At 63.8% G+C, this 113,398-nt stretch carries 108 protein-coding genes, 2 tRNA genes and 1 pseudogene (2 of these 111 only partly in view); 58 read left to right on the top strand and 53 right to left on the bottom strand.

Annotated elements, in window-relative coordinates; translation table 11 throughout:
- Window positions 1-436, bottom strand: the 5' end (the start) of a protein-coding gene (locus tag OB905_03710; GenBank protein MCU4925094.1) for a thiolase family protein. Its footprint begins 719 nt before the window's first position; only the first 436 of its 1,155 coding nucleotides appear in the window; the start codon lies at window positions 434-436; its stop codon lies beyond the left edge, outside the window.
- Window positions 437-520: 84 nt separating this feature from the next.
- Window positions 521-1,813, bottom strand: a complete 1,293-nt coding sequence (gene hflX / locus OB905_03715) for a GTPase HflX (protein ID MCU4925095.1) — start codon at window positions 1,811-1,813, stop codon at window positions 521-523.
- Window positions 1,814-2,120: 307 nt separating this feature from the next.
- Between hflX and OB905_03720 the strand changes: the two genes are divergently transcribed.
- A complete protein-coding gene (locus OB905_03720; GenBank protein MCU4925096.1) occupies window positions 2,121-2,435 on the top strand; it encodes an FUN14 domain-containing protein in 315 nt (104 codons plus the stop codon).
- Between the two features lie 46 nt (window positions 2,436-2,481).
- Here OB905_03720 and OB905_03725 read toward each other — a convergent pair whose 3' ends face one another.
- The 7 genes from OB905_03725 to OB905_03755 form a co-directional block, all read right to left on the bottom strand.
- Window positions 2,482-3,207 carry a ribosome assembly factor SBDS gene (locus tag OB905_03725; GenBank protein ID MCU4925097.1) on the bottom strand — a complete coding sequence of 242 codons (726 nt, stop codon included), beginning with the start codon at window positions 3,205-3,207 and terminating at the stop codon, window positions 2,482-2,484.
- A gap of 51 nt (window positions 3,208-3,258) precedes the next feature.
- Entirely contained in the window at window positions 3,259-4,014 is a 756-nt protein-coding gene (gene psmA / locus OB905_03730; GenBank protein ID MCU4925098.1) for an archaeal proteasome endopeptidase complex subunit alpha, read from the bottom strand.
- Between the two features lie 4 nt (window positions 4,015-4,018).
- The gene (locus tag OB905_03735; protein ID MCU4925099.1) at window positions 4,019-4,498 is read right to left on the bottom strand and encodes a ribonuclease P; all 480 of its coding nucleotides are present in this window, start codon (window positions 4,496-4,498) and stop codon (window positions 4,019-4,021) included.
- A complete protein-coding gene (locus OB905_03740) occupies window positions 4,495-5,223 on the bottom strand; it encodes a class I SAM-dependent methyltransferase (GenBank protein MCU4925100.1) in 729 nt (242 codons plus the stop codon). The genes OB905_03735 and OB905_03740 overlap by 4 nt, the downstream gene beginning before the upstream one ends.
- Complete coding sequence (locus tag OB905_03745) at window positions 5,207-5,911, bottom strand: ribonuclease P (GenBank protein MCU4925101.1); 705 nt, start codon at window positions 5,909-5,911, stop codon at window positions 5,207-5,209. Before OB905_03745 ends, OB905_03740 begins: the two co-directional genes overlap by 17 nt.
- Before the next feature lie 230 nt (window positions 5,912-6,141).
- On the bottom strand, window positions 6,142-6,960 hold the full coding sequence (locus OB905_03750) for a DUF5821 family protein (GenBank protein ID MCU4925102.1): 819 nt from the start codon (window positions 6,958-6,960) through the stop codon (window positions 6,142-6,144).
- 333 nt (window positions 6,961-7,293) lie between these two features.
- Entirely contained in the window at window positions 7,294-9,351 is a 2,058-nt protein-coding gene (locus OB905_03755) for a hypothetical protein (GenBank protein MCU4925103.1), read from the bottom strand.
- A gap of 172 nt (window positions 9,352-9,523) precedes the next feature.
- Here OB905_03755 and OB905_03760 point away from each other — a divergent pair, with 172 nt between their 5' ends.
- Window positions 9,524-10,777 carry a serine hydroxymethyltransferase gene (locus OB905_03760; GenBank protein ID MCU4925104.1) on the top strand — a complete coding sequence of 418 codons (1,254 nt, stop codon included), beginning with the start codon at window positions 9,524-9,526 and terminating at the stop codon, window positions 10,775-10,777.
- A 64-nt stretch (window positions 10,778-10,841) separates the two neighbouring features.
- Here OB905_03760 and OB905_03765 read toward each other — a convergent pair whose 3' ends face one another.
- Window positions 10,842-11,588, bottom strand: a complete 747-nt coding sequence (locus tag OB905_03765) for a CatB-related O-acetyltransferase (GenBank protein MCU4925105.1) — start codon at window positions 11,586-11,588, stop codon at window positions 10,842-10,844.
- 262 nt (window positions 11,589-11,850) lie between these two features.
- Between OB905_03765 and OB905_03770 the strand changes: the two genes are divergently transcribed.
- Both OB905_03770 and OB905_03775 read left to right on the top strand, forming a co-directional pair.
- Entirely contained in the window at window positions 11,851-13,176 is a 1,326-nt protein-coding gene (locus OB905_03770; protein ID MCU4925106.1) for a beta-lactamase family protein, read from the top strand.
- Between the two features lie 115 nt (window positions 13,177-13,291).
- A complete protein-coding gene (locus OB905_03775) occupies window positions 13,292-14,185 on the top strand; it encodes a bifunctional methylenetetrahydrofolate dehydrogenase/methenyltetrahydrofolate cyclohydrolase (protein ID MCU4925107.1) in 894 nt (297 codons plus the stop codon).
- Between the two features lie 22 nt (window positions 14,186-14,207).
- On the opposite strand, the gene OB905_03780 is transcribed toward OB905_03775, so the two are convergent.
- A complete protein-coding gene (locus OB905_03780; protein MCU4925108.1) occupies window positions 14,208-14,918 on the bottom strand; it encodes a TFIIB-type zinc ribbon-containing protein in 711 nt (236 codons plus the stop codon).
- Window positions 14,919-14,960: 42 nt separating this feature from the next.
- On the bottom strand, window positions 14,961-15,968 hold the full coding sequence (locus tag OB905_03785) for a flippase-like domain-containing protein (protein MCU4925109.1): 1,008 nt from the start codon (window positions 15,966-15,968) through the stop codon (window positions 14,961-14,963).
- Between the two features lie 132 nt (window positions 15,969-16,100).
- On the opposite strand from OB905_03785, the gene OB905_03790 reads away from it, so the two are divergent.
- The 4 genes from OB905_03790 (at window position 16,101) to OB905_03805 (ending at window position 19,418) form a co-directional block, all read left to right on the top strand.
- Entirely contained in the window at window positions 16,101-16,772 is a 672-nt protein-coding gene (locus OB905_03790) for a hypothetical protein (GenBank protein MCU4925110.1), read from the top strand.
- Between the two features lie 522 nt (window positions 16,773-17,294).
- Window positions 17,295-17,573, top strand: coding sequence for a PadR family transcriptional regulator (locus OB905_03795; GenBank protein ID MCU4925111.1), 279 nt, complete (start codon window positions 17,295-17,297; stop codon window positions 17,571-17,573).
- Window positions 17,574-17,710: 137 nt separating this feature from the next.
- Window positions 17,711-19,006, top strand: a complete 1,296-nt coding sequence (locus tag OB905_03800; GenBank protein ID MCU4925112.1) for an MgtC/SapB family protein — start codon at window positions 17,711-17,713, stop codon at window positions 19,004-19,006.
- A gap of 100 nt (window positions 19,007-19,106) precedes the next feature.
- A complete protein-coding gene (locus tag OB905_03805; GenBank protein ID MCU4925113.1) occupies window positions 19,107-19,418 on the top strand; it encodes a hypothetical protein in 312 nt (103 codons plus the stop codon).
- Here the strand turns inward: OB905_03805 and purD are convergent.
- Window positions 19,391-20,683 (bottom strand): phosphoribosylamine--glycine ligase, encoded by a 1,293-nt coding sequence (gene purD, locus OB905_03810; GenBank protein MCU4925114.1) that lies wholly within the window; start codon window positions 20,681-20,683, stop codon window positions 19,391-19,393. The genes OB905_03805 and purD overlap by 28 nt on opposite strands.
- 109 nt (window positions 20,684-20,792) lie before the next feature.
- Window positions 20,793-21,506, bottom strand: coding sequence for a hypothetical protein (locus OB905_03815; GenBank protein ID MCU4925115.1), 714 nt, complete (start codon window positions 21,504-21,506; stop codon window positions 20,793-20,795).
- A gap of 138 nt (window positions 21,507-21,644) precedes the next feature.
- On the opposite strand from OB905_03815, the gene OB905_03820 reads away from it, so the two are divergent.
- On the top strand, window positions 21,645-22,082 hold the full coding sequence (locus OB905_03820) for a helix-turn-helix domain-containing protein (protein ID MCU4925116.1): 438 nt from the start codon (window positions 21,645-21,647) through the stop codon (window positions 22,080-22,082).
- Between the two features lie 69 nt (window positions 22,083-22,151).
- On the opposite strand, the gene OB905_03825 is transcribed toward OB905_03820, so the two are convergent.
- Complete coding sequence (locus tag OB905_03825; GenBank protein MCU4925117.1) at window positions 22,152-22,967, bottom strand: hypothetical protein; 816 nt, start codon at window positions 22,965-22,967, stop codon at window positions 22,152-22,154.
- Window positions 22,968-23,115: 148 nt separating this feature from the next.
- Here OB905_03825 and thyA point away from each other — a divergent pair, with 148 nt between their 5' ends.
- From thyA to OB905_03860, 7 genes are all read left to right on the top strand, one after another.
- The gene (thyA, locus tag OB905_03830; protein ID MCU4925118.1) at window positions 23,116-24,132 is read left to right on the top strand and encodes a thymidylate synthase; all 1,017 of its coding nucleotides are present in this window, start codon (window positions 23,116-23,118) and stop codon (window positions 24,130-24,132) included.
- A complete protein-coding gene (locus OB905_03835) occupies window positions 24,129-24,680 on the top strand; it encodes a dihydrofolate reductase (GenBank protein MCU4925119.1) in 552 nt (183 codons plus the stop codon). Before thyA ends, OB905_03835 begins: the two co-directional genes overlap by 4 nt.
- Window positions 24,681-24,812: 132 nt before the next feature.
- On the top strand, window positions 24,813-27,545 hold the full coding sequence (gene acnA, locus OB905_03840) for an aconitate hydratase AcnA (GenBank protein MCU4925120.1): 2,733 nt from the start codon (window positions 24,813-24,815) through the stop codon (window positions 27,543-27,545).
- Between the two features lie 202 nt (window positions 27,546-27,747).
- Window positions 27,748-28,341: a DUF308 domain-containing protein gene (locus OB905_03845; protein ID MCU4925121.1), complete on the top strand. Its 594-nt coding sequence runs from the start codon at window positions 27,748-27,750 to the stop codon at window positions 28,339-28,341.
- Window positions 28,342-28,427: 86 nt separating this feature from the next.
- Complete coding sequence (locus tag OB905_03850; GenBank protein ID MCU4925122.1) at window positions 28,428-30,593, top strand: thioredoxin domain-containing protein; 2,166 nt, start codon at window positions 28,428-28,430, stop codon at window positions 30,591-30,593.
- A gap of 119 nt (window positions 30,594-30,712) precedes the next feature.
- Window positions 30,713-32,161, top strand: a complete 1,449-nt coding sequence (locus OB905_03855; GenBank protein ID MCU4925123.1) for an AAA family ATPase — start codon at window positions 30,713-30,715, stop codon at window positions 32,159-32,161.
- A gap of 2 nt (window positions 32,162-32,163) precedes the next feature.
- Window positions 32,164-33,237 (top strand): HAMP domain-containing histidine kinase, encoded by a 1,074-nt coding sequence (locus OB905_03860; GenBank protein ID MCU4925124.1) that lies wholly within the window; start codon window positions 32,164-32,166, stop codon window positions 33,235-33,237.
- A 66-nt stretch (window positions 33,238-33,303) separates the two neighbouring features.
- Here the strand turns inward: OB905_03860 and OB905_03865 are convergent, their stop codons facing one another.
- Together OB905_03865 and OB905_03870 are read right to left on the bottom strand one after the other, a co-directional pair.
- Entirely contained in the window at window positions 33,304-33,693 is a 390-nt protein-coding gene (locus OB905_03865) for a thioredoxin family protein (protein ID MCU4925125.1), read from the bottom strand.
- A gap of 60 nt (window positions 33,694-33,753) precedes the next feature.
- The gene (locus OB905_03870) at window positions 33,754-33,903 is read right to left on the bottom strand and encodes a hypothetical protein (GenBank protein MCU4925126.1); all 150 of its coding nucleotides are present in this window, start codon (window positions 33,901-33,903) and stop codon (window positions 33,754-33,756) included.
- 370 nt (window positions 33,904-34,273) lie between these two features.
- Between OB905_03870 and OB905_03875 the strand changes: the two genes are divergently transcribed.
- On the top strand, window positions 34,274-35,290 hold the full coding sequence (locus OB905_03875) for a PLP-dependent cysteine synthase family protein (protein ID MCU4925127.1): 1,017 nt from the start codon (window positions 34,274-34,276) through the stop codon (window positions 35,288-35,290).
- Window positions 35,291-35,298: 8 nt separating this feature from the next.
- Here OB905_03875 and OB905_03880 read toward each other — a convergent pair whose 3' ends face one another.
- On the bottom strand, window positions 35,299-35,937 hold the full coding sequence (locus OB905_03880) for a DUF5804 family protein (protein ID MCU4925128.1): 639 nt from the start codon (window positions 35,935-35,937) through the stop codon (window positions 35,299-35,301).
- Between the two features lie 72 nt (window positions 35,938-36,009).
- Entirely contained in the window at window positions 36,010-37,203 is a 1,194-nt protein-coding gene (locus OB905_03885) for a tRNA sulfurtransferase (GenBank protein ID MCU4925129.1), read from the bottom strand.
- 154 nt (window positions 37,204-37,357) lie between these two features.
- Between OB905_03885 and OB905_03890 the strand changes: the two genes are divergently transcribed.
- Window positions 37,358-38,533 (top strand): GNAT family N-acetyltransferase, encoded by a 1,176-nt coding sequence (locus OB905_03890; protein MCU4925130.1) that lies wholly within the window; start codon window positions 37,358-37,360, stop codon window positions 38,531-38,533.
- Between the two features lie 68 nt (window positions 38,534-38,601).
- Here the strand turns inward: OB905_03890 and OB905_03895 are convergent, their stop codons facing one another.
- Window positions 38,602-39,771, bottom strand: a complete 1,170-nt coding sequence (locus tag OB905_03895) for an FAD-dependent oxidoreductase (GenBank protein MCU4925131.1) — start codon at window positions 39,769-39,771, stop codon at window positions 38,602-38,604.
- Between the two features lie 163 nt (window positions 39,772-39,934).
- On the opposite strand from OB905_03895, the gene OB905_03900 reads away from it, so the two are divergent.
- From OB905_03900 to OB905_03910, 3 genes are all read left to right on the top strand, one after another.
- On the top strand, window positions 39,935-40,615 hold the full coding sequence (locus OB905_03900) for a metal-dependent transcriptional regulator (GenBank protein MCU4925132.1): 681 nt from the start codon (window positions 39,935-39,937) through the stop codon (window positions 40,613-40,615).
- Window positions 40,616-40,742: 127 nt separating this feature from the next.
- On the top strand, window positions 40,743-41,714 hold the full coding sequence (locus OB905_03905; protein MCU4925133.1) for a metal cation transporter: 972 nt from the start codon (window positions 40,743-40,745) through the stop codon (window positions 41,712-41,714).
- A 143-nt stretch (window positions 41,715-41,857) separates the two neighbouring features.
- Window positions 41,858-42,391 carry an Rrf2 family transcriptional regulator gene (locus OB905_03910; GenBank protein ID MCU4925134.1) on the top strand — a complete coding sequence of 178 codons (534 nt, stop codon included), beginning with the start codon at window positions 41,858-41,860 and terminating at the stop codon, window positions 42,389-42,391.
- A gap of 30 nt (window positions 42,392-42,421) precedes the next feature.
- Here the strand turns inward: OB905_03910 and gyrA are convergent, their stop codons facing one another.
- A complete protein-coding gene (gyrA, locus tag OB905_03915; GenBank protein MCU4925135.1) occupies window positions 42,422-44,896 on the bottom strand; it encodes a DNA gyrase subunit A in 2,475 nt (824 codons plus the stop codon).
- A 166-nt stretch (window positions 44,897-45,062) separates the two neighbouring features.
- Window positions 45,063-46,994, bottom strand: coding sequence for a DNA topoisomerase (ATP-hydrolyzing) subunit B (gene gyrB / locus OB905_03920; GenBank protein ID MCU4925136.1), 1,932 nt, complete (start codon window positions 46,992-46,994; stop codon window positions 45,063-45,065).
- Window positions 46,995-47,181: 187 nt separating this feature from the next.
- Here gyrB and OB905_03925 point away from each other — a divergent pair, with 187 nt between their 5' ends.
- The 3 genes from OB905_03925 to OB905_03935 all read left to right on the top strand — a co-directional run bounded on the left by OB905_03925 (window position 47,182) and on the right by OB905_03935 (window position 51,885).
- Window positions 47,182-48,180, top strand: a complete 999-nt coding sequence (locus OB905_03925; GenBank protein MCU4925137.1) for a potassium channel family protein — start codon at window positions 47,182-47,184, stop codon at window positions 48,178-48,180.
- Between the two features lie 71 nt (window positions 48,181-48,251).
- Window positions 48,252-50,741, top strand: a complete 2,490-nt coding sequence (locus OB905_03930) for a DNA topoisomerase VI subunit B (protein MCU4925138.1) — start codon at window positions 48,252-48,254, stop codon at window positions 50,739-50,741.
- A 52-nt stretch (window positions 50,742-50,793) separates the two neighbouring features.
- Complete coding sequence (locus tag OB905_03935; protein MCU4925139.1) at window positions 50,794-51,885, top strand: DNA topoisomerase IV subunit A; 1,092 nt, start codon at window positions 50,794-50,796, stop codon at window positions 51,883-51,885.
- Between the two features lie 33 nt (window positions 51,886-51,918).
- Here OB905_03935 and OB905_03940 read toward each other — a convergent pair whose 3' ends face one another.
- Window positions 51,919-52,593 carry an MBL fold metallo-hydrolase gene (locus OB905_03940; protein MCU4925140.1) on the bottom strand — a complete coding sequence of 225 codons (675 nt, stop codon included), beginning with the start codon at window positions 52,591-52,593 and terminating at the stop codon, window positions 51,919-51,921.
- Between the two features lie 73 nt (window positions 52,594-52,666).
- Window positions 52,667-53,404, bottom strand: coding sequence for a fumarylacetoacetate hydrolase family protein (locus tag OB905_03945; GenBank protein MCU4925141.1), 738 nt, complete (start codon window positions 53,402-53,404; stop codon window positions 52,667-52,669).
- Window positions 53,405-53,555: 151 nt separating this feature from the next.
- On the opposite strand from OB905_03945, the gene OB905_03950 reads away from it, so the two are divergent.
- Window positions 53,556-53,630, top strand: a tRNA-Glu gene (locus OB905_03950).
- A 144-nt stretch (window positions 53,631-53,774) separates the two neighbouring features.
- Window positions 53,775-54,154 (top strand): annotated as a pseudogene (locus OB905_03955) (ZIP family metal transporter).
- A gap of 41 nt (window positions 54,155-54,195) precedes the next feature.
- Here the strand turns inward: OB905_03955 and OB905_03960 are convergent.
- Window positions 54,196-54,480, bottom strand: a complete 285-nt coding sequence (locus OB905_03960; protein ID MCU4925142.1) for a DNA-directed RNA polymerase subunit L — start codon at window positions 54,478-54,480, stop codon at window positions 54,196-54,198.
- A gap of 154 nt (window positions 54,481-54,634) precedes the next feature.
- Between OB905_03960 and OB905_03965 the strand changes: the two genes are divergently transcribed.
- From OB905_03965 to OB905_03980, 4 genes are all read left to right on the top strand, one after another.
- On the top strand, window positions 54,635-56,422 hold the full coding sequence (locus OB905_03965; protein ID MCU4925143.1) for a rhomboid family intramembrane serine protease: 1,788 nt from the start codon (window positions 54,635-54,637) through the stop codon (window positions 56,420-56,422).
- Window positions 56,423-56,671: 249 nt separating this feature from the next.
- Window positions 56,672-57,379: an ABC transporter ATP-binding protein gene (locus tag OB905_03970; protein ID MCU4925144.1), complete on the top strand. Its 708-nt coding sequence runs from the start codon at window positions 56,672-56,674 to the stop codon at window positions 57,377-57,379.
- Window positions 57,369-58,634 carry an ABC transporter permease gene (locus tag OB905_03975; GenBank protein ID MCU4925145.1) on the top strand — a complete coding sequence of 422 codons (1,266 nt, stop codon included), beginning with the start codon at window positions 57,369-57,371 and terminating at the stop codon, window positions 58,632-58,634. Before OB905_03970 ends, OB905_03975 begins: the two co-directional genes overlap by 11 nt.
- On the top strand, window positions 58,631-59,872 hold the full coding sequence (locus OB905_03980) for an ABC transporter permease (GenBank protein MCU4925146.1): 1,242 nt from the start codon (window positions 58,631-58,633) through the stop codon (window positions 59,870-59,872). The genes OB905_03975 and OB905_03980 overlap by 4 nt, the downstream gene beginning before the upstream one ends.
- A 35-nt stretch (window positions 59,873-59,907) precedes the next feature.
- On the opposite strand, the gene OB905_03985 is transcribed toward OB905_03980, so the two are convergent.
- On the bottom strand, window positions 59,908-60,555 hold the full coding sequence (locus OB905_03985) for an METTL5 family protein (protein MCU4925147.1): 648 nt from the start codon (window positions 60,553-60,555) through the stop codon (window positions 59,908-59,910).
- A gap of 109 nt (window positions 60,556-60,664) precedes the next feature.
- On the opposite strand from OB905_03985, the gene OB905_03990 reads away from it, so the two are divergent.
- On the top strand, window positions 60,665-60,850 hold the full coding sequence (locus OB905_03990; protein MCU4925148.1) for a zf-TFIIB domain-containing protein: 186 nt from the start codon (window positions 60,665-60,667) through the stop codon (window positions 60,848-60,850).
- Between the two features lie 9 nt (window positions 60,851-60,859).
- Here OB905_03990 and OB905_03995 read toward each other — a convergent pair whose 3' ends face one another.
- Window positions 60,860-61,885, bottom strand: a complete 1,026-nt coding sequence (locus OB905_03995; protein ID MCU4925149.1) for a hypothetical protein — start codon at window positions 61,883-61,885, stop codon at window positions 60,860-60,862.
- A gap of 93 nt (window positions 61,886-61,978) precedes the next feature.
- The gene (locus OB905_04000) at window positions 61,979-62,881 is read right to left on the bottom strand and encodes a permease (protein MCU4925150.1); all 903 of its coding nucleotides are present in this window, start codon (window positions 62,879-62,881) and stop codon (window positions 61,979-61,981) included.
- Between the two features lie 205 nt (window positions 62,882-63,086).
- Here OB905_04000 and dph2 point away from each other — a divergent pair, with 205 nt between their 5' ends.
- The 4 genes from dph2 to OB905_04020 all read left to right on the top strand — a co-directional run bounded on the left by dph2 (window position 63,087) and on the right by OB905_04020 (window position 67,367).
- Window positions 63,087-64,136 carry a diphthamide biosynthesis enzyme Dph2 gene (gene dph2, locus OB905_04005; GenBank protein ID MCU4925151.1) on the top strand — a complete coding sequence of 350 codons (1,050 nt, stop codon included), beginning with the start codon at window positions 63,087-63,089 and terminating at the stop codon, window positions 64,134-64,136.
- A 206-nt stretch (window positions 64,137-64,342) separates the two neighbouring features.
- On the top strand, window positions 64,343-64,855 hold the full coding sequence (locus tag OB905_04010; GenBank protein MCU4925152.1) for a hypothetical protein: 513 nt from the start codon (window positions 64,343-64,345) through the stop codon (window positions 64,853-64,855).
- Window positions 64,852-65,685, top strand: coding sequence for an MBL fold metallo-hydrolase (locus OB905_04015; protein MCU4925153.1), 834 nt, complete (start codon window positions 64,852-64,854; stop codon window positions 65,683-65,685). Before OB905_04010 ends, OB905_04015 begins: the two co-directional genes overlap by 4 nt.
- 143 nt (window positions 65,686-65,828) lie before the next feature.
- Window positions 65,829-67,367, top strand: coding sequence for an AAA family ATPase (locus OB905_04020; protein MCU4925154.1), 1,539 nt, complete (start codon window positions 65,829-65,831; stop codon window positions 67,365-67,367).
- A 17-nt stretch (window positions 67,368-67,384) separates the two neighbouring features.
- Here the strand turns inward: OB905_04020 and OB905_04025 are convergent, their stop codons facing one another.
- Window positions 67,385-67,738: a hypothetical protein gene (locus OB905_04025; protein ID MCU4925155.1), complete on the bottom strand. Its 354-nt coding sequence runs from the start codon at window positions 67,736-67,738 to the stop codon at window positions 67,385-67,387.
- A 158-nt stretch (window positions 67,739-67,896) separates the two neighbouring features.
- On the opposite strand from OB905_04025, the gene OB905_04030 reads away from it, so the two are divergent.
- A complete protein-coding gene (locus tag OB905_04030; GenBank protein ID MCU4925156.1) occupies window positions 67,897-68,814 on the top strand; it encodes a hypothetical protein in 918 nt (305 codons plus the stop codon).
- A 63-nt stretch (window positions 68,815-68,877) separates the two neighbouring features.
- Window positions 68,878-69,258, top strand: coding sequence for a Rid family detoxifying hydrolase (locus OB905_04035; protein MCU4925157.1), 381 nt, complete (start codon window positions 68,878-68,880; stop codon window positions 69,256-69,258).
- Between the two features lie 30 nt (window positions 69,259-69,288).
- Here OB905_04035 and OB905_04040 read toward each other — a convergent pair whose 3' ends face one another.
- The 3 genes from OB905_04040 to OB905_04050 all read right to left on the bottom strand — a co-directional run bounded on the left by OB905_04040 (window position 69,289) and on the right by OB905_04050 (window position 72,242).
- Entirely contained in the window at window positions 69,289-70,611 is a 1,323-nt protein-coding gene (locus tag OB905_04040; GenBank protein MCU4925158.1) for a 5'-deoxyadenosine deaminase, read from the bottom strand.
- Between the two features lie 195 nt (window positions 70,612-70,806).
- Entirely contained in the window at window positions 70,807-71,844 is a 1,038-nt protein-coding gene (locus OB905_04045) for a tyrosine-type recombinase/integrase (GenBank protein ID MCU4925159.1), read from the bottom strand.
- Entirely contained in the window at window positions 71,841-72,242 is a 402-nt protein-coding gene (locus tag OB905_04050; GenBank protein ID MCU4925160.1) for a DUF5805 domain-containing protein, read from the bottom strand. Before OB905_04050 ends, OB905_04045 begins: the two co-directional genes overlap by 4 nt.
- Window positions 72,243-73,683: 1,441 nt before the next feature.
- On the opposite strand from OB905_04050, the gene OB905_04055 reads away from it, so the two are divergent.
- Entirely contained in the window at window positions 73,684-75,414 is a 1,731-nt protein-coding gene (locus tag OB905_04055; protein ID MCU4925161.1) for an ATP-binding protein, read from the top strand.
- Window positions 75,415-75,426: 12 nt separating this feature from the next.
- On the opposite strand, the gene OB905_04060 is transcribed toward OB905_04055, so the two are convergent.
- The 5 genes from OB905_04060 to OB905_04080 form a co-directional block, all read right to left on the bottom strand.
- Window positions 75,427-75,660: a transcriptional regulator gene (locus OB905_04060; GenBank protein ID MCU4925162.1), complete on the bottom strand. Its 234-nt coding sequence runs from the start codon at window positions 75,658-75,660 to the stop codon at window positions 75,427-75,429.
- 86 nt (window positions 75,661-75,746) lie between these two features.
- Window positions 75,747-77,156, bottom strand: a complete 1,410-nt coding sequence (locus OB905_04065; protein MCU4925163.1) for a class II fumarate hydratase — start codon at window positions 77,154-77,156, stop codon at window positions 75,747-75,749.
- Between the two features lie 61 nt (window positions 77,157-77,217).
- Window positions 77,218-79,011 carry a PH domain-containing protein gene (locus tag OB905_04070; protein ID MCU4925164.1) on the bottom strand — a complete coding sequence of 598 codons (1,794 nt, stop codon included), beginning with the start codon at window positions 79,009-79,011 and terminating at the stop codon, window positions 77,218-77,220.
- The gene (locus tag OB905_04075; protein MCU4925165.1) at window positions 79,008-79,469 is read right to left on the bottom strand and encodes a PH domain-containing protein; all 462 of its coding nucleotides are present in this window, start codon (window positions 79,467-79,469) and stop codon (window positions 79,008-79,010) included. The genes OB905_04070 and OB905_04075 overlap by 4 nt, the downstream gene beginning before the upstream one ends.
- A 75-nt stretch (window positions 79,470-79,544) precedes the next feature.
- Window positions 79,545-79,793: a BolA/IbaG family iron-sulfur metabolism protein gene (locus tag OB905_04080; GenBank protein ID MCU4925166.1), complete on the bottom strand. Its 249-nt coding sequence runs from the start codon at window positions 79,791-79,793 to the stop codon at window positions 79,545-79,547.
- Window positions 79,794-79,893: 100 nt separating this feature from the next.
- Between OB905_04080 and OB905_04085 the strand changes: the two genes are divergently transcribed.
- Complete coding sequence (locus OB905_04085; GenBank protein MCU4925167.1) at window positions 79,894-80,382, top strand: hypothetical protein; 489 nt, start codon at window positions 79,894-79,896, stop codon at window positions 80,380-80,382.
- Between the two features lie 67 nt (window positions 80,383-80,449).
- On the opposite strand, the gene OB905_04090 is transcribed toward OB905_04085, so the two are convergent.
- Window positions 80,450-82,399 (bottom strand): MEDS domain-containing protein, encoded by a 1,950-nt coding sequence (locus OB905_04090; GenBank protein MCU4925168.1) that lies wholly within the window; start codon window positions 82,397-82,399, stop codon window positions 80,450-80,452.
- A 180-nt stretch (window positions 82,400-82,579) separates the two neighbouring features.
- On the opposite strand from OB905_04090, the gene cysS reads away from it, so the two are divergent.
- The gene (gene cysS, locus OB905_04095) at window positions 82,580-84,070 is read left to right on the top strand and encodes a cysteine--tRNA ligase (GenBank protein ID MCU4925169.1); all 1,491 of its coding nucleotides are present in this window, start codon (window positions 82,580-82,582) and stop codon (window positions 84,068-84,070) included.
- A 33-nt stretch (window positions 84,071-84,103) separates the two neighbouring features.
- Here the strand turns inward: cysS and OB905_04100 are convergent, their stop codons facing one another.
- Complete coding sequence (locus OB905_04100; protein ID MCU4925170.1) at window positions 84,104-85,192, bottom strand: presenilin family intramembrane aspartyl protease; 1,089 nt, start codon at window positions 85,190-85,192, stop codon at window positions 84,104-84,106.
- A 117-nt stretch (window positions 85,193-85,309) separates the two neighbouring features.
- Here OB905_04100 and OB905_04105 point away from each other — a divergent pair, with 117 nt between their 5' ends.
- Window positions 85,310-85,930 carry a hypothetical protein gene (locus OB905_04105; protein MCU4925171.1) on the top strand — a complete coding sequence of 207 codons (621 nt, stop codon included), beginning with the start codon at window positions 85,310-85,312 and terminating at the stop codon, window positions 85,928-85,930.
- A gap of 197 nt (window positions 85,931-86,127) precedes the next feature.
- On the top strand, window positions 86,128-86,301 hold the full coding sequence (locus OB905_04110; protein MCU4925172.1) for a DUF1059 domain-containing protein: 174 nt from the start codon (window positions 86,128-86,130) through the stop codon (window positions 86,299-86,301).
- Between the two features lie 68 nt (window positions 86,302-86,369).
- Here OB905_04110 and OB905_04115 read toward each other — a convergent pair whose 3' ends face one another.
- The 3 genes from OB905_04115 to OB905_04125 all read right to left on the bottom strand — a co-directional run bounded on the left by OB905_04115 (window position 86,370) and on the right by OB905_04125 (window position 88,119).
- A complete protein-coding gene (locus OB905_04115; GenBank protein ID MCU4925173.1) occupies window positions 86,370-86,606 on the bottom strand; it encodes a Gar1/Naf1 family protein in 237 nt (78 codons plus the stop codon).
- Window positions 86,606-86,887, bottom strand: coding sequence for a signal recognition particle subunit SRP19/SEC65 family protein (locus OB905_04120; protein ID MCU4925174.1), 282 nt, complete (start codon window positions 86,885-86,887; stop codon window positions 86,606-86,608). Before OB905_04120 ends, OB905_04115 begins: the two co-directional genes overlap by 1 nt.
- A gap of 68 nt (window positions 86,888-86,955) precedes the next feature.
- A complete protein-coding gene (locus OB905_04125) occupies window positions 86,956-88,119 on the bottom strand; it encodes a PGF-CTERM-anchored ABC transporter substrate-binding protein (GenBank protein MCU4925175.1) in 1,164 nt (387 codons plus the stop codon).
- Window positions 88,120-88,180: 61 nt separating this feature from the next.
- Between OB905_04125 and btuC the strand changes: the two genes are divergently transcribed.
- From btuC to gatE, 3 genes are read left to right on the top strand one after another with little or no spacing between them, the layout of a single operon-like run.
- Window positions 88,181-89,284, top strand: a complete 1,104-nt coding sequence (gene btuC / locus OB905_04130) for a vitamin B12 ABC transporter permease BtuC (protein MCU4925176.1) — start codon at window positions 88,181-88,183, stop codon at window positions 89,282-89,284.
- Window positions 89,281-90,738 (top strand): ATP-binding cassette domain-containing protein, encoded by a 1,458-nt coding sequence (locus OB905_04135; GenBank protein ID MCU4925177.1) that lies wholly within the window; start codon window positions 89,281-89,283, stop codon window positions 90,736-90,738. The genes btuC and OB905_04135 overlap by 4 nt, the downstream gene beginning before the upstream one ends.
- 50 nt (window positions 90,739-90,788) lie before the next feature.
- Window positions 90,789-92,672: a Glu-tRNA(Gln) amidotransferase subunit GatE gene (gene gatE, locus OB905_04140; protein ID MCU4925178.1), complete on the top strand. Its 1,884-nt coding sequence runs from the start codon at window positions 90,789-90,791 to the stop codon at window positions 92,670-92,672.
- A 30-nt stretch (window positions 92,673-92,702) separates the two neighbouring features.
- On the opposite strand, the gene OB905_04145 is transcribed toward gatE, so the two are convergent.
- The gene (locus OB905_04145; protein MCU4925179.1) at window positions 92,703-93,530 is read right to left on the bottom strand and encodes an RNA methyltransferase; all 828 of its coding nucleotides are present in this window, start codon (window positions 93,528-93,530) and stop codon (window positions 92,703-92,705) included.
- A 941-nt stretch (window positions 93,531-94,471) separates the two neighbouring features.
- On the opposite strand from OB905_04145, the gene OB905_04150 reads away from it, so the two are divergent.
- The 8 genes from OB905_04150 to OB905_04185 all read left to right on the top strand — a co-directional run bounded on the left by OB905_04150 (window position 94,472) and on the right by OB905_04185 (window position 100,619).
- On the top strand, window positions 94,472-95,701 hold the full coding sequence (locus OB905_04150) for an orc1/cdc6 family replication initiation protein (protein ID MCU4925180.1): 1,230 nt from the start codon (window positions 94,472-94,474) through the stop codon (window positions 95,699-95,701).
- Between the two features lie 135 nt (window positions 95,702-95,836).
- Window positions 95,837-97,033, top strand: coding sequence for a dihydropteroate synthase (gene folP / locus OB905_04155; protein ID MCU4925181.1), 1,197 nt, complete (start codon window positions 95,837-95,839; stop codon window positions 97,031-97,033).
- 214 nt (window positions 97,034-97,247) lie between these two features.
- A complete protein-coding gene (locus tag OB905_04160; GenBank protein ID MCU4925182.1) occupies window positions 97,248-97,946 on the top strand; it encodes a DUF115 domain-containing protein in 699 nt (232 codons plus the stop codon).
- An 88-nt stretch (window positions 97,947-98,034) separates the two neighbouring features.
- Window positions 98,035-98,355 carry a DUF5785 family protein gene (locus OB905_04165; protein ID MCU4925183.1) on the top strand — a complete coding sequence of 107 codons (321 nt, stop codon included), beginning with the start codon at window positions 98,035-98,037 and terminating at the stop codon, window positions 98,353-98,355.
- Window positions 98,356-98,438: 83 nt separating this feature from the next.
- Entirely contained in the window at window positions 98,439-99,212 is a 774-nt protein-coding gene (locus OB905_04170; protein ID MCU4925184.1) for a GTP cyclohydrolase IIa, read from the top strand.
- Between the two features lie 105 nt (window positions 99,213-99,317).
- Window positions 99,318-99,911, top strand: coding sequence for a CBS domain-containing protein (locus OB905_04175; protein MCU4925185.1), 594 nt, complete (start codon window positions 99,318-99,320; stop codon window positions 99,909-99,911).
- Between the two features lie 109 nt (window positions 99,912-100,020).
- Window positions 100,021-100,533, top strand: coding sequence for a GNAT family N-acetyltransferase (locus tag OB905_04180; GenBank protein MCU4925186.1), 513 nt, complete (start codon window positions 100,021-100,023; stop codon window positions 100,531-100,533).
- Window positions 100,534-100,545: 12 nt separating this feature from the next.
- A tRNA-Thr gene (locus OB905_04185) sits at window positions 100,546-100,619 on the top strand.
- 548 nt (window positions 100,620-101,167) lie between these two features.
- Here the strand turns inward: OB905_04185 and OB905_04190 are convergent.
- Window positions 101,168-102,544: an NAD(P)/FAD-dependent oxidoreductase gene (locus OB905_04190; GenBank protein ID MCU4925187.1), complete on the bottom strand. Its 1,377-nt coding sequence runs from the start codon at window positions 102,542-102,544 to the stop codon at window positions 101,168-101,170.
- A 116-nt stretch (window positions 102,545-102,660) separates the two neighbouring features.
- Between OB905_04190 and OB905_04195 the strand changes: the two genes are divergently transcribed.
- Window positions 102,661-103,287 carry a transcriptional regulator gene (locus OB905_04195; protein ID MCU4925188.1) on the top strand — a complete coding sequence of 209 codons (627 nt, stop codon included), beginning with the start codon at window positions 102,661-102,663 and terminating at the stop codon, window positions 103,285-103,287.
- 139 nt (window positions 103,288-103,426) lie between these two features.
- On the opposite strand, the gene OB905_04200 is transcribed toward OB905_04195, so the two are convergent.
- On the bottom strand, window positions 103,427-104,392 hold the full coding sequence (locus tag OB905_04200) for a peptidylprolyl isomerase (protein MCU4925189.1): 966 nt from the start codon (window positions 104,390-104,392) through the stop codon (window positions 103,427-103,429).
- 180 nt (window positions 104,393-104,572) lie between these two features.
- Here OB905_04200 and cyaB point away from each other — a divergent pair, with 180 nt between their 5' ends.
- Together cyaB and OB905_04210 are read left to right on the top strand one after the other, a co-directional pair.
- Window positions 104,573-105,118, top strand: coding sequence for a class IV adenylate cyclase (gene cyaB / locus OB905_04205; protein ID MCU4925190.1), 546 nt, complete (start codon window positions 104,573-104,575; stop codon window positions 105,116-105,118).
- 85 nt (window positions 105,119-105,203) lie between these two features.
- A complete protein-coding gene (locus tag OB905_04210) occupies window positions 105,204-106,409 on the top strand; it encodes a methionine adenosyltransferase (protein ID MCU4925191.1) in 1,206 nt (401 codons plus the stop codon).
- On the opposite strand, the gene OB905_04215 is transcribed toward OB905_04210, so the two are convergent.
- From OB905_04215 to OB905_04240, 6 genes are all read right to left on the bottom strand, one after another.
- Window positions 106,406-106,939, bottom strand: coding sequence for an acyltransferase (locus OB905_04215; GenBank protein MCU4925192.1), 534 nt, complete (start codon window positions 106,937-106,939; stop codon window positions 106,406-106,408). The genes OB905_04210 and OB905_04215 overlap by 4 nt on opposite strands.
- 153 nt (window positions 106,940-107,092) lie before the next feature.
- Window positions 107,093-107,947 (bottom strand): ATP-binding protein, encoded by an 855-nt coding sequence (locus OB905_04220; GenBank protein MCU4925193.1) that lies wholly within the window; start codon window positions 107,945-107,947, stop codon window positions 107,093-107,095.
- A 78-nt stretch (window positions 107,948-108,025) separates the two neighbouring features.
- Entirely contained in the window at window positions 108,026-108,829 is an 804-nt protein-coding gene (locus OB905_04225; GenBank protein ID MCU4925194.1) for a hypothetical protein, read from the bottom strand.
- A gap of 51 nt (window positions 108,830-108,880) precedes the next feature.
- Complete coding sequence (locus tag OB905_04230; protein MCU4925195.1) at window positions 108,881-109,483, bottom strand: nitrous oxide reductase accessory protein NosL; 603 nt, start codon at window positions 109,481-109,483, stop codon at window positions 108,881-108,883.
- A gap of 7 nt (window positions 109,484-109,490) precedes the next feature.
- Window positions 109,491-110,006 (bottom strand): SRPBCC family protein, encoded by a 516-nt coding sequence (locus tag OB905_04235; protein ID MCU4925196.1) that lies wholly within the window; start codon window positions 110,004-110,006, stop codon window positions 109,491-109,493.
- A gap of 66 nt (window positions 110,007-110,072) precedes the next feature.
- Window positions 110,073-110,501 carry an Lrp/AsnC family transcriptional regulator gene (locus tag OB905_04240; protein ID MCU4925197.1) on the bottom strand — a complete coding sequence of 143 codons (429 nt, stop codon included), beginning with the start codon at window positions 110,499-110,501 and terminating at the stop codon, window positions 110,073-110,075.
- Between the two features lie 162 nt (window positions 110,502-110,663).
- Between OB905_04240 and OB905_04245 the strand changes: the two genes are divergently transcribed.
- Together OB905_04245 and OB905_04250 are read left to right on the top strand one after the other, a co-directional pair.
- Window positions 110,664-110,987 (top strand): hypothetical protein, encoded by a 324-nt coding sequence (locus tag OB905_04245; GenBank protein ID MCU4925198.1) that lies wholly within the window; start codon window positions 110,664-110,666, stop codon window positions 110,985-110,987.
- Between the two features lie 48 nt (window positions 110,988-111,035).
- On the top strand, window positions 111,036-112,178 hold the full coding sequence (locus OB905_04250) for a DUF4367 domain-containing protein (GenBank protein ID MCU4925199.1): 1,143 nt from the start codon (window positions 111,036-111,038) through the stop codon (window positions 112,176-112,178).
- A 61-nt stretch (window positions 112,179-112,239) separates the two neighbouring features.
- On the opposite strand, the gene OB905_04255 is transcribed toward OB905_04250, so the two are convergent.
- Both OB905_04255 and OB905_04260 read right to left on the bottom strand, forming a co-directional pair.
- Complete coding sequence (locus OB905_04255) at window positions 112,240-113,172, bottom strand: thiamine pyrophosphate-dependent enzyme (GenBank protein ID MCU4925200.1); 933 nt, start codon at window positions 113,170-113,172, stop codon at window positions 112,240-112,242.
- Between the two features lie 2 nt (window positions 113,173-113,174).
- Window positions 113,175-113,398, bottom strand: the 3' portion of a protein-coding gene (locus OB905_04260; GenBank protein ID MCU4925201.1) for a 2-oxoacid:acceptor oxidoreductase subunit alpha. It continues 1,675 nt past the right edge of the window; 224 of the gene's 1,899 nt are visible here — the last part of the coding sequence; the start codon falls outside the window, past its right edge; its stop codon occupies window positions 113,175-113,177.

Genomic DNA, 113,398 nt, shown 5'->3' on the forward strand with positions numbered 1-113,398 from the left:
CCGCAAACGAGGGTAGCGTCACGCCGTGTTTGTACTCCGCCGGGTGGGTGATCGAGGCGATAACGTCCGTCGACTCCGCCGTCGTCCGGTGGGTCATCTTCTCGCCGCCGATCAGCAGCGTCATCTCGCTCGTCCCACTCGCAATCGAGCGGTAGGCGGCGAAGATCCCCGCCCCACCGCTCGAACTCGTCTGGTCGATGCGCTCGGTGTACGCCGGCAGCGCCCCCAGATCGTGGGCGACAGCGTTCATGATCCCGCCCTGTCCCTCGAACTCGCCGCTGGCCATGTTCGAGACGTAGAGGTGGTCGAGCGCGTTCGGTTCGACTCCGGCGTCGTCGAGGCAGGCCGCCCCCGCCTCCGACAGTAACTCTCGAATCCAGGCGTCTCGCTGCCCGAACTGGGTCATCGAGGCGCCGATGATCGCGACACGTTCCATACGCCGATACTCTCGACGGAGTGATTTATACGTATTGCCAGCGCGGGGACAGCCCGCCTCCGTAACCGCCGATGCCTGCGCTGTTCAGGCTGACGGCGCCTGCAGATCGCTCGCACGCGATCGGGCCTGCGAGATGACTGCGGGCCGCGCCTCGAAGGAGATGACCACGTCGTCGTCACCGTAGGCGACGTCGTCGACGTGGGCGTTGTCGTGGATCCAAGAGACGAGACTCATCGTCTCGTCGGTCATCGGTAAGACGAGTCGCTCTTCCTCCCAGTCGGGGAGTTCGTGGTCGATACGGTCGACCAACGCGTCGACGTTGGTTCCCTCGCGAGCGCTCACAGTCACCGGGTTCGGCGCCAGCGCCGAGAGCGCCTCACGCTTCTCTGCGAGTTCGTCTTCGTCGACGCGGTCGATCTTGTTCAACACCGTCACGATCGGCGCCTCGTTTCGCTCGTAGAGTGTGTCGTGACAGGTGACGAGCTTCTCGTGGATCTCCTCGATCGGCTCGCTGACGTCGACGACGAGCAAGACGAGATCGGCCCGGTAGACCGAGTCGAGCGTCGACTTGAACGATTCGACGAGCCAGTGGGGGAGATCGCTGACGAACCCGACGGTGTCGGTGACGAGCACGTTGCGTGGCTCAATGTCGGCTCGGCGAGTCGTCGTCCCGAGTGTGGTGAACAGGTCGTCTTCGGACTCGGCGGTCGCGTCGAGATCCGGATGCAGATCCTCGTTTTCGTCGATCGCCAGATCGTCGGCGAGGCGACGAAGCAGCGTCGACTTGCCGGCGTTCGTGTAGCCCGCCAGCGCGACCAGATCGAACCCCGAGGCGCGCCGGCGCTCCCGGCGTTGCTGTTCGGTCTGCTCGATCTGGGCGAGCTCGTCTTTGATCCGGCTGATCTGGGCTTTGATGTCCCGCTCGCGGCTCTCGTCGTACTCGCCAAGCCCCATGAATCCGGGGTGTTCCTCGCGCTTTGCGAGGCTCGTCTTGGCTTCTGCGCGGGGCAGCTCGTAGCGGAGTTCGGCGAGCTCGACCTGGAGCTGGGCCTTGCGGGTGTGGGCGCGCTGGCCGAAGATCTCGAGGATCAGCGTAAATCGGTCGACGACCTCGACGCCGTCTGGCAGGAGCTGCCCCAGATTGTACGTCTGGTAGGGTCCCAACCGGTTGTCGAAGATGACCGTGGTCGCGCCGGTTCGGGCGACGAGTTCGGCGAGCTCCTCGGCTTTCCCTTCCCCGAGCTGGAGGGCGGCGTCGGCCGTCCGGCTCTGGGTGACCTCACCGACGACCTCGTAGCCTGCAGCGCGAGCGAGGTCGCGAATCTCCGTGGTGTCGGGAACGCCGTCGTCGACGCGCTTGGCAATGATAGCCGTCATGCGTCTGGCTGGTGGGTGTCCGCGTTGGCTCGATCCACGCCGCGCCTCGAACCAGGACGGTGGTGTAATGAGGGGCGATCGAGACCGATCGACTGCGATTCGGGTGCGGACACGTCAGGGATGCCGGCTGGCCACCTCCGTTCGTGGTTGCGTGAACATACGCACACCTAGACCCCCAACCGTCTTGAATCCCGTGGCGAGATTCGGTCGGGCGAGACTGCCGATGGGAGATGGCAGAGCGACGTTCCAAATTGTGTGATAGTCACTGAATCGTAACCATCTTCGACCCAGGGGACAACGACGGACTATGAGTTCCATCGAGCCGACCATGCTCGGCTTCGAGTTCGCCGCGAGCATGGTTCTGGGGGCGATTATTGGCTACGGGACGAAACGCATCGCGAAAGTGTTGGCCGTCGTCATCGGCGTCCAGCTGGTCGTCTTTCGGTACCTCGAGTCCCAGGGCATCGTCGTCGTCCACTGGGACCGACTGACCGCCGGACTGGCTGGCGCCCAGGAAGACGTCGAGCAAGCGGGTACAGACTGGCTCGACACCGCCGTGACGACACTCTCGGTCGGCGTCGGCTTCACTGCCGGCTTTCTGATCGGTTATCACAGAGGGTAGACCCCGTCCCACCACCCTTACCGCCGTATCCGCGACCCTCCGACAGCTATCGCGTCTTGAGGTCGTCTTTGTCCTTGACCATCTGCGTTTCGGCCTCGCCGCTCGTGTGCTCGTTGACGACGTCGTAGAACTCGTTTTGCATCCCCGCGGGGAACGTGATCGCGCCGACCCACGAGCCGTCGGGCTGCCACTCTTCGCGCTCTAACTCGCCGAACTGACGGATCTTTGCCTGGGCACTGCCGGCGTACTCCGGGGGAATCTGGACGGCGATGGTGACCTCCTCGAATCGGATCGGGATCACCGGTCGCAGATCATCGAGAGCATCGTCGACCTGGTTTTCGACCGGCTCCATCGGGTCGACCGTGAAGCCGGCCTCTTCTAGAGCGTTCTCGATGCGTTCGGGCGGATGGGGCGCGTCGTCCATTTGCGGATTGATCGCGTTTCGCGCGATGGTGTTGATCAGCTGCTTTCGCTTTTGCTCTTGCATCTCGCGGCGCTGGTCGGCCGTGATCTGTATCTCCCCGCGCTGGATGACCTCCGGAATGATCGCTAAGGGATCCGTGGTCTCGAAAACTGTCTCGAGGTCGCTCTCGGCCGGTCGATCGCCGCGGGAGGCGTCCTCGAAGACGTCCTCCGCGGCGATGACGTCTTCGAGATCGTCGTCGAACTCACCGCGCTTGATCGCGAGCGCTGCGTCCGGGTCTACGAGCACTTCGAAGCGCTCCCCGTGTGACTCGAGTCGCGCCGTCACCGCCTCGTCGAGCGATATCATACCCGAGGATACCCCCGGGCCCCTAAAAGAGCTTTTGCCGCGGTGGGAGGATTACTCTTCGTCGGCGTCCTCGCCGTCGTCGAGCAGGTCGTTCTCCGTCAGGTACTCCTCGATGCGGTCGTCCGTGAACTGGTCGAAGGACTCGGTCTCGGCGTCGATCGTCGCGAGACCGACCTCGGTGGGCAACAGCGAGCCCTCGTTGACGGAGGCGAGTGCGTCGAGTGCGAGGGCGATGCCAGCGTCGAGATCGGCCGATTCATCGTAGTTCTCCTCCAGATAGCTCTGGAGGTCGCCACGGTCGGCGCCGACGGCGAGTGCCTTCCACTCGTAGGGCGTACCGGAGGGATCGGTCTCGAACAGGCGCGGCTCGCCGTTCTCGATACCGCCGACGATCAGGGCGACGCCGAACGGGCGGGCGCCGCCGACCTGGGTGTACTGCTGGATGTGGTCGGTGACGTTCTTCGTGAGCGTCTCGACGCCGATGGGCTCGCCGTAGCGCAGGTGGTTGACCTGGGCCTGGCGGCGCGCGAAGTCGATCAGCTGGCGGGCGTCGGCGACGTGGCCCGCGCTGGCGACGCCGACGTGGTCGTCTGCCTTGTGGATCTTCTCGACGCTCGAGTCCTCGAGCAGCGGGGAGGGGATCCGCTTGTCGACGGCTAGCACGACGCCGCCGTCGGTTCGGATACCGATGCTCGCGGTGCCACGTTTGACCGCCTCGCGGGCGTACTCGACCTGGTAGAGTCGCCCGTCTGGTGAGAAGATCGTGATGCCACGGTCGTACGCCTGCTGTTGGGCTTGTCCCTGCATAGTATCACACTAAATCGAGGTCTGTCGCGCCGACGAACGCGTCGCCACGTTGGAGATCGACGGAGCCGTTCCGCTCGAGTCCAACCCGCTCTTCGTTCTCGAACACGACGTTTCTCTCTGCCGGAACTTGCTCACGTCTACCTAAAAACTTTTCTTCAGCGGCACGGATCGTGCCACTGATACCGCGGATAGCGATTCCGACCGGCGAACCATCCACCTCGTCGACGCAAGCCAGCGCCGCCCGCGCCGCGTCTTCTTCCCCGCGTCGAACCTTCACGAGTGCCTCACCATCGCCGTCTTGGAACGCGAATCGAACGACAGAGAGGTCAGCGTGGGCGCTCCCGGGGTCGCCCAGCAGATTCTGCCCGGCGTACCAGACCTCGCGCTGAAACGCCCGGCGGCCGACGTCGGCGTCTGGCCAGGACTCGATGCCGACGGCGAGGTAGCGCCACCGCGGCCGGAGGTGCTTGGGGAGGTGCTTCATCCGTCGCGGTCGCCGTCGCCGACCTCGTCGACGGCCCCCTCCGGTGCGTCGGCTACCGCCGCTCCCTCAAGCGGTGCTCGTTCGGCCACCAGCACGCCGACCTGGTCGTCGACGCGTTCGACTGCGGTCAGCGAGAAGCCGGCGTCGGTGAGCGCGTCCGCCAGCACGCCGACGGTCGCAGGGTCGTCGACCGCAGGATCGTAAAACGAGGCCGAGGGATCGGGCTCGTCGAAGAACATGATGTCACCGAGGACGAACCGTCGGGGCCCGAGGTCGGCGGCAACCGCAATTGCCTCTCGCTTGGCGTCGTCGTCTACGTGATGCATCGCGAAGTTCGATGTGATGATATCGACGCCAGCAGAGCGAGCGTGGGCTCGGGGCGTCTCCGAGGACTCGGCGTCGACGGCTCCCGCGACGTTGGGCTCACGGAAGGTCCCGTGGTCGAACGTCACGTTCTCGAGTCCGCGCTCGTCGGCCTTCTCTCTGGCACGGGCCATCATCTCCTCGCTGATGTCCCGACCGACGACGCGCTCGGCATCGTCGGCGAGCGCGAGTGCGATTGCGCCGGTCCCCGTTCCCATGTCTAAGACGACGTCGTCGGCCGACGGCGCCGCATGCTCAACGACGAGACTCGCACAGGCTCGGTGTTCGGTCGCCGTCGACTCGTCGTACGCCGATGCGTGGTCGTCGAACCGACTGGCGTGCTCCTCAAGCGTCTTCTTCATACGGACCCCGTTCGACCCCCGGCTCAATGAACGACTCGGACTGGATCCGTCGGTTGCGTTCGGCGAGCCGTCCCCACTCGCGTAGCCCGTCTTCGGTCCATTCGGGGGGAAAGCCCACCGCCTCTCCGACCGCGACGAGCTCTCTCGGTGCGCGAAGCTCGAGGTGCGAGCGCGCCCTCGCGCTGACGACGTACGGGGCGTCGTAATAGTCGACGATCTCTCGCAGCTTCCGGAGTGACTGGATCGCACGGACGCGCCTGCCACCGCTGCGCCGGAGTACTGGGCCGAGATCGAACTCGAAACAGACGCCGTTCTCGACTGCCGCCTTCGCGAGTACGTGGTTGACGTCACCACTGTCAGCCATTGGGGCGGCGAGAACGTCGACCATCTCGTTTTCGACCGCAAACCGGTTTAGCGACGGTGTGCCGCCGTTGACAGTCACAATCGTGTGTGAGTGACGGGCGTTTCCGACCGCTCCACTCGCCTGCTGGCGATCGTCGGCTCGCACCTCGATCCCATCGACGACGTCGATCCCGTACGCTGCGGCGATCTGCTCGGGGTCGTAGTCGGGCTGAGCGCCGGAGCGAGTGCGGACGACCACGCCCTCGAAGCCGTACTCGGCCGCGGTCTTCGCGAGCCGCGCGACCGTGCTCTTCCCGTCCGGGTAGGCGTGGACCGCCTCGTACATATCCGGACTGTCACGCGGCGATGACTTGGGGGTTGCGTCTCTCGGTGGGGACCTGGTGGGCGCGGAGACCCCGAGTTTGACCGCGAGCGACCCCGGAGGGTGAGCGAGCGGGCCGACGACCGACCCAACGGGGAGGGAGGAGTGCTTTTGATCGACCTTTTACCGAAGGACAGCGCGCCGTGCGGCAGCGACGCTGCCGTCGGCGCGCAAGACTGCAGAGTAAAAGGTCGTTAGTGAAGAATCGACTGTGCCACCGAGGCGAGTTGGCCGTTGTCGGCCTCCTGGAGGCGCTCGTCGCCGATTTTCAGTCGGAGGCGGGGGCGTCCGACGTCGATCGGCACCTTCTCCGTGTCGATCAGCCCCATATCCTCGAGTTTCGTCTTGGTCCGGCTAAAGGTCGCCTTGCTGGCGATACCGACGTCCTCGCCCCACTTGCTGATGTCGTACAGCAGCGCCTCGTTTTTCGCAGCGACCAGCAACGAGATGGTGACCTCGTCTAGCCCGTCGCCGTCGCCGCGGGCAGTTTCGAGGGAGTTTAAGATCGTGGTAAAGTCGGCCTCGGCGTCGGGGCCGATTTCGTCAGCGAGCGTCTCTTTGACGTCCGTTATCGGCGGCGTGCGGAGATTGTACACCTCAGCGTCTTCCCACTGGCGCTCGTAGGTGTCGGAAACGTCATCGACGAAACTCTCGTCGTCCGTCGTCAGCCCGCCGACGCGGTCGCCAGCGGGAACGATTGCGACGACCTGCTCGTCGGTGACCAGTAGCGAGTTCTCCGGTGGCTCGCTCAAAATGCGCAGCGATAACGTTCCGTCGCTGACGAGGTCTGCGGCGTTCGAAGCGACGATGAAGTCGCCAAGGACGTCTTTTAGCATCCGCTCGTCGGCGAGGAGGCGAACTGAGATCTGCTCGTCGTCGATGTCAGCTGCGACCGGGATCAGCGCCTCGATCGCGTTGCGCGACGGATTGATTAGAGAGACGGTCCCACTCGCGTCTTCGAGCACCTGCTGGAGAATATCGTCAATCTGGTGGTTGAGTAAATTCGAGCACATCCCTATAACGAACTAAATAACACGATGGTACTTAATTTTGTTGGCCATTGTCGCAGCACAAGGCAGATCGGCTACCAGCCAGACTGCCCAAGAGCGGTTGGGCCGATACGCAGAGCATCTCGAAACGCACGACGTAGACGCGTCCTCTCGACCAGCACGAAATAGGTCAATTAAATATAAATACTCCGTGGCGAATGGAAAATTGTGATGGGTAATATCATATGGTGTGTGAGACGGATTGGTGTGGCGTTCGATCGTACCATCTCCTGTACTGAACTCGTGTTCCTCTGTCGATCGAAGCGAATCAGCACCTATCGCGGACCCTAGCCGGACTTAGCCCGTAAACAGTCCCGAGAGTTCGCGCGACCAGTGGACATCTCCGTCGTAGATTACGGCGACTGCAGACTCCGCGAGGAACTCCCGTAACTCCGACTCCTCGAGGAGAATACTGGCGGCCGTGCCACAGAGGTAGGCGTACTCATCCTGTTGATCGTGCGGAACGTAGTACGACCCCGCCGTCCGCGGGGAATAACAGTCAAACGTTAGCAGATATCGGCCGTCGTCGGTGGGCTCGACGCTCACCGAGACGGGAAACGTCGACTGGCGCTGAGTCAGTGAATGAGTCCCGTCACCGACGACGGCGTAATCCTTTCCCATCATGATCCGGCGTCGGGCCAGACGCAACGCGCGCTCGAAGCTAAAGCCGTGAACGAGCAGCTTCGCGAACGTCGAGCCGACTTTGAGGGCGTGTTCGTTCAACACCTCGTTTACCGTAACGGCGCCGGCGACGCTCCCACGTTCGATCAGCTCCATTCCCTCGTAGTAGGAGCCACAGGCATTCAAGAAGAACGTCTGCGTCGAACAGCGATCGAGCGACGTCGCCGAGAGCGTTCCGTCGGCACACTGGAGGCCGCCAGTCTCGCAGTGACCGATGTAGTGGACGAAGTCGTGTCCGGATTCGAAGACGCGAGCGAGCTGTGCCGTGGTGAGCGACTCAGTGACCGAGAGGTCGATCCTAATCGACTTCGCCCGCTGGCGGTAAATGTCTGTGACGGAGACACGCTCCCCGGTCATCGCCGGATCGTTGAGAACGACGCAGATCGACGTCGACTCGTCTGCGCGCTCGAGGTAGGTAAACCGATTCCGGTAGGCAGCCGGATGGGACGTAAAGACGTCGATGGGGACGCCGTCTGCGAGCCAGCCGTGGACGCGTCCCGTTCGAAGTTCGGGTTTGACCACGTCGACCGACGGGGCGTTTCGCGATCGTCCGGTTCGAGCCGGCGCCCGGTAGAAGGCGTCGAGCGATCGGTCGATCAGCTCCCGCCCCTCGAGCGTCGAGGTGCGTGGCATGTAGATGAGACTCATTCTGTCGAGCAAGAACGGGAGCGTTGCGAGGCGACTCGGCTCCGGTTTGACGTACGTCGCTAGGTGCCAGTCGGGCAGCCGGTGTTCGATCGCCGCATCCGGAACTTCGAGGTAGCTCGCGAGGCGAGTCTGTGGCTCCGCCCGGTAGAGAGTCTCACTATCGAGATCCAGCGCCCGCAGGATGCTCAGTTCCGAGAGTGGCGCATCGTGTGGTCCCTCGTTACGGACGAGACAGTCGAGGAAAAACACCTTCCTGAGGAGCCTCGCAGCCGACTCCTCGAGTCGGCGATCAAACCGGGCGGTGATTCCCTCGTCTCGAAGCCGAATTCTGGGTGGCCCGGTGGCGCCGAGACGTACTGATGCCTGGAGGAAGTACGCGAGAGGTGCCGTACAGTACAACGCTTCGTAGGTCGGGGGAACGACGAGTTCGATGCCAGTAGTCGCCGTTTCATCACGAACCGACTCGGGAATCTCGAACTCGTCGCCGAGTTCGAGTAGTGGCGGATGACCGCGTTTTGTCGGATACGTTCGGTTCGGCGTCTCCGTCTCGACGGCCGCGTGAAGATGACCGATCGCTGCGGCGACATCGGCCGGTGATTCGGTGACGGTGATCGTCTCGGTCGGTAGCTCGTAGTGACTCCGCAGACCGATCGCGACGTCTCGACGGTTCGGAAAGGAGATGCGAACAGAACGACCGTCCTCGGTGTGGGAAATCGTCGCTGCCCCGGAAAACTGGAGGTAGATTTTGACGGCAGCATCAACGTCGACGACGTACTGCGCTGGCGGTAGCGACAGCGACCCATCGACCGGGTCGAGTTCGTACCGCCTGCCGTCCGCGGCGAACGCGTAGACGACGGCGCGAGGAACTCGAAGCGTTCTAGTAACGGCGTTGATCGTCTCGTCGACTGGGCGATCGATCGCTGCGCCCGATCCGCCGGCGACGAGATCGGGCCCCTCGATGGTGATCTCGGTGCTGTCTGCATCGACGACGGTGATGACGCCGTCGCCGCCCTCCCACCGCAGCATTCGAGGCAAACATGTAACTCTACCTAATTAACTGTATCGGATGGTGATTAGTATTAGTTTCAAAGGAAGGCCGCGGCAAAAACCGCCACCGACGGGCCGGAGAGTGCCACGAGACCGTCCTCGCTCGGCGAAGAGAGGTACACTTATGAACGATCCAGCCACCAGCCCACACATGGAACACGACCACGTCCGGGCCGTCGACCCTGCGGTAGCCGACGCCCTCGAGGCCGAAGTCGACCGGCAGCGATCGTCACTCCAGATGATCGCCAGCGAGAACCACGTCAGCCGCGCCGTTCTAGACGCCCAGGGCAGTGCTCTAACGAACAAGTACGCCGAGGGGTACCCCGGCTCGCGCTACTACGGCGGCTGTCAGTACGCCGACGAGGTCGAACAGCTCGCGATCGACCGCGCGACGGAGCTGTTCGGCGCCGAGCACGTCAACGTCCAGCCCCACTCGGGCACGCAGGCCAACCAGGCCGTCTACTTCGCGATGCTCGAGCCCGGCGACAAGATCCTCTCGCTCGATCTAACCCACGGCGGCCACCTCTCTCACGGCCATCCCGCGAACTTCGTCGGTCAGCTCTACGACGTCGAGCAGTACGAGGTCGACCCCGACACCGGCTACGTCGACTACGATGGCCTCGCCGAGCAAGCCGCCGAGTTCGAGCCCGATATCATCGTCTCGGGCTACTCCGCGTACCCGCGAGACATCGACTGGGAACGCATCCAGGAGACCGCAGACGACGTCGACGCGCTCCACCTCGCCGACATCGCCCACATCACCGGGCTCGTCGCCGCTGGCGTCCACCCCTCGCCGGTCGGCATCGCCGACTTCGTCACGGGAAGCACACACAAGACCATTCGCGCCGGCCGTGGCGGCATCGTCATGTGCGACGAGGAGTACGCTGACGACGTCGACGCTGCCGTCTTCCCCGGTGGCCAGGGCGGCCCTCTCATGCACAACATCGCCGGCAAAGCCGTCGGCTTCGAGGAGGCGCTCCAGCCCGCGTTCGAGGAGTACGCAGAGCAGACCGTCGCCAACGCGAAGGCGCTGGGCGAACAGCTCACAGAGCACGGCTTCTCGCTCGTCTCCGGCGGCACCGACAACCACCTCGTGCTCGTCGATTTGCGCGAGAGTCACCCCGACACCTCCGGTGGCGACGCCGAGGAAGCGCTAGAGGACGCCGGCATCGTCCTGAACGGAAACACGGTCCCCGGCGAGACGCGCTCGGCCTTTGACCCCTCGGGCATCCGCGCTGGCACGCCCGCGCTGACGACCCGCGGCTTCGACGAGGACGACTGTCGCACGGTCGCCGACCTGATCGCCCGCGTCGTCGACGCCCCCGAGGACGAGGCCGTCATCGCGGACGTGCGCGAGGGAGTCGAGGCGCTGTGTGCCGCGAACCCGCTTTACGAAGACGCGTAGACAGCGCTGGAACTGGGAGTGGGGACTACCGCTCTCGGTGCCGGCAGCCAACCAGTTGAAACCACTAGTCGGTATTGGATCGAGCCGTGGACTGTATTCTCCCACGTTCGCCCTCGATCGATCGAAGCGCATCGACGACGTCATCCATGTCGTAGAGATCGGCTTCGAAGAACGCCGCGTTCTCTTGGATCGTCTGCTCGTCCCACTCCCACCACTCGAGTTCGAGGAGTGCCTCTCTGACTGCGCGTGGAAATCGCCACCCGATCCGTTCCGCGGGAACACCGGCAACGACCGCGTATGGTTCGACGTCGTCGGTGACAACGGCGCCGGCACCGACGATGGCCCCGTCACCGATCGTCACACCCGAGAGAACGATCGATTGCGTTCCGATCCAGACGTCGTTTCCGACGGTTATCGGCCCGTCCGCAGTCGGTGGAAGGTTGCTATCGAGAACGTCGTCGTACAGCCGAATCTGCATTGACGGCTTCCGGGTGTAGTGATTCGTTTGCTGAAACGTACTCTGCCGGGCGATCGCACAGTACTTGCCGATGTCGATCTCCCCGATGAGATCACAGTTTGGCTCCAGGTTTGTCCGTCTCCCCACGGAGATGTCACCACCGAGGACGCACCCTCGACTCAGCCTCACGTTCGGCCCCAGATCAATCTCACCACGGAGTAAACACCCAATGGAGATCGTCGCAGACGACGCGTTCACGGTGACCGGAAGCCGAGATCTATTGAGTAGGCCGTGTGTCCACGTCGGATAGGCGAGGACGGACAGGGATCGTTCCACGAGCGTCCGCAGGGCCATACGCGACACGGGACAACACGTTGTCACATATTCGTAACTGAGGTGGACCGAACACTCATACAATAGGACAGGTCTACGATGGTCAGTCAGCGTGCCGTCGATCGCGTGGTTCGAAGCGCTATGCCCCACTCGGAGTCAGACAGCGGTTACCCAAGCCCCCTCGGGTATTCAGGCCCAGGGCGCGTCTCACGCGGTTCGCGCACGCAAACGCACCGGAATACGCGTGCACTACCTTTCCTGTTACCAACTCCGTTCGTCGTCCATGGATACGAACGAACCGCGAATCAGCCGACGAACCGCACTGACAGCACTCGGGGTGGGAGGCGCCGCACTTGTCGGGCGGCCGGTGACCGGTGAGCGGAGTCGACGACCCGCCGCACGAGACGACGGAGAGACCATCGCAAGCGGGCACGACCGGATCGAGCGCCTCTTCGAATACCAGCTTGAACAGAGGTTACACCACGGCGCCCAGCTTGCGGTCTACGATGGGGATGAGCTCGTCGTCGACCTCGCCGGGGGAACCACCGGAACCGAAGACGGCGAGGGGCTGCCGACGGACGACGCCGAACCCGAGGGAATCGAGACCGAACCCGACTCGCGGTTCGTCCTCTTTTCGAACACGAAACCGCTCGCGGCGGCGTGTGTCCACGTGCTCGTCGACGAGGGAGATCTCGAGTTCGACGATCCGATCGTCGACCACTGGCCCGAGTTTGCCGACGACGGCAGCGAGAAAGCCGAGGTGACGGTTCGCCACGTCCTCACCCACCAGTCAGACATTCCCGAAACCCCCGTCGACCAGGAGTACGACGACTGGACCGACCCCGACGCGCTGTCCGCGGGCGTCGAGGAGGCCGAGCTGCAGTTTTCGCCCGGCGAAGACACCGCCTACCAGTTCTACAGCTTCGGCTGGATCATCGGAGAGCTGGTACGCCAGGTGACGGGCGACCGGATCGACGACTTTGCCCGCGAGAACGTCTTCGAGCCGCTGGACATGGACCGAACCCACATCGGGCGTCCGGATGAGGGTGGGGGAAGCGACAGCGAGGACGGCGGCGAGAACGACGCGTTCGAGGTCGCCACGCTCGTCGGCTTCGACCCCTACGATCGGATCGGGGAGCCGGGGCTAATGGCCGGCTACACTACCGAAGAGGCCGCCGAGACGTACAACCGCGAGGAGGTCCAGGCGGGAATCAATCCGGCCTGGACCGGCATCGGCCCTACCCGAGAACTCGCGCGGTTCTATGCCTGCTACCGAAACGGCGGCGAACTCGACGGCACCCGACTGGTGAGCGAGGAGATCGTCGAGGAGGCGATCGCCCTTCAGGTCGAGGAACCGCCTGGGGACGACGTTGGCACCGCCTCGCGATACGGCCTGGGCTTTCAGCGCGGCGGCGCGCTCCCGGACCGACGCGGCGTGCCCGCACCAGCCGGAACCTTCGGCCACGGCGGTCTCGGCAGCAGCATGACATGGGCCGAGCCGGAGACCGGACTCGCGTTCGCATACGTCACCAACGGCATCCGAGACGGCTACGAACACGACGTCCGGTCGGCGATACTCTCGGAGACGGTTCGATCGGAGCTCTCCTAACCGGTCCGATCGGGAACCGCGTTATCCCATATTCGTGCATACCTTTCGACTTCGAACAGGCGAAAGTGAGCACGAACCCGAGCGTTAATGGGTCTCGCGGTCGCCCTCTGACGTAATGACCGAGATTATCGACGGTAACGCTGTCGCTGCAGACATTCGCGACGGACTGACTGATGCTATCGAGACGCTCGCCGACGCCGGCTCCCGCCCCGGACTGGCGACCGTGCTGATGGGCGACGATCCTGCCAGTCAGACGTACGTGAACATGAAACAGCGCGACTGTGAGGAGGTTGGCATCGAGAGCCACCACGTCGACGTTCCAGGCGACGCCTCGCCGGGCGTATTGTACGACGCCATCTCCGAGTTGAACGAGGATCCGGAGGTTCACGGCTACATCGTTCAGGCCCCCGTTCCGGACCACGTCGACTACCGCGAAGTGATCCGCAGGGTCGACCCGCGCAAGGACGTCGACGGCTTCCACCCCGAGAACGTCGGTCGGCTCGTGGCCGGCGACGCTCGATTCCGGCCCTGTACGCCCCACGGCGTCCAGAAGCTGCTCGAGGCGGCAGGCGTCGAGACCGAGGGCGCAGACGTGACGATCGTGGGCCGCTCTGATATCGTCGGCAAGCCGTTGGCGAACCTCCTCGTGCAGAAGGCCGAGGACGGCAACGCGACGGTGACGGTCTGTCACTCCCGGACCGACAATCTCGCCGCGAAGACTCGCAGCGCCGACGTCGTCGTCGCCGCTGTGGGTGTCCCCGAGCTGATCGACGGCTCGATGATCGACGAGGGCGCCGTCGTGATCGACGTCGGCGTCAACCGCGTCGATGCAGACACCGAGAAAGGGTACGAACTCGTCGGCGACGTCGAGTTCGAGAGCGCTAAAGAGCAGGCGAGCGCGATCACGCCCGTTCCCGGCGGGGTCGGCCCGATGACGCGAGCGATGTTGCTCTACAACACGGTTAAAGCCGCCAGCGAGCAGACCGGCGTCGAGGTCGACCTCCCGTAGCGACGCCGTTTTTCCGTTCTCCTCAGGCGAGTTCGTCGAGACGGTCTTGGGCGCGTGCGAGTGCAGCCTCCTCGCCGCGCAGTGCGTCAGCGACCTCGCGAGCGGCGCGTAGAAGCGTCTCTGCCGTCTCCGGTGACACGTCACCGTCTAACATTCGGATGCGTTTGGCGTGCTCGCCGAGCGCGTCGAACGCACCACGTTCGGCCTCGGTTAGTTCGGATCCCTCGAGCCAGGTGCGAACGTCACGCCGATACTCCCGGACAGCCTCGGCGGCAGCCAGCCCGCGGGCTGCGCGCAGTGTCTCTGGAACCTCCGTAGCAGGCGGACGGTCGCCTGCGTCGGCGTCGGCGAGTACGGAGATGAAATACAGTTCCTCGGATTCCTCGAGCTGCCGCGCCCGCGCCAGCGTGTCGGCGACGTGGAGCAACTCTGCGGCGGCGAGGTAGGTATCGTCGAGGGACTGGAGCTCTCCGCCGCTGATGAATCCACGCTGGCGAACGTACTCTCGGGTGCGGTCACGAGCGCGCTCTGCGAGTGTTGTCGTCGAGCTGTCGTCGACGGCGTTTCGAACCGGGCTCAGGTCGAATGTCACGGGTGCATCGGTATGCTCGGCACGCTCGTCCGTACCGACGCTGCGCAGGCTGCCACAGGCCGGGCAATCGATGCTGCCCGTCTCGTAGTACGACCACTGAGTCCCACACTCGCGACACGTTCGCTCGCCCCGAATCTTCATGGGCGGTGGTTCGGTCGGGAGCGCTAAATTCCCACCGATCAATTACGCACGCGCGAAAGACCCTGCAGTGAAGGCCCCACCAACGCAGATCGTGAGCCAGTACGTACAGGCGCGGTAGATCAGTGCGACGGTCAACGCAGTAGCAGGCGTAAGGCCACCGAGTGCAACCAGCGAGGCCGTAACGATGGCCTCGACGCCACCGGTCCCGCCGGGGGCGGGGACGACCGATCCCAGTTTCCCGAGTGCCACGGCCAGGGCCACGACGGCGATGGGAAGCTCGTGGCCGAGGGCAACTGCGCCGACGTACACCGGCGCCATTAGAAACGCCATCCCGAGGTGAGCATATATCGTCGCGTGGACGAGGGTCCGCCGATCCGCAGTGATCGTGTCGACCGTCTCGTAGAAGCCGTCGAGTCGAGAGCGGACGGCTGTGGGGGCGAGCGCGCGGTCTACCCGTGTCGTGAACCGGCCAACTGTGCTTCGAAGGATCGAGGTTGTCGGAAGTACCAGCCGATAGACGACTGATTCGCGTCGGACGACGACGTAGACGAGCGCCGCAACGAGGACGAACAACCCGCCGAACGCAGTCAGCTGCGCCCGCATATCGTTTCCGAGGACGTCGTCGGTCGTCATGAACACGAGCGCCAGAAAGCCGAACGTGTAGTAGGGAACGTAGTTGAGCAGGTCTGCGGAGACGACGCCCGCGAACCCGTCCTCGACTGCCATCTCGGATCGGCTGGCGACGAGGTAGGCGACGACAGGTTCAGTGGCGACCTGCCCGTACGGAGTTACGTACTTCAAAAACATCGCGGTCAGAAAGACCGATCCCACGCTCGCGCGGGTCAGCGTCGGGTCGACCAGCCGGAGAAACCGGCTCCAGACGAGCCCTCGGAACGTCAGAGCGAGCAGTCCCGAGAGAACGCCGACCGTGAGAGTCGGCCAGTTAGCGTGGGAGAGTTCGGCGACAACGTCGCGTCCGCCGACGAATCCTAGCAAGACGACGAGCAAGAGCGCGGCGAACCCGAACCCAAGCGCAACTCGCCGTTTCATACAATTGATCGTTGTCGTGAGGCGACAATTAGTTTATGACTCGCCCCCGTGGGCCTCTGCAAGTGGGTGGCGCATCAAGACACGGCAGTTGCAGGCCGCATCGCAACGGACGGGAACATACTATCCGACTGTATGTCCCGACCACGACTTAACCGACGGACATTCGTCGCCGCTGCAGGTTCCGCAAGTGCACTGCTGCTGGCCGGTTGTGCAGACGAAGGGCCAGGTGATGATGTGGAGGATGATCCGGAAGATCCGGATGACCCGGAAGATCCCGAAGAAGAGGACCCTGAAGAAGAGGATCCCGAAGAAGAGGATCCCGAAGAAGAGGATCCCGAAGAAGAGGATGAGGACGAAGACGAAAACGGCGAGAACATGCTCACAGTCACCGTCGAAGATGAAGACGGTGATGGCGTCGAAGGTGCGACCGTCACCGTCGAAAGCGATGATGAGGACGACGATGACGACGATGACGACGATGACGATGAGGAGATGGACGACGACGAGGAGATGGATGATGACGAGGAGAACGACGATACTGACGACGATGACGACGAAGAGGACGATGATGAGGAGATGGAAGAAGAGACCGACGAAGATGGGGTTGCCGAGTTCGACAGCCTCGAAGATGGTCAGTACACCGTTCGCGCGGAGCACGAGGGTGACGAAGCAGAGGACGAGGTCGAAATCGACGGAGACGACGAGGAACTAACGCTCACGCTCGGTGAGGACGACGAAGATGACGACGACGACGACGACGACAACGACGACGACGACGACGACAACGACGACGACGACACCTAATCGAGTCGTCTACACTCGGTCGGTCGAGTTTCGCGTTTCGTACGGGCGCTTTTGAAGCCGTCATCGTGCGCCCTCCTCGATCTATAGCCCAACCAGTGGCAAGTCGACGTGTGGGACAGTCAAAGTGACCACCCATACGCGGCCGGTAGATTTAAGATCACCCAGCGATTTTTTTCGCGTGACGCTTCGCTTGGAGGGCCGAAGCGTCAGCGGGGACCAATTCAGGGCGGCAAGCGGCCGCGTGGCATTTTTCGCCACGCGGCTTGCTTTCCTGTTATTCGTACCACGAGAGAGCCACAGCTACGTGTTCTCGAGACCGATCTACTCACTCACGAGCACGGAAATCAATCTTATCAGACATGATTCGATCATTATAGTCCCACGTATCGGCTACTACCCAATCGTGTTATAGATTGCAGCAGTTGCCGTAGGAGTTATCTCACCAGCGATTAGCGGACGCTCTCGAAGGGAACCCGATATACTTATTAAAAACCGACAGTAACATACATTCGGTACTTCCCAATGTACGACTTGACAGGATTCCAGCGTGACCTGCTCTACGTTATCGCTGGCGAGGAGGAGCCCCACGGACTGGCAATCAAAGACGAACTCGAACAGTACTACGAGAAGGAGATCCACCACGGGCGGCTGTATCCAAACCTCGATACGCTCGTCGACAAGGGACTCGTCGAGAAGGGGCGTCGAGACCGACGAACGAACTTCTATACGCTCACTCGCCGCGGTCGACGGGAGCTCGAAGCTCGCCGTGACTGGGAGACACAGTACGTCGACATCGAGTGACCGATCGACGGCTATCGCAGACGGCACTCGAATATAGCTGACCCTGATCGTGCAGCGACCATTTCTGGCCGAGACAACGCTCTCACTGTGACTGGTTCGCCGCGTCGTTTATATCCGGTTGTGGGAAACTACAGGGCGTGAACGAGCTCCCGTTGCAGGTTGGCGCGCAAGCCCTGGACGAGACGGTCGTCCGCATCGGTCTGGCCGGCGCGCTGGGGATGTTTCTGGGACTCGAGCGCGAGTGGTCACACAAGTCAGCAGGCATTCGCACGTTCTCACTGATCAGCCTGCTTGCCGCCGTCTTTACCATCCTCGCGTTCGAGACGGCAGTCGGTGAGGGTCTGCTCGTTCTGGGCGGTGTGTTGGTCATCGTACAGGGAGTCTTGCTCGCAGTCCGAGGACTCCTCGACGAGGACGGTGAGGGTGGGCTCTCGTTGACGACGTCGGTCTCGATGCTCGTCGCTTACGGCGTCGGCGCGCTCGTCGCCGCTGGCTTCGTCATCGAAGGCGTGACCGTCGCCGTCCTCTCGTCGCTGCTGCTCGTTCTCAAGCGCGAACTCCACGAGTTCGCCTGGGGACTCTCGCGCGAGGAGATGCGCTCGACGACTGAGTTCGCAATCTTGGCGTTCGTCGTCTACCCGCTGTTACCCCCGGAGTACACGCTGGAAATCGGCGAGTTGACGATCCCGCTCGAGCCCCAAGTGATCTGGCTCATGGTCGTCGCCGTCGCGGGGATCGGGATCGTCAACTACGCGATCGTCTCGACGTACGGCAGCCGAGGAATCGCCGTCACCGGCTTTTTCGGCGGTCTCGCCGCGTCGACCGCCGTCGTCGGAACGATGCTCGATCACGTCCGCCAACGCCCCGACGCCGCCTCCTACGCCGTCGCAGCGATCATCCTCGCGGACGCCGCGATGGCGGCGCGAAACTTAGCGATCGCGATCGCGTTCACCGCTGGCGGCGGCGTCTCGTTGCTCACCGAGGCGATCGTTCCACTCGGCGCAGTGATCGTCGTTGCGTTCGTCATCGCGGGCGCTACCGCCGACTGGCGGGAGGCGGCGCCGATGGAACTCGAAAGCCCCTTCTCGATGAAGAACGCGCTCGGGTTCGGCGCTGTCTTCCTCGCGGTGTTGGTTTTTGGCTCGCTCGCCGAGACCTGGTTCGGCACGCTCGGGTTCTATGTGACCGCGGTCGCGAGTGGCCTCGTCTCGAGCGCCGGCGCGACGACCTCCGCGGTCGTCCTCTACCGCGGCGGCCAGCTCGGGTCGACGGAGGCGACCATCGCCGTCCTGCTGGCGACCGTTTCGAGTATCGTCGTCAAGGCCCTGCTCGCCGCAGCCTCGACGAACCAGCGCTTCAAGAGCCGAGTCGCAATCTACAGCGGCGTGTTGCTGCTCAGTGGCGCAGTGGCGTCAGTTGTACTCGTCATCTGATGAGTCGGCGAACGGGCAGCTCTGTTTCGGTCGCGTAACCGTTCATTTCGGACAACGCAGGCGGCGGTTTCTTGATGGCGGCGCTGGTACCACCGTCGCTATGATCGTCACTGCCATCGCGAAGAAAGCGATGTCCGTCGGCTACCGACGCTACGGCGTTCCGGGCGCGGTCGCACTCGGCGTGCTCACCGTCGCTGGCTACGTGTTGCTTCGTCGGCTACTCGATACGACCGCGCAAGCAGAACACACCGAGCAACCCATCGACGTCGATACGCTGTGGAGCGCGTTCGATAGCGGCGGTGTTGGCGCCCTGACCAACCCCGATACGCTCAATGAAGCCATCGACATCGACGCGGTGGCGACCGCAATCGACGACGCGTTCGCTCAGTCCTCGCGCAGTTCGGCGACGTGATCGATTCGCTGCTGAACGAGGTCGTCGGTTCCGATGTCGTGACGGACGTGCAGTCCCTCCTCACCGGCGACTGCGAGGGCGTCTTCGGCGATCGTCTCGGCCTCGGCGATGGTGTCCGCGACGCCAACGAGCGCGAACGACCGTGAGGTCGTCGTGTAGATGCCGTCTTCGCGCGCGTCGACGCTTGCGTAGTACAGCAGCGCGTCACCCGCGCTCTCCTCGTCGACGTTGACTACCGCTCCCGCCTCGGGGTCGGTCGGGTAGCCGGCCGGAACCGCGTACTTACAGACGGTCGCCTGGGAGGCAAAGTCGAGCGCTGGAGGCGCGTCGCCGTCCCGTGCGGCGGTGAGCACGTCCAGGAAGTCCGTCTCGAGGACGGGCAGCGTGTTCATCGCCTCGGGGTCGCCAAAGCGGGCGTTGAACTCGATAACCTTGGGGCCCTCGCTGGTGAGCATAAACTGACCGTAGAGGATGCCTCGGTAGTCCTCCAAGGCGTCGACGGTCGCCTCGATGATCGAGACGGCCGCGTCGTAGTCCCTCTCGGTCATGAACGGGAGAGCGGTCGAAGCGTCGGTGTAGCTTCCCATGCCGCCCGTGTTTGGTCCCTCGTCGCCCTCGTAGGCACGTTTGTGGTCCTGGACCGCGGGGGCGGTCTCGAAGGCGCCGTTAGCGACGAACGCCTGGACGGTGAACTCCTCGCCGATCAGGCGCTCCTCCAAGACGATCCGGTCGTAGTCCGAGTCGCGGATGTACTGCTTGCCCTCCTCAGCGGTTACCTGATCGCCGATGACCTTCACGCCCTTCCCGCCCGTGAGTCCGGCGGGTTTGATCGCGAGGTCGCCGTCGTACTCGTCGATGAAGTCGCAGGCCGCCTCCGGGTCGTCGAAGGTCTCGAAGTCCGGACAGCCCGGGATGTCGTTTTCGGCCATGAACCGGCGCTGGAAGGCCTTGTCCGTCTCGATGCGAGCGTCGGCCTCCTTTGGGCCGAAGGCGTAGATTCCCGCGTCTTCGAGGGCGTCTGCGACGCCGGCCGCGAGGGGTGCCTCGGGGCCGACGACCGCGATCGTCGCGTCGACGTCCTCGGCGTACTCGACGACGGCCTCGGGGTCGGTCGTCTCGAGCGTCTCGAACCCGGCCGCGATTCGGTCGATGCCGGGGTTGCGGTTGCCGGCGCAGGCGTAGAGGTCGGCGTCGCTCTCTTCTAACGCGCGAGCGATGGCGTGTTCGCGGCCGCCACCGCCGATCAGGAGCACGGTCTCTGTCATGGTCGAAAACGGAGCGCACGAACCTGTAAACGTTGCTCTTTCCACGACCGAATCTGTTCACGTCGGTGCACACCCCCGACGGCTCGGCCTCGGGTTCGTCGCCGTCTAACTACTGATTGTCCGGTGCTGTGGACGATTTGTCGTCGGCCGTTCCTACGGATTCGCCTGCCCTTTCCGCAGATTCGTCTGCCGTCTCCGATGCGCTGCTCGCCGCCTCCGACGAGCCACCCGCGGTGTCCGCGAGCAGTCGGTCGGTCGCCGCCTCGAGAGAGTGTGCGTCCTCGACGTCGTCGGTCGTCCACCGGTAGAGTTGGCCGCGGCGCTCCAGGTGGTCGAACAGCTTCGCGAGCATTCCGTCGAAGCGGTCGTGCTCGCGCTCGCGGTCCCGGCTCCCGTCTGCCGCGTAGTAGTCTCGCTTCAAGACGAGGAGGTCGTCGTTGTCGACCTCGCCCGCTTCGAGTTCGTGGCCGCCGTCGTTGTCCTCGAAAACGGCCACGACATGCGTCGCGCGCCGGAGGAAGACGCGGAACTTGACGTACCAGTTTTCCCAGGCCTCGTCTGCCGGGTCGATCTCCTCGAGAACGAACGCCTCCGTGTCGGGGCGAGACATCGAGAGTCGGTCTCGGGTTTCGATCACGCGGTCTTTCCGCCCGTCCGTCTCGTCGTAGCTCCCGATCACGAAGTACAGTACCTCGGCCCGCCCGAGTCGCTCGCAGTCGCGGGCGACGACGCGGCTAATTTCCGTGAACTGCGCGGGCGTGAGCCCGGCGTCGCGGACGTCCTGCATGTCGGAGAGAAGCTCGGCTGCGAACGGGGATGCCATCGCACGGAAGCACTCAGCGCCCCCTCAAAAATGGTCCCCTCGCAGACCGAATCCGTTCCGACCACAGCTGATTCAGCATCAACTGATTCAGGATCGACCAAAACATCTATCGGAGTGGACCACGTAGGGTCACTCAAGATGAGCCAACACGACGTCCCCGGCGGCGGTTCGGAGCTAACCTTCAGCCCCGATGCAGAAGCGATCGACCGGCTGCGCGCCGTTGTCGACGAGACGCGGCTGCGCCTCCTCCAGCAGCTGCTCGCGTCCGACGACGGCGCGCTCTCCGTCGAGGAGTTAGCGTACCGCAACACCGACCTCAAGTCGGGGACGATCGACTACCACCTGCGCGAGTTGGAAGCGCGGGACGTCACCCGGCGGCTGAAGGCAGACGAGCCCCGAAACGACCTGCCAAACACCTACTGGGCCGTCACGGAGAGCGGGGTCGATCTGCTGAAACGACTCGGCTTCTACGAGGAGATTGCGATCCTCTCCGAGGCCGACGACGCCTTAGAGCGCACCGACCGAATCCGCGAGATCGAGGACTTCGAGGCGCGTCCAGTACCGGACTGGTACTGAGGTCTCGCCGCGGCACCAATAGCGATAGACACCTTACCGACAGTCGGCGGGAGACCACCGAGTCGCTGCTCACCGTACCGTCGCGAGGTCGGCCATCTCTGCGACTTTGAGTGCCACGCCGACGTTGAACGCCAGTCCGAGTGGCGCGGCGATGCTGACGGCGATCAGGGCACCGGGGAGTCCGGAGTACGCCAGAAACGCGAGCGGAACTGAACAGAGGAGCGTCACGAGGGCGACGGCGATGAAAAAGCCGACCGGGTTGTGCTCGGTGACGAGGTAATACGCGCGCCGCATCGAAGAGACGAGACTCCGATCTTCGAGGACGAGAATGTAGACCGTCGGAAACAGCAGGTACGCGGCAACGAGAAGCGCGAGGACGGCGAGAACAAACAGCGGCGGAACGAAAAGTAGTGGGACAAAGATGGCGACGAAAACGGAGACGACCAGCAGTTCCAGAGCGATGATCCGGGTGGCAAATTGCGCGACACTATCGGCAAAGTCGAACGATCCGGTGGTGATTCCCGCCGCAATGCTCCCGAAATACCCGGCGCTGAGTATCCCTGAGACGAAGACATAGACGACGAGCAATGGGAGCAAAAGCGTCACCGATTCGACCGTTCCGAACGGGATAGTGACCGACAGCCCCCCGTCGTCAGGTGCGTCGACGAAACTCCAGAGGTCGTACCGATAGACCGGGAACGAGGCCGTAATCGACAGTCCCCGAGTGTGTGCCGTTGCGAGCAGATCGCTCACGTTCAGTATCGCCGTCGTGAACGGAACGATCGCCAGCAACAACAGGCGCCTGGAGTGCCAAAGGGTTCGTTCGACGAGCGGTTCCGATTGGGACACCCCGTTCCGAGTCGGGGCGTCGGGAGTCTGCGTCATACCCGCACTGGTACCGGCATGCATAAAGTGTTTTCTTGATGAATGGAAGATCGAGGTAGTTATCCGATAGCTCTTCGAAATCAATACCCCGGTGCACCGACTTCGAGTAGCGACGAGTATAACTTGGATCGGTCAGAACGGAATGCCAATGCGACAGTACCTGGATCTCGTCGATTCGGTCCTCTCTACGGGCGCCTACAAGCCCAACCGGACCGGCGTCGACACGATATCCTCGTTCAGCGAGCACTACGAAGTCGACCTCCGGGAGGGCTATCCCCTCCTGACGACGAAGCGAATGGACGGCTACCGCTGGAACTCCCTACTCCACGAGGTCGCCTGGTACCTCTCGGGCGAAGAGCACATCCGCGACCTGCGCGAGGAGACGAAGATCTGGGACGCCTGGGCCGACGAGGAAGGGCACTTAGACACTGCCTACGGGCGATTCTGGCGGCGATACCCGATTCCCGAGGAACCGTCTCAGCTTCCCGGCGAGTCCTGGCCCGACGAGAGCCAGCGCTGGGTCACGGAGGAGGCAGACGGCCGGCGAACCTTCGACCAGTTACAGTACGTGATCGACACGCTTTCTGACTCGCCGACTTCGCGCCGGCTCGTCGTCAACGCCTGGCACCCCGCGAACGCCGCAGTCTCGACGCTCCCGCCGTGTCACTACTCGTTCGTCTTCAACGTTCAGGGCGACCGACTCAACTGCCATCTCACGCAGCGCTCGGGGGACACCGCACTCGGCATCCCATTTAACATCGCGGCCTACGCGCTCCTGACGAAGATCGTCGCCCAGCAGACCGGCTTCGAGCCCGGCACCTTCGCACACACCGTCGTCGACGCCCACGTCTACTGCGGCCGCGGCGCGCGCGGCGAGTGGTACGCCGACAACCTCGACGCGCTACGAGCGCGGCTGGCCGACGTCGACGAGCGCGCAGAGTACCGCGGGGTCCGCGACTGGCTCGAAGCGGAGGCGCCCGCTGAGGCCGAGGGCGACGAGCGACTCGACCACGTGCCCGGCCTGCTCGAGCAACTCGCTCGTGAGCCGCGCTCCCGACCGACGCTCTCCGTCGCGGACGTCTCGATCGACGAGTTCTCCGTCGAGGACGTGACGCTTTCGGCGTACGATCCCCACGACGGAATCCGGTTTTCGGTGGCCGAATGACCGAGCGCGGGGCCGACGGCTCAGTTGTGTCTGCGCTCGAAACGGACCGCGAACTCGTCGCCATCGTCGCCGTCGCCGACAACGGCGTCATCGGACGCGACGGCGAGATGCCCTGGCACATCCCCGCCGATCTGCGCCACTTCAAGGAGACGACAACGGGCCACCCGGTCATCATGGGCCGCGTCACCTACGAGGGGATCCTCGAAGCACTCGGCGAACCCCTTCCCGGCCGGACCACCGTCGTCCTGACGAGCCGAGAGAGAGAGACACCCGAGGGCGTCGTCGTCGCGGAGGGACTCGAGGAAGCCCTCGAGGCGGCCGAGGAGGCCGCACGAGAGCGCCACGACGGTGCGGACCGGATCTTCGTCGCCGGCGGGGCGACGGTCTACGAACAGTTCCTGCCCGCGGTCGACCGCCTGATCGTTACCGAAGTCCACGACGAGCCCGAGGGAGACACCGACTTCCCGGCGTGGGATCGCGAGGCGTTCCTCGAGGTCGAGCGCGAGGAGCGCGACGGGTTCGCCTTCGTCGAGTACGTCAGACGCTGACTGGGTCGACGCGTCGAGATCGTCGCGACGACCGAATGCTACCGCCCACCCTGACAAGCGATAGCACATGTTCGTCCAGATTTTGCCGAATATTCTCGAGGGATTCAAACCCCCCCGTTTCGAAGACCACGTATGGCAAGCGATTCGTTCTCGGAGGCGATCCGGGAATTCGAACACGATGGCGAGACGTACAAGATGGCGGATCTTACCGTTCTTGAGGAGCAGGGCCTCTGTGACCTAGAGAAGCTGCCGGTGAGCATCCGTGTACTGCTCGAGGCAGTCCTTCGCAACGCCGACGGCGAGACGATTACGGCCGCAGACGTCGAGAACGCGGCGTCGTGGGAACCCGACGTGCCGGACGTCGAAGTCCCATTCCAGCCCTCCCGCGTCGTCTTGCAGGACCTGACCGGCGTCCCCGCAGTGGTGGACCTGGCGGCGCTGCGCTCGGCCGCAGACCGTGCCGACAAGGACCCCTCGATCGTCGAACCCGAGGTCCCCTGTGACCTCGTCATCGACCACTCCGTCCAGGTCGACTACTTCGGCTCTGAGGACGCCTACGAGAAGAACGTCGAACTCGAGTACGAGCGAAACGAGGAGCGATACCGCGCGATCAAGTGGGCCGAGCAGGCGTTCGAAGACTTCAACGTCGTTCCCCCGGGAACCGGGATCGTCCACCAGGTCAACTTAGAGCACCTCGGCCGTGTCGTCCACGCCCGCGAGGAAGACGGCGAGCAGTGGCTCGTCCCCGACACCCTCGTCGGCACCGACAGCCACACGCCGATGATCAACGGTATCGGCGTCGTCGGCTGGGGTGTTGGCGGGATCGAGGCCGAGGCCGCACTGCTCGGCCAGCCCATCACGATGACCTTACCCGAGGTCGTCGGCGTCGAGCTCACGGGCGAACTCCCCGAGGGCGCGACCGCGACGGACCTCGTGCTTCACATCACTGAGAAGCTCCGCCAGGTCGGCGTCGTCGACAAGTTCGTCGAGTTCTACGGCGAGGGCGTCTCCCAGCTCTCCGTCGCCGACCGTGCGACCATCTCGAACATGTCGCCCGAGCATGGCTGTACGATCTCCATGTTCCCCGTCGACGAGAAGACGCTCGACTACCTCGAGCTCACCGGTCGCGACGAGGAGCACATCGACCTCGTCCGCGAGTATCTGGAGGCCCAGGGCCTGTTCGGCAAGCACGACCCCGAGTTCACCGAGACGGTCGAGTTCGACCTCGGCTCCGTCGAGCCCAGCCTCGCGGGCCACAAGAAGCCCCACGCCCGCATCCCGATGGGCGACTTAGACGAGCACTTCCCGACGCTGCTCGAGGAGGAAGGTGTCATTGATTCGGGCGCCGCCGAGAGCGACGGCGGACTCGTCAGCAAGGAGCAACACGTACCCGGCTTAGACGAGAAGATCCCCGTCACGCTCGAGGACGGCACCGAGGTCGAAATCGGCCACGGAGACGTCCTCGTCAGTGCGATCACCTCCTGTACGAACACCTCGAACCCGTCGGTGATGGTCGCCGCCGGCCTGCTCGCGCGAAACGCCGCCGAGGCCGGTCTCGAGGTGCCCGAGTACGTCAAGACGAGCCTCGCGCCCGGCAGCAAGGTCGTCACGGAGTACCTGAAACAGGCCGACCTGCTCGACGATCTCGAGGAACTGGGCTACCACGTCGTCGGCTACGGCTGTACGACCTGTATCGGGAACGCCGGCCCGCTCCAGGACCCCATCGAGGAAGCCATCGACGAGCACGGCCTCTGGACGACCAGCGTCCTCTCGGGCAACCGAAACTTCGAGGCTCGCATCCACCCGAAGATCCGCGCGAACTACCTCGCTAGCCCGCCGCTGGTCGTGGCTTACGGCCTCGCGGGCAAGATGGACATCGACCTCGAAGCGGAGCCGATCGGTACGAACGACGACGGTGAGGAGATCTTCCTCGAGGACGTCTGGCCAGATCCGGAGGAAGTTAGAGAGACGATCCACGAGAACGTCTCCGCCGAACTGTTCGAGGAGAAGTACGCGAGCGTCTTCGAAGGCGACGAGCGCTGGGAGTCTCTCGACGCGCCCGAAGGCGACGTCTACGAGTGGGACTCGGAGTCGACGTACATCCGCGAGCCGCCGTTCTTCCAGGACTTCCCCCTCGAGGAACCCGGTGTCGAGAACGTCGAGGGTGCTCGCGCCCTGCTCACGCTCGGTGACACCGTCACGACCGACCACATCAGCCCGGCCGGACCGTTCGGCGAGGACCTGCCCGCCGGACAGTGGCTCAGTGAGCGCGGCGTCGAGCCCTACGAGTTCAACACCTACGGCTCCCGCCGTGGGAACCACGAGGTCATGATGCGGGGTACCTTCGCGAACGTCCGCATCGAGAACCAACTCCTCGACGGCAAAGAGGGTGGCTACACGATCCACCACCCGACCGGCGAGGAGACGACCGTCTTCGAGGCCTCCGAGCGCTACCGCGAGGACGACACCCCGCTCGTCGTCATGGCCGGCGAGGAACTCGGCACCGGTTCGAGTCGCGACTGGGCGGCGAAGGGGACCGACCTACTCGGCATCCGCGCGACAATCGGCAAGAGCTACGAGCGCATCTACCGCGACAACCTGCTCGGCATGGGCGTCCTGCCCCTGCAGTTCGAGGAGGGTGAGGGCTGGGAGGAACTCGGCCTCGATGGCTCCGAGACGTTCGAGATCCGCGGTCTCGAGGATGGTCTCGAGCCAATGGCCGAGCTTACGGTCGTCGCCGAGGACGACGACGGCGAGACGACGGAGTTCGACGTGACCGCACAGGTCGGCACGCCCGCCGCGGTGAAGTACGTCGAAAACGGCGGTGTGCTCCACCTCGTGCTGCGCCGGATGCTCACCGAGTAAGCGTCTGAGAGTCGACTCCGTTCGACGCGGCTCGAACCATTCTGTTCGGCACAGCCCGAACCGGACCGACCCGTCGAGCGATTCCTGGTCGCCGACCAGTTGTCCGTCACGCCGCCGGACCGGTCCGTTTTCGCGATTCATTCCGAAATCGCGAGTGCAGTATATTACCGTTCGCGACCACTAGGTACGTGGAGGAAACATCATGGTCACACAACCCACTGAAGAACTATCCGCCGAGCATACACTCGGGACGGACTGGCAGCTCATCGCAATCACTGGCGGGGTTATTGCCCTCCTCGGGATCCTCGCGATCGCGTTCCCGTTCGTCACGGGGCTATCGGTAGCCTACGTGCTAGGGGCCGTGCTCGTCGTTAGTGGAATCGTCCACGGAGCGGCCGGCATCACTCACCGCCGGTGGACCGGCGCGGTCTGGCAACTCGCCGTCGGCGCCGTCACCGTCATCGCTGGCCTACTCATGCTCGCGAACCCGGTACTGGGACTCGTCACGCTCACCGTGTTAGCGATCGCCTACCTGCTCGTCGACGGAATCACCGAGCTCGCCGCGAGCCGGCGCGTGGAGGGGACAGACCGGAGATATATCGTCGCGAGCGGGATCCTCTCGCTCGTGCTGGCTGGCTTGCTCTGGGCTGGATTCCCCGCAAGCGCTGCCTGGGCCGTGGGCGTCATCGTCGGCGTGAGCCTACTTTCGACCGGAGCCTCGATGTTCGTGATCTCCATGTCGGGCCGCCGCGCCACGAAGGTCGACACTGGGATGGCCGGCTCCCGAAAGGCCTGATTCGCACGGCGACCTCGACCGAATCCGCGTTATCGCTCCCATCTACGGACGCCGCGTTTTTACAACCGCCGGCCCTACGATCGGCTATGACCCCGCCTACCGAGCGAAATCGGCTCGACGAGGAGGAGAGTCCCTACCTGCGCCAGCACGCTGACAATCCCGTCAACTGGCAACCCTGGGACGAGCAGGCCCTCGAAGCGGCCCGCGAGAACGACGTGCCGATCTTTCTCTCGGTGGGCTACTCGGCGTGTCACTGGTGTCACGTCATGGAAGCAGAGAGCTTCGCCGACGAGGCCGTCGCCGAGGTGCTAAACGAACACTTCGTCCCGATCAAAGTCGACCGCGAGGAGCGCCCCGACGTCGACAGCATCTACATGACCGTCTGCCAGCTGGTCACCGGCCGAGGCGGCTGGCCGCTGTCGGCGTGGCTCACGCCCGACGGCAGGCCCTTCTTCGTCGGCACCTACTTCCCCCGGGAGGAAAAACGGGGGCAGCCGGGCTTTCTCGACGTTCTCGATCGACTACGCCAGTCCTGGGAGCAAGACCGTGACGAGATCGAGAACCGAGCCGACCAGTGGACTGACGCGGCACGGGATCGACTCGAGGAGACGTCAGGCGCGACCGGCGGCGCCGGTGGACCTCCGTCGAGCGAGGTCTTGACCGCAGCCGCTGACGCAGCCTTTCGGGGCGCCGATCGACAGTACGGCGGCTTCGGCTCCGGGGGGCCGAAGTTTCCACAGCCACCGCGGCTACACGCGCTGGCCCGGGCGTCCGACCGGACGGAACACAAGGGGTATCGAGAGGTGCTCGTGGAGGCGCTGGACGCGATGGCCGCCGGCGGACTCTACGACCACGTCGGCGGCGGTTTTCACCGCTACTGCGTGGATCAGGACTGGACCGTTCCGCACTTCGAGAAGATGCTCTACGACAACGCCGAGATCCCGCGGGCGTTCCTCGCCGGCTATCAGCTCACCGGCGAAAAGCGCTACGCCGAGATCGTCGACGAGACACTTTCGTTCGTCGACAGAGAGCTGACTCACTCTGAGGGTGGCTTCTTCAGCACGCTCGACGCCCAGAGCGAGGACCCGGAGACCGGCGAGCGCGAGGAGGGTGCGTTCTACGTCTGGACGCCCTGGGAGGTGCGCGAGGTTCTCGTCGACGAGGCAAACGCAGAACTCGCGGACGAAACGAGCGCCGAGCTGTTCTGTGACCGGTACGGGATCACTGAGTCGGGCAACTTCGAGGGGAGCAGCCAGCCCAACCGCGTCCGTTCGATCGAGAGCCTGGCCGGCGAGTACGACCGCCCCGAAGACGAGATCGAACGTCGACTCGGAGCGGCCCGCCAGGCACTGTTCGAGGCTCGCGAGAAGCGCCCGCGTCCGAACCGCGACGAGAAGGTACTCGCAAGCTGGAACGGCCTGATGATCGGAACCTGTGCGGAGGCTTCCGTGGTGCTCGGCGAGGACGAGTACGCCGAGATGGCGGTCGACGCCCTCGAGTTCGTACGAGACCGGCTCTGGGACGAGGACGCAGCCCGACTCTCGCGGCGGTACAAGGACGGCGCTGTCGACGTCGACGGCTACCTCGAAGATTACGCCTTCCTCGCCCGGGGCGCGCTTCGCTGTTACGAGGCCACCGGCGACGTCGACCACCTGGCGTTCGCACTCGACCTCACCCGGGTTATCGAAGTCGAGTTCTGGGACGCAGGGCGAGAGACGCTGTACTTCACCCCCGAAAGCGGCGAGTCACTGGTCACCCGACCACAGGAGATTGGAGACCAGTCGACCCCCGCCGCGACCGGCGTGGCGCTTGAGGTACTGCTCGCACTCGATGCGTTCGCCGAGGAGGGGTTCCAGGAAATCGCCGCGAGCGTCCTCGAGACACACGCCAACCGCATCGAAGCAAATCCACTCGAGCACACGACGCTTGCACTCGCCGCCGACCGCCTCGAGTCGGGCGCGCTCGAGGTGACCGTCGCCGCAGACGAGCTGCCCGCGGCGTGGCGCGAGGCGTTCGCATCGCAGTACCTCCCGGACCGACAGCTCGCGCGCCGACCACCAACAGAAGCAGGGCTCGAGGCGTGGCTCGACCAGCTGGGGATGGACAGCTCACCACCGATCTGGGCCGACCGAGAGGCTGTAGACGGTGAGCCGACGCTGTACGTCTGCCGGAACCGGACGTGCTCGCCGCCGACTCACGACGTCGAAGATGCCCTCGACTGGCTGGACGACGAGGCTGGTGCGCCGCTCTAGCCGGCATCGATAGCGCTCCGAACGACGTGAGAGCAGAAGCGAGCGTGATACATCAATTGTAAAGGATTTCACTATTCCATACTTTTATTCGGCGAGCTTCCTTCTTGTGTGGCATTCAAATGGGTGTAACACTGGAGACTACCGAAACGGGGATTCCGGGCCTCGACGAGATTCTCCACGGCGGGCTCGTCACCGGTCGTCTCTATCTTGTAACGGGACGTCCCGGAACCGGAAAAACGCTACTCGGCATGGAGTACCTCCAGACCGGTCTGGAGGCTGGAGAGACCGTTCTTTGTGTCCACGGCGAGGAGTCAGAAGCCGAAATTCTGGCCAACGCTGCGAGTTTCGGTATCGACATCGAGGGGGCCGAGTTTCTCGACCTCGGTCCCGACTCCGACTTCTTCGACGCCAACCGATCACAGGACCTGGTCGACACCAGAGATCTCGAGTCAGAGCAACTGATCGCGGCGATCAGAGACGCCATCGAGCAGATCGATCCGGATCGAATCCTGCTCGATCCGATCTCGCAGCTCCAGTATATCGAGCCGTCGGAGTACCAGTTTCGAAAGCGTCTGATCTCGTTTATGCGGTTTCTGAAGGGGCGTGGAACGACCGTTATCGCGACAAAGACCGGCTCGGACACCCGCGGGGATAGTGAGGTTCGGTCGCTCTCCGACGGCGTCGTTGAGCTCGCCCGCGGCGACGGTGGCCGTCGAATCGGCGTTGCGAAACACCGCGGAATCGGTCAACAGGACGGAACGCATGGGCTCGAAATCAGGAGCAACGGACTCGAAGTATACCCGAATCTCATCCCCGAGCACTCGGCGGATCGGTTTACTGGCTTGCAGCTGTCTACGTCGGTTGACGAACTCGACACCTTACTCGGGGGCGGCCTCGAGTGTGGAACGGCGACATTTATCAGTGGACCGACCGGCGTCGGGAAGACGACGCTCGGGACGCAGATCCTGACGACGGCGGCCAAAGAGGGGTCAAAACCGGTTGCGTATCTCTTCGAAGAGGCGCCAAAGACGTTCGTTCACCGGTCCAAGTCGATCGGGATGCCGATCTCGGAGCGACGGTCTGCGGGGTCGCTCGCCATCGAAGCAGTCGAGCCCCTGACGCTCTCGGCCGAAGAGTTCGCCCAGCGGGTCAAACAGCGCGTCGACGAAGCGGGGACGGACGTCGTAATGATCGACGGGGTCGACGGCTACAAGGTGTCGATACAGGGTGAAGAAAGCGAGCTCGGACGGCAGCTCCACGCGCTCATCCGCTACCTGAAAAATCGTAACGTCTCGGTCATCCTCTTGGACGAAACTGACCAAGTCACCGGTATGCCAAGCGCCTCGAGCGCCAACATCAGCTACATCGCGGACAACATCCTCTTTCTCAACTACGTCGAAACCAGCGGCGAACTCACCAAGGGGATCGGCGTCCTGAAAAAGCGCGCCGGAAATTTCGAGCGAACGGTCCGTGAGTTTGCGATCACACCCACTGGCATTCGCGTCGGCGAGCCCCTAACCGACGTCCGGGGCATTCTCGAGGGGACGCCGCGCTCGAGAACGGAGTGACGATGAACGCACGGCAATCCCCAGCCGCGACGGTCCAGTTACTCGTCGAAGACGAGGCGAATCGAGAGGCACTTGCCTCGATCATAGAGCAGCAGTATGCGGTTCGGACCGGGAGAGAGCAACTCGATAGCGATCTCTACCTCGTCGACGATCGGTCGTTCTCGACTTACAAAGCGGATCTTGAAGCACTCAACACGGCAACGACACCGTCGTTTACACCGGTAGTTCTCGTTCGCCGCAACGGAACGCACCTCGAGCAGTCGGTGCTCGAAGCGGGTTGTGACGTCGAGCAGCCCCTGATCGACGAAGTGGTAGACGCGCCGGTCCGTGGACCGATTCTCCACCGACGAATCGAGAACCTCCTCTCTCGCCGAGAGCTGTTCCGAGAGCTCGAGGCCCAAAACGAGCGACTAGCGGAGTTTGCGAGCGTCCTCAGCCACGACCTGCGAAATCCGCTGCAAGTTGCAAGCGGTCGACTGGAGCTGCTCGAGCCGGCCGTTCCGGATGCCGAGGCCGAGCACGTTGAGGCGATCGCAGACTCCTTAGAGCGCATGGAGTCGCTCATCGAGAACGTGCTCTCGGTCGCAAAAGAGGGGGCGGCCGTCGACGCCGTCGCCGAAACGGCGCTCGCACCGGTGGTAGAGGAGGCCTGGTCAGTCGTGGAGTCGCCGTCAGCCTCGGTGGCCATTCGAGACGAGGGGGCAGTAATCCGGGCGAACAGGGAGCAGTTGCTGACGGTGTTCGAGAACCTGTTTCGAAACGCCGTCGAACACGGCTGTCAGTCGGACGGGCCAGGCAATGAGGAGGGTCCCAGAGCCAACGCTGTGCTGATCGAGGTCTCGGTTACAGAAAGAGGAGTTGCCGTCACCGATGATGGACCGGGCGTTCCGCCAGCCGAGCGCGAAGCGATCTTCGAACGAGGGTACTCCGCGTCTCCGGACGGAACGGGGCTCGGGCTCGACATCGTCGCGAACATCGTCGAAGCCCACGGCTGGGAGATTTCGGTGGGCGAGAGCGCTACGGGCGGTGCCCGGTTCGAGATTACCGGAGTTACACGCGTCGACCAGAAGGCGTAACCGTTTGACAACTGCCAACCTCGCCGTCTCAGTCTGCGAGCGCCGTCTCAGTCTGCGAGCGCCGTCTCAGTCTGCGAGCGCCGACTCGATCTGCTCGGCGAGCCAGATGGCCGGCGGCAGCTCCTCCTCCTCGACGAACCGTGTGAGTTCCTCGACGTCGCCGTCCGTGGAGTCGCGCTCGACGACGACCGTCGGGATGTACTCGATGCCGTACTCGTCGACGCCGGGACCCTGCTTGTCCTCGTCGACGGCGATCTCCTCGATCCGGTCGTCGGGCACATCGGCGGCGTCTAACGCGGCGCCGAGGTCGGGGAGGAGCTTCCGACAGTCCTTACACCAGTCACCACCCCACACCGTGTAGGTTAGCTCGTCGCTGTGGACCGCAAGCGTGTCGACTGCGTCCTCGTAGGCGGCCGCGTCCCAGGCGGGGTTTGGCCGCATCGTTTCGAGACTCATACCCCCGCGTTGGCACGGGATCGGCTTAACCTCCATGTTTCGTCCGATCCCGAGAAGCGGCTACTGGATCGTGTAGTGGACAATCTCCTCCGAATTACACGTGGTACAGACCGTCGCCGCCGGATCGACGGACGTGCCACAGTGTCGACACTCCACGACGGTCGCTTCCCGATTGGGCTGGAACAGCAGCGTCGCCAGTCGTTTCATCATCGTCCCCCGCGATGCTCGTGTGTCATGTCCACTCGTGAAAACTAGTATATCATAGTTCGTTATTGTCTGACTACCACGACTATCAGTCTTTCAATTAGGTATTATCAATCGTACAGTCTGGAAATATTATGAATAGTTCTGAGTAGAAACCATACGGCTCCGGTATGATCTCAGATCCGGTCCGACAATCATACTATAATTCAGATGCTTCACCGGAGAACTCGAGAAGATGGCCACAATCCTCGTGAGGGGGTCGGTCTGCGACTCCGGGAAATCAGGGGTAGCTCAAGGAAGTCCCACCACGTGGGCCCCCGGTACGGCCTGCCGTCGTCCAGCACCGGTTTACGTCTCGCCTTCGTAGGGCCGACCGATGAAGGGGAGTATCCTGGACACGATCGGCTCGCCGCTCGTCCAGGTCGACTCGCCGGAGGGCGCCACGATCGCGGCCAAGATCGAGTCGTTCAATCCGGGCGGATCGGCCAAAGACCGGCCGGCCGCGGAAATGGTCCGAGCGGCCGAGCGCGATGGGCAGATCGAGCCGGGCGACCGGCTCGTCGAACCGACCAGCGGAAACACTGGCATCGGGCTGGCACTGGTCTGTGCCGCCCGCGGCTACGACCTCACGATCGTTATGCCGGCCTCGAAGTCACCCGAGCGCCGACAGCTCATGGCAGCCTACGGCGCCGAGCTCGAACTTGTCGAGGGCGACATCTCTGCGGCCCGCGAGCGCGCCGACGAACTCGAGGCCGACGGGGCGGTCCAGCTGGGCCAGTTCGACAATCCCGCGAACCCACAGGCTCACTACCGGACGACCGGCGAGGAGATCGTCGAACAGGTCGGCGAGCGCGAGGTCGACGCCTTCGTCGCCGGCGTCGGCACCGGCGGTACGCTCTCAGGTGTCGGCCGCCGACTGCGCGAGGAGTTTCCAGACGTGACGATCGTCGCCGTCGAACCGGAGCGAAACCCCGTGCTCTCGACCGGCGAATCCGGTGAGGACGAGTTCCAGGGGATGGGGCCCGGCTTCGTCAGCGAAAATTTAGATCGGGAGCTGATCGACGAGGTCGAGACGGTCCGACTCGAAGACGCCGAGAAAGAGTGTCGCCGGCTGGCCCGCGAGGAGGGCGTACTCGTCGGCCAATCGAGTGGCGCCACGAGCCTCGTCTCCCAGCGGATTGCAAGGCGGATCGCAGAACCCGACCGCGACTGTCCCGAAATACCGGATTCCTTCGAGCGCGAGATGCCCGACGCACGCGCCTCGGCGGAGCCCGACGGCGGTCAGGCGCCTGCGTCCGTGGGGCCGGGGATGGCCGGCGACGACTGCCCGCTGGTCGTCACCGTCTTCTGGGACAGCGGCGAACGCTATCTCTCGACCGGACTGTTCGACTGATCGAGCGCTTATCCGCCGTACTCGGCTTCTGCGATCCGGACGACCAGTGTCTCCGAGACGTCTCGCAGATCGTACTCGGGCAGGTCGCCGCCGACTCGACGAACGTACAGCGGCTCGACGAGCCGGCGAGTCGGTCCGCGCTGTGTTGCCGGCGGACGATCGTCTGGGTCCAACGTGTCAGCGGACTCGGCGACTGCGGCCTGGCCGGAGGAGGCAGACTCGCGGACCGTACTCGCGTCGGCAGGGGACGTGCCCGGAGTTTGTGGGGCCGATCCGTCCCGGTCGGCGTCGGAACCGTCCGAGTCCGGGCTGATTGGCTCGAGGCCGTAGATCTTGCAGTACTCGCCGGTTTCCTCGGCGTCGATCGTGCCGTTTCGGAGCTGTTGGGCCAGCTCGCGCGAGAGCCACTCCTCGTCGTCGACGCTTGGTTCCCGGACGAACGCCTCGTCGACGAACCGGGTCAGATACCACTGCAGGTCGTTCAGAAGCGAGACGGCGGCGCCGACGCTAACCGTCCGAACCGCGAGCGTGTTCTCGAAGGGGCGCGCTAAGTCATAGGTCGCGAGCGCCTCTCTGGAGGTCTCTCGGGAGAGCAGCTCGTAGCTGAGGTCGACGTCGGGGTCCCCGAGGAGGCAAACGCGGGTCACTGACTTCGAGTGGGTGGGTTCGCCTAATGTGGGTTTCGGCTTTCGCCGGAGAGCAACAGCGTGCCTCCGTGATCACTGCAGTGCGGCTCGGGGTTCGATGCGGTCGGTGGCCGCTGCGGCCGCGTCGGCCCAGTCCAGCAAGTCGTCGGGTTCGGCCGCGAGAAGCGGGTCGAGCCGGGCGTTGGTCTCCGCGCGGTCGGGCGCAACGCGGTTGCAACCGGCGTCGATCGTCGAGTCCGTGTAGGTACCGATCTCACGGGCCGTCGCGACGATATCCTGCTTGTCACGGGTAAGCAGCGGGCGGTGGATCGGGAGTTCGGTAACGCGGCTGGTCACACCCAAATTCTGGGCGGTCTGGCTCGACTTCTGTCCAATGGCCTCACCGGTGACAATCCCGCTCGCGCCCTCCTCCTCGACAATGTTCTCGGCGATCCGGTAAAAAAAGCGCCGTAAGGAGAGCATCCGACCCTGCTCCATCTCGTCGACGAGGTCGGCGACTGCCTCACCGCCGGGGACGCGGTAGACGCGGGTGTCGAAGTTGGGGGCGAACCGGGAGAGCGTCCGGACGGTCTCCATTGCGCGCGCCTCGTGGTCGACACCGCCGTAGTCGCCGAGGGCAACGTAGACGGGAACGATCGGCGAGCCCCGCTTCATAATCTCGTAGGCCGCCACGGGGGAGTCGATCCCACCACTGACGAGGGCGACCTGTGGCGCCTGGGAGCCAAGCGGGAGTCCCCCCGGACCCGACACTCGGTCTATGTAGACGTACGCCGACTCCTCGCGAATCTCGACACCGAACGTGAGGTCGGGGTCGTCTAAGTCGACTGCGGGGTCGAACTCGTCTTCGACCGTCTCCCAGATAATGGTGCCAGCCTCGCGAGCGACGTCTTCGCTGGTGTAGGGGAGGCGCTTGTCGGCCCGATTGACGTCGACGGCGAACGTGCCGCCGTCGTAGTGGGCGGCCGCACTCTCGGCGAGTACGTCGTAGATCGCCTCACGCTCGGGAGAGATCGTCACTGCCGGGCTCGCCGAAACGACGCCGAAGGTCTCTGCAGCAGCGGCGGCCGCGTCGGCGACCGCGGCCGCCTCGGTATGGATCAGCGGTCGGTTCCACCGCTGGTCGACCGTTCCTGGGATCGATCGATCCGCGAGGATGGCCTCGAGGTTCTCGACGAGAATCTCGAGCATGTACCGCTTGACGGTCGTGCTCTTGGTGTTCAGATCCCCGTGACGGACGAGGACCGTATCGGCTCCCGGCGGATGCATGGCCCGTCCTAGACGAGTGTGGTATAAGGCGATTACGAGAGCGGCGGCGGACGACTTCAATGGAGGGACCAGCATCGAGCTGAGAGAGCACCGAACCGTCAGAAAGTGACAGCATCCTTTATTTTACCTGCGTCGAAACTGGCCGTCGATAAGAGTGACCGACGAGATCGGGGCCGACGAGGGGCTCAGCATCGCGCCGGTGAGCGCGGAAGACGAGCAGACGCGACACCGGCTCAAAGAACTCGCTGCTGACGCGTTCCCGACACCTCAGGACGCGTTCGTTCACCTCTCCGAGGACGTCCTCGCAGCACGGGTCGGGGGGACGGTTGTCGGCGGGGTAATCCTCGACCTCGTCGAGGGGAGTAACGGGCCAGTTGGGATGGTCTCGTGGTTGTTTACCGATCCCAGCGCACAGGGTCGCGGTGTCGGTCGGCGTCTTCTCGAGGAGGCCGTCGCCTACCTGCAAAAACGTGGCTGTCAGGCAGCCCTGGCGGTCGTCCAGTGGCAGAACACACCGTCGAGTAAACTCTTCGCCCGACAGGGATTCGAACGAATCTCCACACCGACGCTGGTTCGACGGTTCGGGGTGCGACAGAGTGGGCGCATCGTGCGTAGCTCGTATCACTTCATGAACGTTGGCTGTGATCTCTGGTGTATAGAGTTCGCTAGAACAGTGCCGGCAGACGATACTGCCCATCCCGAATCCACCCAGGCAGAACGGTCGGATTCCACGGGGCAAACGGGAGGACGGTGGCACTCACTCAGTCAACTGGGTACGACGGTGGTCGTTCACGCACTGTTGCTAGCGATCGTCGTCGGTGGCGTCACCGGGTTCTCTTGGAGCCAAACGACGCTGCTCATGGGTGGCGTCGGCGGCCTCCTGATCGTGCTCCGAACGCTCCCGTATCTCGTGGCCACTGCTCGAGACGATCGTCGGTGGTCGTTTCAGAGCTGGGAGAACGTCTTTCCCTTTTCAGGCGTGATTGCACTTCTGGGTGGGTTCTTACCAGTCCCGGGTAACGTAACGCCCGAGAAACGCGACTGGAGCTATGACTCGGAGTTAGCAGTTCTCGGTCCAGCAGCGGTCGCATGGGGAGTACTGTTGGTCGCTGGCCTTGCCACCCTCGCCGGCGTTCGCGGGCAGTTCGATGCAGACAGCTGGCAGTCGCTCCGGACGACGCTGCTGGTATTCGTAATCGTCGATCTCTGGCTCGTCGTCTGGCCGTTCGATGGCTACAACGGCCGTATCGTCTACGACTGGAATCGCGTCGTCTGGGGGCTGCTATCCGTCGCTGCAGCTATCGCCGTGGGAGTGGTATACGTCGGGTAGTTAGTACAGCACAGACCGACAACGAATGGCTTCGAGATGGCTAGAGGCGACAACTATTCGCCCGACTGTTACAGCGACGGCCAGGCTGCTCGCGCTCGGCTCCAGGAGCTGACGTCGGCGATCCAGCGCGCCGCGATGAGCTTTTTCAGATTCTTTGCCGGGAAGCCACCAAAGGTGTCGACCGGCAGGGACATACCGAAGGCGGGCTTGACGCCGTGGGCGACGGCCTTGTCGCCGACCGAGACAACGGTCCCCTTGTTGTCGAACTCCCAGGTCTGCAGGGGGCGTCCATCCATCGCGCGAGTGATGTTTTCGCCGACGAGTTCGGCAGCCTGCCAGGCGGCCTGGGCGGTCGGCGGTGCGGGCTGGTCGCCCTGATCGACGATCGCCGAGTCGCCGATGGCAAAGACGCGTTCGTCCGAGGTCTGGAACGTCGCCTCGGCCTCGACGCGGTTGTGCTGGTTGTCGAGCGCTGTCTCGTCTAAGGCGTCCCGGCCCGTGATACCGCCGGTCCAGACCAAGACGTCGAACTCGAGGGGCTCACCCTCGTCGAAGTGGATGATGCCGTCCTCGGCTTCCGTGATGGGGTCGTCGGTGTGGATCTGGACGCCAGCGTCCTCGAGTAGGTCACGAAGGGCTTGCTGGATCTCGGGGTCGTTGCCCGGGAAGATCTCCTCGAGGGCTTCGACGAGGTGGATCTCGAGAGGGGCGCGGTGATTGTCGCGGAACTCCGCGATCTCGCCTGCGGTCTGGATACCCGAGAGGCCGGCACCGCCGATGACGATCTGGGCAGGCTCGCCGCGAGTCGCTTCGCGGCTGGCGTCTGCAACCTGCTCGTGAATCTCCAAGGCGTCGTCTAAGCTCTTTAGCGTCAGCGAGTGATCGTCGAGGCCGGGAATGCCGTAGTACGCCGTCTGGCTCCCGAGGGCAACGAGGACGTAGTCGTAGTCGACAGAGTCGCCGTCTTCGAGTTCGACGACGCGTTCGTCGGTGTCGAGCGCGGTGACGGTGTCCTGAATGAACGTTGTGGTCGGGTCGGCGATCTCGTCGACGGGGATGGTGATGTCTGCGCGGACGTCTGGATCGCGAATGACGCGGTGGGACTCGTGGAGTACGAGATGGTAATCCACGTCGGCGATCCACGTGAGACGGGTGTCCGGCCCGAGCTCCGACTGTAGCGATTTGATAGCCCCGGCGCCGGCATATCCGGCCCCGAGCACGACGACGTTCTCGGTCATGACGTACCCTCGGCAACGCTGTGATACAAAGGTGTTGGAACGAGCGGTGTTTGTTTCTGAGTCACACACCATACTGAAACGTCACAAAATCGAATGCGAGCGCGACCAACATCGAATATCGTCGACGACAGATTTAGGGTTAGACGGGGCTAAAGTACGCCGAATGATGCTGAGCGACGTGATGGAAGATTACCTAAAGGCGATCTACCAGCTCCAGCGTGGCGGCGACAACCGTATCAAGACCTCCGAAATCGCTGCGGAGCTCGACGTCACGTCGCCGACGGTTACGAGCATGTTAGAGAAACTCGCCGAGAGAGAGCTCGTCGACCGCGAGAAGTACCAGGGCGTGACGCTGACTCCGGAAGGAGAGACGGTCGCACTGGAGGTCGTCCGCCACCACCGGCTGCTCGAGGCCTACCTCACGGAGCATCTCGATTACGACTGGTCTGAGGTTCACGAGGAGGCCGACACGCTCGAACACCACATCAGCGAGGACTTCGAGCGACGGGTCGCCGCCGTTCTCGACGAGCCCGACGTAGACCCACACGGTGCGCCGATTCCAAGCGCCGATCTCCAGCCGCCTGCAGCGCCTGACGGAGACTCGGTCGTCGAGTTCGAGGAAGGTGACGTCGTCGTCGTTACGGAAGTCGAAGATCACGACTCGGAGATCCTCTCGTACCTCGCAGACCACGGCGTCGAGCCGGGAGTCGAACTCGAGATACTCGAGGTCGCCCCGTTCGGGATGGTCACTGCGCGCGCTCGCCACCACGAAGAGCCGGTGTCGCTACCGACGGAGGTCGCCCACCACGTCCGCGTCTCCGAGCCGGTCGAGGCTGAATCCTGACGCGATCCCTTCCCGAGACGGAATTAGATTCGACACAGTCTAAACATTCGTACGAAACAAATAAGTTTAGACCCGTCTAATCTACAGGCAATGACCTTATCTCGGATCTCAATTGGAGGGGCGACAAATGCGTACTGACGCCCTGTCGGACGCCCCACGATGGCTCCTCGCGATCGGACCTGCGGTAATCCTCGGAGCGATCTTTGTCGTGTTGTATCTGACATCGCCCTTTGGCGATATCTCCGGCGTCGAGAACGCGAGCACGCTCGAAATACTCTGGATGTTGACACTTATCGGCGCACTCGCCGGGATCGTCCCCGTCGCAATTGGCATGCTCTGGTTTCCGTTCATTCGTGGGCTCGAGCCGCGATACCTCCACGCCTTCCTCGCGCTCGCTGCCGGTGTTCTCGCGTTCATCGCAGTAGAGATGACCGAAGAGATCTTCGAAAACGGAGCCGAAGCCGAGACGACGTTCCAACTCGCCGGCTCGCTTCCGGAACTGGGCCCGATGGTGTTGACCGGCATTTTAGCAGTCGTCGGCGTCGGCGGCACCTTCGCCGTCATGTACGCCGCAAGCGAATGGCGCCAGCGGACGATGGCCGACACGCAAAAGAGCGGCCTGGAGATCGCGTATCTGGTCGCGCTCGCGCTCGGACTCCACAGCATCGGTGAGGGGCTCGGTATCGGCGTTGCGTTCATTCAGGGCGACGCAACGCTGTTGACGCTGCTCGTCCTCGCGTTTATCCTGCACAACGTAATGGAGGGACCGACCGTTGTGGCCGCAGTCGCCCGCGACGCAGAGGCGCCGCCGCTGCGACACTTCGCCGCGATGGGTGTTATCGCCGGTGGGCCGGTAATCCTCGGAGGCTGGATCGGCAGCTTCGCGGAGGCGCCGCTGTTGGCCGTCCTCTTTTATGCGATTGCCGTCGGGGCAATCGTGCAGGTCCTCATCGAGGTCGCCGAACTCATTCGGTTCGACGCCGAGGCGGTACTCACCCGGATCAACGCCGTAACGTTCGCCGTCGGGTTCGTGCTTATGTTTCTACTCGAAGACGTCCTCACGGAGGTCTTACTCGAGGGGTGGCTTGTTCCCGCCTGATCGGCACACACGGCTGTTCTACCCCAGCCTCTGCGCTCACTCGCGAACGGAACCGATTTCTGTTCACGAGCCGAACGGCGAAATGTCGCAAAAAACCGCCCCGACCCGCCGGGTTTAAGGAAACCAACTACCAAGTAGATCATATGTCATCGATTGAACTCACCCCCAGCCAGAAGAAAATACTTCGTGCACTGACGAATCTTCACAACAAGAGCAACGACGCGATCAAAGGCGAGGATATCGCGAACCAAGTCGACCGAAATCCCGGAACGATTCGTAACCAGATGCAGAGCCTGAAGGCTCTCCAACTGGTCGAGGGCGTTCCCGGCCCCAAAGGCGGCTACAAACCGACTGCCGCGGCCTACGAAGCTCTGGAAATCCAGCAGATGGACGATCCGGCGGCAGTCCCTATCCAGTACGAGGGCGAACCCGTCGACGACGTTATCGTCGAGGAGATCGATCTCTCGAGCGTCCACCACCCAGAACTCTGTCGCGCCGAGATCCACCTCCAGGGGTCGATGGATGCCATCGGCGACGAGGCCTCGGTCGTGGTCGGTCCAACCCCGCTCTCGAAGCTACAGATCACCGGTACCGTCGACGGAAAAGACGACACCAACAACGTGCTGATCCTCCGAATCGACGAGATGGTGGCGCCAGCCGGCGACGCCGAGCACTGAGCCACCCCGTCCTACGCTACTCGTCCTCGATTAGTCGTCGTCTGCATCGGTTCCCACGGCGGCCGGAACTACGTCGACGCTCGCGACGGCATCATCGGCGTCGACGTCCATGACGGTGACGCCCATCGTGTTCCGACTCACCGAGGAGATTTCTTCGACCCGCGTCCGCATGATCTGTCCGCGCTCGCTCATCGCGAGCACCTGATCGTCTTCTGCGACGGCTTTGATCGCCGTCACCGGTCCGTTTCGTTCGTTGGTCTTGATGTCGATCAGTCCTTTTCCGTACCGCGACTGCGTCCGGTACTCGGAGAGGGGCGTACGCTTTCCGTAGCCGTTTCGCGTCACCGTCAGCAGTGCCCGGTCGTCGCCCTCGTCGGTCGCGACGAGACCGGCGACTGCATCGCTGTCTTGAAGCTTAATTCCGTTGACGCCACGGGCGTTGCGCCCCATCGACCGCACCTCACTCTCGTCGAATCGGATCGTCATCCCCTGTTCGGTTCCGACAACTAGGTCCGTGGAGCCGTCGGTCACCTCGACGTCGACGAGCTCGTCACCGTCCTCGAGTTTCGCCGCGATGATCCCCGTCGAGAGGATGTTCTCGAACGCCTCGCCCGGCGTCCGTTTGACGTAGCCGTGTTTCGTCGCCATCGTAACACACTCGTCGGGCTCGAACTCGTCGGTATCGACGACGGCCGTGATCTCCTCGCCGGGATCGAGATCCAGGATGTTGACTGCCGACTTCCCGCGGGCGGTCCGGCCCATCTCGGGGATCTCGTAGGTCTTCAGGCGATAGACCTGCCCGTGGTTGGTAAAGCAAAGCAGGTAATCGTGGGTGTTCGCCCGGAAGACCGTCGTGACGCGGTCGTCGTCTTTGACGTCCGCGCCGATGATCCCCTTTCCACCTCGACCCTGCGGATCGAAGGTATCCAGAGACATGCGCTTGACGTAATCGTCTTCCGTCATCACGACGACGACCTCCTCCTCCGGAATCAGATCCTCGTGAGTAACCGTCCCGTGGTCCTCGACGATCGAGGTGCGACGGTCGTCGGCGTACTCGGCTTTCGCTTCGCGCAGTTCGTCCTTGATGACCGAGAGCAACTCCTGCTCGCTCTCTAAGATCGTCGTTAGGCGTTCGATTTCGGCCTGGACGTCCTCGTACTCGGCTTCGATCTCGGCGGTCTCCATCGAGGTGAGACTACCAAGTTGCATCCGGACGATGTGCTGGGCCTGGGCCTCGGAGAATCCGAACGCGTCCTGTAACCCGGCTCTGGCGGCCGATCGATCCTCGCTGTTTCGGATCAGTTCGACAACGTCATCTGCGTTCTCCACCGCCTTCAGTCGCCCCTCTAAGATGTGGGCTCGATCCTCGGCCTCGGCGAGGTCGTGTTCGCTGCGTCGGCGGACGACCTCCCGGCGGTGGCTGATGTACTCTTCGAGCGTCTCTTTCAGCGAGAGAACCTGAGGCTGTCCGTCAACCAGTGCGAGGTTGATGACGCCGAAGGTGCGCTCTAAGTGGTTCTCGAGCAGCTTGTTCTTCACTACCTCGACGTTGGCGCCGCGCTTGCACTCGATGACGACGCGGACGCCGTCGCGGTCGGATTCGTCACGCAGGTCCGAGATTCCCTCAATCTCGCCCTCGGTGACGTCCTCGGCGATGCGCTCGACGATCCGGGCCTTGTTGGCCTGGTAGGGTAGTTCCGTGACGACGATGCGCTCGCGTCCGTTCTTCCACTCCTCGACTTCGAACTCGGCGCGGACGCGGATACGACCGCGCCCGGTCTTGTACGCCGAGTAGATGGCATCCCGGCCGACGATGTTCGCACCCGTCGGGAAGTCGGGACCCTTGACGTGCTCCATCAGGTCCTCGACCGTCGCCTCGGGGTCGTCGATCAGTTCGATCGTCGCGTCGACGACCTCGCCTAAATTGTGCGGCGGAATGTTCGTCGACATGCCGACCGCGATCCCCGAGGAGCCATTTACCAGCAGGTTCGGAAACGCCGCGGGCAAGACCGTCGGCTCCTGGAGTCGATCGTCGTAGTTCGACTGAAAGTCGACGGTGTCCTTGTCGATGTCCTCGAGTAACTCCTCGGCGATCGAAGCCATCCGAGCCTCGGTATACCGCGGTGCGGCGGCCGGATCGCCGTCCATCGAACCGAAGTTCCCCTGACCGTCGACCAGTGGGTAGCGCATCGAGAAGTCCTGGGCCATCCGAACCAGGGTGTCGTAGATCGCGCTGTCGCCGTGGGGGTGGTAGTCACCCATCGTCTCCCCGACGATCGAGGAGGACTTTCGGTGGCTCGACCCGCTCGAGACACCCATCTCGTGCATCGCATACAGGATGCGCCGGTGGACCGGCTTCAGGCCGTCCCGGACGTCCGGGAGGGCCCGCCCCGCGATGACGGACATCGCGTAGTCGATGTAACTCTGCTCCATCTCGTCTTCAATGCGGACGGTCTCTACCGTCTGGGCCGATACGTCGGTTGGGTCGGGTACGTCTGAACTCATTCGTTTGCTGGGTTTCGTGGGTTGGTTTGCGAGCACTGCATCCGCGAGGGAGTTCGCAACGCGAACTCGCGAGCGGGCCGACGACCGACCCGCAGGGAAGGGAGGAGTGCTTTTGATCGAAATTTTGCCGAGGGCCAGCAATGCTGGCCCGCAGAGCAAAATTTCGCTAGATGTCGATCCACTCGGCTTCCGGCGCGTTGTCCTTGATGAACTGCTTGCGGGGCTCGACGGCGTCGCCCATCAGCACGGAGAACATCTTGTCCGCTGCGGCGGCGTCCTCGATGGTAATGCGTTTTAAGATGCGATTCTCGGGGTTCATCGTCGTCTCCCAGAGCTGTTCTGGGTTCATCTCGCCTAATCCCTTGAATCGCTGAACTCGTGTCGGCGAGCCGTCACACTTCTCTTCGACGATCTCGTCGCGCTCTACGTCGGTCATCGCGTCGTAGGTCTCGCCGCGATACCGAATTCGGTACAGCGGGGGCTGTGTCGCGTAGACGTAGCCGTTCTCCAGCAGCGGGCGCATATGGCGATAGAAGAACGTCAGCAGAAGGGTTCGGATGTGGGCGCCGTCGACGTCGGCGTCTGTCGCCATGATGATCTTCTCGTAGCGGACGTCCTCGATGTCGAACTCGTCGCCGATTCCCGCGCCGATGGCGGTGATCAGGTTCCGAATCTCATCGTTCTCCAGAATCCGATCGAGCCGGTGTTTCTCGACGTTCAAGATCTTCCCCTTTATCGGGAGAACTGCCTGGAACTCGGGGTTTCTGGCCTGCTTTGCACTGCCGCCTGCGGAGTCTCCCTCCGCGACGAACAGTTCGGCCTCTGTGGGATCTTTCGTCTGGCAGTCGGCCAGTTTGCCAGGTAGGGAGGTCGACTCGAGGGCCGATTTCCGGCGCGTGAGTTCCTCGGCCTTTTTGGCCGCCTTGCGGGCCTTGGCGGCCTCGACGGCTTTCATCACGATTCCCTGGGCCGTATCTGGATGTTCCTCGAAGTAGGTGCCCAGTCCCTCGTGCATCGTGCCCTCGACGATGCCCCGCACTTCCGAGTTTCCGAGTTTGGTCTTGGTCTGTCCCTCGAACTGTGGATCGGGGTGTTTCACCGAGATTACTGCGGTGAGCCCCTCTCGAATGTCCTCGCCTTTGAGGTTCTCCTCTATGTCCGAGAGGAGGTCGTTCTCGTTGGCGTAGTCGTTGACCACGCGCGTGAGCGCGGTCTTGAACCCGGTCAGGTGCGTGCCCCCCTCGCGAGTGTTGATGTTGTTCGCGAACGCGTGAATCGAGCCCTGAAGCTCCTCGGTTGCCTGCAGAGCGACTTCGACCTGGATGTTCTGATCTTCGCCCTCGAAGTAGACGACGTCGTCGTGGAGCGCAGATCGCGTCTCGTTCAGGTACTCGACGAACTCGCGGATGCCGCCGTCGTACTCGTAGGTCTCGGCAACGGGATCACCGGACTCGTCGCGCTCGCGCTCGTCGCGAAGCGTGATACGGACGCCGGAGTTCAGGAAGGCGAGCTCCCGAAGCCGGTTCGAGAGCGTCGAGAACGCGAAGTCGGTCGTCTCGAAGATGTCTTCGTCCGGCCAGAACGTGATCGCGGTACCGTTCTCCTCGTCCGGTTCGAGGTCTCGAGCGCGTTCCATCTCGCCTGCGGGTTCGCCGCGCTCGAATGCGTGCCGAAAGAGGCCGCCGTCGCGTTTGACTTCGACCTCGAGCCGTCCAGAGAGGGCGTTGACGACGCTGACGCCGACGCCGTGGAGGCCGCCAGAGACCTGGTAGGACTTGTTGTCGAACTTCCCGCCGGCGTGGAGGACGGTCAGAATGACCTCGAGGGCGGGGCGGTCGTACTCGGCGTGGGTATCGACTGGGATCCCACGACCGTCGTCGGCGACGGTGACGCCGCCGTCCTCGCGGATCGTGACGGATATCTCGTCGCAGTGGCCGGCTAAGGCCTCGTCGATGGAGTTGTCGACGACTTCGTAGACGAGGTGGTGGAGCCCGCGGGTGTCCGTGGACCCGATGTACATCGCCGGTCGCTTGCGTACGGCCTCCAGCCCCTCTAAGACCTGGATTTGTCCGGCACCGTACTCACTTTCCTGAGACATGAAAACCTGCTTCCGGGTAGATGCCCGCCCCCTATAAAACTCACGTACGCGCGCGAGCGCGACTCGGGCAGTACTCTATTACCTGACGTACTCAACTAGCGACTGACGACTTCCCGGCGGGCGGCCTAAAAACCCGCGTCAGTGACCGGGCCGTCGCTTTCGGCGATCGGGACCGTAGCCTGGCGAAATGCAACCGGTTTTCCTCCTCGTCGGGACCGCCGTCCTCCTGACGGTGATCGTGGACATTCTCTGGACGACGCTCTGGGTCGACGGGGGCTCTGGCCCCGTCTCGAGTCGCGTGGCGACCTGGACCTGGCGCGGGCTTCGCTCCGCGAGCAACGATAACCCGAGAGTCCTGAGCACCGCCGGGCCGCTCATCCTCACACTCACGCTCGCGACGTGGATCGCGCTCCTGTGGCTCGGCTGGACACTCCTGTTCGCTGGCGGTCGAACCGCTCTCGTCAGCGCGCACACGGGCGATCCAGCCACGTGGTCGGGGTACGCCTACTACGTCGCCTACACGATGTTCACGAACGGTAACGGGGACTACACGCCCACGAGCGCTACCTGGGAGATCGCCAGCTCGCTCACGACGGCGACGGGGATGGCCTTGGTCACACTGGGGGTCTCGTATATCCTGACCGTGCTCGGCGCCGTCTCCGAGAAGCGCTCGTTCGCCAGCGACGTCACCGGTCTGGGCGAACGAAGTGAGGACCTGGTGAAAGCAGGCTGGGGTCGCGAGGAGGATTTCGACGGGTTGGCCCTCCCGCTTGAGTCACTGGCAACCCAGCTCAGCTTGCTGGCCGATCAGCACAAGGCGTACCCGATCCTCCACTACTACCACAGCGAGCGCAGCGACCGCGCCTCGGCCGTGGCCGTCCCGATTCTGGACGACGCGCTCACCGTCTTCGAGCACGGCATTCCGGCGGAGGCCGGGCCGAGTTCTACGCTCCTCCGAACTACCCAGGCGAGTGTCGACAGCTACCTCGAGACGCTCGACACCGCCTTTATCGAGCCCGCCGACGAGGCTCCGCCCCCGCCGGAGCTAGATCGGCTGCGCGAGGTGGGTGTTCCGACAGACGACGAGGCGTTCGGCGACGCCGTCGCCGACCGCCGCGAGCGCCGCCGGAAGCTTCTCGGCGTGGTGCGGGCAGACGCGTGGCAGTGGCCGCCCGTAGACGACTGATCCGGACAGCCCCTTTCACTTTCGCTCCGGTAGCGCACACCTTTTAGCCCAGCCGCTAGTACAGGGGGACGATGACGTCGTTTCAGTCGACACTCGGCGAGGACGAGGGGATCGCCGAAGAGCTGGCCGAAAACCAGCGCGCGATCTCCATCGCCGAGTTCTTCGAGAAGAACAAGCACATGCTCGGCTTCGACAGTGGTGCCCGGGGCCTCGTCACGGCCGTGAAGGAGGCCGTCGACAACGCCTTAGACGCCGCCGAAGAGGCCAGTATTCTCCCCGACATCTACGTCGAGATCCAAGAGGCCGGCGACTACTATCGGCTGATCGTCGAGGACAATGGGCCGGGCCTCACGAAGGAGTCGCTGCCGAAGGTCTTCGGAAAACTCCTCTACGGCTCTCGCTTTCACTCCCGCGAGCAGTCCCGCGGCCAGCAGGGGATCGGCATCTCCGCGGCCGTCCTCTACGCCCAGCTTACGAGCGGCAAGCCGGCCAAGATCACCAGCCGAACCCAGGGGGCAAGCGAGGCGGAATACTTCGAACTGATCGTTGACACCGACGAGAACGAACCCGAGATCAGCGTCGAGGAGACGACGAGCTGGGACCGCCCTCACGGGACCCGAATCGTCCTCGAGATGGAGGCGAACATGCGTGCTCGCACCCAGCTCCACGACTACATCAAACACACCGCGGTCGTCAACCCCCACGCTCGTCTCGAACTCCGCGAGCCAAGCGCGCACTTCAAGTTCGAGCGCGCGACCGACCAGCTCCCCGATGAGACCGAGGAGATCCGCCCCCATCCCCACGGTGTCGAGCTCGGAACGGTGATGAAGATGCTCTCGGCGACCGACTCCCAGACCGTCTCTGGGTTCGTCCAATCCGAGTTTACCCGCGTCGGGAAGAAGACCGCCGAGTCGATCATCGACGGTTTTCGCGATCGTCACTACGGCCGCGAGATGCGGTGGCAGCCGCCAGCCGACAGCGAACCAGCCGACATCAGGGCTGCCGTCGAGGCCGCGACCGCCAACAAAGGAGCCCAGGCCACGGCCACCTTCGCCGAAGGAGTCGCGGAGGCAGTCGCCGAGCGCGACCGAATCGCCCACCACGAACTCGTGGAGGTCGTCGCTTCGGCGGCCGAGGACGCACAGGCCGACCACGGGACCACCTTCGGTACGACGGTCCGTGAGAACGCCGTCGAAGCGGCGTGGGCCGAGATAACCGGGCTCGAACCCGAGGAGAGCGAGGGGGATACGGCTGCCAGCGAACGAGTCGACGACGAATCCGGCTCGGAGGACGACTCACCGCTGGTCGCCGACCTGTACAGCCTCGCAGACGAGGCGACGAGCACCCGAAAGGACGACGCCGTCGTCCACGCCTTCGCCGAGCGCCTGGGGGGAAAATTCGAAGACGAAGACGACCACCGCCACCGGCTCACCCGCAAGCGCCTGCGCGCCCACGTCGACCGCGCAGCGGAGCTGACCGAAGAGTACGACGACGTTTCCTTCGGCGACACTGCCCGCGAGAACGTCGTCGAGGCGATCTGGGCGGTGACGGCGACGGTTCCCGACGACCCGCCGCTGGTCCGGGAACTCGCCGGCGACCGAGACGCGGCCAGCGATCTGGTCGACGGGATGCGCGCGACGGACATCATGGCCCCACCGACGCGGTGTCTCTCGCCCATCTCGGACGAGTTGATCGAGGCCGGACTCAGAAAGGAGTTCGAGGCGGACTTCTACGCCGCGGCGACCCGCGACGCGGAGGTGTCGGGCGGCGATCCGTTCATCGTCGAAGCCGGTATCGCCTACGGTGGCGACCTGCAGGCGGAAGGAAGCGCCGAGGTGCTTCGCTTTGCGAATCGCGTCCCGCTCGTCTACCAGCGCGGCGCCTGCGCGACGACCGACGTCGTCAAATCGATCGGCTGGCGCAACTACGGACTCGACCAGCCCGGCGGTTCGGGGACGCCCAAGGGTCCCGTCGTGATCATGATCCACGTCGCCTCGACGAACGTTCCCTTTACCAGCGAGTCGAAAGACGCGGTCGCGAACGTCCCGGAGATCGAAGACGAGATCGAACTCGCGATCCGAGAGGCCGCCCGCGAGTTGAAGAGCTACCTGAACGAGCGTCGGTCGATGGAAAAGCGCCGGAAGAAACAGAACGTCCTCGGGACGATCCTCCCCGAGATGGCGACGAAGGTCGCCGAAGTCACGGGGCGGGACGAGCCCGAGATCGACGACGCCATTGCCCGCATCATGAACAACGTCCTCGTCGAACGCGAGGTCGAGCAAAACGGCGATTCGACCGCCGTCTCAGTCGTCGTCGAGAACCACTCGAGTACCGCCGAGTCGGTCGAACTGACCGATATCGTCTCCGCCGAACCCCGGAACGTGACCGACGGCGCGACCGTCGTCGAGATGGACGGCGAGTGGTTCGTCAAACTCGAGGCGGACGTCTCGAGTGACGGCGAGACCGCCCTCGAGTACGAGACCGCAGCCGACGCGACGTTCGACCTGAACGTCGACGGCATTACAGAGGAGAAACTGACAGTGACGGAGGCGGCAGAATGAGCGTCACGTCGCGTCCAGCTACGATAGATTGCATCCCCACGGAGAGAGACCAATGAGCGCCGACACCGACCACGAAGCCAGAGACCAGCTAATCGACCTCGCCGCACAGTTTTACGACCAGTTCGAGCTCGGGGAGATCCCCCACATGGAGGTCCCCACCAGAACCAAGAGCAACATCGAGTACGACGAGGAGAAAGGCGTCTGGGTCTACGGCGACCGGACTTCGAAGCGGACGGCGAACTCCGTTCGTGGGGCGCGAAAACTGCTCAAGGCAGTCTACACCATCGAGTTCCTCGCGAACCAGCTCGAAGAAGATCGCTCCTCGACCCTGCGTGAGCTCTACTACCTCTCGGAGAGCTGGGACAACGACAACGCACAGTTCTCCGATCAGGACGAGTCAAACGGTCTCATCGAGGACTTAGAGATCGTCTCCGGGGTTACCCGCGAGGACTTCCACATGCGTCCCGAGGAGTCCGGCGCGACGATCATGGGACCGCTGCACCTCCGCGAACAGACCCGACGGGGAGAACGCGAGATCCACTGCCAGGAGGACGTCGGCGAGGGTGGTTACCAGATTCCGAACAACCCCGACACGATCGAGTTTCTCGACACCGACGCCGACTTTATCCTCGCGGTGGAGACCGGCGGGATGCGCGATCGACTCGTCGAGAACGGCTTCGACGACGAGTACAACGCCCTGATCGTCCACTTAAAGGGCCAACCCGCCCGCGCGACTCGGCGGATCACCAAGCGACTCCACGACGAACTCGGCCTTCCGGTGACGGTCTTCGCCGACGGGGACCCGTGGTCGTATCGCATCTACGGCTCCGTCGCCTACGGCTCGATCAAGTCCGCCCACCTCTCGGAGTACTTAGCCACGCCCGAAGCCAAGTATATCGGCATCCAGCCCGCCGACATCGTCGAGTATGATCTCCCGACCGACCCGCTTTCGGATTCGGACATCAACGCGTTAGAGAGCGAACTGGAGGACCCCCGGTTCCAGACCGACTACTGGGAAGAACAGATCGAACTCCAACTCGAGATCGGCAAAAAGTCCGAACAGCAGTCGCTTGCCGCTCGGGGGCTCGACTTCGTGACGGACACCTACCTCCCCGAGCGGTTAGACGAGATGGACATCATCTGAGCGGCTTCGTTTCTCGAGGGTGAGATGAGAGCGTCAGTTCGAGTCTCGATCCCCGGTCGATTCGTCGAGTGCCACCGGAACGCCACGACTGGCAACGTCGACGACGAACGTACCGGCGTCCGTGTTCTCGGGATCGTACGCGACCGGAACGACGAGTCCGGGCCGGAACTGTTCGAGAGTCGCCGCCGCGTCACCCCCTACTCCGTCGTCGCCGATCGGTGTCAACAGGACATCGGCGTCGAGATCCGCCTCGAGTGCGGTCGACCGGCCGGGCCAAAAGACGCGAACGCCGTCGATCGTGACGGCGTATCCGCAGCCGTCGCCGTCCGACTGTCCGCTCGTGCGACGGTTCTCGCGCCCCAGTTGAGTCGTAAAGAGATCGAGCGGTCCGAGGACGAACGATTCGTCGGCGCGAACGCGCTCGATCTCGTGGGACAGGTCGCCTGGCTCGACGGTAACCGACTCGTGGACGACAACGAGTGTCTCCTCGTGAGCTACGCGGCGGATTGCGTCAGGATCGTAGTGGCGGCTCTCGGAGACCAGTACGAGATCGGCGTCGTGGCGTCCGAGCCCATCGCCGAGTTCTTCGGCAGCGTCGACGCCAGCCTGCGTCGGGTCGGTGTAGACGACGACGCCTAACTCACCCTCCACGCGGGTGGTCGGGCCGCCCAGCCAGTCGAGCGCGACCGCACCGTACCGTACTGTCATACGTGGCTGTTCGTCAACGAGGCCAAAAAGCGTTCGACCGCGGGTGAGTTCGGTACGAATCGACCGCTCCAGATTACGGCACGCGGACCGTATTCGAGAGCGTGCCGACGCCCTCGACTTCGATCTCGACCGTGTCGCCGTCACCGATCGGTCCGACGCCCTCCGGGGTTCCCGTCGCGATGACGTCCCCAGGTTCGAGCGTGAGGTAGGTCGTGATCTCGGCGATCAGCTCCGGAATCGGGAAGATCAGCTGCGTGAGCGAGCCATCCTGTTTGATCTCGCCGTTAAGCAGCGTCCGGACGCTCGCGTCGTCGGGCACTTCGTCTGGCGTCGCGAGCACCGGTCCGAGTGGCGCGGAGCCGTCGAAGGCCTTGCCGCGGATCCAGTTCTGTTCTTCCTCCTGATCGTCGCGGTTCGAGATGTCGTTGAGACAGGTGAAGCCGGCGACGATGTCCATCGCGTCGGCTTCGTCGACGTCGCGACACTGCTCGCCGATGACGACGGCCAGCTCAGCCTCGTAATCGATCCGATCCTTTCCGGCGGGGGCGGTGACGGTGTCGCCGTGACCTGCGACTGCGTTCGGCGGCTTCAAAAAGAGTAGCGGACGGTCTGGAACGTCGTCGCCCATCTCCGCGGCGTGCTCGGCGTAGTTGCGGCCCACGCAGACGATCTTCGACGGCTCACACGGCGGGAGAACGTCGATCTCGTCGCCGTCGAATGCGTACTCTTCGTCTCCGAACCGAACGACGCCGCCGTCGAGCGTTCCCTGGCGCACTGCTCCAGCCGGATCGCGGAATCGGATCTGCTTCATCGATACTGTCTCGATTCTGGCGACCCATAAAAAGCGTTGAGGTCGGCGCGCGTCAGTGGCTACCACTCCGGGAGTGGAACGGAACGCTTTTTATGTGGCCACGGCAAGCGGGTTGTGTAGCTTGGTCGCGCCGACCGTGCGACTGAGGCAAGCTCCGTTGGTGTAGTCCGGCCAATCATTTCGGCCTTTCGAGCCGATGACCTGGGTTCAAATCCCAGACGGAGCACTTCTCGGCGAACAACTTCGTGAGCCGAGGATGCGACCCTGGATTTGAATCAGACCAGTCGCGCGCAGCGTAGCAAGCACGTCTGGGCGTGGTTCAAATCTCAGCCGGAGCATTTTCCGAACGGAGTGAGTAAGAGCGGACGCTCTGCTCGGATTCTCCGTCCCGCTGCTCGCGGTGTTCATCGCAGTCGCGATCGCGATCCACAACGTTTCCGAGGGGACGGCGATTTCCATCCCGCTGCGCTCGATGGGCGTCTCGAACTGGCGGTTGGTCTGGTGGGCGATCTTCTCGAGCCTTCCCCAACCGATCGGTGCGGTTCTGGCGTTCGCGTTCGTCCAGTCCGCCCGGGGGGGTTTCTCCCCTTTGGCTTTGGCTTCGCGGCGGGCGCAATGCTCTACCTGGTGCTCACGGAGTTCCTGCCTGAGGCACTCGACATTGGCGCCGCCCTTCCTCGTCGCGGAAAGCCGGAGCTCGTGGGTGGCATCGTCGCGGGAGTGGGGCTCATGTTACCGCTTGCGGTTATCCAAATCGCAAAAGACGGGTCCAACAGCTCGAGTCGGTGGGCTCAGACTGCGGCTTCGAAGGCCTCGCGAAACGCCGTCGTCTTCCCGCGGACGTCGGCTGCGGCCTCCTCTAACGCGTCGAGGGGATCGACGTCTCCCTCGGTTTTGACCGTCAGAATGGGGTCGGTCTGGCCACCGGACTGTTCGGGGTTCATGTCGTAGGTGGCTGCACTCACGTCGTCGTGTTCGAGCAGCGTTCCCTTGAGGACGTTCATGAACGTGTGATCTTCGCCGGCGATCTCGATCGACAGCTCGTCGTCGGTGCTCTCGGTGACCCGCAGTTCCATACCCTTCGATCCGTTCGTCCCGGGCTTGTACCTTTCGAAGCCGCGTCTTTCGACTGGGCTTGTCGTAGGTGCAGAGAGCGTCAGGGTGGGACAGTAGCCCAGGCCGGGCGCAGAAAGTGTAAACCCCTATACCGCATCGGTCGAACCAACTGGTATGGAACTGGCACAGAGCGCGTTTGCGTTGGTTCTGGGCGCGCTGGTGCTCGGATCGGTTCTCGTGGTTTCCCGGCTCCATGACGGGAGGTCGTGGCGAAAGGTGCTCGGCGATCGATTTCTCTATGGCGTCCCCTGGGGATCGCTGATCGTTCTCGGCGGAGTTTTCGGCGTGTACCTCTTCGTTCAGGACGGGATCACGCACTTCCACGATCCCGTGACGATCCCCTACCGGGCGTGGTCGTACTACTACCCGCTGGGGGTCCTCTCTGCGTCGTTTACGCACGCGGGATCGAGCCACCTCCTCAACAATCTCGCCGCTGCAGCGGTCGTCGCCCCGATCGCCGAGTACGCCTGGGGACACTACCCCCGCGGTCGGGACGACCACGAGACGACCTCGCGGATGACGACGCCCTGGATCCGTGCCGTGGTCATCTTCCCGCTCGCGGTCGCACTCGTTGCCCTCGCGACGAGTGCGTTCGCACTCGGACCGGTGATCGGCTTCTCCAGCGTCGTCTTCGCGTTTGCCGGCTTTGCGCTCGTCCGGTATCCGATAGTCACGGTCGTCGCCACGCTCGGCGGCCAGGGCGTCTTGCTGACGCTCTACCAGGCCGTCCAGTCGCCCGTCTTTGAGTATGTCGCCCAGCCCAGCCCGGCGTCGGCGCCGTCGTGGGCGTCGGTCGCGATCCAGGGCCACGGGCTCGGACTGGTAATCGGGCTGCTCCTGGGCGCACTCGTCTTTCACCGGCGAGGATACCACCCGGATCCGCTCCGATTCTGGCTCGCACTCGTACTGTTCGGCTTTGCCCGGAGCCTGTGGGCGATCTACTGGTTCGGCGAGCAAAACACCTACCTGCTGTTCCGGGGGCTCGGCGTGGTCGTCGTTATTGCACTCGCACTCGTGGTGACGTTGGCGGTGACCGCCTCCGATCGTCCGATACGAATCGCCCGATTCCGAACCGACGACGGTCCGAAGCCGACAACCGGCGTCCCGAGAGCGGTTCTCCAGCGAGGGCTCGCCGAGGCACGAGGAGCCGTCGACCGGACCGACCGGATCGCGGCGATCGCCGGGACGTCGCGTCGCGAGCCAGCGTCAGCCGACGGAGTGAGTCCCCGATCGGTCGCCTTCCTGGCCGTGCTACTGGTTCTGGCTGCGCTGATGGGACCGGCGATTCCGGTGAACATGTTCGTCACCGAGGGACCGTCGACGGCCGACGGCGCGGTCGAGGTCCGCGACTACACGGTCTTTTACGACGAGGGTGTCGAGAACGAACTCGTCTCGTTCGTCGACGTCGAGGCCTTCGATCAGAGCACTGGCCTCGAGACCAGCGGAGTAATCGTCGCGAGCGAGCAGCGAAATATCTGGATGGAAGCGGTGACCGCACAACGGCTCGCGTTCACCGGCTACGAACGGGTGTCGGTCGGCGGTCCTGGCTGGCGGGAGATCGTTCACGTCGAGCGAACTGGCTGGGAGCCGGTCGGCAACGCGACCGTCTACCAGGTAGAGACGTGGGCCGACGGCGAGGATCGTGAACTTGCCTACGAGTCGGCGAGTAGCCAGGCGGATGTACGTATCGACGACCGAACCATCAGCATCGCCTCCGTCGACGGCACGTTCGCACTCGTCGTCGAGAGCCCGAACGGAGACGAACGTGACGCGGTCGCGATCCCCGAGGAGGGCGACACGGCAACAGCGGACGGACTTACCTTCGATCGCGAGGACGAGACGATCTACGCCAGCGCGGACGGCACCGAAGTTGCGGTCGCGACGCAGGAAACGTACAACTAGCCCAACGTCACCGAACGCGGCCGCCCTCTCGTAGTGGCCCCGTCCGCACGACAAACGGGCGGCTACTCCACCTGTAACGTGTCCCTTCGACCCCGCTGAACCCCCCGCGCCGTACGACACTCCCGTGTACTACCACGTTTCCGCGGGAAGTCGGTGGAGAACAATAGCCGACTCCGCCATCGTTTCGGGCGAGCCCAGACGATGCGCACCAACTTACTGCGGACGGCGGACGCCAAACCCGAGACAGCGATGGACAGCGACGCCACCACCGTCCGTCTCGCAGACGTCACCCACGCCTACGGCGCCGGGAGCGCCAGCCGATCCGACGACGGCCGGACGGTTACCGCACTTCGAGACGTCTCGTTCGAGGCGCGGGCCGGCGACGTCGTCGGCCTCGAGGGGCCGAGTGGGAGCGGCAAGTCGACGGTGTTACACGCGGTCTCCGGGCTGTTGGTGCCGACTGAAGGATCCGTCGAACTGTTGGGGACCGATCTCACCGACCTCTCAGATCGCGAGCGGACGCGCCACCGCAGAGAGCACGTCGGTATCGTCTTCCAACGGTTCCATCTCCTCCCCTCGCTGTCGGCTCGTGCGAACGTCGCCTTACCACTCGTACAGACTGGCATCCCCCGCAGACGCCGACGGGAACGCGCCGAGACCCTCCTCGAGCGCGTCGGCCTCGGCGATCGGACTGGACACCTTCCGGGCGAGCTAAGCGGCGGGGAGTGCCAGCGCGTCGCGATCGCGCGGGCGCTTGTCACCGATCCGGACATCGTCGTCGCCGACGAACCGACGGGCGAGCTCGATTCCGAGACCGGTGGCGCCGTCCTCGAGTTGCTTACCGACATCGGCCGTGATCGAACCGTCCTGCTAGCTTCACACGACGAACCGACACTCGCCGTGGCCGACCGCGTGATCACGCTTCGCGACGGGCAGGTGGTCACGGATGGCACGTGATGACGGCGCCGACGGGTTCGATGCCGACGGCGGCTCACGAATTGCTCGCTGGCGCGGGCTCGTCGCCATCTCCATCGCGCGGCTCTGGAACCGAACGACGGGAACTCGATCTGGCCGACTGGTGGCCAGCGTCGGTGCCGTCGCGTTGACGATCGCACTGCTGGTCGTCGTGACCGGTGTCGCGCTCGGACTCGCCGACGCCGGAGCCGTCGACGACACCGACGCGGACGTCACGATCGCGCCCGAGGACGGCAACGTGCTCGCCTCGGTCGACGGCGTCGAGGGGCCGCGACTCGGCGAGACGAGCGACCGATCGGCGGACATCGGCTCGCAGGAGGGAGTCTCTCACGTCTCGCCGGTGCTCGTCGAACCGGTCCGGATCGAGGCAGCCGGCGACGACGAACCGCGGACGGTCCTGCTGGTCGGGGTCGTTCCCGACGAGGAATCACGAACCGTCGGCGGCCTCCCGACGGACGAGCTCTCTTCTGGCGAGTCAGCCCTCGAAGCCGGCGACCTCACGGGAGAAATCGTCCTCTCGGCGGTCGCCGCAGATCGTCTCGGCGCAGCGCCCGGCGACGATCTCGTGGCTGCCGACTCGCCCGAGGTTGCCGGCGCCGGCGCGCCGACGGTGACGACCACCGCCGTCGAATCGGCCGACGACGAGACGCCGATCGCCCTGGTCCATCTCGACGATCTCCAGCAGTTGTCCGGCGCCGCAGACGGGCAACTCGCCGATCGGATTCTCGTCTGGGGCGACGAAGACGCAGCCACTGCCGCAGCCGACGACGCGTATCCGGACGCGACCGTCGAGTCGAGCGCCAGTGCAGATCCGTCAGCTCTGTTCGGCGACGGGCTCGCGTTCGCGACGAGCGCTCTCGCGTTCGTGGTGAGCGTGGCAATCTGTGCGTCGTTCGTCGCGACGACCGCCGCGATGACCGTCAACGAGGATCGGAAAACCCTGGCCGTTCTCACGTCGGTCGGCTTCCCGACCCGCAGTCGGCTCGCGTTCGTCGCCTCGTCGACGCTCGCGACGACACTGTGTGGGGCAGTCGTCGGGACGGCCATCGGCGCCGTCGGCATCTACGGACTCAACGCCGCCGCTGCAGCCACGATCGCACCCGGGGCGATCGCACAGTTTCATCCTGTATTCGTTCCATACGCCCTCGCAGTCGCACTCGTTTCGGGCCTGGTCGCGATTCCGTATCCACTGACAGTCGCCGCCCGCACGAACGTCCTCCAGGAGGTGGGACGATGAGCGTCCGCGGTGCAGTGGTCCGAACGCGGGCGGTTGTCGGCATCGCGTTCGCCCAGCTTCGGCGCTCGCCAGGTCGAACCACGCTCGCGGTCCTTGCCGTCGCGCTCGCGGTCCTCTCGGTGACGTTACTCGCGAGCCTCGGCGTCGGCGTCGCCGAGACGGGCGAGGACGGCCTCGACAGCGCCGGCCAGGATATCTGGCTCTCGAGTGACCCGGTCGATCCCTCCGCAAGTGGCACCGAAAACCCGGTCGCCGGCGCCCACGCGACCACGAGCGAGATCGCCGACCACGAAGACGTTACCTTCGCGACGCCGATCGCGATGCACGAGGTCTACGTCGAACGCGACGGTGACACCGTCCGGACCTCGTCGGTCGGAGTCCACTATACGCACGACGGCTTCGGCTTCGAGGAGGGCGGCGGCTTCGAAACCGACGTAAACGTCACCGACGAGGCGTCTACGCAGGACCGGTCTACCGACCCGGAGACAGCAGAGATCGTGTTACACCCGGAGACCGCTGAGACGCTCGGCGTCTCAGTAGGTGAGACGGTGACTGTCGGAACCAGCCACGAGACGGCATCGGACCACGAGTTTACCGTCGTCGGCATCGCTGCGTACTACTCGCAGTATCTGGGCACTGACGCCCAGGCGATGCCGCTGTTCGACCAGCAGGCGATCGCCGGCTCCTCGGGGACCGATCGCGCGACGTTCATCACCGCGAGCGTCGCAGACGACGCCGACGCGGCGGCCGTCGCCGCAGAACTCGACGCAGAGTACGACGAGTACGACGTACGCCCCAGCGACGAGCAAGTCGGTGCGATGTTCGAAGAGCGGCCGCTGGTCCTCGCAAGCGGGGCGACGCTCGTCGCCCTCGCGTTCGTCGGGGGGCTCGTGTTGACGGTCAACCTATTCGCGCTGGTCACCTACCAGCAACGCGAACAGCTCGCCGCCCTTCGGGCAATCGGACTCTCACGCTGGGTGCTCGCCGGAACGATCGGCGTCCAGGGGCTGGTCATCGGTCTCCTCGGGGGGGTTCTCGGGCTTGCCGCGACGCTACCGTTAGCGGCGGGGCTGAGTCGACTTGCCGCGGCTCTGGTCGGATTCGAAGAGCTACTCCAGACGCCACCCGAGGTGTACGCCGCGGGGCTTGCGCTCGCGCTCGTCGTCGGCACGCTCGTCGCGCTCGTCACCGGCTGGCGGGCCGGTCGGTACGCCCGCATCGAGCACCTCGAAGGGTAATCGCAGCCCTCCCGGCAGGGAGGCGATCAGCCACCTCACGCCCACTCGATGCGGAAGACTTCCGCCTCAACAGTCCGCGACGCGTCGGCGTGGAACGCAAACCGTCGCTCGATCTCGAAGGGAGCTCGGAACGCGTGGGTGACCGTCGCGCCGGCGTCCGCAGCGAACGACTCGACGAACTTCTGGCTTCCCTCGTTGTGGATCGTATAGGAGACGGCGGCGATCGATCTGGCCGTCTCGAGAAACGCCCGGTCGGCGTGTCGGCTCCCTCGCTGGGCGCCAAACGGCGGGTTCGAGAGGACCGTCACACCGTCTACAGAGAGAGGGAGTTGCGTCGCATCGGCACGAACCCAGTCGATAGGCGACGCCGTTGCATCCGATTCGAGCTGTGCCCGGACCGTCTGGGCGTTCTCCCGCGCGAGGGCGAGCGCGCCAGCGTCGACGTCGACGCCGACGACTCGCGACGGGGCGTAGGCGGCCGCACCGATCGCCAGTAGTCCAGTCCCAGTGCCGAGGTCGACGACGGTTCGACCAGCGAGATCGGCCTGCAGCTGTGCGAGCTGGCAGACGTGGGCGCCGACTTCTGCGGGCGTCAGGTACTGTTCGAGAGCGACCGACGGGTCCGAGAAGTCGTCGACGAATTCGAGTGCTCGTGCGAGCGAGCGACGGTCTGGACCCTCCATCGGCCGACCGTAGGCAGATCAGACAGAAAAGCGTTCGCGAACGCCCGGCTAGCTCGCTGGTGCAGTCGTGCCAGGATAAAGTTAAGAACGTGCCGCATAATCCCCGTGTATGGACGACTGTCCACGGTGTTCCGCACAGCTTGAGCGGATGAGCCTCGGGGAGGTGACGACGATCGCGTGCCCTCGCTGTGGATACGCCGACGTGCCGGTCGAACACCTACCTGAGGGGCGAGAGAATGAGTCCTGGCACGATGCGCTACACAGGTTCTACGAAGACAGCGAAAAATCGCCCTAACGGGGACTGCTACTCGTCTGGGGCTGCCGCTTGGGCTTCTTCTTCCTCGTGATCGACGTCCTCGTCAGAGCGGGCAGCGACCAGGCCACCGCGGGCGACGCTGTACAGCGGTTCGCTCGCGTGGCTCACGCCGCTAATCGAGAACGGAATGTTCGCTTCCTGGAGGTGGTCGCGGAACAGCGCCTCGAACCCGTCGGGGCTCGAGGTACCGCCAGTGACGACGACAGGGACGTCGAGACCCTCTTCGACGTCCTCATCGTCGACCTCGCGGGCGATGTTCTCGATGACGTAGTCCAGTAGGTTCTCGTAGTAGATCGACAGCGCCCCCTCAACGCCGCCGACGTCCGTCGTGAAGTCGAGCTCGAAGTCGTCCTCTTTGATCGAGGTGACCTTGTCGACGGGCGTGCCGGTCGCGCGGGCTGCGGACTCGTCGACCCAGTCGCCACCGCGGGCGACGGAGAACTTCATGACGGGAACCGCGTAGTACGCCAGACAGACGTTGGTCATGCCAGCACCGAAGCTGATCCCGAGGCCGGTGAAGTTGTTGTCCGCCAGTTCGCTGTAAATGACGGACATTCCCTCGTTGATCGGCTCGGCATCGTACCCCATGTCGCCGAGGAACGACTCGATCGTCTTCTGGTGGTACAACGTGGAGAGATCCGAGTCGATCGGATCCGCGGGCGTCGAGAAGTAGAGCTTCTCGTCCGGATAGGAGGGCTCGCCGACGACCTGCTCGATGATGAGCTTCATCATCGGGATCGCGCTCTTCTCGTCTGCAGAGAGGATACCGGCTTTCATCGGCCGGCGCGTTTCCTTGTTGAAAATATTCGCGAAGTTGAGGGCGTCGTCACCGACGACGTACACCTTGTCGTCCTTTCGGATGTGCAGCACCTCGCTGCGCGAGAGCATCTGCTCTGCCATATCCGAGTACTCGATCTCCACGAAGGAGTTGCGCTGCTGTACGAACACCGTGTCGGAGCCATCCTGTTGGGCAGACAGGATGTTCATCGTCCCGACGTCTAGGCCTTTCGCCATGATTTGTGAAGGCGTCTGACGGCTTATAAATCTATGTGAATGTACTAGATCTGTTACCTAAATGACTGCGCCAGTATCGTCTGTAGCTGACTATCAGTTTTTCGAAACAAGCGAACGCACGCGAGTTGCCACCGAAGAGAGCCATCCACGTGCCACAGCAGCCGCCCCGTCGGGACCCTCGGCTGCCTCCGCGCGTTGTTTCTCGCGGAGTTCGCGAAGCTTTGCGGTCTGATCGTCAACCGTCGAACTGGACGTCGTCGTCTTCTTGTCGCCGCCTTTGAGCCCCTTGAGCCCGGCAACCTGTGCGTCGACACCGGACGACCGAGTCGTCGTCGCGGCCTCGCCGACGTGGACCTCGTCGAACTCGCTCTCGCTGAACTCGAGACGCCGGTGTTCGGTCTTCTGGACGCCACCCCAAGATAGTTCGACGTCCTGCATGGCGTCGTCGATATCCTGGCGGATCTCTTCGTCGGAGTACGACTCCGCCTCCTCATCCTCGCTCTCGATTGCCTCGACCGTTCGAGCCATATCGAGATAGTGAGCGATCAGCGCAGCGCCCGTCGAGGCAGTCAGTCCGGCGAGACCAACTGCATAGACGGCGACGACTTCTGCGGTATAGTCGTTTCCGTACCCGTTCCAGTCGGCCGGATACGCGTAGAGAAAGCCCACGACAGCGAGGGCAGTGATAGCGACGCCAGCCACCGACGTGTACTGCACTCGCCGCTCGGACGGCAACAGGACGACGATACCGAGCATGAGAAGTGGCAACGATAGCAACGCCATCGCGTACGCCGGTTCCGTCCAGGTGAGATACGCTGCCGAGCGCGTCTCGAAGGTGCTTCCGTACAGAAAGAGGATGAGCGCAGCGGCACCCAGTCCGATCCCACTCAGGAAGACCCCGAACCCGAGATACACGTCGGCCCGATCGTCCGGCTCACCGATATACCGGCGGTAGAGCTCGAAGAGATAGCCATCCGCAGGTTGGTCTGCTGTCATTGGAGACCCGTTTACACTCCAGTACTATGACTGTTGGGACCAAATATAGGTCCACGTTCTGATGAGTCCAGCCAACGTACCAGCGTCGTGAACATCCACTAAATCAGTACGTTCATTGTAGCTGTCACTGCTGGGACGCGAACGCGACCGCTGCTCTGGCCCGCAAAGCGTCGGCGTTTTACGTCCGCCCACGAATAGCGGTACAATGAGCCAGGAGTCGGAGTACACCGACGGTGACCTCCGAAACACGGGGATGCAGTTGAAACACGACCGGGAGTGGGATTACGAACTCGAGCGCATCGTCGACGCGATCGACGAGCGCGACGCGACCAAGGTCGGCCTTCAGTTTCCGGAGGGACTCAAGCGCCGCGGTCCGTCTGTCGCTGACGACCTCCGCGAACTCGTCCCCGACGACGTGACGATCATGCTCTCGGGCCAGCCGTGTTACGGCGCCTGCGACCTCGACACCTATCTGATGAAGCGTACGGACGTCTTCGTCCACTTCGGCCACTCGCCGATGAAGAACACGGACAAGGTAATCTACGTCCCGCTGTTCTCGAACGTCGCGGTCCGCCCGATTATGGAGGAGGCACTCGAGACGCTCGAGGCCCCCGAGGAAACCGGCGACGTCGGGCTCGTGACGACGGCCCAGCACATGAACCGCTACGAGGAGATGACGGCGTTTCTCGAGGACCGAGGCTACGAAGTTCACAGTCGCCGCGGCGACGACCGCCTCACCCACGAGGGGCAGGTCCTGGGCTGTAACTACGCAAGCGCGGACGTGCCAGCCGACCAGGTGCTCTACGTCGGCGGCGGCAAGTTTCACCCGCTCGGGCTGGCGATGGAACACCCCGACAAGCACGTGGTCATTGCCGACCCCGTCAACAACGTCGTTACAGTCGCTGACACGGAGAAGTTCATGAAACAGCGCTACGGCGCGGTCCACCGCGCGATGGACGCCCAGAAGTGGGGCGTCATCTTCTGTACCAAGATCGGCCAGGGTCGCTGGGAGATCGCCCAGGACATCCTCGCGGACAACGACGACGCATACCTGATCACGATGGACGAGGTCACCCCCGACCGCCTCCGGAACTTCGACATGGACGCGTTCGTCAACACCGGCTGTCCGCGGATCACGACCGACGATGGCCCGCAGTTCCACAAACCGATGCTCACCCCCGGTGAGTACGAAATCGCCGTCGGGAACAAACCCCTCGAGGACCTGTCGTTCGACACCTTCCACGGCACTTGGTGAACTGAACCGGCCCCCACCTCGCTTCCGGTCCGGAGACCGTTGTGATCGTTTTTTATGACGTCGATCCGACGCCTCGGTATGTTCAGTTATTTGAGACCGGCGGCTCTGGCTTGCCTGCTCGTACTGGTTCTCCCGAAGGTGGCCAGTGCACAGGGTCAATCTCCGGGGCTCGAGTCGAAATCGGCGTCCGGTTTCTCGTGTTGGTAGTGGTACTATCACTACTCGGTCTCTTGCTCGTCGCCGCGGCTCCCCACTACACCAACGAGACCGTCTCCGACCTCCACGACGATCCCGGTCTCGCGTTCGGATGGGGGCTCTTTGTCGGCGTGCTCGGACCGATCGTCTTCGCGGTCATCGCGCTCACGATCATCGGCCTTCTCGTCGCGATCAGCATACTGAGCATCGTCGGAACTGCAGTGGCAGTAGTATGGGTCGGTACCACCCTCACCCGCGCCAGTGGCGTCGCCGCGGACCTGAAAGCCGCGCTAGTCGGCCCGCTCGTCATCTCGGTTCCTGGATCGATACCCGTTCTCGGCGATTTGGTTTTGTGGGCTGTGGGTATGTTCGGTCTCGGCGTCGTCTCGAAACGCCTCTATCACTCATGGCGCGGCAGTGAGTCGAGTACACCCGACCGGGAGTCGGCGTACGATCGGCGGGACCGCCTCGGTGACGGAAATCGACAGTACTTATTTCCCACCGCCGCGTGCGCTCACCTATGAGCACGAGCGACTGGGACGACTGGCTGCTTCGCGCCGTCGAGGACGCCGATCCGGACGGCGTCGCGATCTGGTATCTCGGCTGTAACGGCTTCATTCTGAAGGGAGACGAGGGGACGACGATCTTCGTCGATCCCTACGTCGGACTCGGCGACCCGCCACGGACGGTCCGGATGATTCCGGTCCCATTCGACCCCGAGGACGTCGCGGAGGCAGACGCCGTCCTCGCCACCCACGAACATACGGATCACGTTCACGGCCCGAGCCAGGCGCCGATTCTCGCGAACACCGGTGCAGAGTTCTACGCACCCGACGACAGTCTGACCGTCGCCCGAGAAGACGAGAGCTGGACCGACGAGTGGGACGTCTCCGAAGAGCAGTTCCAGGAACTTTCGGAGGGGGAGACCGTCGAAATCGGCGAGTTCACGATCCACGTCGAACCCGCCTACGATCCGGACGCAACCCACCCCGTAAGCTACGTGTTCGAACACGACGCCGGAACGGTCTTCCACGGTGGCGATACGAAGCCGGCCGAAGAGTTCGAGCGTGTCGGCGAAACCTACGACATCGATGTCGGCATTCTCGCGTTCGGCACGGTCGGCCAGATTCCCGACAAGGAAACTGGCGAACCGACGCGGACGCGGTGGTACAACGACGAAAACCAGATTGTCGAGGCAGCCGCCGACCTCCAGCTCGACCGCCTCGTACCGAGCCATTGGGATATGTGGCGCGGACTGACCTCGGACCCGAAGGTGCTTCACCACCACGCCAAGAGCTTTGCTGCACCTAGTCGGCTAGAACTGGTCGAGATCGGAGACCGAATCGACCTGTAGCCGACCGCTCAGCGCACTCAACGCGATACAGCAGGTAGCCTCGATGTTTCGAGTCGGTTTGGATGACTCTCTCGAACGAGTGTCTGTCTGTCGAGACTGACTCCCCGCACAATTTATAATAGTGCTCTGGTAACGTTGTCTTCATGAGTTCGACAGCCGACACAGAAGACGAGATCATCGTCAGCGCCGACGGAGTAACGGTCACCAAGACGTTTACGGCCGACGAGTTCCCCGTTCCGGCGATTCGCTTCGAGATCGAATCAGAGCGGGCCGAGCCGGTTTCACTGCGCCTCTCAGAAGACATCCCCGAGTCGTTCTCGATGGACCGTATCGGGTTTCATCCGGACTACGACAGCGAAGACTGGGTCGCGTACCAGGACCACCACGTCGAGTTTACCAAAACGCTCGACCCCCGTGAGTCACTCGTGACTGTCTACGGGATCCGGATCGACGACGCGTCAGAGGCTGCACCCTTCCTCACGGAGCCGTCTATCGCCGACGTCGAGTTAGAAGCCTCCGAGCCGTCCACCGCAACCGAGCCTGTCGCCGGGGACGAGGGAGACGCCACCGAGGAGATCGAGGACGGAGAGACAGCGGCTCCCGAGGCGGTCGGGGACGAGACGATCGACGGCATTCTCGAAGACGACCGAACGCAGGTTGTAAAGGACATGCTCGCCGGCGAGACCGAAACCGTTCCCGGACTCGAAGACGAGTCCGCCGAGACCGAGGTTCCAGACGACCCAGACGATCTCGGACTCGACGAGGAGACTGACGGTGAAGACGAACAGGAGGCAGCGGACGCCGACGAAGCCCTCGAGTTCGGTGAAGACGATATCTCCGACTCGACGGCGGAAGACGACGCGGCGGATCCCGACGCCGACACTGAAAGTGACGACGAGCCTGGCGACGGCGAGGACGAGGGCGAACCGGCGGAAATCGACGCTTCGCAGGCCGTTGCCAGCCCCGAGGCCGACGGCTCCATCGCCGCACAGCTCGCCGCGGAGATCCGCGACGGAGCCGTCGACGACGCGGACCTCGACGCGCTCACGGAGGCACTCGAAGAGGCGTCCGATGGAGAGCCCTCCGGCTCCGAAATTGCACGGATCGACCACCTTCAGACGCGAGTCGAAGAGGTCGCCGCCTACACAGCCGCGCTCGAATCGTTCCTCGACGAACACGGCTCCGGCGAGCAGATTATCTCGGAGCTCCAGGACGATATCAGCCGCCTCGACTCCGATCTCGAGGCAGTCGACGAGCGCGTCGGTGCGACCGAGTCCGGCCTCGATGATGTCGAGGAGGACGTGGAAGCGATCGCGACCGACGTTGAGGCCGTCGAGGACCGTGCGGAGATGGTCGACGAAGACCTCGCGACCGTTACCGAGGACGTAGCAGAGCTTTCGGGAACCGTCGGCGATGTCGAAGCGGCCGTCGACGAAGTGGAGACATCCGTCGAGACGGTGGCGTCGTCCGTCGACGATGTCGAGGAGACCGTCTCGACCGTGGAGTCGGACGTCGAGTCGGAGCTCGAGTCCGTTCGCGATTCCGTTGGTTCCGTCGAAGACGAGATCTCCGATCTCGAATCGACGGTCGGCGAGCTCGAAGGCGAGGTCGAATCGGTCCGCGCTGACGTAACCGAACTCAACGAGTGGCGCGACCAGCTCGGCTCGATGTTCTCCGGATAGTCGGTCGGTTCTCGCGATCAGCCAAGCACGTTCTCGAACTCGTCGGCGACTGACTGCTCGGTATCGAAGTGATCCTCGACGAATGCGGTGAGTTCTTGCCCCGTCGACTCGACGACACCGTCGTCAACGCCGTACGTCCGAGTGGTGTGTTGTGGCTCGCGGTCGTCGTCCGGAAAGTACTGTACGTGGACGCGCAACAGCGGCCGGGTGCGTCCACGATCTAACTCGTAGGTGGTGACGGCGCGCCAGTCTCCCTCGCGTCGGATTCCCTCGGCGACGCGTTCGTAGCGGTCGTCAGCATTCTCTCGCGTCTCGAAGACGAGGGTTCCGTCGACGTCGGGCGTCGAATCGGACTGTGAGTCGTCGCTCATATCGCCCCCTTTCGCCTCCGGCCACAATATCTTTCTGAGGGCACCACGCCGGGAGAACCCACAGGTCGATCGGACGCCCGCCGCATCGACCCGCGCCGGCGAGGCCGCCACGCCAGCGAAACAGAACGCGTTTAGCTCTCGACGGTAAGTTCGAACCGATGGGCGAGACGATCTCGATCGCGGTCCCGCGGAAGGGACGCCCCCTGGAATCGGTGCTCGGCTGTCTGGCGACGCGCCTCGACATCGGGGCGCTCGCAGACGACGTCACCTCGACGTTACGCCACGAGAAGGCAGTCACGAAGGGCCGAATCAACTCCGAGGAGGGGGTTTACCATCGACTCGCCGACTACAGCGCCGTCGACGAGCCGACGGCCCCGGAGTACACGCTGGTGCGAGACGACCGCGCCGGCAAACCCCGTCGCATCGTCTTCGACAGCGTGACGATTCCGCTCGAAGGCGTCGATGGCGTCCCGAAGGGAACGCAGATCCAACTCGTCGGACGCGAAGAGCCCTTCCGGGCGCTTCGGACCCACGAGTTCGGGCTGGGGTTCGACAGCGCAGATCTCGTCTTAGAGGAGGTCGTCGAGCTTCGGCCTGAGCCCTTAGATCGGATCGCAGATATCAACGCTCGAATCGACCCTGCGGACACGGACGTCCGCGTGGTCGACGGACTCGGTGATACGGTCTACCACACGCTGATGGGGACGCCTGATGCCACGGCCTCGTCCGTCGACCGATCCTTTCTGCGTGAGTACACCGGCCCGCTGTGTATCGTCCCGCGGTACGAGCGCCTGGTCCAGGCCGTTCTCGGCACGGGCGCACTCGACGGCATCGAGTTCGAGTATCCACCCAGCGGGATCGAAGAGGAAGCAGCGATCGCCGACGCCGGCCTCGGCGTCTACCTCACTGTCAGCGGCTCGACCGCTCGCGAACACGGGCTCTTGCTCGGCGAGCGTCTCTTCCCCAGCGAGACGGTACTCCTGGAGAACACCCTCGAGCTCTCGGAGCCGGTCGAAGCCGTTCGGTCTGTGCTCGCCTCCGGCGAGACGGAGACCGAGCTCGCGATCAGCCGCTAGTCAGTCCACCGTCGAACGCTCTCGATCGGAGCACGTTTACCGAATCGAGACGATAGCCAACCTATGAAACGGATCATCAGCACCGACGCCGCGCCCGCCGCCGTCGGCGCGTACAGCCAGGCCGTCGCGGCCGGCGACCTCGTCTTTACGGCCGGACAGATCCCTGCGACGCCCGACGGTGAGCTGCTCGCAGACGAGCCGATCGACGTCCAGACCCGCCAGTGTCTCGAGAACGTCCGGAACGTCCTCGACGCCGAGGGACTCAAGCTGGACGACCTCGTCAAGGTGACGGTCTTTCTCGCGGACATCGAGGAGTTCGACGCGATGAACGAAGCCTACGCGACCGTTTTCGAGGCGGAGCCGCCGGCCAGAAGCGCCGTCGAGGTCGCGAACCTCCCCAAGGGGGTCGGGATCGAGGTCGAGGCGATCGCGGTCGCGGACTGAGCCTCGCCCGCCTCGACTCCGCTACCAGATTCAGTCGCGTTCCTCACGATACCTCTCCAGATCGAGCGACGCCGCCATGTGCCTCGCCTCCCGGCGGACCGCTGGGGCGTCGACGGTCGTTACCTCACCGTCGTCGAGGAGGATCTCGCCGTCGACCATGGTAAACGAGACGTCGTCGCCGTGGGCAGCAAAGACGAGGTGAGAGATCGGATCGTGGATCGGCGTCGCCCGCGTGGCATCCGTGTCGAGGCCGATCACGTCGGCTCGCCAACCCGGGCGCAGCGCCCCGAGTCGGTCAAAGCCCGCCGCTTTCGCGCCGTTTATGGTCGCCATCTCGAACATTGTCCGGGCCGAGAGCGCGGTCGGATCGAGTCGGTCTACCTTCTGAAGGAGACTTCCCTGGCGCATCTCGGTAAACGGGTCGAGGGTGTTGTTACACGGTGGGCCGTCGTTGCCGATCGCGACGTTCACTCCGCGGTCGAGGTAGTCTTCGATCGGCGCGACGCCGCTGGCCAGCTTCATATTCGAGGACGAACAGTAGGTGACGTGGGTCCCCGTCTCGGCGAGTAGCTGGCGCTCTCCCTCGTCGGTCCAGACGCAGTGGGCGAGGACGACGTCCTCGCCGGTGAGACCGACGGTGTCGAGCCAGCGGACGTTTGACATCCCCGTGTCGTTCTCGACGGTCTCGATCTCCGAACGGTTCTCGCTCGCGTGCGTGTGAATCCGTACGCCGTCGTAGGCGTCGGCCAGTTCGCGGGCGCCACGGAGGCACTCTTCCGTACAGGAGACTGCAAACCGCGGCGTCACGGCGTATCTGATCCGGTCGCCGAACGACCCGTGGTACCGCTCGATCAGGCGCTCGCTCTCCTCGAGCCCCTCCGTGGCGCTCTCGCGTAGCCCCTCGGGTGCGCGCTGATCCATCAACACCTTCCCTAGAAGCCCGCGGATCCCGACCTCGCCGGCGGCCTCGAACGCTTCCTCAGCGTGTGCGACCGAGAGGTGGTCGATGCAGGTCGTCGTCCCGCTTTCTATCATCTCCAGGTAGCCGAGCGTCGCGGCGACCGACATCTCCTCGGCCGACAGCGACGCTTCCATCGGTAACACGTACTCGAACAGCCACTCGAGCAACTCCGAGTCGTCGGCGATCCCACGGCCCAGGCTCTGGACCGAATGGACGTGGCCTCCGACGAGTCCCGGACTGAGCAGGTCGTACTCACGCTCGACGTGATCTGGGTAGCGGTCGCGCATCTCCTCGCGCTCGTCGACGGCCACGATTTCCGATCCTTCGACAACGACGCTTCCATCCTCGATGACCGTGTCCGCGTCGACGACGACGGTTCCCGACAGTATCATCCGCTCAGACCATCGGCTGCCGGGACAAAAACGGTTTGCCCGTGTTCGGCACTGAGGGGTTCGATTCCACGACTATTTCTGGAACGAGGCGGGGACTCAATTCAATATAGCAATATATGGTTTGTGTGATGGACTACCGTCACCGGATTCAGCTCCTGCCGTTGCGACGAGGCCGGAATCCTCGACGAAACCCCCTCATATCGGAGTGGTCTGCGGCGGGTCCTCTGCAAGCCGGTAGATATGCTCGAGGTACGTCTCCCGGACGCGATCGCCCCAGTCGTGGGTGTAGGTGTCGATCACGTCGCTTGCGACGTCACCGCGTAGGTACTGGACGACGCCCCGATCACCGGTTCGATCCCGCAGGTGCGTCGTGAAGAAGTGCCGGAAGTAGTGGGGTGTGACGTTCTCGGAGGCACCGCCGCCGGTTCGATACCAGCCACGTTCGCGAGCGTAGTCCTCGACGATGTGGTGGACGACGGTGGGCGTCAGCCGCTGTCCCCACCGGTCGACAGTTCCGAGAAAGAGCGGATCGGCCCGTGATTGAGTGTCGGGTCGGATCGCCAGCCACCGCACGAGCGCCCTCTGTAGCTCTGCATCGATTGGGACGACGGTCTCACGCTTTCGCTTGTTCGAAGCGGTCCGCGTTTCGCCGCCGGATTCGCTACCGTAGCTGTGTTCTGTCGAGATGTAGATCGAGTCTGGTCGCCCCGAAATGTGGGCTCTCGGGCGCCAGTGTTGGGCCTCGTGATCGACGTTGAGATCCACGAGATCGAGGTTACAGAGTTCGCCAGACCGTATTCCCGTCTTCAGCAACGTCATCACAACTGCTCGGTGAAGCGGGTGGCGAATCCCGCCGACGAACGACCGCATCTCCGGCAGCGTCACGTCGCGTCGCGTCGGATTCGACTCGATCGATTCGTTCATCTCCTCTAACACGACCGTCATCGGATTCGAATCCGTGTGACCCACGCGTTCGAGATAACTGTAAAACCGGTTGAGGTAGGAGGCGTAGGTCGCCACCGTGCTCTCTGCGTGGTTCGAGCGCAGCTCGTGGACCCACGCCATGCAGTCGCGATACTCAGCCTCCGTCGGCGCCTTTCCGAAGCGTTCTACGAGGAACTCACGATACTGATTCAGAACGCGCTCGTAGGCCCCCGTCGTCCGTTCGTTTCGGCCGTGATGCTCGATGTCCTGGAGGAAGTACGCCACGGGATCCGTCGACTGCTGGCTCATGCGACCTCCCCCTCGCGTTGCACTCGAAGGACGTAGCCACCCTCCCGACCGCTATAGCGGATCACGTTCTCGTCCTGCAACCGTTCTAACTCGCGGTCGAGATCCGCCTCGACGTCGTCGACGAGTGCCTCGACGAGTTCGTCCCACCCGAGTGCACCGTTTCGATCGAGCGCGGCGAGGATTCGATCGCCAAACGCGTCATCCGAGTCGGCCGCTGCAGTCGCCTCCTCGCCAGAGTCGCCATCGCTTGGGATTTCGAAATCCCGCCGACCCGCCTGGACCATCGTGCGGACAAACTCGCTCTGACTCATCTCGAGGGTGTCGGCGTGCTCACTCCACGCCTCCTTCTGGTACCGGGGAACGTACGTCTTCACCGCGACTCTCTCGTCATCCGTCATACTCGGGGGCACTCACCCGCAACACATCAATCTTGCCCACATTCGAAAATAAATGCCCTTATTTTCCTATGTAGGACTCCACAGGCGAGGCGTAGAATATGTTAGGTGCCAATATAGTGCTACAAAACACTCTTTTGCAGGCCTACATTGGAAAATAACATCGTAATTGACTCCCCACCAATCGTGACAGCTGACAGGCGAAAATCAATTTCGAGTGATGTTTTGACCCTCGCTCGAATAGTGGTCGTGTTATTGTCATAGTCGGAGAGGGGCCGGGTCCGAGGCTCCGAAATGCGGCAATATTTGATCGTCATGTTCTGCCCCTCTACCCCAGGGGTCACGGCCGGAAAACCGGGTTGCAGCGAGAGGTGTTCGATCGGTCACGCAGCGACCGCTCTCGACGAGTGACTGCAGCGGGCGCTGGGGAAGACACAGCGTCGTGGCTTTTGTCGGCGGTCGGGGTGTTCTCTATCGACTGGATCTCACAGACGATGGTGTGTGCCGACTGGTGCTCGGAGGCGACGGTGGCTACATTTTGTCAGGGACATCGACGGCCATTCGCTGACCAGCCGTCATCGCCGGCCACGTCGCCATGGTGTCTGTGACCGGTACATCGTCGAGGTATGTACTGCCTCCTCGAAAACGAACGAGAGACAGCGACAATTCAGTTCGGCGAGGGAGAGACTCGTCGTTGTAGACGACGATCGAGCGTCCGAGCACAGCCAGATCGGTCCAGGCCGTGTGCGTGCTCACGTGCTGAATGGAGACGAACGCCAGAGACATCCATCGAGACTGAATCGATCATGTCCGTGCCAGCCACCACAGTGGCGGACATTGGTAGTGCACCCTCGGATTGTCGCCTGAGGGGTTTTTGCGAGAGTATCTGCCATGGTGCTATCGCCCTCGGTCCGGTTGGCTGGTTTCGACGTTGCCACGGGATTGACCGAAGAAGATGCATGCGTAATGGGTGTGTCGTAGCTGGGAAACTGCTTGTTGCCGGCTTCGGGGTGACTCGTGAGCATTACGTCAAACTGGCACCAGCGACGTCACTCAGTGCACTCGATTTCGTACGGAGAGAGACGGCCGGCCCCGTACAACTCTCCGGAGGGTTTCGTCGTCGGATCACACCAATTCGTGTTTGGTCGGTTGAATCGCCGCTTGGAGACCCATTCGTCTGTTTTTCGTACTCCAGTTGCGCTCGCAACCACCAGATTGGCGTCCGTGGGCGACCATATAAATCCTATCTTGCTATACCTAACTCACCAACCACCAGCGTGTCTCGCGACTCACGAGACAGAACAGCGTCGATGCGTCCCGACTTCCGCCGGTTTGTGGGTGCCGTTCCGCCACGCCGACCAGTTCGTGTCTTCAACCCAAATCACGGGAAGCGGTTGGAGATGATACAGAACATTCTTGACGTACTCGCCACACACTCGAACGAATGGCCGCCGATTTCTCGCTTCAGTGGACGCTGCACACGCCGATACTCGCGGCATCGTTCCTGATCTGTGTCGGTGTCGCAATCGCCGGCCTGCAGTACCGAGAGCAGCCGGCCACAACTCCGTTCGTCGTTCTGCTGGCTGGGTGTGCGTTCTACGCTGGAACGACCGCACTCGAGTACACAGTGACCGGTCTGGAAGCGAGCCTGTTCCTGTGGCAGCTACAGTATCTCGGCTGGGTGGTTATTCCGCCAGCGATGCTCGTGTTCGTACTCAGGTACAGCGGCCGAGACGAACTGGTGACCGCGCCGCTGCTTGCGGCCCTGTCGATCGTACCGACGGTAACGCTCTCCCTCGCGCTCACCCCGCTGGCTCCCGAACTCGTCGTTGAAAACGTACAGATGGTCGGCGGAGATGGGGCGGTGTTCCTAGGCTACGACGTCGGACCCTGGTACGTCGTCGACAGGCTGTACAGTCTGGCAGTCATCCTGTTCGGCTTCGGCCTGCTGATTCGAACGTATCTCCAGACCACGGCGGGACAGCGCGCCCAGGTCGGCGCGCTGGTGGCCGGTTTGGCCCCCTACGTGACCCTCGTTCCGCTGTACTACTACATCGAATCGGGCCTGTTCGCGTTTGGCGTCGTATACCGACCCGAACCGTTTCTGTTCGCCGTCTCCGGTGTAGTGTTCGCGTGGGCGTTGGTTCGATACGACGTTCTGGCGGCCGTTCCCGTTCCGTTCGCCCTCTTGATCGAGACGACGCCAAACGGCGTTCTCGTCCTCGACAGGGAGCGCCGCGTCGCCGAGCACAATCAGGTCGCCTGCGAGTACCTCGAGCTGACCGAGCCGATCGTCGGAAACCGACTGCGGACGCTCTCCGATCCCGCCGAGCGCGTCGATGCGATCGTCGCCGAAGAGACGGACGCAGAGTTACAGATCGGATCCCAGGTGTACGCCGTCTCGACGACACCACTGGTCGGTCAGCGAGACGTCGAGTACGGTTCCCACGTCGTGATCCAGGACGTGACCAAACGCGTCGAGTACGACCGGCTCCTCGAACGACACAACGAACAACTCGAGACGCTAAATCAGATGCTCCGCCACGACATCCGAAACGACGCGATGGTCGCCGTCGGTTGGAGCGACGTCCTCGACGAGAGGATCGAGGAGACACCGCTTGAAGAGGACGTCTCGCCCCTGCTCCAACACATCTCCGAGGCCGTCGAACACATTGCAGATCTCACCGAGATCGCCTCGGAACTCTCACAACCGCTGGAAGAACCGGGAGCGGGCGCCGAGCGGTCGATTCCGCTTCGGCAAGTCCTCGAGCGTGAAGTCGAGAAGGCCGCCAAGACGTATCCTCAGGCCGAGTTCGAACTCCGCGACCCGCCGGCAGTCGACGTTGCTGCCGATCGGGCGCTGTCGTCCGCGGTCGGTAACTTGCTTCGAAATGCCGTCGTGCACAACGATACGGAAGTTCCACAGATCGACATCTCCGTCGAGACCGTCGACGGGTGCGCCCGTGTACACGTTGCGGACAACGGCCCCGGAGTTCCCGACGAGATGCGAGCCCGACTCTTCGATCGCGGCATCAAAGGCGAGGAGAGCAACGGCAGTGGGCTCGGCTTACATCTCGTTCAGACGTTCGTTCGATGGTACGGAGGGTCAGTCGAAGTGACCGACAACGAGCCGGAGGGAGCTGTCTTTACGATCGAACTCCCTCTCGTGGAGTAGGTGGGATCGCTCTCAGCGCGAGGCCGGTCGCAGCTCCTCGACCCGGCCGAGATCGTTCTCGATCCCCTCCGCGTCGCAGTCGTCAGCTGGACACGTGTAGTGCCAGCCGTCTCGCGTCGCGTCGACCTCGCGGAATCGGTTCCCACAGACGCCACAGAAGAGTTCCGCACGCTCGCAGGTATCGCGGTGGAGTTCGAGATCGAGTTCGGTAGAAAACGATCGATTGCAGTCACGGCAGGTGTGCATACGTTGGCTGACGTGAGCGTCGGGAAAAATGGCTTGGATTCGTTCGTCCAATCAGCGTTCGGGCCGCACGTACTGCAGCGTCCGGATTAGTGGTCCTGGCCCAAGATACCGCGCTCGGTCATTTTGCGGGGGTCGAGCACCTTGTCGGCTTCCGCCTCGTCGAGATACTCCTTCTCGAGGACGACCTCTCGAACCGTTTTATCCTCCTTGAGGGCGGTCTTGGCGACCTCGCTGGCCTTGTCGTAGCCGATATGGACGTTGAGCGAGGTCGCCATCGCCATCGACTGCTCGACGCGGTCTCGGCAGAACTCCTCGTTTGCCTCGAGCGGGTCGACGAAGCGCTCGGCGAAGACCTGACTCGAGTTGGCGATGAGTTCGGCGGACTCGAGGAAGTTGTGTGCCAGCACGGGCTTGTAGAGGTTGAGGTCGATCTGTCCCTCCGCGGCGCCGGCGGAGACGGCGGCGTCGTTGCCGACGACCTGCTTGTGGACCTGGTTGACAGCTTCGGCGACGACGGGATTGATCTTGCCGGGCATGATCGAGGAGCCGGGCTGGTTCTCTGGCTGCTCGAGTTCGCCCAGGCCGTTCCGCGGGCCGGAGGCGAGCAGTCGGAGGTCGTTCGCGATCTTGTTTAGCGAACCGGCGACGACGCGAAGCGCGCCGTGGGCCTCGGACATCGCGTCGTGGGCGGCCTGGGCCTCGAAGTGGTCGTCGGCCTCGCGGAACTGGACGCCGGTCTCTTTCGTGATGTACTCCGCGGCGCGACCGGGGAACTCGGGATGAGTGTTGAGGCCGGTGCCGACCGCGGTGCCGCCGAGGGCGAGTTCGGCGAGGTGCTCGCGGGTCTTGTCGACGCGGGACAGGCCTTTCTCGACCTGGGTTCGGTAGCCGCCGAACTCCTGGCCAAGCGTCACAGGCGTCGCGTCCTGCAGGTGCGTGCGACCCGTTTTGACGACGTCGTCGAACTCCGCTTCTTTCGTTTCGAGTGCCCCGCGGAGCGTGTCGAGCGCGGGGATGACGTCTTTCTCAACGGCCTCGAGTGAGGCGACGTGCATCGCAGTCGGGATCACGTCGTTCGAGGACTGGCCGTAGTTGACGTGGTCGTTCGGATGGACGACGCGGTCGCCGATCTCGGCGCCCGTAATCTCGGCGGCGCGGTTCGCGATGACCTCGTTTGCGTTCATATTCGAGGAGGTCCCCGAACCGGTCTGGAAGACGTCGACCGGGAACTGGTCGTCGTGCTCGCCGGCGATTACTTCGTCGGCGGCCTCGATGATGGCCTCTGCAATGTCGCCGTCGACGAGATCCAGATCGCGATTGGCCTGTGCGGCAGCCTTCTTGACGACGCCGAGTGCCCGAACGAACCGGCGGCCGAACGTGATCCCCGAGATGGGGAAGTTCTGAATCGCGCGCTGGGTCTGGGCGCCCCAGTAGGCGTCGCTTGGTACCTGCATCTCCCCGAGGCTGTCCTCCTCGACGCGAAAGTCCTCTGCCATACGTAGGGCGTCGGAACCGCTCACGTAAAAGCCACCGAAACCCCGCTCTTCCGATCGCAGCTCAGGTGAAGTCCACCGAAAGCCCGATATCGTCGGCTGCAGCGCGCTCACGCAGGGCGGTCTGTAAGCGGCCACGGCTCTCCTCGTGGACGGCTCGCGCCTGTTCAAGTTCGAGATCGTAGATCGTCGGCGCCGCAAGCGAGAACGTCTGTGAGCTCGCCGTGTCGATAACGACGGAAGCGAGTCCGAGTCGGCGCTGGAAGATCGATCGCCGGGTGTTGACCGTCTGGATGCGGTAGTAAGGAATAACGGTCGTGCGTCGCCGCCAGAAGCCCCGACGGACGACGATGTGCTCGTCGCCGACGTAATAGCCGAGGTTGACGTACCGGAGGTGTGCTGCGATAGGTACCGCTGTGAAGACGACGGCAGCGAGATACCACTGCTCGAAGACGGTCACCGTCGTGACGAGGTAGGCGACGAAGACGATCGCACCGGCGATCAGCGAGTACCGGGCCAGATAGCGCCGGCGGGCAAGCAGCGGCGGGCTGTCGAACGCCGGCGTCTCGACGCCCGTGAGTCGTTCTGTAAAGGTGTACACCCGTCCGGTCTCTGCGAGTGGCACCGCTGACTGGCTCCCGCCATTGCTCTCGGGACCGTAGCCCGCCGTTTCGATCCACATGCCGGCGTAGCCGATCAGTCGCTGGGCCGGATTGGCGATCACCGTTACGGACTGCACTTTTTCGGCGGGGATCGAACCGCTGTAGCGCTGGAGGAGCCCCCGTTCGTAGACGAAGTCCTCGTCGATTCGACCGAGTTCGAAGTCGTAGTACGTCCCGAAGGTGTAGGCGACGCTGACGAGGTACGTAATCGCGATCCCGTGAATCGCCGAGACGATCGTCAGGACGCCGTAGTTCGTCGCGGTTCCGGTTTCGAGATCCTCGGGGCCGCCAACCGGTTCGGCGACAGCGACCAGATACTCGAGGATCGTTCCCGTTGCCAGGAAGAACCCGAACAGTACCGCCGCAGCTGCCGCGGGGCGGAACGACGTAAACGCGTACAACAGGAGCTCTTTGGATTGTAAGTCGAACAGCGGCTTGGATCGGTCGACCGAGACGTCCTGTCCCCAGTCGGGTTCACCGGTCGTCGTCGCGTCGGCGGACGGGGCAGACTCGTCGGCCGAAGGCTGCGGACGGGCCGCGTCGGGATCGCCAGCGATAGCTGACTCGTCGTCGCGGTGCTCCGGCACTGGTTCGGTCGGCCGATCATCCGCTAGAGATCGATGATCGTCAGCAGGCAATTCCTGATCGTCTGATACTGGCTCGGGTTCGCCCGATCCCATCCCACCGTCATCGACGTCGAGTTGGTCTGTCCCCTCCGCGGGCGCCTCCGGGGACCGCTTGCGTGCCTCCCGGGCGCTCGCGGTTCGGCGTCGGATATCTCGCTGGAGGCGGGTCGCTTCGGACTGGCTCACGAAGTTCAGCGTTGCCTCGGTAGCGCCGCCGCCAGCAGTTTCGACCGACAGCGTTGCAAGCCCTAACAGTCGCTGGAGGACGCCCTGGCGCAGGTCGACGTTCTGGATGCGATGGTAGGGGATCTCACGCGATCGGCGAGAGAACACCCCCGACGAGACGTCGAACGTGTCTGCCGTGACCTCGTACTCGAACCGGAGGTAGTAGCCGATGCCGTAGACGCCGCCGAGGACGAATCCGACGGGTGCGAGACCGATCATCCAGGCGACATCGACGACGTCGAAGATCGCCCCGAGTGCACCACCAAGGCCGAACACGATCGCCATGGCGAGAAAGCCGCGGTTGAGCGCGAGCGTGACTGCGCTCAGCGGATGGAGACGATTCATACGGCGTCGTCGGCGTCGGTCTCGATGGCCAGTTCCCGCAGCGTATCCTGGAGCTTCCGAGCGCGCTCCGGCGTCAGACCCGGCACCCGAACGTCCGCGTTTCGCGAGCCCGCAGTGTAGACCACGACACTCGAGAGACCGAGGGCGCGCTCGATGGGCCCGAACTGGGTGTCGACGTGCTGGACGCGGACGAACGGAACCGCGGTCTCGACGAACGTGATCACACCCCGCTCGAGATAGAGGGCGTCGTCTTGCAGTTCGAACTGCCACACCTGGTACAGTCGAACGGCGTAGACGATCCCGAGGACGAGTCCCACCCCGACGATCCCGAGGACGATCTCGACGGGCACAGCGGTCAGAAACTGATCGACCGCAGCCAGCCCCACACCGATGAGTATCGCAGCGATCGCCCCCTGGGCGATCCAGAGCAGCCGAATGCGCGGATGAAGCGTCTCCATACGCCTACGGTCTCGCGAACCGGGAATAAAACTGCGGTTCTTCGACTGACAGGATCGCCGCAGTCAGGTGGCGGCCTACTTCTCGGCGAACTCCTCTGGCGTGTACGTCGATAGTTCGAGAGCGTGGATATCGGTCGTCATATGCTCGTCTAAGGCGTCGTACACCTGCTGATGTTGTTGGACCAGCGGGACGTCTGCGAACGTCTCGGAGACCACGGTCGCCGCGAGGTGGTTTTCATCGTGTTTCTCGCGTGCGTACGTGACCGTCGCCTCGGCGCCGTCCAGTTCCGACTCGATGAGCCGTTCGACCTCGTCGGGGTGCATACGTAGAGCGTCGTCGGTTCGGGGCAAAAGCCCCGCGGTCTTCGATGCTGGATTCGTGGTGTCCGGTCGTTTTATGCTCGACGCCTGCGCTCGCGTCTATATGTCACTCGCGAGCGAGACGCGCCGTGCCGTCGACGAACAGCCGTTTCTCCGGACGGCACTTCGCGCAGGGATCGTCAACTACACTGCTGCCGCTCGATTTCTGAAGATCGACGGCGAAACCGACGCCGTCGCGACCGCATTGGGACGGTATGCCGAGGAGTTGCCGGAGTACGAAGCCGGGTCTCGCGACGTTCGCGTGACGATGCGAAGCGACATTGGCCCGGTCGACGACGGCAGCGACGGTCTCCTGTCAGTCGGAGATCTCGCGTTCGGACCGGCCGACGGGGGCAACCGAACAGCGATCGTCGCGACGGGGGAAATAGATGCAATCGGACTCGCTACGGCAGTGCAGGCGCTTTCACTCGCGGATATCGAGCCGGCGGCAGCGGCCGTCGGTGACGGCGTCGCGATCCTCGTCGTCGACCGATTCGATGGGGCAAACGCGGTCCGAACGGTCGAGAACGCCCTCGATCGTGTTCCCGTCTGAGGAAAGCGACAGCGCCACGATCTGTCGCGCGCTCTCGTCGAGGCTGTCGCCGACTTTGGGGGACTGCTTACGCGGTGTCTGAGGGAACCGGGAGTGAGACCGAAAACGTCGACCCCTCGCCGGGGGTTGAGTCGACCCAGATCTCGCCGCCGTGGCGCTCGACGATGCGCTCACAGAGTGCGAGCCCGATGCCCGTTCCGTCGTACTCCTCGCGACTGTGTAGCCGATCGAAGATCTCGAAGATACGTTGCTGCTCGTCGGCCGGAATCCCGATCCCCCGGTCGCGGACCGAGATCGTCCACGTCGTTCCATCGCGCTCGGCGGTGACGTCGATCTCGGGTGACTCCTCGCCCGAGTACTTGATCGCGTTCTCGAGGAGGTTCTGGAACAGCTGTCGAAGCTGGTCTGCATCGCCGCTGACGCGTGGGAGCGACCCAACGGAGAGGGCGGCATTGGCCTCCTCGAGTTGGAACTGTAGATCGTTGCGAGCGGCGGCAATAACGTCGTCCAGATCGGTCGGTTCGAGGGATCTGCCGCGGGTCTGTACCCGCGAATACTGGAGGAGCCCCCCGATCATCGTTCGCATCCGATCGGCGCCGTCGACCGCGAACGAGAGAAACTCGCGGTTCTCTGCTGAGAGATCGTCGTCTCGGTGTTCGATCAACTGGAGGTAACTCGAGACCATTCGCAGGGGCTCTTGCATGTCGTGGCTCGCTGCGTAGGCGAACTGCTCTAATCGCTCGTTAGACGTCTCGAGGCGGTCGACCGTCCGCTCGAGGTCGCGCTCGCGGTGGTGCTGTTCGAGTTCGTACGTCACCCACTGTCCCATCGACTGGAGGAACGCCCGTTCGTCGTCGGAGAAGGGCTCGCGTGCGTCGGCACCGACGAACGCGAACGTCCGGTCGACGCCGCCGTCGATCTCGACGTAGGTACCGAGATACGCCTGCGCGCCGAACTCGCGACAGTCGGTACGACCGTCGTAGCCGGCCGCGTCTGCGTCGGCGACGCTGGCGAGTCCCTGCGTTCGGCTCGGAAGCGCACAGTAGGTCTCTGACAGTGGCAGTTCGGCCCCTGGCTCGAACTGATCGTTCTCCTCGCTCAGGTACTCGACTTCGAACCGGTCGGTCTCGGGGTCGACTTTCGCCATCCTGCCGTACTCGAGGTCGAACCGCTCACATCCCAGTTCGAACAGCGATTGGAGCTTCGCCTCGAACGATCGATCGGGGTCTGCGATGATCTCGTTTTGCCGTTGCTGGTATCGTTCGCGGGCTTGTAACTCGGCTTTGGCCTCGGTGCGCTCGCGCAGGGTTTCGAGCATCCGGTCGAGTTCGTGGGTCGGCTGGTTTGGCCCACAGAACTCCTCGGGTGGGGTGTAGTAGAAGTTGTGACAGACCGTGTTATCGTAGATGAGGTGGGGGTGGACGCGGACGACGTCGCGAATAATCGACGACGGGAACCGGTTGCGGTCGTACTGACAGACCGCAATCGCGTCCTTCTCGTCGAAGAGCGCGTTTACCTTGCTCTCGTAGGCCATCGAGACCGCTATCGGGACGTCGGCCTCGACGATCCACTCCATTTCGGCCGCCAGTCGAAGCCCGTCGTACTCGACGGTCGCGTCGTCGATGAGATCGGCGTAGAACGCAATCATCTCGTCGGGATCGAACGTTCCATTTCTGAGATACGTGTCCGCGAACGTCTCGAGGACGAGCGCGCCCGACTCGAGTGCGGCATCGACGTCGATGCCGCCGTCTCGCAGCGCCGCGAGGACTGTCGCCGTCGAGTCCTCGTCCGTGACGTACACACACTTCTCGCCGCGGTCGAGTCCCTGCTGGAGGAAGGGAACGACGGCTGCGAACTGGTCGGCTGGGGACTCATAGACCAGCGCGAAGTGGTCGTTGTGGAACTCCCCATCCATCGGCTCGACGGGGCCCCGGAATCCGGAACTGCGCTCTAACGCGTCGAGCGGGCGATCGAGTCCGAGTGGATCGTCAGCGCCGGGAGACGTGGGCTTGCTCATGTGGGATTCAGGAATCAACATCCGAAGAAGTCGATCGACGGGTAAAAGCGCGATGGTAGACAGTCTGGTCAGTCTCTCGTACTGATAGGCGACAGCCGCTCGGTTGCTGGAGTCACGATTTCGGGTCCACCACGAGTTGCATCACACCGTTTAACTGCCGTCCCGGGGTACGGTGGCGTAATGACTGTCCACGTGACGAACACGTTGACGGGCGAACGAGAGCCGTTCGAGCCCCAGGACCCCGAGTCCGTCTCCCTGTACTACTGCGGGTTGACGGTCTCGGACCCGGCCCACCTCGGCCACGCCCGCTCGTGGGTCCACGTCGACGTGATGCACCGCTGGCTCGAGTACGTCGGCTACGACGTCCGCCACGTCGAGAACTTCACCGACGTCAACGAGAAGATCGTCGCCCGCGTCGGCGAGGACGACCTCGGCGAGAGCGAGGCGGCCGTCGCTCGGAGTTACATCGAGCGCACCCTCGCGGATATGCGCCGGCTCAACCTCCTGCGCGCGGAGGTCTACCCTCGGGTCTCCGAGCACGTCCCAGAGATCGTCGATCTCGTCGAGACGCTGATCGAACGGGGCTACGCCTACGAGGCAAACGGCTCGGTCTACTTCGACGTGACGAGCTTCGACGAGTACGGCACGCTCTCGAATCAGGACATCGACGAGATCGAGTCCCAGGGCGATCCCGACGAGCGCTCGGAGAAGCGCCACCCCGCCGACTTCGCCCTCTGGAAGGCCGGCGGCGTCGGGCCCGAGGAGGTCTCCGAGCACCGCCACGAGGGGGCGGCCGATCCCGACGAGGCCTGCGAGACTGCGCTCACCTGGGACTCGCCGTGGGGCGAGGGCCGGCCCGGCTGGCACATCGAGTGCTCGGCGATGAGCATGACCCACCTGGGCGAGACCCTCGATATCCACGTCGGCGGGCGGGATCTCGTCTTCCCCCACCACGAAAACGAGATCGCCCAGTCCGAAGCCGCGACCGATCAGCGTTTCGCGAACTACTGGCTCCACTGCGAGCTGTTCCAGATGGACGACGAGAAGATGTCCTCGAGTCTGGGCAACTTCGTCACCGTCGCGGAGGCCACGGAGCGGTGGGGAACCAACGCCCTTCGGACGTTCCTCACTGCGGGCTCGTACAACAGCCAGCAGCTCTATTCCGAGGAGACCGTCGCCGAGGCCAGAGAGCGGTGGGATCGGTTAGAGCGCGCTTACGAGGCTGGCGTCGACGCCCTCGACTCGCCGGACGCCATGACGACCGTGACGGACGACGATCTTCGGGAGGCCGTCGACGCCCAGCGCGAGGCGTTCGCGGACGCGATGAACGACGACTTCAACACCCGCGAGGCGCAGTCGGCACTGCTCGAGATCGCCGGGGCAGTCAATCGCCACGTCGAGGCCGACGAGTACGACTACCGCGGGCTGCGAGGGGCGATCGAAGCGATGGACGAACTCGGCTGGGTGCTCGGCCTCTCGTTCGACGGCGAGACGAGCGGGACCGCCACCCTGGCCGACGACGTGGTCGAACTCGTCTTGGACGTCCGCGAGAGCGAACGCGAGGCGGGCAACTACGAGCGAGCAGACGAACTCCGCGACGAACTCGAAGCGCTCGGCGTGGAAGTGCAGGATAGCGACGACGGGCCCGCCTACCGGCTGCCGTCGAACTGACTGCGGGTGCGGATTTTTTCAGCGAAGCGCCGATTACAGTCCCAGCGCGGTCGCGATCGAGACGCCGCTGGCGAGGGCGCCGACGAGATAGCCACCGATTGCGCCGCCGTTCAATAGGGGCAAGCCGGCGTGGGGGCGCCCGCGCATGACGAATGACATGAGCACGAGCAGTCCCACGAGGGTCCCGACGAGGGCGCCCAGCGCGGGGACGTTGAGCGCGAGTCCGGGCACATCGATCGTCCCGGCGTCGAGGAACGAGACCGCGCTGACGACGAGGATCGTCGGGATCACGGCGTCGCCCAGGCCGATGAAAAACGCCTCGCGGTCGCCCTCCTCGTCGGTCGTCGTCGACTCGAGTTTCTCGTCGGTCGTCGGTTCGGCGCCGACTGCCGAATCAGTGGCTGCAGCCGTCGTAGCGGCGCCAGCGTCGCCGGCCGCCCCCTCAGAGCCAGCAGGCGAAGATTCGGCGACGGTTTCGGCCGCTCCGCCGTCGGTCTCCGTCTCGGCGTTCGCGACTGCGTCGAGATGGGAGTACGAGAGGGCGGTCGGGACGACGAGCACGACCGGAATTTTCAGCTCCATGACGCCGGCGGCGAGGTCGAGCATGTGCTCGGTCTTGTAGACGCTGATCGCGTCGTAGACTGCAAGCGCGAGCAAGAGGAGGATCGCTGGTAGGAGGCCGAAGCTGATGCCAAAGAGCGCGGCCGCGCCGGCGCCGATCAACACCCCCGTGAGGTCGATGACGTACCACTCCGGGTACGCGAGCAGGGCGCCAGAGACGGCGACGGCTCCGAGCACCGCGGCGCCGTTTATTCCGCCGACGGTCACAATCGGCGGGAGGAACTCGGCGAAGACGAACCAGGCGAGCATTCCGCTGACGCCGACGATCAGCGCTCGGATCAGCCACGCGGCGTCGTACTTGAAGGCCGCGAGCATCATGGCCGTCGCGACGAGAATGATCCCCACGTAGATCGCGCTGTTGGCCGGATCATCGGGGTTCTCGACGGCCTGGTGCTCGGACTCGTAGAACGGCTCCGCCAGGGCGAGTGCACCCAGTTGGACGGCCAGAAACAGCCCCACGACGACGCCGACAGCAGCCAGTAGTCGAGCCCGAGAGGTCATGTCAGAGTGGTTGTCCGCGACGGTATTTGTGTGTTGGTTTCGCCATGCAGACCGATAGGTGAAAGCGATGTTTGAGCGTCCCGAACGTATTTCTGCGAAACTCACATACAGATTGTCATGAATCGCCGAGATCTCCTTGCCGCGGGCGGGGGCGGGGCACTCGTCGCCGTCACCGGCTGCGTCGACCACATTTCGACAGTCGTTCCAAACGGGGATGGAGGAGAGCTCCCAGCCGCGTGCTCCGACTCCGATGCCGACTACACCTGCGGCGACGCTGGTCCCATCGAGGTCTCCGAGAACTTCGACGACGACGATGACGTCGAATACATCGCAGACGAGGGGGTCGTCGAATTCGTCGTCGGATACTCCGGTGGCCAAGAGCGGTACGAACAGCGCCCGTTCGAGGAGTGGGCCGACCTCAGGTGCCCGGACGCCGGCGCGAGCGCCGCCATCGACCGCACGTACGACCGATTAGATCCCGGAAAGGAAGAGGCCCTCGAGCGCGGTCTCATGACCGCGATCGGAATCAGAACTAGCCCAGACGACGAGATTGCCGCCGAGATCCGGGTGTACACGGGCGACGAAGAACGAGGACCGACCGATCCGCTCGACTTCGAGGAGGTGGTTGCGGCCGCGCCCACGTACGCTGACACGGCGATTACCCTCGCGGACCGCACCTACATGTGCTCGGTTCCGGTTTTCGTGACCACGTACGACGAGCTACCAACCCTCGACTGAGCAAAACTGAACGGTCGTAGATGGTGATCGGACGGGTGGCGAGTTTTCGGCATCAAGAATCCGTTGGATCGCTTGTGAAAGCGTTTCGCCGGAATCAATTAAGTACCGATCCGGCGTAGTCTCTTTGCTGTGTGGTACCGCGTAACTCGACCTGCGGGGTGCGGTTCCGCCCAGCACTGCCACGAGAGGGAGTACACATGCCGGACGCACACAAACTCGACTGCGAAGCGGTGTCGAACGACTGCCGGTTCATCGTCCAATCCGAAGACGAAGGAGAAGCGATCGAACTGGCGAAAAATCATATGCGCGAGATCCACGGAAAGGAGCTGACCGAAGAGGAGCTAGAGACCGACCATCTACAGATCGTCTGAGAGGAGGCCGCAGGTCTCGGCTCCCCCTGTTCGAATTTTGTTCGGCACACGAGCCCCGACAATCGCGACTACCGTGCGTACAGTGTCGTCCCGACGAGCGACGGGAGGTGGACGCCCTCGTCGGGCGTCACCGCGAGGTACGGCCGATCCACGGGCCCGAAGACGTCGACGACCCGGCCCGCCGTCTCGAGGGAGTCGTCTACCGCCATCGTCCCGATCTCGTCGTCGTACTGACTGCGATCGCCGTCGGTTCGAAGGACGGCAAGCCCCTGGGCGGCTCGGACGACCTCGCCGATTCGACGCATCACTCGCGCATCGCCGCGACGTACGCCGCGACGGCCTGAACGAGGTCGTTTTTGGTCGAGTCCTCGGCGCCGCGGACGACGACGCGACCGGCTTCCTCCCACGGCGTCCGCGGGTAGGACTTGTCGCGTTCGATCGCGGCGTCGTAGCCGATCTGTTGGACGGCCTTGGCGATTTCATCGACCGTCGGCTCCTCGACCGCGAGATCGGTGGGCACGCGGCGCCCGTCGGCCCGCGAGCACTCAGCGTCGAGGTAGGCGGGCCAGATGACGTTCTCGACCATGTCACTGACTGGGTGGCCCGACGAGTAAACGCTTTTCAAAATGAGTGACGGTACTGCGACCGAACTGACTACCGTCGAACGTGGTAGGCGACGGCCAGCAGGGCCGCAATGGCGACCGGGACGCCAAATCCGGGGATCGACTCGTCTGTGTCGTCATCGGCGTCGTCTGCATCGTCGGCGCCGTCGTCGGCGTCGTCACCGCTCTCCGCGTCACTCTGGTACTCGTCGTCTATCGCCTGGAGATCGGCTTCGATCTCGGCGTAGACGTCCGGGTGGACCGCCTCCAGCAGCGTGTCGATCACGAACAGCGCGTTCGGTCCGGGCTGGCCGATGGCGTTGTTGTCGACGGCAACAACGTTGCCAGACGCCATCGCAGTCGTCGACTCGATGCTGTCGGCAAGCGGCGGTTCGTCGGCCACGTCAGGGTGGACGACCCACTCAGGGTCCTCGGCGACGATTGTCTCTGGATCGACCATCGCCCATGCCTCATTACCGAGCTCGGCGCCCAGGTTCTCGAGGCCGGCGAGGGTCAGAATTTCGTGGTGGAAGCTCTCGGAACCGGGAGTCCAGCCGTCCTCGTCGCTGGCGTAGAACGCGAGCGGTTTCTCGAGGTCTTCGGTTGCCGATTCGAGGATCTCGATCCGATCGTCCATCCACTCGATAGTCTCCTCAGCACCCTCGCACTCACCGGTTACCGCGCCGGCCATCGCGACGCCCTCGCTGACGTCCTCGAGGGAGTTCGCCTGATCGAGGACGTAGACGGTGATGCCGGCGTCTCGGAGTGTATCGAGCACGCCCTCCTGGGACAGTGCAACGTTCGCCGCCAGCACCACGTCGGGATCGAGCGCGATGACCTGCTCGACGTCGACCTGTGCGCCGTCGGCCTGACTGATATCGGACACGTCCTCGATGTCGAGTGACTCAGTGAACTCGCTAACCGGCATGCCGGTCACCTTCGACTCCGCGCCGATTTCGGCGGCGAGCTGGGCGTCACTCGGATAGAGGGCGACGACCTCGTCGGGTTCGCCGTCAAGCGTCACCTCCTCACCGGTCGCGTCGACGTGAGTCTGTGGGTACTCACACGACACGTCGACCCCAGCACCCGCCGCATTCACGTTCGATACTGCCTGGGCGTCGCCTGCACTCGAGGCAGCGACGCCGCCAACGGCGGCTGGAGCAGCCAGCGAGGCTGCCAGCAACGCCACCATCAGAACGACAACTGTTCGTTTCATTCGTCTGCACTCAGCCCCTACTCCAACAAATATTTGACTAACCCAAGCGAGCTTGGTATTGATGAGGCGACCGGTTCGAACAGTATCGTGGTCTGCCGGGCTGATAGCCCTGCTCGCCGCCGTAATCGTCGGCAGCGCCGCCGTTGGCTCGGTCCACATCCACCCTCTCACCGTCGCCAAGGCAATTTTGAACGCGGTCGCGGTTCCCTCCGGACTCTCCGTCGGCTCGCTCGCGCTTCCGGTCGGCGGCTGGTCGGTTCCGGCCCCCGAGATTGCGACCACCGCGCCGTTCGCCTTCGACGTCCCCGATACGTCCGAGGTGATCGTCACCGACATCCGACTCCCCCGGATCGCTCTGGCGGCGATCGTCGGCTTCGCCCTCGCTGCGGCCGGAACCGTGATGCAGGGCTTCTTTCGAAACCCACTCGCAGATCCGTCGATCATCGGCGTCTCCTCGGGAGCGGCGGCGGGAGCGGTCGCCGCAATCGCCTTCCCCGCCGTCGTTCCCTTCGCGAGCCTTCACCTCTCGGCGTTCGTCGGCGCGCTCGGCGCCGCCTTCCTCGTCTACGCCATTGCGACGGAGGGTGGGAAGACGCCCGTCGCGACGCTGTTGCTCGCCGGCGTCGCCGTCCAGGCATTTCTGGGCGCGATCATCTCGTTCATGCTCGTTTACAGCGGCGACGATCTCCGGGAGGCCGTCCTCTGGACGATGGGTCACCTCGTCGCGACCTCCTGGAGTGACGTCGCCTTCGCCCTCCCCGTCACGCTCGTCGGCGTGGCGATCCTCGGCGCCTACACGCGCGAGCTCAACGTCTTGATGCTCGGCGAAGAGGAGGCCCACCACCTGGGCGTCTCCGTCGAGCGCACGAAGCTCGTCCTGCTCGCGCTCGCGAGCCTCGTCACTGCCGGCGGGGTCGCCGTCGCAGGCGTCATCGGCTTCGTGGGACTGGTCGTCCCACACATTATGCGCTTGCTCGTCGGTCCAGATCACCGAATCCTGCTGCCGACTAGCGCGCTCGCTGGCGCATCGTTTCTCGTCGTGACCGATACGATCGCCCGGATGGGTGGTGCGATCCCGGTCGTCCCCGTCGGGATCGTCACCGCCGCGCTCGGCGCACCCTTTTTCCTGTTCTTGCTGAAACGACGGGAGGTGCACGCATTATGAGCCCGTCCGCATCCGGGTTCTCCGACCGACTTGCCGCCTTCCTGGACCGATCCACCGACCTGCTCGGTCGCTCGACCGATCGCCCTGCGACGCGCACCGGCCGCGTCGAAGTCGACGGCCTCACCCACCGGTTCGGCGACACGGCCGTCCTCCGGGACGTTTCGATGCGCGCTGAGCCCGGAGAACTGGTCGGTCTCGTCGGCCCCAACGGCGCCGGCAAGACGACCTGCCTGCGCGCGGTCACCGGCGCCCTCGAACCCGACGAGGGGGCGGTCACGATCGACGGCGTCGACATCGACGGCTGTCGCTCCCGCGAGTCGAGCCGGCTCGTTGCTGTCGTCCCGCAAGACACGACCGTCGCCTTTTCCGTTAGCGTCCGGTCGGTCGTCGAGATGGGCCGTCACCCCTACCGCTCCCGGTTCACCCCACCGACGGCGGACGACCGGAAGCTGGTGACGGAGGCGTTAGCGCGGACGCGGACGGCGCAGTTCGCCGACCGGCCGATCGACGAGGTAAGCGGCGGCGAGCGCCAGCGGGTCGTCCTTGCCCGGGCGATCGCCCAGGACACGCCGGTGCTGGTGTTAGACGAGCCCACCGCCAACCTCGACGTAAACCACCAGATCGAGACCTTAGAGTTGGTCCGCGAGCTGGTCGACGGCGGAAAGACGGCGATCGCCGCGATCCACGACCTCGATCTGGCGGCCCGCTACTGTGATCGACTCGTGTTGCTCGCCGACGGCGCGGTCCGCCGATCGGGGCCACCCGAAACGGTTCTCCAGAGCGACGTCCTCACGGACGTCTTCGGCGCGGCCGCCGCCGTCGGCGAAAACCCAGTGACCGGCACTCCGACAGTGACGACGCTTCCCACGGCAGCAGATACCGAGCTGCCAGGACGAGTCCACGTCCTCGGCTCGGGATCGGTCGGTGCGAGCGTCGTCTCTCGTCTATGCGCGGCTGGGATCGAGGTGACCGTCGGCCCGGTCCCGGAGGGTGACGCGACGGCTGAGGCCGCACGCGGGGCAGCCGTCGAGTATCGCACGGTTCCGCCGTACCGCCCGATCGAGGAGTGCCACGCTGAGGCCTTCGCGGAATTGGCCGACGCCGCCGAGACGACGGTGGTGGCCGATCCGCCGACCAGCGCGGCCGCCAGACCGCTGTTCGATCGGCTCGATCGGCTCGATCGACTCGTTCTCGTCGACGCGGCGTCGACGGGACCCACCGATCCCGCCGTCGAGGATCGCCTCACCGGAGTTCGGCGCCGAGCGCCCGTGACGACGACCGAGACGCTTCTGGAGTGTGTTTCCGAGGCTGTCAGCGACGACTCCGTCAGTGAGAGCAGCTTCGAGACTGACGAGCTGGACGCCGAAAACACCGAGACGGACAGCACTGCGTCCGATAGCTCTGATGCCAGCAAGTCGTGGCCACCCACCGAACCGCCATCCTCGGACGACTAGGCGAACGCAACTGGACGGTTTTTTACCCCTCGGCCACCGAGTGCCCGCCAATGACCGAGTACGACTACGAGGCCCTCGGACTCGTCGCCGGGCTGGAGATCCACCAGCAACTCGACACGGCGACGAAGCTGTTCTGTGCCTGTCCGACGCAGTTGCGCGAGCCCGACGACGCAACGCGAGAGTTCACCCGGTACCTGCACCCGACCCGCAGCGAACTGGGCGAGCTCGACGACGCCGCCGTCGAGGAGAGCAAGGTCGACCGCGAGTTTACCTATCTCGCCTACGACTCGACCTGTCTGGTCGAGGAGGACGACGAGCCGCCCCACCGCGTAGACGACGAGGCCCTGGAGACGACCCTGGAGGTCGCCCAGCTGATGGATATGAACCCGGTCGATCAGGCCCACGTCATGCGAAAGATCGTCGTCGACGGCTCGAACACGTCGGGGTTCCAGCGCTCGACGCTGGTCGCAACCGGCGGCCAGATCGAGACGAGCGAGGGCCCGGTCGGGATTGAAGATCTCCTTCTCGAAGAGGAGAGCGCCCAGCGCGTCGAGGAAACCGACGCGGGCGTCACCTACAGCTTAGACCGGCTCGGCATTCCGCTCGTCGAGATCGGTACCAGCCCCGATATTCGGTCGCCCGAGCAGGCCCGCGAGGCCGCCGAGCGCATCGGGATGCTCCTCCGCTCGACCGGGAAGGTAAAACGGGGCCTGGGGACGATCCGCCAGGACGTCAACGTCTCCATCGCCGAGGGCGCCCGCGTCGAGATCAAAGGGGTTCAGAGCTTAGACGACATCGACGATATCGTCCGCAACGAGGTCGCCCGACAGGACGAACTGGTCGCGATCGCAGACGAACTCGCCGACCGCGAGGCCAGCGTCGGCGACTCCACGGACGTCACCGACGTCTTCGAAGATACCGACAGCGGCGTCATTCGGGGCGCACTGAGTTCGGGTGGCTCCGTCATGGCCGTCCCGCTTCCCGGCTTCGACGGGATCGTCGGTCGTGAGATCGCTCCCGACCGGCGCCTCGGCACGGAGTTCTCCGATCACGCAAAGCGCCACGGCGCCGGCGGGATCTTCCACACCGACGAGTTGCCGGCTTACGGTGTCACGGAAGCGGAGGTCGCTGCACTGCGCGACGCCGTCGACGCCGGGCCCGAGGATGCCGTCGCCATCGTCGCCGACGAGACGGCCGTCGCCGAGTCGGCGATTGAGGCCGTCGCCGAGCGCGCCCGGACCGCATTGGAGGGCGTCCCCGAGGAGACTCGGGGCGCAAACGACGACGGCACGACGCGGTACCTCCGTCCCCTCCCCGGCGCGGCACGGATGTACCCCGAAACCGACGTCCCGCCGGTCGAACCGGATCCGAGCGACGTGCCGGAGCCGGAGCTTCTCACCGAGAAGGTCGAGCGCTACCAGGCCGAGTACGATCTGGACGCGGGGCTCGCAGAGCAGGTCGCCTACGGGCGACACATGCCGCTGTTCGAGGACGTCGTGGCTGGTGAGGAGTCGTCCGACGGGGTCGACCCGACCCTGGCCGCGACGACGCTCGAGTCGACGCTCACGGAACTGCGCCGGGACGACGTCGCCGTTGAGGCCCTGACAGACGACCACCTCGCGGACGTTCTGGCGATGGTCGAGGCAGGCGACCTCCCCAACGAGGGCGTGGGTGACCTGCTCACGGCACTCGCGGAGAATCCGGATCGGACTGCCGAGCAGGCGGCAGAGGAGGAAGATCTCGGCGGTGCCGACGAGGAGGCAGTCCGCGAGACGATCGCGGAGGTCGTCGAGCGCAACGAGACACAGGTCGAAGAGGAGGGCATGCAGGCGTTCTCCGGACTCATGGGCGAATGCATGGGCGCGCTACGCGGCAAAGCCGACGGCGATCTCGTCAGCCAACTCCTCCGCGAGGAGATTCAGGCGCGCTCCTGAGGACCGCAGACCGCCTGTGAGGGGGCGGTTCTACTCCGTGTCGTCCAGCTCTGTGGAGGGCCCATCGTCGGTTCCCTGACGGTCAGGGCGTTCCGTCGCCCGCCGGAGGAGGCCGAGGAAGGTGGTGACCTCACGTTCGGTTAGATCCGCCCGGCCGTAGACCCGCCGGAGCATCCGTACCGTCTTCTCGCGCTTTTCTTCGGGGTGGTTGAGTTCCTCTAGGAGCGCCCCCCACTGGTCGTAGAGACGCTCTATCATCGGCTCCGGTGCACGCACGCGCTCTCGAGTCTCCGTTGGAAGCTGGATTTCCTCGGGCGCGAGGGTGAGCGTGCGTAGCTCGTAGAGGGTTACGGTCGCCGCCTGACCCAGGTTCAAGACAGGGTACTCGGCACTCGCTGGGATCGAGCAAATCTCGTCGATTCGAGCGAGCTCCTCGTTGGTGAGGCCGACGCGCTCGCGCCCGAAGACGATCGCAGTGGGTCCCTCCACACGAGCAAGGCGATCGGCCAGCTCGGCGGGCGTCGCATACGGAAAGCGGACGTGGCTGCGATCGTCCTCGTTGGTCACCGCGGTACAGCCGACGGTGTGGTAGTTCTCCACCAGCTCGTCGAACGTGATCTCCGTGGCGTTGGGCAGGACGTCTTTCCGCGCGTGACCGGCGAAGCCGTACGCCTCGCCGTCGGGGTCTAACTCCGGTGGGTCGACTAGCAGCAGTTCGGAGAAGCCGAAGTTCTTCATCGCCCGGGCGATCGTACCGACGTTTCCTGGCGCCTGGGCGTCGACGACTGCAACAGCCGGCGGCGTTCGACGGGTCGGACAGTCGACCTCCCCCTCGGGACTGGACGGTGTCTCAGTCATGGCTCCGTCGGCACCGTCGACTCGAGGGTGTGATTTTCGGGACCGACAGGAGAGACCCAGGTTGCTCCCGTGGGCGAGTATGCGAGGGCGCGATCATACGGAAGATACTGAACGGGAGTGGAAAAATACCGTGATAGCGTTTCCCCGTCTGGTTCCAGAGGGAGTAGTCGAAAACCGATCCCATTACCGACGCCACACGGCGATGGTGTTGGTGTTACACCGTTGCCAGTATCTTAGCTCGTCTTTGTTGGTGGTGTTAGTGGTGGGTAGTGGTGGTAGTGGTGTTAGTGGTGGGTAGTGGTGGTAGTGGTGGTAGTGGTGGTAGTGATGGTCGAACTAGTACTAGGATCTAGTTCTATACTCATAGATGTCCACTGTGGTGGTTGGGGTGAACGGGGACACACCTCCGTCGCGTTTGTAACGTCGGTTAGGTGTGGGGAGGTTCTGCTATGGAACACACCAGTGTCGCGGGTGTAAAATCCGGGTATTGAGCGGCACAATCGAAGAAAATCGGCGAATCCGATCACACGCCACCCCTTCGTTCCCGTTACATCCGCGAGGGGGGTGTGTGCGTCGATGTGCACCCACTGCTGGAGCCGTACAGGGCCAATTCATCCCACTTTCGCCGGCCTATCGGCTGGTCCTTTGGATTTCGCCGCGAGCCGGTTCCCGTTCGCGGGTCCGATTGCGATAGCGAGTTCGGAGCGAGGACCCTACAACAGATTCGTACCATCCCTGTCTTCCCGTTACATCCGCGAGGGAGGTGTCGGTGTCGTCGAGCCTCGAGTCGAGGGCAGTTAGAAGCGCGATGGCGGCGCCCTAGTGAAATTTGCACTACACCGCCGCCAGACCGTATTAGAGTGGCTGGGACGTACTGTTTACATCCGCGATTGATCTCCATAGCTTTATTTCAGTTCAGTTGGAACGGACGCAGTACTGCAATGTCCGTGAACGACGATCGTGATCCCCTCTTTCGGTACGACGATCCGGTCTTTGCCGACGAGCGGTTGCTCGAGATCACGCACCTTCCCGGCCCGGACCGGATCGTCGGGCGCGACGAGCAGATGCAACGAGTAGCGGACGCCCTGAACCCCGCCATCTTCGGGAGCGAGCCAAACCACCTGTTCATCTTCGGCAAGACGGGGACCGGCAAATCACTCATCTCTCGATCGGTCACCCAGCGGGTGATCTCGGAGGCCAGACGAGACGACATCACGGTGAAGTACGCCTTCATCGACTGTGGCGAACAGAACACCGAGGCGTCGATCGTCAAGACGATCGCACAGATCGTCAACGAACCCGAAAAGAGCGGCGTTTCCGTTCCCGACCGCGGTCTCGGCACCGGCGACTACTACAAACGGCTCTGGCAGGCTGTCGATCACTGCACGGACGTCACTATCGTCATCTTAGACGAGATCGACATGCTAGAGGACGACGAAGTGCTCCGAAAGCTCTCTCGTGCGGGCGAAAACCGACGCATCTCGGAGTCGAGCATCGGTATCATCGGCATCTCGAACAAGATCGACTTCCCGGACCACCTCTCCGAGCGCGTGAAATCGAGCCTCTCGCGGGACGAACTCGTCTTCTCGCCGTACGACGCCAACCAGCTCGTCGAGATCTTAGAGAAGCGGCGGGACGCGTTCCACGACGGCGTCCTCGGAGCGGACGTGATCCCCCTCACCGCAGCACTCGCCGCTCAGGAACACGGCGACGCGCGCAAGGCGATCGACATCCTCCGGAACGCCGGCCGCATCGCGAAGAAGCGAACCGACACCAGCGTCACCGCCGAACACGTCCGGGACGCCAAAGAGAAGACCGAGGCCGATCGGTTCAACGAGCTGATCGAGGGTTCCCCCCAACAGGCGAAGGCGATCCTCTACGCGCTGACGCTGCTCACCGAGAACAGCTCCCAGAAGGAGTTTCCGACGAAGATCATCTACGACCAGTACAAGGAGATCGCCCGACAGCTCGACTTCGACGTGCTCTCCGAACGCCGAGTCCAGGAGATTCTCCAGGAACAGAACTTCCTTAACGTGATCCAGTCCGAACGCGAAGGTCGTGGACGCGGGCGTGGTGCCCACGCCAAACACCGGTTGCTCGAGAATCCGTCGATCGTCAAGAAGGTCCTGTTGCGGGACTCGCGGCTGGCGGTACTCGACGACGGGAACTAACGTAGGGAGCCTTCGCTGTCGGACCGGCGCCACCTCAGACGATCGGAGTCGGGGCCGCCTCCGTTCACCGGGGTTGGCGTCGTTCCAGTTCACCGGAACCGCGGTGCCTTTTTGTCTCCCATCCCCAGCGAAGATATGAACAGCGTCGACGCGGCGGGGCTCGGAATCGGTGACGATCACCCGCCCCGGATCATGGGCGTGTTGAACGTCAGCGAGGAGTCGCCGTACGATCCGAGCGTCTACGACGACCCCGGCGAGGCGGCCCGCTACGTCGACGAGGAACTGATCGGCGAGGGCGCCGATATCGTCGACGTCGGCCTCGAATCGGCGAACAAGCGCTTCGACGTGCTCTCGGCCGAGGAGGAACTGGAGCGGTTACACGTCGCCGAGGAAACGATCGCGAGCGTCTCCGGAGATGCCATCTTTTCGATCGAGACGCGCTACCACGAGGTGGCCGAGGCGGCCCTCGACGCGGGATTCGACATGGTCAACGACATCGCGGGCTTCGCCGATCCCGAGATGCCGGCCGTCTGTGAGAAGTACGACGTCGCCGTCGCGAAGATGGCGAGCCCACCCGATATCGAGCGCCCCGGCGCCGTCGAAGAGACCGACTGGGCAACTCGCAAGTCACCCCAGTGGGCCGCCGATGCCAAGTACGTCGACCAGGTCTACGAGGCGTTAAAGCAAAACGGCCTGACCGAGAAGACGATCGTCGATCCCGCCTTCGGTGGCTGGAGTGAGGCCCAGACGATCGGCCAGGACCGCGAAACGTTCCGTCGGCTCGCGGAGTTTCGTGCGCTGGACCGTCCGATGCTGATCTCGATCAACCGGAAGAACTTCCTCGGCGAACTGGTCGACCGCGAAACCGAAGCGCGGCTGCCGGCGAGCCTCGCTGCGACGGCGATGGCCGTCGAACGTGGTGCACACGTGATCCGAACCCACGATGTCGCCGAGACACGGGACGCAGCCCAGATCGGTGCGGCGTTCACCGAGCGAGCCCGCTTTCGGGACGGCGAGATGATCGTCAGCCGGCTCGATACCGATGGGAGACGAACACTCCGTCGTCACCTCGAAGCGCGTGGGTTCGATTCCGAACGAGGTTCGGAGCAACTCGGTGCCGTCGTCGAGGTTCGGGGCCTCGGCGAGCGAGCGGAGCGGCTACGAACGGCGGTTGGGTCGACAGCTGCCGAGTTCGTCGCCGTCCCTGGCCCAACCGACCGCGTACTGCTCGTCGGATCGGTCGCCGAGCTTGCGTTACTTCCAGAGCGAATTTCTGAGGATAGTGACGATAATTTCGCGATCGGATCTGCGATCCAGAACGTCTTGCAGTAAGAGAAAGCTTATACCGGAGGCTTCGAAAGAGAAGGGTGGACGCCGAGTCGTCTCCCGGGTAGGGGTACTTCGGAGACGACGCGGCCCATAACACGGATTATTGTGGTCTCACACCAAAAGCGACGGCCATCCCTCGCACGTGGTGAGACCGGCTGGCAGTATCGGCGCGAGAGTGGGAGGACACTATCATGACCGTCGAGCGTTCAGTAGGCACATGGAGTTTTCCGAGTGGGAACCGGTTTACGAGTCGATCCTCGACGACTTCGGATATGACCGGGCCGCGGACGAAGCCGCACGAGACGAACTCGCCGACGTCCTCGCGGGGGAAGAGCCCGCCGAACTCGAACCGATGCGCGGCGACCGCGTGGCGATCGCCGGCGCCGGCCCCTCCCTCGCGTCGCCAAACGAACTCGATCGTGCTCGCGACTGTGACCGCGTCGTTGCAGCCTCGACTGCGGCCGACGTGCTCGAATCTGCGGGCGTCTCCGTCGACTGCATGGTGACAGATCTGGACAAGAACCCGGAGACGGTCGTCCGACTCACGGAGCGCAAAACACCCGTCGCCGTCCACGCTCACGGCGACAACCGGCCGGCGATCCGGGCCGTCGTCCCCAACTGCCGGTCCGAGTTCGTGCTTCCGACGACCCAAGCCGCGCCTCGTGGCCCGGTCCGGAATCTCGGCGGGTTCACAGACGGCGACCGAGCGGCGTTTCTCGCGGACGCACTCGGTGCTGGAGAACTCGGCTTCGTCGGCTGGGATCTCGACGATCCGTCGGTGGATCCGGTAAAAGCACGAAAGCTAGCGTGGGCCGAGCGGCTCCTGTACTGGCTCGAGCAGCGTCGTGGCGACCGATTTAGCGTGTTAGACGGCCGCCGTGAGGGGATCGAGACGACGGCGCTTCCGGTCGAGTGAGCGCATCGGGGAGCAGCTGGCGTCTGGTAGTTGGAGTACTCCGGGACCGGACAGTAATTCTTTTGCGCCCCCCGCGCACAGTCGGCGTATGGACTGGCCCCACGATCCCGACGGCGAGGAGGGGAGCGAAGGGATGCGCAAGTACGATATGGCGATCATCGCGAAGAAAGTCGACGAGGAAGCCGACTTTCCACTCGAACGCGAGGCGTTCGTCGCCGAGCACGGCGACGATCCGATTCGGATAAACTCAGAGACGGTCGTCCCGATGCGTGACATCTTCGAGTACGTCGAACCCGACTCCTTCGAGACGATTCTTGACCTCCACCGCGCCGTCGGCGCGGCGATGCGCGCAGGCGAGTTCTGGGAGTACCACCCGGTCGGTGCGAACCCCGAGACGAAACACGCCTAAGCCGTCGCCCAGCTTCGCTGATCCCCATCACGGATCTGGATTACGTATCACTTATACGAAGTCGTTCGAAAGAATCTACCATCGTGACGAACACGCAGGTTACGCTCATCCAGATCGATAACTACGGCCCGTGGACGGTGACGCCAGAGCCACGCCGAGAAGCCGACCTCCAGACATTGCAGTCGCGGCTGTACGCCGACGTCTCTCAGTTCGTCGGCAATCGTGGTGGGTACACGTTCTTCACGCGCTTTGACAACATGATCGCGGTCACCAACGGGCTCTCGCTCGCCGATCACGACCTCCTTCAGGAGTCGGTCGGCAACCGGTACCCGGTGACGCTCAGCCTCGGCGTCGCGATCGACACGAGTCCGGTCACGGCTCTGGGCGACGCGACGTCGCTGCTCCAGCAAGCGGGCAGCGCCCAGGACGCGGACCGAGAAGAGATTCTCGAGGGAGCTGTCGTCGACCCGGGCCAGCAGACTGACGGCGACGTCCAGATCGCCCATTTCGACGTGATCGACGCGACGGGGACCTATACGGACGAATTAAACGCCTTCGATACGTTCATCGAGATCGAGCAGGGGTACGCCGCACTCATGCGTCACATGCGCTACGCCCACGACAGCCTCTCGTTTTTCGTCGGCGGCGACAACGTGATCGCCGTCTGTCCGGATCTCGATCCAGCCGACTACCAGACGGCCATCGACCACGTCCGGGAGACGGTCGATGTCGAGTTACAGGTCGGCGTGGGTCGGGGCCCGAACGCCCGCGACGCCGGGATCGACGCGAAACACGCCCTCGAGCGATGCCGAGCCGACGGGACGCGGGTCGAGCTGGCGTGGCAGCCAGCACGCTGATCGCTGCGATCAGCGGGGGAGATCGGAGAACTAGAATCCTTAGCCGGCGTCGCGGTTAAGTGTAGCGGGGGTAGCTTTTAGACCGTCTGTGAACATGTGTCATACATGGACTCGGAACTGTCGGTGAGAGACGCACTGACCCCGGAGTACGTCGGCGTCAGCGAGTCGGACTCCGTTCTCGGGGCAGTTCGGCTCATGCGTGACGAGCGGATCGGCTCCGTGCTGGTCATGCGGGGTGCCAATCCGGTCGGCATCATGACTGAGTGGGACGTCCTGGGCGTCGTCTCGAGCGAACGCGATCCCGACACGACGACGATAGAGGAGGTAATGAGCACGCCGGTCATCACGATTGGCGTTGAGCGGTCGCTTTCTGACGCCGCCGGGATCATGGCTCGGGAGAATATTCGAAACCTGGTCGTCGAAAGCGACGGCGAGGTCGTCGGCCTGCTCACCCAACGAGACGTGATCTCCGTTGCCGGCTCGTTTCAGGCAGCGACTGCGCCAGCAAGCGGCGAACGAGCAGTCGAGACCGCAGTGACAGGATCGATCGATCCCCGTGCGGCCGAGGAGCGCGAGGTCGTTCCGAACGGCGGCGACGAGTACTCGACACAGGGCGTCTGTGAGGCCTGTGGCTCGCTGGCGGACGCCCTCTGGGAGGCAAACGGGCAGGTCGTCTGTTCGGACTGTCGTACCGTCTAGCCGGGAGGCAAAGCGCTTTTGCGACGAGCGGTGGTCTGCTCGATACCGAGCCCGCCAGCGATGATCGCATCGTCGAAATCCGGAAGGCACTGACGACGGTACCCAGAACATGGATAGGACGCGATCCGTGACGATCGAACGAGCCAGGCCGAGCGATCTCGAGACGGTCGCCGACCTCTGGGTCGCCCTGGCCCGGGAGCAACGCACCCACGAGTCGGCGGTGTTACCCGACACAAATCGGGCCGCGATGCGCGAGATCCTCGCGAGCTACCGGCTAGATGGCGGTCTTCTCGTCGCTCGCCTGGACGACGAAATCGTCGGATTCGCCTCGCTTACCGTCGAGCAAGGGACACTCGAACTCGCCGAGAAGCGGGGGATCCTCTCGAACCTGTACGTCCTGCCGAAGGCTCGCAACCAGGGTATCGGAACGCAACTCCTCCGAGCCGCCGAGGACGCGCTTCGGGACCGTGGCGTCGACGTACTAACGCTCGAGGCAATGGCTGCCAACGAGGGGGCTCGACGGTTCTACCGACGGGAAGGGTACGAACCGCGTCGCGTGAAGATGAACCGTCGACTCGACGAGCAGGCGAAAAACGATACACACTCAAAGGACGAGCAGTAAGTCACAGACAGCGCCAGGGGAGCATGGGTGGTTCATGCACTCGACTTGTAATCGAGACTCCCGGGGTTCAAATCCCCGCCCTGGCTTTATACGTCAGTTTCAAACTCAGGAGCGGACGCTCGGCGGCCGGAACTGGGTGCAGTTCGGGCACCAGGCCGAGCCGTTCGTCCGTAGTTTCTGTCTCCCACCGCAGGTGGTACAGCGCTCATCCGCGTAGCGAACCATACCCTCTCTCGTGAGACAGACGTTATCCCTCTTTCGGGCGTGCAGTCGTCACGCATGGCAGACTGTACAGTGTCGTTAAGAGTTGAGAAGGCGGATTCGGTACGTGCAAGCGGGACGGGCTGACTCCCCAGCAGGTGCTCACGGTCGGTCGAAAATGTCACCCGGAACACTAACGTCCAGCCTCATCCCGGGGCGGCGTGCCGCGTCGGCTGGCTAACCCTCGTGCCGGGCGTGGGGTCTCCCCCGTCAGTATCCGCACATATCGCGCGCCCGGGTTCGCCGTGTGGTCATCGCACCCGAATGGGTAGGCTCGGACGGGGACTAAAGGCGCGCACTCGTAGTACGGGGCAACCGTGGAAAACGCTTTCCGTCGACCGGGCTGGGTCGCGTCGGCTGGTCCGATCGAAACTCAGTACGCGTACTCGTCCGCACGGAACTGGACGTACTTGCCGTTTCGGTAGGTGAACTTGCGTTTCTTGTAGGCGGCGACGATCTTGGTCGCACCGATGCCCGCGGAGTACTTCTTCGCGACGAGTGCGCCCTCGTTCGAGGCGTCTTGCATGTTCGAGACGATGTCGAACGCCCGGTCCCAGTCGTCGGGCCCGTAGTCGGCGACGATGTCGGCGAAGGCGACGTTCCGGAGGATCTCGTCGCCGATCGCGCGCTTCCAGACGTCGTTGTAGTTCGCCAGCGAATCCGTCGCGGCGAGGCGGCCCGCGATCTTCCCCGTTCGGACGGCGACGTGGTAGCCCCCCTCGTGGAACGCCGAGGTCGTCCCCATCGCTCCCCCGGCGACTGCGATGTTCGCCTCGACCGGCGACTCGATTGGACGCGTCGAGGAGATGGGGTACGTCTCTGTACCGTTCGATTTCCCCCGATCGTCGACGATCGGGAAGTCGGTCTCGATATCGTACTCGTCACCGTACTCGAGTTCGAGCAGGCGGCGGATGTACTCGCCGCCAGAGGGAAGTGTCTCGTCGTCCGGGCGCAACAGCTTGTAGGACTCGGGGTGATCGACGTCTTCGAGGGACATCCCGATGGGCATCGTCAAACCGACGCGGGCCACCGTGCCGTCGTTGGGGAACACCCACGGGTAGGCCGTCTCGCCGGGCATGTACCCCCACCAGAACTTGAGCCGGTCTTCCTCGAACAGTTCCTCGGGAAACTCGCGGTACTCCTGGTAGGCGATGTGATTCGCGGTCGGCGGCGAGAGGTGCTCGGAGATCGACGTTCCCGAGGGGGTGAATTGATCGAGTGCGTCGAGCGTGATCCGTCGCTGGGGGCCGTCCGCTAAGACGAGCGCCTCGGTCTCGAGTTGCTCGCCGTCGGCGAGCGTCAGCGTGTGCGTCGGCGTCGTCCCCGAGAGGTCAGATTCGACACCTTTGACGCTCGTGCCGACGCGGAGGTCGGCGCCGGCGTCTCGTGCGCGCTCGTAGAGCCAGTCGTCCATCCGGGTACGGTGGAAGGTGTAGCCGAACTTGTCGTAGGAGGAATCCATCCCCGTCGTGTTTAGTTCGACCCGCGAGTCAGGGCCGATAAAGTCGGTTCCCGAAAGTTCCCGGTGGACGACCTCGTCGGGGATCTCTTCGAACTCGAAGTCCATGATGTCGATCCAGTAGTCGAGCATCCCGGCGGCGTCGGTCGAGTCGGGGCCGAGTTCCGCGCGGTCCGCCCGCGGAACCCCCTGCTCGAACAGGACGGTGTCGGCGCCGTGAGCGGCCGCGCGCTCGGCTGCGGCAGCGCCCGCCGGGCCGCCACCGACGATCGCGACGTCAGCGTGTTCCATACTGCGTTGGGCGTCGCAGTCCATATTAAACTCCCTGAAAGTCCCGTCGGCGAGCATCCGACCGACATCGAGCCCTATCTTGATATTGGATGGCGAGCCCAACGTTCGACGACCGCATGTCCGACCGGATCACGATGGGCGTCGACGCGCTCGACCGGTCGCTCGGCGGCGGCGTTCCGTTCGGATTTATCGTCGCCTACACCGCCGACCCGGCCAGCCAGTCCGAGCGCCTGCTGTACCGCCTGACGGCGGAGCACAAGACTCACTACCTGACCACGGAACGGTCGGCGTCAGCCGTTCGAAACGCCCTCGCGATCGCACCCGTCGAGACGGGCGCGCCGACGATTAGGGCAGTAGACGCACGCGACCCCCTCGCGTCGGCGACCCGCCGCGTGCAGGCGCTCCCGGCGGAGGCGATCCTCGTCGTCGACACGGCCGACGTCCTGGAGTGGGCGGATCGGGAGGCCTACCTCGCGTTCCTCGAGACCCTCTCGGACGCGGTCTCGGAACGCAATGCGCTCGCGATCCTCCACTGTCTCGCGACCGACGAGCCACCTCCAAACCGCAGTCGTACCGAACACGCTGCCGACGCGATCCTCGCCCTCCGGACACAGCGGACCAGCGAGGCCGTCGAGCACCGTCTTTCGGTCCCGAAGTTCCGCGCCGGCGGACACTCGACCGACGTCCTCACGCTCGAACTAACCGACGGCGTCGCGGTCGACGAGAGCCGAGATATCGTCTAGGGGCCGGGTCCGGTGACAGGGGACGGGCCCGATGACGATCGGGCCCGGTAATAGGGGACGGTCCCGGTGACGATCGAAGAGCCGAGAAGAAACTCGTCGCTGTTCGAGGACGAACCGGACCGAAAACGATGTCAACGCGTTACTCTTCGGCGCCTTCCAGTTCCTCGACGATCTCGTCTGCGTCGACGTCGGCGTCTTCGAGGGCCGCCTCGATGTCCTCGGCACCGGCGCCGCCGCCCATGCCGCCCATCATACCGGGCATGCCCATACCGCCCATGCCGTCGATGATCTCCTGGACGATGACGCGGTCGACGTCGACCTTACCCATGAGATCCTGGGCGATCTGCTGTTTGCCCATCATCCACTGCTGGTTCATCGTCATCTGGGGAGTTGCCTCGAGGTAGAGCGACTCCTTCTCGACGGTTTCGGTCTCGAACTCGGGTTCGGCGTCGTCGTCTGCGTCTTCGTCAGGTTCGACGGGAACCTCCTCTTCGACTTCGTCGGTCTCGATCCAGAGGTCGGGCTCCATGCCGAGGTACATCTCGAACAGGCCGGCGGCCTGCTGCTCGCGGTCGTCGACGACGTCGGTGACCGTGTACTCGTACTCGACGTCCTCACCCGCCAGGGGGTGGTTGAAGTCGACGCGGGCACGGCCGCCGATAATCGTGCTGATGTAGCCCTGCTGGCCGTCGACCTGGACGTTAGCACCGGGGTAGCGGTCGTCCTCGTCAATCTTCTCGGCGCTTACAGTCTGGACGTCGTCGGGATCGTACTCGCCGAAGGCGTCGACGGCGTCGATCGTCACGGTGTCCGAGTCGCCGGCCTCGCTGCCGACGATTGCCTCCTCGACGTCGGCGAAGATGTGGCCCTCTCCGAGGACGATCGTTCGGGGCTTGAACTCCTGGCCCTGGGAATCGACGCCCTCTTCTTCTGCGACCTCGGGGTCGGTCGTGTCAACCAGCTGGTCGCCCTCGACGGTGTAGGCGGTGTACTCAATCTCGACGAAGTCGCCCTCTTGGAGCCCTTCGGCGGCGGACTCGTCGTCTGGGGACTGCTCCTCGCTAACGTCGTCGGCCTGCTCGTCGGCCTCCTGTTCTTCGCTCATACGTTGTACGTCCCTCCGTCTACATTTAAGAACGACGTTTTGGAGCGAGGCGGCCGCCGAGGCTCACAAGGGATCAGCGTGGCGACCGTGAGTTCGCCAACGTTACGGAAGAGCGGTCGTCACGGACTATCTGTCCCCGAGAGCGACCAATACTTACCCCATCCGGCCATTGGACCGGGTATGTACGAGGTCGAAGTGAAGGTTCCTGCCGAGCTCGGGGTCGTTCGTGACCGACTCGCCGAGATCGGGGCGAGCCCGACCGACGCGGTCGTCCAGCGAGACACCTACTACGACGCACCCCACCGCTCGTTCGAAGAGACCGACGAGGCGCTGCGGATTCGACGTGAGGAGCCAGCCGACGCCGAAGGGGGGTCGAGCGCCCGGGTGACCTACAAGGGCCCGCTGGTCGACGCGGACTCGAAGACCCGCGAGGAGGCCGAGACGGCTCTCGGCAACGGTGAGACGTTCGACGCGATCCTCGGCCACCTCGGCTTCGAGCCAGCCGCAACGGTTCGTAAGGAACGCGAGCGGTACCGCATCGAGGGGTACACCGTGACGCTCGACGCCGTCGACGGCGTCGGCGAGTACGTCGAAGTCGAGACCGAGGCCGAGGACCGCGAGATCGAGGCGGCCCGTGAAGGAGCGTTTGAGCTCGTAGAGCGACTCTCGCTCGATCCTGACGACCAGGTTCGGACCTCCTATCTCGGAATGCTGCTGTCGAACTGACTCGCTCGCCATATTACTATTAAGCATATTATCTGCCCGCGCTGTTTCCGCAAGTTATAGAACTACGCTGGCACAACGTCCGACAATGAGCGAACGGAATATCAGGGTCGAGCCAATCGACCGCCGGGCAGTCGAAGACCAGGAAGTCGAAATCGTCGAGCGAAAGGGGATCGGACACCCCGACTCCATCTGTGACGGGGTCGCAGAGCACGTCGCGGGCGCGCTGGCCCGGGAGTATCTAAACCGGGTTGGGAAGGTTCTACACTTCAACACTGACGAGACGCAGCTGGTTGCCGGCGAGGCCGCCCCCGCCTTCGGCGGCGGCGAGGTCGTCGACCCAATCTACCTGCTGATCGTCGGTCGGGCGACCAAGCGCTACGGGGGCGAGCTGTTCCCCGCCGAAACGATCGCCCTTCGGGCTGCGCGGGAGTACTTAGAGAGTGAGATCCCCCAGCTCACCTACGGCGAGGATATCGTCGTCGACGTCAAACTCGGCGAAGGAAGCGGCGACCTGCAGGACGTCTTCGGCGAGGACGAAGTGCAGGTTCCGATGGCAAACGACACGAGCTTCGGCGTCGGCCACGCGCCCCTCTCGGAAACGGAACAGATCGTCCTCGAGGCCGAACGTCGGCTCAACGGCCCGTTCGCCGCCGAGAACCCCTATCTCGGCACCGACGTCAAGATCATGGGCAAACGCGAGGGCGACGCCATCGACGTCACCGTCGCCGCCGCGATGATCGACGAACATCTGGCCGACATCGACGCCTACGTCGACGCGGTGGAGGCGGTCCGCGAGGAGGTCGAGGCCGTCGCCGCCGAGCACACCGACCGTGACGTGACTGTCTACGTCAACACCGCCGACGACGTCGAGTCCGGCTCGATCTATCTCACCGTCACCGGCACCTCCGCCGAACAGGGCGACGACGGCTCTGTCGGCCGGGGTAATCGCGCTAATGGCCTCATCACGCCCAACCGCTCGATGTCGATGGAGGCGACGAGCGGGAAGAATCCGGTAAACCACATCGGAAAGATCTACAACCTCCTCTCGACGGATATCGCTGAAGACGTCGTCGCCGAGGTCGACGGCATCCGCGACCTGCGAGTGCGCCTGCTCAGCCAGATCGGTCGCCCGATCGACGAGCCCCACGTCGCCGACGTCCACGTCGTCACCGAAGACGGCGTCGAACTGGCGGCGGTTCACGACGAGATCGAGGCGATCGTCGACGACGGACTCGCCAACGTCACCGACGTGACCCGGCGCGTGATCGACGGCGAGTTGACGACGTTTTAGGTTCCTGTTGGCGAGTCGGCGCCCTCTGTCGACTCACCACCCATCGGCCTGGCGGGCACACCCGCGACGGTCTCGCCGGGCGGGACGTCTCTGGTTACGAGCGAGTTCGCCGCCACGCTCGCGTCCGCGCCGATTTCGACGCCGGGAAGGACGATCGCTCCCGCGCCGATCATCGCGCGTTCACCGACGACGACCTCGCCGGTTCGGTACTCCTCTTGGAGGAACTCGTGACACAGCAGCGTCGCGTCGTAGCCGACGATAGCGTCGTCTCGTACCGTGATCAGCTCGGGCCAGAAGACGTCAGGCGTCGCCTCGAGCCCCCACGAGACGCCCGAACCGACAGTCACACCGATGCGTCGCATGAGCCAGCGTTTGAGCCGGAGGCTCGGCGAGACGCGGATAAGCCAGATCACAACGTAGTTGATCGCAACGCGTAGGGGACTTCTGGCATCCGTCCAGTGTGCAAGAGAGTTCGCACCACCCGGTGTGGGGTGCGTTCGGACCCGGTCGTGTCGGCGATCGGCGGTCACGCTCCCCGATTCGGTGGCCTGACGTATGAAACCGATCGATTTTCGACGCGACCGTGGACGACGAAGGCGACCGTAGCCGGCAAGCCCAACCCGACACAATCAGCACGGCAGCGTGATACTGAGGACGGTCCCGACAGCGTCGCCGTCATCGCTCTAGCGGTCACTGTCGCCTCGAACCTCGAGTTCGCCGTCGGCCCGGTGGACGACCGTCCGCGCGATCCACAACCCCAGTCCCTCAGAGTGAATCATCGGCGTCTCGAACTCCCGCTCGAGGACGACCCGTTCGATCGACGGGAGTCCCGGTCCGGTATCCGTGAGTTCGATCGTGATCCGGTCGGTGTGATCCGTGACGTCGAACTCAATCCATGCGCAGTCATCGTCGTGGACGATGGCGTTCTCTCCGAGTTCGTACAGCGCGGTCTCGAGCCGAGGGTCGGTTTGGATCCGGGCAGCCTCTGGCGTCTCCGTCCGAATCGTCGCGTCGGGGTACTCTTCGCGAAGGCGGTCGGCAACGTGCTCCGTGAGGTTGGCGAGGTCTATCTCGCTTCGTTCGGCCGACTCCTCGAGCAACACTTGGCGAAGAACGCTCGTCTTCTCGCCCATCAGTACGAGTTCTTCGGTATGTTCCTCGATCGTCTCGAGCCGCTCTGTCCCCTCGTCGAGGCGCCGTTGAAGCAAGGCGACGTTCCCGCCGATCACGTTACAGCTGTTTCGGAGGTTGTGTCGTAACAGTCGCAACAGGATCGTAGTCTGCTTGAGGGCACGATCGAGCCGGTCGTTCGTCTCTTCGAGCGTTCGCTGCCCGCGTTCGACCAGTACGTAGATCAACAGCCCGGACCCGGCGACGAAGGCGAAGCCCTTTGCCGTCTGAATCTGGGTGACGAGCGACGGATCGTCGACGAGCAGGTCGACAGCCTGATCCGAGGTGGCGATCCAGATCGTGCTCACAAGTACGTAGAGCGCGGCGATCGCCTTCGGCGAGGAGGGGACGGCTATCGGGTTCGACACAGGCAAACAGTGGGTCGAACGACTCGTGGACCGGGTATAATGGTTTGGATTGTCATATCATAGGGAGCGCAGACAGCATCACGAACGTCCGGAAAACTGGCGACGTGATCGCTGAGAGTCGACGAGATCGCGAAACTCGCCTCCATCAATCGCACACCTGTAGGCCGGTTTATACATCATATTCGCACCTCCCTCGACCACCGAGAAGGTGTCCGCAACCTCGTCGCGGAGATAGTACTGTGGCCGCACGTTGCCCGCTTTCGTCCGGTACTCGCTGAGTCGAATCGGGTCGCGATCGAAGAGCCCACCGGGCTCGCGCCCATCGACGAGGACAACCGTCTTTTCGGCGTGATAGCGGTCGCCGTCGACTGCACGCTTTGCGTGAGCGTTCTCCGCGTGTCGGTCGAGGATCGCCCGGCGCTCGTCTATCGACGTTTCCGGCTCGATCACGTCGACGGCATCGACAGTGAAGTAGCCGATCAGATACCGATGGGCGCGACCCGCCGGATCTCTGAGGCCGACGTAGAAGCCGACGGCGTCACCCGGCTCGAGTGTGCGCAGCCTGGAGACGTAGCCGCTGGTTCGGTGTTCGCCGTAGGAAAGCGCCTCGAAGTTCGGGTCGCGGTGAAACGGCCAGTCGGCGAGTGCCGATCCCGTCACGGCGGTCTCACCATCGTGAATTGGCTGGGGCGTTATTCGACTCGTCAGATCCGCAGCGACGCCGTCTTCGGTTCGGAGCGGCCAGGAGCCCAGCGTCGCGGATTCGGTGGTACGCTGGGTCTTTTCAGGGATCGGGATATAATCGAAGACGCCGTCGTCGAGGCGACCGAGTGCACCCAGATTCGTGCTGTCGGCACCGACACCGGCGAGAACCACAGTCATGCGAGTTCGTGGGTCACTCGCAGTGATAACTCCGGTGATCGGGGGTCGCTGTCACGGGGCGTGGCTACTCCATCGGCCGGCATCTTCCGAGCGGACGCCGTCGTACGCCGCCAGATCTGACTCGTCCAGATCGTCGTAGGAATCGACGTACGCTGTTGCATCGTCCTCGTCGGCAAATGGGAGCGGGTTGGGCGCCATTGGATCGTCGAGTCGGCCATCGTCGTGTTCCAAGACGAACGTGGCTGCCGTCGCGTCGATCGTCTCGTGGGTTTCGAAGTCGGTCACCCAGACGCCACCGACGTCGGCCTCGGGTCCGCCGAAAGCAGTCGGATCTGTGAGGTAGGCGAACAGACAGCCCGTCGTATCGAAAAAGAGCCCGCCCTCGTCTTCGTGAGCGAGCTGGGCGTTCCACTCGTCGTACTGCTGGGGCTGCATACTACAGACTGGACAGGTGCTCGTGGGGACGTCAGTCGGTTCGTCGCCCGGATGATCGACGAGTTCGAGCTCGGCGGCGTTCCCGTTCGAGCCGTCGTCGCCCGCAGCGTCGTCTCCATCGGTACCGTCGAGACAGCCCGCAACGGCTACCAGTCCGATCGAGAGAGATCCGCTGAGAACATGTCGCCGAGACCAGCCACTCGCCCGAAGACGCTCCATAGGTAAACTAGTCGGTGCGTCGCCAAAACGCGTTTGGTTCAGGTCTCTCAAGGAGTGCTCGGGTGCGCCGGTGGCGGTGTCGGAACATCGGCGCCATTCCTACCCGACCAAGGGGGCCAAGCGCGGATCCGAGGACCCCGAAGGGAAGTTCGTACTCGACGTGGTCGTGGACGATCGTGTCGGCACCGTCGGCCCGAAAGGTATGCGTGTGGTTCCAGTAATCGAACGGACCGTCGACCATCTCGTCGCGAAACCAGGCGTTGGCATCGTTTCGGTCGCGTCCAGTAATCACTGACCGAAACTGCGTTCGCGGACCGATACCGGCAGGTGCAACCGAGAGGTCGATCTCCGATCCGGATTCTAGAATCGGTGGCTCTTCGGTCCCGTCCGGACCGCGAACGGCGTCGACCCGCAGTCCGAGCCAGCCCGGTGTCAGCGCCTCCAGCCCGTCGACTTGCGAGTGAAACGCCCAGACATCATCGAGGGGCGCACGAACTCGTGTCCGGCGCTCGTAGATCGGCATGAACGGAGTACGTGCGCAGCGAGTAAAAGCAGTGGGGAGAGTACGGGCTGTAGACGGTTGTTGGAGCTACTTCAATCGCTCCTGGAGGAAGGACGGATGGGCGGCGGTGACGCCCTCGATTCCGAGAATAGACTCAGAGATCGTCTCTCCGAGCGCGTCGCCGTCTTCGGCACGGACCTCGGCCATCAGCATGTGATCGCCACTCGACGTGTACAGCGACTCGATTTCCGAGAGCGCTTTGAGCGCCCGGGTCGCTTCCACGTAGCGCTCGCTGGCGACGTCGATTCCGACGAGGGCGATGGTCTGGCTCGAGAGTTTCTTTGGGTCGACGTCCGCAGAGTAGCCGACGATAACGCCGTCTTCCTCGAGTCTATTGATATACTTTCTAACCGTCGGCTTCGAGACGTCCGCCCGGGCTGCAATATCTGCGTAGGAAGCCTGGGCGTCCTCCTCTAAGGCTTCGAGAATGCGGTCTTCGGTCCGCTGCGTGCTCATGATACTCTCTTTTACTCGGGTGGGAAAATATCTTTTGTATTCAAAAACGACGGATCGGTGATCAGTCAGAAAGTCGAACGCGAATCTGTGCACGATCTATCTCCTCGAACAGACGTACCCCAACCGTCGGACTTATTCCGCGCCCGTGCCGATAGCGACCTAATGGTCGACGTTACGATCCTCGGCAGCGTCGTCTGGCTGCTCTGTGGGATCGTTATCACGTATCTGGGCTATCTCATCGGCATCCGGGGTCGCGTCGAACTCCACGCCGCCTACGACGAGTCGGTCGATGCGAGCTACGCCGCCCGATGGGCCGGGGGGACGGCGTTGCTCATGGGCGGTCTCGTCATCGCATACGCGATCATCGATATGCGCTACGGCTTCGACCCGTACCGACTCGGCGGACTCGTCGTTGCCTTGTTGGTGCTTAGCTACGTTTCGAAGCTGTTTGCTCGCGGGTTCGGGGCTGGCGGTTCAGTGGAGTAAAGCGAAGATTCCAGTGAACTGATAGGGGTTGGTTACACAGTGGGATACATGACGTCCCCGCGTCGAATCCTGTTCGTTCTCGCTCTCATCTGCCTCTTGTTACTGGCGGGATATGCGGGGGTAGGCGTCTTCGGTGACGACGCAGACCCCGGCGAAGAGATCCGAGAAGAGGTCTCAACAGCGACGCCCCCGACTGAGCTGTCGGCGACCGTCGAGACGACCGTCGAAATCGACGGCGAGGAGTCCGAGACGGAAACGGTCGACCGCTGGCTTCGCGATGACGGGACCAGCCGAACCGAGGGTGTGGATGGCGACTACCTGATCGTCACCGACGGTGAGCAGTCCTGGCACCACGATCGTGAGACTGATTCGGTACAGACATTCGAACTGGCAGACACTGACGAGAGTCGACTCGACCGAATCTACGGGGAACACGAACGCTACTTCGAGCAGTTAGACGTCGCCGCTGTCTCCGAGACGTCCGTCGACGACCGCGACGTCTACGAGGTAACGTTCGAAACACCCACGACCGAGACCGTCGAGCGCTCGGTCGACGTCCTGATCGACGACACCGTCTACCAGCTCCCGATCGAGACCGCGATCGAGGAGACAGGAGACGAGTACGCAGAGCGCGTCACCGTCGCGTTCGACCGCGAGACGATGTTCCCGCTGTCATACGAGCTGGACGCCGAGACGACCACCCTCGAGATCACCTACACGAACGTAACCGTCGATCCCGAGCCCGGCTTCGACGACGACCTGTTCACGTTCGAGCCGCCGGAAGACGAACCGCCGGAAGAGATCGTCTTCCCGAGCTACGAGGCGTTCGATACCGTCACAGAGGCGGGAGAGGCTGCCCCCGTCGACGTCACCGAACCGTCGGCCATCCCGGAGCGATTCGACCTCGAAACGAGCGACGTCTGGGAGTACCCAGACGAGGATCGGACAGCGGTTCAGCTACGGTACGGCTCGGACGACGACGAATCGGTCCAGATTTCGGTCGGGGACGCTCCCAGAGAGATCCCGGTAACCGGCGAATCCATCGATATCAACGGGGCCGAGGCTACGCTGGCCACCACCGACCAGGGAACCGAACTCGAGTGGGAACGCGACGGACAGCACTACCACGTCTTCGGCTCAGACTCTCTCGAGTCGGAGACGGTGATCGAGATCGCCGCCTCACTCGACTGAACGCTCGCGAAGACAGCCGCGGCTACGCGCGTCCAAAAAATAACGGAAAAGCGACGTCGATCTACTTGTGGCGCTCGAGCAGATCGTAGCTACGTTCCCACTCGGCGTCCTCGTCGAAGTACCGCTCTGCGAGCGGTTCCTCGGGCATCTCGCCGAGTTCTTTCTTCTGTTCCTGGTAGGAGGGTCGTTCGTCGACGAAGTACCGGCCCGTCAGGACGCTGCCTTCGTGGAGGGCGGTTTCCGTCTCGAACATCATCTCCTGGGCCTCCTCGCGGTCGTGGATGTCGAAGTCGTAGTCGTCTGACTCTTGGATGTCCACGTACGGGACGTACTGTCGGGCGTCCTTGTTCCAGGTAGGACACTGGGTGAGGAAGTCGACGTGCGCGAAGCCGTCGTGCTCGATCGCTTCCTTGATGATCTCCTTGGCCTGGTTCGGGTTGACCGCGGCGGTGCGCGCGATGTAGGTCGCACCCGAGGTCAGCGCCGTTGACAGTGGTCGGATCGGCGACTTCGCGTTGCCGTGGGGCGTCGTCTTCGACGTGTGGCCCTTCGGGGAGGTCGGCGAGGTCTGGCCCTTCGTGAGGCCGAAGATCTCGTTGTTGAACACGATGTAGGTCATATCGTGGTTCTCCCGGGCGGTGTGGACGAAGTGGTTGCCGCCGATCCCGTAGCCGTCGCCGTCGCCACCGGCTGCGATCACTTCGAGGCCGTCGTTGGCGAGCTTCGCTGCGCGAGCGACGGGCAGCGAGCGGCCGTGGATCGTGTGGAAACCGTACGTCTCGAGGTAGCTGTTCAGTTTGCCCGAGCAGCCGATCCCCGTGACGGTAAGCACCTCGTCAGGGGTGCGTCCGACTTCCGGGAGCGCCTGCTTCAGCGCCTTGAGGACGCTGAAGTCACCACAGCCCGGACACCAGGTCGGCTGGGGCTCGAGACCGGGCGTGAACTCGTCACGGTCGATCTCGCGGTCGTCTCCGATTGCGTTGAATGCACTCATGATTAGTCACCTGCTGCGGGTTCAATTCGGACCTGTGCGGTCGGTTCCGCGTCCGAGTCGTCGACGTTGAGTTCGTACCCTTCGACGATCTCGGCTGGTTCGAACGGGTTCCCGTTGTACTTGAGAAGGCTGGTCAGTTTCTCGCCGTAGCGACCCAGTTCCTTCTGGACCAATCCGCGGAACTGTGCCGAGGCGTTCATCTCGACGACCATCGCCTGGTCGACGC

The organism is Halobacteria archaeon AArc-dxtr1 (genome assembly GCA_025517425.1).
Lineage (GTDB): Archaea > Halobacteriota > Halobacteria > Halobacteriales > Natrialbaceae > Halostagnicola.

Excerpts from the sequence above, each read along its gene's own strand:
- hflX (MCU4925095.1), bottom strand. The coding sequence starts at position 1,813 with ATGACGGCTATCATTGCCAAGCGCGTCGACGACGGCGTTCCCGACACC.
- OB905_03720 (MCU4925096.1), top strand. The coding sequence starts at position 2,121 with ATGAGTTCCATCGAGCCGACCATGCTCGGCTTCGAGTTCGCCGCGAGC.
- OB905_03725 (MCU4925097.1), bottom strand. The coding sequence starts at position 3,207 with ATGATATCGCTCGACGAGGCGGTGACGGCGCGACTCGAGTCACACGGG.
- psmA (MCU4925098.1), bottom strand. The coding sequence starts at position 4,014 with ATGCAGGGACAAGCCCAACAGCAGGCGTACGACCGTGGCATCACGATC.
- OB905_03735 (MCU4925099.1), bottom strand. The coding sequence starts at position 4,498 with ATGAAGCACCTCCCCAAGCACCTCCGGCCGCGGTGGCGCTACCTCGCC.
- OB905_03740 (MCU4925100.1), bottom strand. The coding sequence starts at position 5,223 with ATGAAGAAGACGCTTGAGGAGCACGCCAGTCGGTTCGACGACCACGCA.
- OB905_03745 (MCU4925101.1), bottom strand. The coding sequence starts at position 5,911 with ATGTACGAGGCGGTCCACGCCTACCCGGACGGGAAGAGCACGGTCGCG.
- OB905_03750 (MCU4925102.1), bottom strand. The coding sequence starts at position 6,960 with ATGTGCTCGAATTTACTCAACCACCAGATTGACGATATTCTCCAGCAG.
- OB905_03755 (MCU4925103.1), bottom strand. The coding sequence starts at position 9,351 with ATGCTGCGGTGGGAGGGCGGCGACGGCGTCATCACCGTCGTCGATGCA.
- OB905_03760 (MCU4925104.1), top strand. The coding sequence starts at position 9,524 with ATGGAACACGACCACGTCCGGGCCGTCGACCCTGCGGTAGCCGACGCC.
- OB905_03765 (MCU4925105.1), bottom strand. The coding sequence starts at position 11,588 with ATGGCCCTGCGGACGCTCGTGGAACGATCCCTGTCCGTCCTCGCCTAT.
- OB905_03770 (MCU4925106.1), top strand. The coding sequence starts at position 11,851 with ATGGATACGAACGAACCGCGAATCAGCCGACGAACCGCACTGACAGCA.
- OB905_03775 (MCU4925107.1), top strand. The coding sequence starts at position 13,292 with ATGACCGAGATTATCGACGGTAACGCTGTCGCTGCAGACATTCGCGAC.
- OB905_03780 (MCU4925108.1), bottom strand. The coding sequence starts at position 14,918 with ATGAAGATTCGGGGCGAGCGAACGTGTCGCGAGTGTGGGACTCAGTGG.
- OB905_03785 (MCU4925109.1), bottom strand. The coding sequence starts at position 15,968 with ATGAAACGGCGAGTTGCGCTTGGGTTCGGGTTCGCCGCGCTCTTGCTC.
- OB905_03790 (MCU4925110.1), top strand. The coding sequence starts at position 16,101 with ATGTCCCGACCACGACTTAACCGACGGACATTCGTCGCCGCTGCAGGT.
- OB905_03795 (MCU4925111.1), top strand. The coding sequence starts at position 17,295 with ATGTACGACTTGACAGGATTCCAGCGTGACCTGCTCTACGTTATCGCT.
- OB905_03805 (MCU4925113.1), top strand. The coding sequence starts at position 19,107 with ATGATCGTCACTGCCATCGCGAAGAAAGCGATGTCCGTCGGCTACCGA.
- purD (MCU4925114.1), bottom strand. The coding sequence starts at position 20,683 with ATGACAGAGACCGTGCTCCTGATCGGCGGTGGCGGCCGCGAACACGCC.
- OB905_03815 (MCU4925115.1), bottom strand. The coding sequence starts at position 21,506 with ATGGCATCCCCGTTCGCAGCCGAGCTTCTCTCCGACATGCAGGACGTC.
- OB905_03820 (MCU4925116.1), top strand. The coding sequence starts at position 21,645 with ATGAGCCAACACGACGTCCCCGGCGGCGGTTCGGAGCTAACCTTCAGC.
- OB905_03825 (MCU4925117.1), bottom strand. The coding sequence starts at position 22,967 with ATGACGCAGACTCCCGACGCCCCGACTCGGAACGGGGTGTCCCAATCG.
- thyA (MCU4925118.1), top strand. The coding sequence starts at position 23,116 with ATGCGACAGTACCTGGATCTCGTCGATTCGGTCCTCTCTACGGGCGCC.
- OB905_03835 (MCU4925119.1), top strand. The coding sequence starts at position 24,129 with ATGACCGAGCGCGGGGCCGACGGCTCAGTTGTGTCTGCGCTCGAAACG.
- acnA (MCU4925120.1), top strand. The coding sequence starts at position 24,813 with ATGGCAAGCGATTCGTTCTCGGAGGCGATCCGGGAATTCGAACACGAT.
- OB905_03845 (MCU4925121.1), top strand. The coding sequence starts at position 27,748 with ATGGTCACACAACCCACTGAAGAACTATCCGCCGAGCATACACTCGGG.
- OB905_03850 (MCU4925122.1), top strand. The coding sequence starts at position 28,428 with ATGACCCCGCCTACCGAGCGAAATCGGCTCGACGAGGAGGAGAGTCCC.
- OB905_03855 (MCU4925123.1), top strand. The coding sequence starts at position 30,713 with ATGGGTGTAACACTGGAGACTACCGAAACGGGGATTCCGGGCCTCGAC.
- OB905_03860 (MCU4925124.1), top strand. The coding sequence starts at position 32,164 with ATGAACGCACGGCAATCCCCAGCCGCGACGGTCCAGTTACTCGTCGAA.
- OB905_03865 (MCU4925125.1), bottom strand. The coding sequence starts at position 33,693 with ATGAGTCTCGAAACGATGCGGCCAAACCCCGCCTGGGACGCGGCCGCC.
- OB905_03870 (MCU4925126.1), bottom strand. The coding sequence starts at position 33,903 with ATGATGAAACGACTGGCGACGCTGCTGTTCCAGCCCAATCGGGAAGCG.
- OB905_03875 (MCU4925127.1), top strand. The coding sequence starts at position 34,274 with ATGAAGGGGAGTATCCTGGACACGATCGGCTCGCCGCTCGTCCAGGTC.
- OB905_03885 (MCU4925129.1), bottom strand. The coding sequence starts at position 37,203 with ATGCATCCGCCGGGAGCCGATACGGTCCTCGTCCGTCACGGGGATCTG.
- OB905_03895 (MCU4925131.1), bottom strand. The coding sequence starts at position 39,771 with ATGACCGAGAACGTCGTCGTGCTCGGGGCCGGATATGCCGGCGCCGGG.
- OB905_03900 (MCU4925132.1), top strand. The coding sequence starts at position 39,935 with ATGATGCTGAGCGACGTGATGGAAGATTACCTAAAGGCGATCTACCAG.
- OB905_03905 (MCU4925133.1), top strand. The coding sequence starts at position 40,743 with ATGCGTACTGACGCCCTGTCGGACGCCCCACGATGGCTCCTCGCGATC.
- OB905_03910 (MCU4925134.1), top strand. The coding sequence starts at position 41,858 with ATGTCATCGATTGAACTCACCCCCAGCCAGAAGAAAATACTTCGTGCA.
- gyrA (MCU4925135.1), bottom strand. The coding sequence starts at position 44,896 with ATGAGTTCAGACGTACCCGACCCAACCGACGTATCGGCCCAGACGGTA.
- gyrB (MCU4925136.1), bottom strand. The coding sequence starts at position 46,994 with ATGTCTCAGGAAAGTGAGTACGGTGCCGGACAAATCCAGGTCTTAGAG.
- OB905_03925 (MCU4925137.1), top strand. The coding sequence starts at position 47,182 with ATGCAACCGGTTTTCCTCCTCGTCGGGACCGCCGTCCTCCTGACGGTG.
- OB905_03930 (MCU4925138.1), top strand. The coding sequence starts at position 48,252 with ATGACGTCGTTTCAGTCGACACTCGGCGAGGACGAGGGGATCGCCGAA.
- OB905_03935 (MCU4925139.1), top strand. The coding sequence starts at position 50,794 with ATGAGCGCCGACACCGACCACGAAGCCAGAGACCAGCTAATCGACCTC.
- OB905_03940 (MCU4925140.1), bottom strand. The coding sequence starts at position 52,593 with ATGACAGTACGGTACGGTGCGGTCGCGCTCGACTGGCTGGGCGGCCCG.
- OB905_03945 (MCU4925141.1), bottom strand. The coding sequence starts at position 53,404 with ATGAAGCAGATCCGATTCCGCGATCCGGCTGGAGCAGTGCGCCAGGGA.
- OB905_03960 (MCU4925142.1), bottom strand. The coding sequence starts at position 54,480 with ATGGAACTGCGGGTCACCGAGAGCACCGACGACGAGCTGTCGATCGAG.
- OB905_03965 (MCU4925143.1), top strand. The coding sequence starts at position 54,635 with ATGGAACTGGCACAGAGCGCGTTTGCGTTGGTTCTGGGCGCGCTGGTG.
- OB905_03970 (MCU4925144.1), top strand. The coding sequence starts at position 56,672 with ATGGACAGCGACGCCACCACCGTCCGTCTCGCAGACGTCACCCACGCC.
- OB905_03975 (MCU4925145.1), top strand. The coding sequence starts at position 57,369 with ATGGCACGTGATGACGGCGCCGACGGGTTCGATGCCGACGGCGGCTCA.
- OB905_03980 (MCU4925146.1), top strand. The coding sequence starts at position 58,631 with ATGAGCGTCCGCGGTGCAGTGGTCCGAACGCGGGCGGTTGTCGGCATC.
- OB905_03985 (MCU4925147.1), bottom strand. The coding sequence starts at position 60,555 with ATGGAGGGTCCAGACCGTCGCTCGCTCGCACGAGCACTCGAATTCGTC.
- OB905_03990 (MCU4925148.1), top strand. The coding sequence starts at position 60,665 with ATGGACGACTGTCCACGGTGTTCCGCACAGCTTGAGCGGATGAGCCTC.
- OB905_03995 (MCU4925149.1), bottom strand. The coding sequence starts at position 61,885 with ATGGCGAAAGGCCTAGACGTCGGGACGATGAACATCCTGTCTGCCCAA.
- OB905_04000 (MCU4925150.1), bottom strand. The coding sequence starts at position 62,881 with ATGACAGCAGACCAACCTGCGGATGGCTATCTCTTCGAGCTCTACCGC.
- dph2 (MCU4925151.1), top strand. The coding sequence starts at position 63,087 with ATGAGCCAGGAGTCGGAGTACACCGACGGTGACCTCCGAAACACGGGG.
- OB905_04015 (MCU4925153.1), top strand. The coding sequence starts at position 64,852 with ATGAGCACGAGCGACTGGGACGACTGGCTGCTTCGCGCCGTCGAGGAC.
- OB905_04020 (MCU4925154.1), top strand. The coding sequence starts at position 65,829 with ATGAGTTCGACAGCCGACACAGAAGACGAGATCATCGTCAGCGCCGAC.
- OB905_04025 (MCU4925155.1), bottom strand. The coding sequence starts at position 67,738 with ATGAGCGACGACTCACAGTCCGATTCGACGCCCGACGTCGACGGAACC.
- OB905_04030 (MCU4925156.1), top strand. The coding sequence starts at position 67,897 with ATGGGCGAGACGATCTCGATCGCGGTCCCGCGGAAGGGACGCCCCCTG.
- OB905_04035 (MCU4925157.1), top strand. The coding sequence starts at position 68,878 with ATGAAACGGATCATCAGCACCGACGCCGCGCCCGCCGCCGTCGGCGCG.
- OB905_04040 (MCU4925158.1), bottom strand. The coding sequence starts at position 70,611 with ATGATACTGTCGGGAACCGTCGTCGTCGACGCGGACACGGTCATCGAG.
- OB905_04045 (MCU4925159.1), bottom strand. The coding sequence starts at position 71,844 with ATGAGCCAGCAGTCGACGGATCCCGTGGCGTACTTCCTCCAGGACATC.
- OB905_04050 (MCU4925160.1), bottom strand. The coding sequence starts at position 72,242 with ATGACGGATGACGAGAGAGTCGCGGTGAAGACGTACGTTCCCCGGTAC.
- OB905_04055 (MCU4925161.1), top strand. The coding sequence starts at position 73,684 with ATGGCCGCCGATTTCTCGCTTCAGTGGACGCTGCACACGCCGATACTC.
- OB905_04060 (MCU4925162.1), bottom strand. The coding sequence starts at position 75,660 with ATGCACACCTGCCGTGACTGCAATCGATCGTTTTCTACCGAACTCGAT.
- OB905_04065 (MCU4925163.1), bottom strand. The coding sequence starts at position 77,156 with ATGGCAGAGGACTTTCGCGTCGAGGAGGACAGCCTCGGGGAGATGCAG.
- OB905_04070 (MCU4925164.1), bottom strand. The coding sequence starts at position 79,011 with ATGAATCGTCTCCATCCGCTGAGCGCAGTCACGCTCGCGCTCAACCGC.
- OB905_04075 (MCU4925165.1), bottom strand. The coding sequence starts at position 79,469 with ATGGAGACGCTTCATCCGCGCATTCGGCTGCTCTGGATCGCCCAGGGG.
- OB905_04080 (MCU4925166.1), bottom strand. The coding sequence starts at position 79,793 with ATGCACCCCGACGAGGTCGAACGGCTCATCGAGTCGGAACTGGACGGC.
- OB905_04085 (MCU4925167.1), top strand. The coding sequence starts at position 79,894 with ATGTCACTCGCGAGCGAGACGCGCCGTGCCGTCGACGAACAGCCGTTT.
- OB905_04090 (MCU4925168.1), bottom strand. The coding sequence starts at position 82,399 with ATGAGCAAGCCCACGTCTCCCGGCGCTGACGATCCACTCGGACTCGAT.
- cysS (MCU4925169.1), top strand. The coding sequence starts at position 82,580 with ATGACTGTCCACGTGACGAACACGTTGACGGGCGAACGAGAGCCGTTC.
- OB905_04100 (MCU4925170.1), bottom strand. The coding sequence starts at position 85,192 with ATGACCTCTCGGGCTCGACTACTGGCTGCTGTCGGCGTCGTCGTGGGG.
- OB905_04105 (MCU4925171.1), top strand. The coding sequence starts at position 85,310 with ATGAATCGCCGAGATCTCCTTGCCGCGGGCGGGGGCGGGGCACTCGTC.
- OB905_04110 (MCU4925172.1), top strand. The coding sequence starts at position 86,128 with ATGCCGGACGCACACAAACTCGACTGCGAAGCGGTGTCGAACGACTGC.
- OB905_04115 (MCU4925173.1), bottom strand. The coding sequence starts at position 86,606 with ATGCGTCGAATCGGCGAGGTCGTCCGAGCCGCCCAGGGGCTTGCCGTC.
- OB905_04120 (MCU4925174.1), bottom strand. The coding sequence starts at position 86,887 with ATGGTCGAGAACGTCATCTGGCCCGCCTACCTCGACGCTGAGTGCTCG.
- OB905_04125 (MCU4925175.1), bottom strand. The coding sequence starts at position 88,119 with ATGAAACGAACAGTTGTCGTTCTGATGGTGGCGTTGCTGGCAGCCTCG.
- btuC (MCU4925176.1), top strand. The coding sequence starts at position 88,181 with ATGAGGCGACCGGTTCGAACAGTATCGTGGTCTGCCGGGCTGATAGCC.
- OB905_04135 (MCU4925177.1), top strand. The coding sequence starts at position 89,281 with ATGAGCCCGTCCGCATCCGGGTTCTCCGACCGACTTGCCGCCTTCCTG.
- gatE (MCU4925178.1), top strand. The coding sequence starts at position 90,789 with ATGACCGAGTACGACTACGAGGCCCTCGGACTCGTCGCCGGGCTGGAG.
- OB905_04145 (MCU4925179.1), bottom strand. The coding sequence starts at position 93,530 with ATGACTGAGACACCGTCCAGTCCCGAGGGGGAGGTCGACTGTCCGACC.
- OB905_04150 (MCU4925180.1), top strand. The coding sequence starts at position 94,472 with ATGTCCGTGAACGACGATCGTGATCCCCTCTTTCGGTACGACGATCCG.
- folP (MCU4925181.1), top strand. The coding sequence starts at position 95,837 with ATGAACAGCGTCGACGCGGCGGGGCTCGGAATCGGTGACGATCACCCG.
- OB905_04160 (MCU4925182.1), top strand. The coding sequence starts at position 97,248 with ATGGAGTTTTCCGAGTGGGAACCGGTTTACGAGTCGATCCTCGACGAC.
- OB905_04165 (MCU4925183.1), top strand. The coding sequence starts at position 98,035 with ATGGACTGGCCCCACGATCCCGACGGCGAGGAGGGGAGCGAAGGGATG.
- OB905_04175 (MCU4925185.1), top strand. The coding sequence starts at position 99,318 with ATGGACTCGGAACTGTCGGTGAGAGACGCACTGACCCCGGAGTACGTC.
- OB905_04180 (MCU4925186.1), top strand. The coding sequence starts at position 100,021 with ATGGATAGGACGCGATCCGTGACGATCGAACGAGCCAGGCCGAGCGAT.
- OB905_04190 (MCU4925187.1), bottom strand. The coding sequence starts at position 102,544 with ATGGAACACGCTGACGTCGCGATCGTCGGTGGCGGCCCGGCGGGCGCT.
- OB905_04195 (MCU4925188.1), top strand. The coding sequence starts at position 102,661 with ATGTCCGACCGGATCACGATGGGCGTCGACGCGCTCGACCGGTCGCTC.
- OB905_04200 (MCU4925189.1), bottom strand. The coding sequence starts at position 104,392 with ATGAGCGAAGAACAGGAGGCCGACGAGCAGGCCGACGACGTTAGCGAG.
- cyaB (MCU4925190.1), top strand. The coding sequence starts at position 104,573 with ATGTACGAGGTCGAAGTGAAGGTTCCTGCCGAGCTCGGGGTCGTTCGT.
- OB905_04210 (MCU4925191.1), top strand. The coding sequence starts at position 105,204 with ATGAGCGAACGGAATATCAGGGTCGAGCCAATCGACCGCCGGGCAGTC.
- OB905_04225 (MCU4925194.1), bottom strand. The coding sequence starts at position 108,829 with ATGACTGTGGTTCTCGCCGGTGTCGGTGCCGACAGCACGAATCTGGGT.
- OB905_04230 (MCU4925195.1), bottom strand. The coding sequence starts at position 109,483 with ATGGAGCGTCTTCGGGCGAGTGGCTGGTCTCGGCGACATGTTCTCAGC.
- OB905_04235 (MCU4925196.1), bottom strand. The coding sequence starts at position 110,006 with ATGCCGATCTACGAGCGCCGGACACGAGTTCGTGCGCCCCTCGATGAT.
- OB905_04240 (MCU4925197.1), bottom strand. The coding sequence starts at position 110,501 with ATGAGCACGCAGCGGACCGAAGACCGCATTCTCGAAGCCTTAGAGGAG.
- OB905_04245 (MCU4925198.1), top strand. The coding sequence starts at position 110,664 with ATGGTCGACGTTACGATCCTCGGCAGCGTCGTCTGGCTGCTCTGTGGG.
- OB905_04250 (MCU4925199.1), top strand. The coding sequence starts at position 111,036 with ATGACGTCCCCGCGTCGAATCCTGTTCGTTCTCGCTCTCATCTGCCTC.
- OB905_04255 (MCU4925200.1), bottom strand. The coding sequence starts at position 113,172 with ATGAGTGCATTCAACGCAATCGGAGACGACCGCGAGATCGACCGTGAC.